General features: G+C 69.1%; 111 protein-coding genes and 3 tRNA genes (2 of these 114 only partly in view). 59 read left to right on the top strand and 55 right to left on the bottom strand.

Translation table 11 applies throughout. The features are described from left to right. From WFG93_RS02080 to WFG93_RS02095, 4 genes are all read right to left on the bottom strand, one after another. Positions 1–1,208, bottom strand: the 5' portion of a protein-coding gene (locus WFG93_RS02080) for a dihydrolipoamide acetyltransferase family protein (RefSeq protein WP_336644655.1). It extends 127 nt beyond the left edge of the window; only the first 1,208 of its 1,335 coding nucleotides appear in the window; the start codon lies at positions 1,206–1,208; the stop codon falls past the left edge of the window. 38 nt (positions 1,209–1,246) lie between these two features. Further along, positions 1,247–2,227 carry an alpha-ketoacid dehydrogenase subunit beta gene (locus tag WFG93_RS02085; RefSeq protein WP_336644656.1) on the bottom strand — a complete coding sequence of 327 codons (981 nt, stop codon included), beginning with the start codon at positions 2,225–2,227 and terminating at the stop codon, positions 1,247–1,249. Further along, a complete protein-coding gene (locus WFG93_RS02090; RefSeq protein ID WP_336644657.1) occupies positions 2,227–3,354 on the bottom strand; it encodes a thiamine pyrophosphate-dependent enzyme in 1,128 nt (375 codons plus the stop codon). The genes WFG93_RS02085 and WFG93_RS02090 overlap by 1 nt, the downstream gene beginning before the upstream one ends. Positions 3,355–3,438: 84 nt before the next feature. Next, the gene (locus tag WFG93_RS02095; RefSeq protein ID WP_336644658.1) at positions 3,439–4,506 is read right to left on the bottom strand and encodes a histidinol-phosphate transaminase; all 1,068 of its coding nucleotides are present in this window, start codon (positions 4,504–4,506) and stop codon (positions 3,439–3,441) included. A 63-nt stretch (positions 4,507–4,569) separates the two neighbouring features. Here WFG93_RS02095 and WFG93_RS02100 point away from each other — a divergent pair, with 63 nt between their 5' ends. Genes WFG93_RS02100 through WFG93_RS02110 form a run of 3 tightly spaced genes read left to right on the top strand, consistent with a single transcriptional unit; the run spans position 4,570 to position 5,583 of the window. Then, positions 4,570–4,776, top strand: a complete 207-nt coding sequence (locus tag WFG93_RS02100; RefSeq protein ID WP_336644659.1) for a ribbon-helix-helix protein, CopG family — start codon at positions 4,570–4,572, stop codon at positions 4,774–4,776. 3 nt (positions 4,777–4,779) lie between these two features. After that, entirely contained in the window at positions 4,780–5,142 is a 363-nt protein-coding gene (locus WFG93_RS02105) for a type II toxin-antitoxin system death-on-curing family toxin (RefSeq protein WP_336644660.1), read from the top strand. 39 nt (positions 5,143–5,181) lie between these two features. Then, a complete protein-coding gene (locus WFG93_RS02110) occupies positions 5,182–5,583 on the top strand; it encodes a phage holin family protein (RefSeq protein WP_336644661.1) in 402 nt (133 codons plus the stop codon). A 15-nt stretch (positions 5,584–5,598) separates the two neighbouring features. On the opposite strand, the gene WFG93_RS02115 is transcribed toward WFG93_RS02110, so the two are convergent. Both WFG93_RS02115 and WFG93_RS02120 read right to left on the bottom strand, forming a co-directional pair. Continuing rightward, positions 5,599–6,918, bottom strand: coding sequence for a hypothetical protein (locus tag WFG93_RS02115; RefSeq protein ID WP_336644662.1), 1,320 nt, complete (start codon positions 6,916–6,918; stop codon positions 5,599–5,601). Next, positions 6,915–7,178 (bottom strand): hypothetical protein, encoded by a 264-nt coding sequence (locus WFG93_RS02120; protein ID WP_336644663.1) that lies wholly within the window; start codon positions 7,176–7,178, stop codon positions 6,915–6,917. Before WFG93_RS02120 ends, WFG93_RS02115 begins: the two co-directional genes overlap by 4 nt. 113 nt (positions 7,179–7,291) lie before the next feature. On the opposite strand from WFG93_RS02120, the gene WFG93_RS02125 reads away from it, so the two are divergent. Further along, positions 7,292–7,837 (top strand): low molecular weight protein-tyrosine-phosphatase, encoded by a 546-nt coding sequence (locus WFG93_RS02125; protein WP_336644664.1) that lies wholly within the window; start codon positions 7,292–7,294, stop codon positions 7,835–7,837. Positions 7,838–7,842: 5 nt separating this feature from the next. Continuing rightward, entirely contained in the window at positions 7,843–9,216 is a 1,374-nt protein-coding gene (gene purB, locus WFG93_RS02130) for an adenylosuccinate lyase (protein WP_336645048.1), read from the top strand. Positions 9,217–9,284: 68 nt separating this feature from the next. Here purB and WFG93_RS02135 read toward each other — a convergent pair whose 3' ends face one another. Continuing rightward, positions 9,285–10,703, bottom strand: a complete 1,419-nt coding sequence (locus tag WFG93_RS02135; RefSeq protein WP_336644665.1) for an MFS transporter — start codon at positions 10,701–10,703, stop codon at positions 9,285–9,287. 173 nt (positions 10,704–10,876) lie between these two features. On the opposite strand from WFG93_RS02135, the gene WFG93_RS02140 reads away from it, so the two are divergent. Then, positions 10,877–11,938: a PQQ-dependent sugar dehydrogenase gene (locus tag WFG93_RS02140; protein ID WP_336644666.1), complete on the top strand. Its 1,062-nt coding sequence runs from the start codon at positions 10,877–10,879 to the stop codon at positions 11,936–11,938. 22 nt (positions 11,939–11,960) lie between these two features. On the opposite strand, the gene WFG93_RS02145 is transcribed toward WFG93_RS02140, so the two are convergent. After that, positions 11,961–12,332, bottom strand: a complete 372-nt coding sequence (locus WFG93_RS02145; RefSeq protein WP_336644667.1) for a hypothetical protein — start codon at positions 12,330–12,332, stop codon at positions 11,961–11,963. Continuing rightward, positions 12,329–13,030 carry an acyl-CoA synthetase gene (locus WFG93_RS02150; RefSeq protein WP_336644668.1) on the bottom strand — a complete coding sequence of 234 codons (702 nt, stop codon included), beginning with the start codon at positions 13,028–13,030 and terminating at the stop codon, positions 12,329–12,331. The genes WFG93_RS02145 and WFG93_RS02150 overlap by 4 nt, the downstream gene beginning before the upstream one ends. A 184-nt stretch (positions 13,031–13,214) precedes the next feature. Between WFG93_RS02150 and WFG93_RS02155 the strand changes: the two genes are divergently transcribed. Next, positions 13,215–14,960, top strand: coding sequence for an AMP-binding protein (locus tag WFG93_RS02155; RefSeq protein WP_336644669.1), 1,746 nt, complete (start codon positions 13,215–13,217; stop codon positions 14,958–14,960). 15 nt (positions 14,961–14,975) lie between these two features. Here the strand turns inward: WFG93_RS02155 and WFG93_RS02160 are convergent, their stop codons facing one another. The 3 genes from WFG93_RS02160 to WFG93_RS02170 all read right to left on the bottom strand — a co-directional run bounded on the left by WFG93_RS02160 (position 14,976) and on the right by WFG93_RS02170 (position 17,452). Beyond that, the gene (locus WFG93_RS02160) at positions 14,976–15,407 is read right to left on the bottom strand and encodes a hypothetical protein (RefSeq protein ID WP_336644670.1); all 432 of its coding nucleotides are present in this window, start codon (positions 15,405–15,407) and stop codon (positions 14,976–14,978) included. Between the two features lie 195 nt (positions 15,408–15,602). After that, positions 15,603–17,090, bottom strand: coding sequence for an MATE family efflux transporter (locus tag WFG93_RS02165; RefSeq protein ID WP_336644671.1), 1,488 nt, complete (start codon positions 17,088–17,090; stop codon positions 15,603–15,605). Positions 17,091–17,239: 149 nt separating this feature from the next. Next, positions 17,240–17,452: a DUF2188 domain-containing protein gene (locus WFG93_RS02170; RefSeq protein WP_336644672.1), complete on the bottom strand. Its 213-nt coding sequence runs from the start codon at positions 17,450–17,452 to the stop codon at positions 17,240–17,242. A gap of 145 nt (positions 17,453–17,597) precedes the next feature. Here WFG93_RS02170 and WFG93_RS02175 point away from each other — a divergent pair, with 145 nt between their 5' ends. The 4 genes from WFG93_RS02175 (at position 17,598) to WFG93_RS02190 (ending at position 20,983) form a co-directional block, all read left to right on the top strand. Beyond that, positions 17,598–18,581: a DNA topoisomerase IB gene (locus WFG93_RS02175; protein ID WP_336644673.1), complete on the top strand. Its 984-nt coding sequence runs from the start codon at positions 17,598–17,600 to the stop codon at positions 18,579–18,581. A gap of 86 nt (positions 18,582–18,667) precedes the next feature. Beyond that, entirely contained in the window at positions 18,668–18,904 is a 237-nt protein-coding gene (locus WFG93_RS02180; RefSeq protein ID WP_336644674.1) for a hypothetical protein, read from the top strand. Beyond that, on the top strand, positions 18,891–20,147 hold the full coding sequence (locus tag WFG93_RS02185; RefSeq protein WP_336644675.1) for a baeRF2 domain-containing protein: 1,257 nt from the start codon (positions 18,891–18,893) through the stop codon (positions 20,145–20,147). The genes WFG93_RS02180 and WFG93_RS02185 overlap by 14 nt, the downstream gene beginning before the upstream one ends. Before the next feature lie 38 nt (positions 20,148–20,185). After that, a complete protein-coding gene (locus tag WFG93_RS02190) occupies positions 20,186–20,983 on the top strand; it encodes an alpha/beta fold hydrolase (RefSeq protein ID WP_336644676.1) in 798 nt (265 codons plus the stop codon). Between the two features lie 15 nt (positions 20,984–20,998). Here the strand turns inward: WFG93_RS02190 and WFG93_RS02195 are convergent, their stop codons facing one another. Next, a complete protein-coding gene (locus WFG93_RS02195; RefSeq protein ID WP_336644677.1) occupies positions 20,999–21,178 on the bottom strand; it encodes a hypothetical protein in 180 nt (59 codons plus the stop codon). 99 nt (positions 21,179–21,277) lie between these two features. Between WFG93_RS02195 and WFG93_RS02200 the strand changes: the two genes are divergently transcribed. The 7 genes from WFG93_RS02200 to WFG93_RS02230 all read left to right on the top strand — a co-directional run bounded on the left by WFG93_RS02200 (position 21,278) and on the right by WFG93_RS02230 (position 27,228). Beyond that, positions 21,278–22,183 carry a J domain-containing protein gene (locus WFG93_RS02200; protein ID WP_336644678.1) on the top strand — a complete coding sequence of 302 codons (906 nt, stop codon included), beginning with the start codon at positions 21,278–21,280 and terminating at the stop codon, positions 22,181–22,183. A gap of 26 nt (positions 22,184–22,209) precedes the next feature. Further along, positions 22,210–22,866 (top strand): histidine phosphatase family protein, encoded by a 657-nt coding sequence (locus tag WFG93_RS02205; protein WP_336644679.1) that lies wholly within the window; start codon positions 22,210–22,212, stop codon positions 22,864–22,866. A gap of 16 nt (positions 22,867–22,882) precedes the next feature. Next, positions 22,883–24,205: an FAD-dependent oxidoreductase gene (locus WFG93_RS02210; protein WP_336644680.1), complete on the top strand. Its 1,323-nt coding sequence runs from the start codon at positions 22,883–22,885 to the stop codon at positions 24,203–24,205. Between the two features lie 65 nt (positions 24,206–24,270). Continuing rightward, on the top strand, positions 24,271–24,570 hold the full coding sequence (locus WFG93_RS02215; RefSeq protein ID WP_336644681.1) for a DUF427 domain-containing protein: 300 nt from the start codon (positions 24,271–24,273) through the stop codon (positions 24,568–24,570). Between the two features lie 92 nt (positions 24,571–24,662). After that, a complete protein-coding gene (locus WFG93_RS02220; protein ID WP_336644682.1) occupies positions 24,663–25,850 on the top strand; it encodes an AI-2E family transporter in 1,188 nt (395 codons plus the stop codon). Between the two features lie 67 nt (positions 25,851–25,917). Further along, a complete protein-coding gene (locus tag WFG93_RS02225; RefSeq protein ID WP_336644683.1) occupies positions 25,918–26,691 on the top strand; it encodes an alpha/beta fold hydrolase in 774 nt (257 codons plus the stop codon). Between the two features lie 39 nt (positions 26,692–26,730). Then, positions 26,731–27,228: a DUF427 domain-containing protein gene (locus WFG93_RS02230; protein WP_336644684.1), complete on the top strand. Its 498-nt coding sequence runs from the start codon at positions 26,731–26,733 to the stop codon at positions 27,226–27,228. A 23-nt stretch (positions 27,229–27,251) separates the two neighbouring features. Here WFG93_RS02230 and WFG93_RS02235 read toward each other — a convergent pair whose 3' ends face one another. The 6 genes from WFG93_RS02235 to rpsF all read right to left on the bottom strand — a co-directional run bounded on the left by WFG93_RS02235 (position 27,252) and on the right by rpsF (position 32,697). Beyond that, positions 27,252–27,899, bottom strand: a complete 648-nt coding sequence (locus WFG93_RS02235; protein ID WP_336644685.1) for an LON peptidase substrate-binding domain-containing protein — start codon at positions 27,897–27,899, stop codon at positions 27,252–27,254. Between the two features lie 50 nt (positions 27,900–27,949). Further along, on the bottom strand, positions 27,950–30,559 hold the full coding sequence (gene dnaB / locus WFG93_RS02240; protein WP_336644686.1) for a replicative DNA helicase: 2,610 nt from the start codon (positions 30,557–30,559) through the stop codon (positions 27,950–27,952). 486 nt (positions 30,560–31,045) lie between these two features. Further along, positions 31,046–31,498, bottom strand: a complete 453-nt coding sequence (gene rplI, locus WFG93_RS02245) for a 50S ribosomal protein L9 (RefSeq protein ID WP_336644687.1) — start codon at positions 31,496–31,498, stop codon at positions 31,046–31,048. 11 nt (positions 31,499–31,509) lie between these two features. Continuing rightward, the gene (rpsR, locus tag WFG93_RS02250) at positions 31,510–31,764 is read right to left on the bottom strand and encodes a 30S ribosomal protein S18 (protein WP_071641238.1); all 255 of its coding nucleotides are present in this window, start codon (positions 31,762–31,764) and stop codon (positions 31,510–31,512) included. A 64-nt stretch (positions 31,765–31,828) separates the two neighbouring features. Next, positions 31,829–32,323: a single-stranded DNA-binding protein gene (locus WFG93_RS02255; RefSeq protein WP_336644688.1), complete on the bottom strand. Its 495-nt coding sequence runs from the start codon at positions 32,321–32,323 to the stop codon at positions 31,829–31,831. A gap of 8 nt (positions 32,324–32,331) precedes the next feature. Continuing rightward, complete coding sequence (gene rpsF / locus WFG93_RS02260; protein WP_099197098.1) at positions 32,332–32,697, bottom strand: 30S ribosomal protein S6; 366 nt, start codon at positions 32,695–32,697, stop codon at positions 32,332–32,334. 218 nt (positions 32,698–32,915) lie between these two features. On the opposite strand from rpsF, the gene WFG93_RS02265 reads away from it, so the two are divergent. From WFG93_RS02265 to WFG93_RS02275, 3 genes are all read left to right on the top strand, one after another. Continuing rightward, the gene (locus tag WFG93_RS02265) at positions 32,916–34,127 is read left to right on the top strand and encodes a hypothetical protein (protein WP_336644689.1); all 1,212 of its coding nucleotides are present in this window, start codon (positions 32,916–32,918) and stop codon (positions 34,125–34,127) included. 99 nt (positions 34,128–34,226) lie between these two features. Beyond that, the gene (locus tag WFG93_RS02270) at positions 34,227–34,577 is read left to right on the top strand and encodes a PadR family transcriptional regulator (protein WP_336644690.1); all 351 of its coding nucleotides are present in this window, start codon (positions 34,227–34,229) and stop codon (positions 34,575–34,577) included. Continuing rightward, positions 34,577–35,656 carry a hypothetical protein gene (locus WFG93_RS02275; RefSeq protein ID WP_336644691.1) on the top strand — a complete coding sequence of 360 codons (1,080 nt, stop codon included), beginning with the start codon at positions 34,577–34,579 and terminating at the stop codon, positions 35,654–35,656. The genes WFG93_RS02270 and WFG93_RS02275 overlap by 1 nt, the downstream gene beginning before the upstream one ends. A gap of 88 nt (positions 35,657–35,744) precedes the next feature. On the opposite strand, the gene WFG93_RS02280 is transcribed toward WFG93_RS02275, so the two are convergent. From WFG93_RS02280 to WFG93_RS02290, 3 genes are all read right to left on the bottom strand, one after another. Next, on the bottom strand, positions 35,745–37,172 hold the full coding sequence (locus WFG93_RS02280) for a CCA tRNA nucleotidyltransferase (protein ID WP_336644692.1): 1,428 nt from the start codon (positions 37,170–37,172) through the stop codon (positions 35,745–35,747). A gap of 92 nt (positions 37,173–37,264) precedes the next feature. Continuing rightward, on the bottom strand, positions 37,265–38,323 hold the full coding sequence (locus WFG93_RS02285) for an LLM class flavin-dependent oxidoreductase (RefSeq protein WP_336644693.1): 1,059 nt from the start codon (positions 38,321–38,323) through the stop codon (positions 37,265–37,267). A 29-nt stretch (positions 38,324–38,352) separates the two neighbouring features. Then, positions 38,353–39,882 carry a DUF7059 domain-containing protein gene (locus WFG93_RS02290; protein ID WP_336645049.1) on the bottom strand — a complete coding sequence of 510 codons (1,530 nt, stop codon included), beginning with the start codon at positions 39,880–39,882 and terminating at the stop codon, positions 38,353–38,355. Positions 39,883–39,971: 89 nt separating this feature from the next. Here WFG93_RS02290 and WFG93_RS02295 point away from each other — a divergent pair, with 89 nt between their 5' ends. From WFG93_RS02295 to trxA, 4 genes are all read left to right on the top strand, one after another. Then, on the top strand, positions 39,972–42,068 hold the full coding sequence (locus WFG93_RS02295; RefSeq protein ID WP_336644694.1) for a DUF6049 family protein: 2,097 nt from the start codon (positions 39,972–39,974) through the stop codon (positions 42,066–42,068). Continuing rightward, entirely contained in the window at positions 42,065–43,684 is a 1,620-nt protein-coding gene (gene murJ / locus WFG93_RS02300; protein ID WP_336644695.1) for a murein biosynthesis integral membrane protein MurJ, read from the top strand. Before WFG93_RS02295 ends, murJ begins: the two co-directional genes overlap by 4 nt. A gap of 129 nt (positions 43,685–43,813) precedes the next feature. Then, positions 43,814–44,788: a thioredoxin-disulfide reductase gene (gene trxB, locus WFG93_RS02305; RefSeq protein ID WP_336644696.1), complete on the top strand. Its 975-nt coding sequence runs from the start codon at positions 43,814–43,816 to the stop codon at positions 44,786–44,788. A 91-nt stretch (positions 44,789–44,879) separates the two neighbouring features. Then, positions 44,880–45,203 carry a thioredoxin gene (gene trxA, locus WFG93_RS02310; protein ID WP_336644697.1) on the top strand — a complete coding sequence of 108 codons (324 nt, stop codon included), beginning with the start codon at positions 44,880–44,882 and terminating at the stop codon, positions 45,201–45,203. A gap of 77 nt (positions 45,204–45,280) precedes the next feature. On the opposite strand, the gene WFG93_RS02315 is transcribed toward trxA, so the two are convergent. From WFG93_RS02315 to rpmH, 11 genes are all read right to left on the bottom strand, one after another. Beyond that, complete coding sequence (locus WFG93_RS02315; protein ID WP_336644698.1) at positions 45,281–45,571, bottom strand: tryptophan synthase subunit alpha; 291 nt, start codon at positions 45,569–45,571, stop codon at positions 45,281–45,283. A 9-nt stretch (positions 45,572–45,580) separates the two neighbouring features. Then, the gene (locus WFG93_RS02320; protein ID WP_336644699.1) at positions 45,581–47,035 is read right to left on the bottom strand and encodes a sugar porter family MFS transporter; all 1,455 of its coding nucleotides are present in this window, start codon (positions 47,033–47,035) and stop codon (positions 45,581–45,583) included. A gap of 149 nt (positions 47,036–47,184) precedes the next feature. Further along, positions 47,185–48,171, bottom strand: a complete 987-nt coding sequence (locus WFG93_RS02325) for a ParB/RepB/Spo0J family partition protein (RefSeq protein WP_336644700.1) — start codon at positions 48,169–48,171, stop codon at positions 47,185–47,187. Beyond that, positions 48,171–49,052, bottom strand: coding sequence for a ParA family protein (locus WFG93_RS02330; RefSeq protein WP_336644701.1), 882 nt, complete (start codon positions 49,050–49,052; stop codon positions 48,171–48,173). Before WFG93_RS02330 ends, WFG93_RS02325 begins: the two co-directional genes overlap by 1 nt. 754 nt (positions 49,053–49,806) lie before the next feature. Then, positions 49,807–50,106 (bottom strand): GIY-YIG nuclease family protein, encoded by a 300-nt coding sequence (locus WFG93_RS02335; RefSeq protein ID WP_336644702.1) that lies wholly within the window; start codon positions 50,104–50,106, stop codon positions 49,807–49,809. Positions 50,107–50,258: 152 nt separating this feature from the next. Beyond that, a complete protein-coding gene (gene rsmG / locus WFG93_RS02340) occupies positions 50,259–50,885 on the bottom strand; it encodes a 16S rRNA (guanine(527)-N(7))-methyltransferase RsmG (protein WP_336644703.1) in 627 nt (208 codons plus the stop codon). A 170-nt stretch (positions 50,886–51,055) separates the two neighbouring features. Continuing rightward, entirely contained in the window at positions 51,056–51,544 is a 489-nt protein-coding gene (locus tag WFG93_RS02345; RefSeq protein WP_336644704.1) for a Jag family protein, read from the bottom strand. Beyond that, on the bottom strand, positions 51,544–52,608 hold the full coding sequence (gene yidC / locus WFG93_RS02350; protein ID WP_336644705.1) for a membrane protein insertase YidC: 1,065 nt from the start codon (positions 52,606–52,608) through the stop codon (positions 51,544–51,546). The genes WFG93_RS02345 and yidC overlap by 1 nt, the downstream gene beginning before the upstream one ends. 3 nt (positions 52,609–52,611) lie before the next feature. Beyond that, positions 52,612–52,962 (bottom strand): membrane protein insertion efficiency factor YidD, encoded by a 351-nt coding sequence (gene yidD, locus WFG93_RS02355; RefSeq protein WP_336644706.1) that lies wholly within the window; start codon positions 52,960–52,962, stop codon positions 52,612–52,614. Continuing rightward, complete coding sequence (gene rnpA, locus WFG93_RS02360; protein ID WP_336644707.1) at positions 52,959–53,309, bottom strand: ribonuclease P protein component; 351 nt, start codon at positions 53,307–53,309, stop codon at positions 52,959–52,961. The genes yidD and rnpA overlap by 4 nt, the downstream gene beginning before the upstream one ends. 6 nt (positions 53,310–53,315) lie before the next feature. Next, a complete protein-coding gene (gene rpmH, locus WFG93_RS02365) occupies positions 53,316–53,453 on the bottom strand; it encodes a 50S ribosomal protein L34 (protein WP_022879826.1) in 138 nt (45 codons plus the stop codon). Positions 53,454–53,784: 331 nt separating this feature from the next. Here rpmH and dnaA point away from each other — a divergent pair, with 331 nt between their 5' ends. The 7 genes from dnaA to WFG93_RS02400 all read left to right on the top strand — a co-directional run bounded on the left by dnaA (position 53,785) and on the right by WFG93_RS02400 (position 63,735). Then, a complete protein-coding gene (gene dnaA, locus WFG93_RS02370) occupies positions 53,785–55,179 on the top strand; it encodes a chromosomal replication initiator protein DnaA (RefSeq protein ID WP_336644708.1) in 1,395 nt (464 codons plus the stop codon). A gap of 418 nt (positions 55,180–55,597) precedes the next feature. Further along, positions 55,598–56,740 (top strand): DNA polymerase III subunit beta, encoded by a 1,143-nt coding sequence (gene dnaN / locus WFG93_RS02375; protein ID WP_336644709.1) that lies wholly within the window; start codon positions 55,598–55,600, stop codon positions 56,738–56,740. Positions 56,741–56,876: 136 nt separating this feature from the next. After that, positions 56,877–58,058: a DNA replication/repair protein RecF gene (gene recF, locus WFG93_RS02380; RefSeq protein WP_336644710.1), complete on the top strand. Its 1,182-nt coding sequence runs from the start codon at positions 56,877–56,879 to the stop codon at positions 58,056–58,058. After that, on the top strand, positions 58,042–58,548 hold the full coding sequence (locus tag WFG93_RS02385) for a DUF721 domain-containing protein (protein WP_336644711.1): 507 nt from the start codon (positions 58,042–58,044) through the stop codon (positions 58,546–58,548). The genes recF and WFG93_RS02385 overlap by 17 nt, the downstream gene beginning before the upstream one ends. A gap of 116 nt (positions 58,549–58,664) precedes the next feature. Further along, a complete protein-coding gene (gyrB, locus tag WFG93_RS02390; protein ID WP_336644712.1) occupies positions 58,665–60,725 on the top strand; it encodes a DNA topoisomerase (ATP-hydrolyzing) subunit B in 2,061 nt (686 codons plus the stop codon). Positions 60,726–60,751: 26 nt separating this feature from the next. Continuing rightward, a complete protein-coding gene (gene gyrA, locus WFG93_RS02395) occupies positions 60,752–63,310 on the top strand; it encodes a DNA gyrase subunit A (protein WP_336644713.1) in 2,559 nt (852 codons plus the stop codon). Between the two features lie 20 nt (positions 63,311–63,330). After that, the gene (locus WFG93_RS02400; RefSeq protein ID WP_336644714.1) at positions 63,331–63,735 is read left to right on the top strand and encodes a DUF3566 domain-containing protein; all 405 of its coding nucleotides are present in this window, start codon (positions 63,331–63,333) and stop codon (positions 63,733–63,735) included. 27 nt (positions 63,736–63,762) lie between these two features. Here the strand turns inward: WFG93_RS02400 and WFG93_RS02405 are convergent, their stop codons facing one another. Further along, positions 63,763–64,482 carry a VIT1/CCC1 transporter family protein gene (locus WFG93_RS02405; protein ID WP_336644715.1) on the bottom strand — a complete coding sequence of 240 codons (720 nt, stop codon included), beginning with the start codon at positions 64,480–64,482 and terminating at the stop codon, positions 63,763–63,765. 158 nt (positions 64,483–64,640) lie between these two features. Between WFG93_RS02405 and WFG93_RS02410 the strand changes: the two genes are divergently transcribed. The 5 genes from WFG93_RS02410 to WFG93_RS02430 all read left to right on the top strand — a co-directional run bounded on the left by WFG93_RS02410 (position 64,641) and on the right by WFG93_RS02430 (position 67,702). Further along, positions 64,641–65,945 carry a sensor histidine kinase gene (locus WFG93_RS02410; protein ID WP_336644716.1) on the top strand — a complete coding sequence of 435 codons (1,305 nt, stop codon included), beginning with the start codon at positions 64,641–64,643 and terminating at the stop codon, positions 65,943–65,945. After that, positions 65,933–66,634, top strand: a complete 702-nt coding sequence (locus WFG93_RS02415) for a response regulator transcription factor (RefSeq protein WP_336644717.1) — start codon at positions 65,933–65,935, stop codon at positions 66,632–66,634. Before WFG93_RS02410 ends, WFG93_RS02415 begins: the two co-directional genes overlap by 13 nt. Continuing rightward, positions 66,631–67,437, top strand: a complete 807-nt coding sequence (locus tag WFG93_RS02420; protein WP_336644718.1) for a hypothetical protein — start codon at positions 66,631–66,633, stop codon at positions 67,435–67,437. The genes WFG93_RS02415 and WFG93_RS02420 overlap by 4 nt, the downstream gene beginning before the upstream one ends. An 81-nt stretch (positions 67,438–67,518) precedes the next feature. Beyond that, positions 67,519–67,592: transfer RNA gene (locus tag WFG93_RS02425), tRNA-Ile, on the top strand. A gap of 37 nt (positions 67,593–67,629) precedes the next feature. Next, positions 67,630–67,702: transfer RNA gene (locus WFG93_RS02430), tRNA-Ala, on the top strand. 42 nt (positions 67,703–67,744) lie between these two features. On the opposite strand, the gene WFG93_RS02435 is transcribed toward WFG93_RS02430, so the two are convergent. After that, positions 67,745–68,716 (bottom strand): SDR family oxidoreductase, encoded by a 972-nt coding sequence (locus tag WFG93_RS02435; RefSeq protein ID WP_336644719.1) that lies wholly within the window; start codon positions 68,714–68,716, stop codon positions 67,745–67,747. 70 nt (positions 68,717–68,786) lie between these two features. Here WFG93_RS02435 and WFG93_RS02440 point away from each other — a divergent pair, with 70 nt between their 5' ends. Continuing rightward, the gene (locus tag WFG93_RS02440) at positions 68,787–69,917 is read left to right on the top strand and encodes an alanine--glyoxylate aminotransferase family protein (protein WP_336644720.1); all 1,131 of its coding nucleotides are present in this window, start codon (positions 68,787–68,789) and stop codon (positions 69,915–69,917) included. 15 nt (positions 69,918–69,932) lie between these two features. Here the strand turns inward: WFG93_RS02440 and WFG93_RS02445 are convergent, their stop codons facing one another. Continuing rightward, positions 69,933–71,087 (bottom strand): ROK family transcriptional regulator, encoded by a 1,155-nt coding sequence (locus WFG93_RS02445; RefSeq protein ID WP_336644721.1) that lies wholly within the window; start codon positions 71,085–71,087, stop codon positions 69,933–69,935. Positions 71,088–71,297: 210 nt separating this feature from the next. Between WFG93_RS02445 and WFG93_RS02450 the strand changes: the two genes are divergently transcribed. The 14 genes from WFG93_RS02450 (at position 71,298) to WFG93_RS02515 (ending at position 85,427) form a co-directional block, all read left to right on the top strand. Beyond that, on the top strand, positions 71,298–72,575 hold the full coding sequence (locus tag WFG93_RS02450) for an extracellular solute-binding protein (RefSeq protein ID WP_336644722.1): 1,278 nt from the start codon (positions 71,298–71,300) through the stop codon (positions 72,573–72,575). 82 nt (positions 72,576–72,657) lie between these two features. Continuing rightward, positions 72,658–73,572, top strand: coding sequence for a carbohydrate ABC transporter permease (locus tag WFG93_RS02455; RefSeq protein ID WP_336644723.1), 915 nt, complete (start codon positions 72,658–72,660; stop codon positions 73,570–73,572). Continuing rightward, positions 73,572–74,486 (top strand): carbohydrate ABC transporter permease, encoded by a 915-nt coding sequence (locus WFG93_RS02460; protein ID WP_336644724.1) that lies wholly within the window; start codon positions 73,572–73,574, stop codon positions 74,484–74,486. Before WFG93_RS02455 ends, WFG93_RS02460 begins: the two co-directional genes overlap by 1 nt. Further along, positions 74,483–75,706: a family 20 glycosylhydrolase gene (locus WFG93_RS02465; RefSeq protein WP_336644725.1), complete on the top strand. Its 1,224-nt coding sequence runs from the start codon at positions 74,483–74,485 to the stop codon at positions 75,704–75,706. The genes WFG93_RS02460 and WFG93_RS02465 overlap by 4 nt, the downstream gene beginning before the upstream one ends. 38 nt (positions 75,707–75,744) lie before the next feature. After that, entirely contained in the window at positions 75,745–77,184 is a 1,440-nt protein-coding gene (locus WFG93_RS02470) for a sulfatase family protein (RefSeq protein ID WP_336644726.1), read from the top strand. A gap of 98 nt (positions 77,185–77,282) precedes the next feature. After that, on the top strand, positions 77,283–78,215 hold the full coding sequence (locus WFG93_RS02475) for an AraC family transcriptional regulator (protein WP_336644727.1): 933 nt from the start codon (positions 77,283–77,285) through the stop codon (positions 78,213–78,215). Between the two features lie 121 nt (positions 78,216–78,336). Next, positions 78,337–78,648 carry a DUF7882 family protein gene (locus WFG93_RS02480; protein WP_336644728.1) on the top strand — a complete coding sequence of 104 codons (312 nt, stop codon included), beginning with the start codon at positions 78,337–78,339 and terminating at the stop codon, positions 78,646–78,648. A gap of 76 nt (positions 78,649–78,724) precedes the next feature. Beyond that, entirely contained in the window at positions 78,725–79,171 is a 447-nt protein-coding gene (locus WFG93_RS02485) for an NUDIX hydrolase (protein WP_336644729.1), read from the top strand. A 53-nt stretch (positions 79,172–79,224) separates the two neighbouring features. Further along, positions 79,225–80,001 (top strand): CDP-alcohol phosphatidyltransferase family protein, encoded by a 777-nt coding sequence (locus WFG93_RS02490; protein WP_336644730.1) that lies wholly within the window; start codon positions 79,225–79,227, stop codon positions 79,999–80,001. Next, complete coding sequence (locus WFG93_RS02495; protein ID WP_336644731.1) at positions 79,998–81,011, top strand: lysylphosphatidylglycerol synthase transmembrane domain-containing protein; 1,014 nt, start codon at positions 79,998–80,000, stop codon at positions 81,009–81,011. The genes WFG93_RS02490 and WFG93_RS02495 overlap by 4 nt, the downstream gene beginning before the upstream one ends. Next, positions 81,004–82,032: an ABC transporter substrate-binding protein gene (locus WFG93_RS02500; protein ID WP_336644732.1), complete on the top strand. Its 1,029-nt coding sequence runs from the start codon at positions 81,004–81,006 to the stop codon at positions 82,030–82,032. The genes WFG93_RS02495 and WFG93_RS02500 overlap by 8 nt, the downstream gene beginning before the upstream one ends. After that, a complete protein-coding gene (locus WFG93_RS02505; RefSeq protein WP_336644733.1) occupies positions 82,022–82,795 on the top strand; it encodes an ABC transporter ATP-binding protein in 774 nt (257 codons plus the stop codon). The genes WFG93_RS02500 and WFG93_RS02505 overlap by 11 nt, the downstream gene beginning before the upstream one ends. Continuing rightward, on the top strand, positions 82,792–84,366 hold the full coding sequence (locus tag WFG93_RS02510; protein ID WP_336644734.1) for an ABC transporter permease: 1,575 nt from the start codon (positions 82,792–82,794) through the stop codon (positions 84,364–84,366). The genes WFG93_RS02505 and WFG93_RS02510 overlap by 4 nt, the downstream gene beginning before the upstream one ends. Beyond that, the gene (locus tag WFG93_RS02515; protein ID WP_336644735.1) at positions 84,363–85,427 is read left to right on the top strand and encodes a glycosyltransferase family 4 protein; all 1,065 of its coding nucleotides are present in this window, start codon (positions 84,363–84,365) and stop codon (positions 85,425–85,427) included. Before WFG93_RS02510 ends, WFG93_RS02515 begins: the two co-directional genes overlap by 4 nt. A gap of 53 nt (positions 85,428–85,480) precedes the next feature. Here WFG93_RS02515 and WFG93_RS02520 read toward each other — a convergent pair whose 3' ends face one another. Together WFG93_RS02520 and WFG93_RS02525 are read right to left on the bottom strand one after the other, a co-directional pair. Further along, a complete protein-coding gene (locus tag WFG93_RS02520; protein WP_336644736.1) occupies positions 85,481–86,017 on the bottom strand; it encodes an aminoacyl-tRNA deacylase in 537 nt (178 codons plus the stop codon). Continuing rightward, positions 86,014–86,511, bottom strand: coding sequence for a DNA helicase (locus tag WFG93_RS02525; RefSeq protein ID WP_336644737.1), 498 nt, complete (start codon positions 86,509–86,511; stop codon positions 86,014–86,016). The genes WFG93_RS02520 and WFG93_RS02525 overlap by 4 nt, the downstream gene beginning before the upstream one ends. Positions 86,512–86,649: 138 nt before the next feature. Between WFG93_RS02525 and WFG93_RS02530 the strand changes: the two genes are divergently transcribed. Both WFG93_RS02530 and WFG93_RS02535 read left to right on the top strand, forming a co-directional pair. Further along, positions 86,650–87,207, top strand: a complete 558-nt coding sequence (locus tag WFG93_RS02530; protein WP_336644738.1) for a peptidylprolyl isomerase — start codon at positions 86,650–86,652, stop codon at positions 87,205–87,207. Between the two features lie 21 nt (positions 87,208–87,228). Beyond that, positions 87,229–88,113, top strand: coding sequence for a rhomboid family intramembrane serine protease (locus WFG93_RS02535; protein WP_336644739.1), 885 nt, complete (start codon positions 87,229–87,231; stop codon positions 88,111–88,113). Between the two features lie 231 nt (positions 88,114–88,344). On the opposite strand, the gene WFG93_RS02540 is transcribed toward WFG93_RS02535, so the two are convergent. Beyond that, positions 88,345–88,584 (bottom strand): cell division protein CrgA, encoded by a 240-nt coding sequence (locus WFG93_RS02540; RefSeq protein WP_336644740.1) that lies wholly within the window; start codon positions 88,582–88,584, stop codon positions 88,345–88,347. Between the two features lie 37 nt (positions 88,585–88,621). Here WFG93_RS02540 and WFG93_RS02545 point away from each other — a divergent pair, with 37 nt between their 5' ends. Continuing rightward, the gene (locus WFG93_RS02545; protein ID WP_336644741.1) at positions 88,622–89,302 is read left to right on the top strand and encodes an anthranilate synthase component II; all 681 of its coding nucleotides are present in this window, start codon (positions 88,622–88,624) and stop codon (positions 89,300–89,302) included. On the opposite strand, the gene pknB is transcribed toward WFG93_RS02545, so the two are convergent. Genes pknB through WFG93_RS02580 form a run of 7 tightly spaced genes read right to left on the bottom strand, consistent with a single transcriptional unit; the run spans position 89,278 to position 98,275 of the window. Continuing rightward, positions 89,278–90,957, bottom strand: coding sequence for a Stk1 family PASTA domain-containing Ser/Thr kinase (gene pknB / locus WFG93_RS02550; protein WP_336644742.1), 1,680 nt, complete (start codon positions 90,955–90,957; stop codon positions 89,278–89,280). The genes WFG93_RS02545 and pknB overlap by 25 nt on opposite strands. 40 nt (positions 90,958–90,997) lie before the next feature. Next, entirely contained in the window at positions 90,998–92,926 is a 1,929-nt protein-coding gene (locus tag WFG93_RS02555) for a serine/threonine-protein kinase (RefSeq protein ID WP_336644743.1), read from the bottom strand. Further along, on the bottom strand, positions 92,923–94,380 hold the full coding sequence (locus WFG93_RS02560) for a peptidoglycan D,D-transpeptidase FtsI family protein (RefSeq protein ID WP_336644744.1): 1,458 nt from the start codon (positions 94,378–94,380) through the stop codon (positions 92,923–92,925). Before WFG93_RS02560 ends, WFG93_RS02555 begins: the two co-directional genes overlap by 4 nt. A gap of 13 nt (positions 94,381–94,393) precedes the next feature. Further along, positions 94,394–95,776 (bottom strand): FtsW/RodA/SpoVE family cell cycle protein, encoded by a 1,383-nt coding sequence (locus tag WFG93_RS02565; RefSeq protein ID WP_336644745.1) that lies wholly within the window; start codon positions 95,774–95,776, stop codon positions 94,394–94,396. Beyond that, a complete protein-coding gene (locus tag WFG93_RS02570) occupies positions 95,773–97,083 on the bottom strand; it encodes a PP2C family protein-serine/threonine phosphatase (protein ID WP_336644746.1) in 1,311 nt (436 codons plus the stop codon). The genes WFG93_RS02565 and WFG93_RS02570 overlap by 4 nt, the downstream gene beginning before the upstream one ends. Before the next feature lie 14 nt (positions 97,084–97,097). Continuing rightward, positions 97,098–97,592, bottom strand: a complete 495-nt coding sequence (locus tag WFG93_RS02575) for an FHA domain-containing protein FhaB/FipA (protein ID WP_336644747.1) — start codon at positions 97,590–97,592, stop codon at positions 97,098–97,100. Continuing rightward, complete coding sequence (locus WFG93_RS02580) at positions 97,589–98,275, bottom strand: DUF3662 and FHA domain-containing protein (RefSeq protein WP_336644748.1); 687 nt, start codon at positions 98,273–98,275, stop codon at positions 97,589–97,591. The genes WFG93_RS02575 and WFG93_RS02580 overlap by 4 nt, the downstream gene beginning before the upstream one ends. 140 nt (positions 98,276–98,415) lie before the next feature. On the opposite strand from WFG93_RS02580, the gene WFG93_RS02585 reads away from it, so the two are divergent. Next, positions 98,416–98,499 (top strand) — tRNA-Leu (locus tag WFG93_RS02585). A gap of 53 nt (positions 98,500–98,552) precedes the next feature. Here the strand turns inward: WFG93_RS02585 and WFG93_RS02590 are convergent. The 5 genes from WFG93_RS02590 to WFG93_RS02610 all read right to left on the bottom strand — a co-directional run bounded on the left by WFG93_RS02590 (position 98,553) and on the right by WFG93_RS02610 (position 102,774). Continuing rightward, entirely contained in the window at positions 98,553–99,719 is a 1,167-nt protein-coding gene (locus WFG93_RS02590) for an IS481 family transposase (RefSeq protein ID WP_336644749.1), read from the bottom strand. A gap of 154 nt (positions 99,720–99,873) precedes the next feature. After that, entirely contained in the window at positions 99,874–100,188 is a 315-nt protein-coding gene (locus WFG93_RS02595; RefSeq protein ID WP_336644750.1) for a DUF7882 family protein, read from the bottom strand. 28 nt (positions 100,189–100,216) lie between these two features. After that, a complete protein-coding gene (locus WFG93_RS02600) occupies positions 100,217–101,446 on the bottom strand; it encodes an alanine racemase (RefSeq protein ID WP_336644751.1) in 1,230 nt (409 codons plus the stop codon). Between the two features lie 21 nt (positions 101,447–101,467). Beyond that, entirely contained in the window at positions 101,468–102,529 is a 1,062-nt protein-coding gene (locus WFG93_RS02605) for a carboxylate-amine ligase (RefSeq protein WP_336644752.1), read from the bottom strand. 74 nt (positions 102,530–102,603) lie between these two features. Beyond that, complete coding sequence (locus WFG93_RS02610; protein ID WP_336644753.1) at positions 102,604–102,774, bottom strand: CsbD family protein; 171 nt, start codon at positions 102,772–102,774, stop codon at positions 102,604–102,606. 645 nt (positions 102,775–103,419) lie between these two features. On the opposite strand from WFG93_RS02610, the gene WFG93_RS02615 reads away from it, so the two are divergent. Beyond that, positions 103,420–103,626: a cold-shock protein gene (locus tag WFG93_RS02615; protein ID WP_071641060.1), complete on the top strand. Its 207-nt coding sequence runs from the start codon at positions 103,420–103,422 to the stop codon at positions 103,624–103,626. Between the two features lie 67 nt (positions 103,627–103,693). On the opposite strand, the gene WFG93_RS02620 is transcribed toward WFG93_RS02615, so the two are convergent. The 3 genes from WFG93_RS02620 to WFG93_RS02630 are packed head-to-tail and all read right to left on the bottom strand — an operon-like array spanning position 103,694 to position 106,322. Further along, positions 103,694–104,362, bottom strand: a complete 669-nt coding sequence (locus WFG93_RS02620) for an HAD hydrolase-like protein (RefSeq protein ID WP_336644754.1) — start codon at positions 104,360–104,362, stop codon at positions 103,694–103,696. 31 nt (positions 104,363–104,393) lie between these two features. After that, positions 104,394–105,089: an endonuclease NucS gene (nucS, locus tag WFG93_RS02625; RefSeq protein WP_336644755.1), complete on the bottom strand. Its 696-nt coding sequence runs from the start codon at positions 105,087–105,089 to the stop codon at positions 104,394–104,396. 9 nt (positions 105,090–105,098) lie between these two features. Next, the gene (locus tag WFG93_RS02630) at positions 105,099–106,322 is read right to left on the bottom strand and encodes an MFS transporter (RefSeq protein WP_336644756.1); all 1,224 of its coding nucleotides are present in this window, start codon (positions 106,320–106,322) and stop codon (positions 105,099–105,101) included. Between the two features lie 60 nt (positions 106,323–106,382). On the opposite strand from WFG93_RS02630, the gene WFG93_RS02635 reads away from it, so the two are divergent. Further along, entirely contained in the window at positions 106,383–107,462 is a 1,080-nt protein-coding gene (locus tag WFG93_RS02635; RefSeq protein ID WP_336644757.1) for a LacI family DNA-binding transcriptional regulator, read from the top strand. 29 nt (positions 107,463–107,491) lie between these two features. On the opposite strand, the gene WFG93_RS02640 is transcribed toward WFG93_RS02635, so the two are convergent. Next, positions 107,492–108,307 carry an aldo/keto reductase gene (locus tag WFG93_RS02640; protein WP_336644758.1) on the bottom strand — a complete coding sequence of 272 codons (816 nt, stop codon included), beginning with the start codon at positions 108,305–108,307 and terminating at the stop codon, positions 107,492–107,494. A gap of 107 nt (positions 108,308–108,414) precedes the next feature. On the opposite strand from WFG93_RS02640, the gene WFG93_RS02645 reads away from it, so the two are divergent. Further along, a protein-coding gene (locus WFG93_RS02645; RefSeq protein WP_336644759.1) for a Na+/H+ antiporter subunit A crosses the window boundary here: on the top strand, positions 108,415–111,326 show its 5' portion. Its footprint extends 7 nt past the window's final position; 2,912 of the gene's 2,919 nt are visible here — the first part of the coding sequence; it begins with the start codon at positions 108,415–108,417; its stop codon lies beyond the right edge, outside the window.

The following is a 111,326-nucleotide window of genomic DNA, read 5'->3' on the forward strand; positions in this document are numbered from 1 at the left end:
ACCTCGCCGTCGACCACCCACGGCTTCTGGGCGATGGTGCCCATCGCGACGATGCCGGCCTCGCCGGGGTTGATGATCGGGGTACCGGCGTCCATGCCGAAGACGCCGATGTTCGTGATCGTGATGGTGCCGCCCTGCTGGTCGGCGGGGCTCGTCTTGCCCTCGCGAGCGGTGAGCGTCAGGCGGTTCAGGGCGCGGGCGAGGTCCTTCATGCTGAGTTCCTGCGCGTCCTTGATGTTCGGCACCAGCAGACCGCGCGGGGTCGCCGCGGCGATGCCGAGGTTGACGTAGTGGCGCACGACGATCTCGGCGCCGGTGTCGGTGTCGGCCCAGGCGGCGTTGACCATCGGTGTGCGCCGCGCCGCCCAGATCACCGCGCGGGCCATGATCAGCAGCGGGGAGACGCGGATGTCGGCGTAGTCGGGCGAGGCCTTGAGCCGCTTGACGAGCTCCATCGTGCGCGTCGCATCGACCTCTTTCCACACGGTGACGTGCGGCGCCGAGTATGCGCTGCGCACCATCGCCGAGGATGTCGCCTTGCGCACCCCCTTCACGGGAATCGATTCCGAGCGCCCTTCCTCCCGCTGCGCGGGGACCGGCAGCTTCTCCTCCCGCACGGCGCCCCATTCGGGAGTCTCGATGTTGCGGAAGACGCTCGCCTGCTCGGCGTGCTTGATGACGTCGTCGCGCGTCACCTCCCCGTCGGCGCCGGTGGGGGTGACGTCGGTGAGCTCGACGTTCAGGTCGCGCGCGAGCTTGCGGATCGGCGGCTTCGCGATCACGCCGACCGACGCGCGCACCGGCCCCGGCGCACCGGGACCCTGCGGGTGTCGAAGGGCGCGGCGTCGTGACGACGCCCCTCCCCCGGTTCCGTATCCGACGAGCACCGACCCGCCGCCCTCGTCTGTCGCGGGCGGCGCCGCGGGATCCTTCGGATTCACCGCGACACCGGCATCCGCCACCTCGGCCTCCGACACGAACGTGATGATAGGCGCGCCGACCTCCACCGTCACTCCCTCGGCGACCAGCAGCTCACCGACCACACCCGCATGCGGCGAGGGTAGCTCGACGAGCGACTTGGCGGTCTCGATCTCGCAGATGACATCGTTGATCGCCACCGCGTCACCGGGCGCGACCTTCCAGGCGACGAGTTCAGCTTCGGTAAGGCCCTCCCCGACGTCGGGAAGGGTGAAGGTTTCGGTGGTCATGAGACGTCCTCCGGCGGGTCAGTAGGCGTGTCGGCGGGTCAGTACGCGAGCGAGCGGTCGACCGCTTCGAGGATGCGGTCGGCGTCGGGCAGATAGACGCCCTCAAGCTTGGCGGGTGGGAACGGGGTGTCGAAGCCCGAGACGCGCAGCACCGGCGCCTCCAGCGAGTAGAAGGCGCGCTCCATCACCGTCGCGGCGATCTCGCTGCCGAGGCTGGTGAACCCCGGCGCCTCCTGCGCGTACACCAGCCGGCCGGTCGAGCGCACCGACTCGAGGATCGGCCCGTAGTCGACCGGCGACAGCGAGCGCACGTCGATCACCTCGCAGCTGGTGCCCTCGGCCTCGGCGAGCGCCGCCGCCTGCAGCAGCGTCGTCACCATCGCGCCGTGCCCGGCGAGGGTGATGTCGGTGCCGCGGCGCACGACGCGCGACGCGTGCACGGGCAGAGCGGATGCCGCGAGGTCGACCTCGCCCTTCTGCCAGTACCGGCTCTTCGGCTCGAGGAAGATCACCGGGTCGTTGGAGCGGATGGCCTCCTGGATCATCCAGTACGCATCGTTCGGCGTCGACGGCGACACCACTCGCAGCCCCGGCGTGTGCGTGAAGTACGCCTCCGGGCTCTCCTGGTGGTGCTCGACGGCGCCGATGTGCCCGCCGTACGGGATGCGGATGACGACCGGCATCGACAACGCGCCCTCGTGCCGGTTGGTGAGCTTGGCCAGCTGGGAGGTGATCTGGTCGAAGGCGGGGAACACGAAGCCGTCGAACTGGATCTCGCACACCGGGCGGAAGCCGGCCATGGCGAGTCCGATCGCCGTGCCGACGATCCCGGACTCCGCAAGCGGGGTGTCGAGCACCCGCCGCTCGCCGAAGTCGCGCTGCAGGTGCTCGGTGATGCGGAAGACACCGCCCAGGCGGCCGATGTCCTCGCCCATCAGCAGCACGCGGGGGTCGTCCTCCATCGCCCTGCGCAGACCGGCGTTCAGCGCCCGCGACATGGGCATGTTCTCGATGGTCATCAGCGCGCACCCTCCTCGAACGAGCCCTCGTAGTCGTCCAGCCACGCCTTCTGCTCGATCATCAGCGGATGCGGGTCGCTGTACACGTGATCGAAGATGAGCGAGCGCTCGGGCGATGTGAGCGCGACGGCCCGGACGCGCAGGTCGTCGGCCGCCGCTGCCGCCTCGGCTTCGACGTCGTCGAAGAGGGATGCCGCCGCGCCGCGCCCCTCGAGGAACGCGCGCATGCGTGAGATCGGATCCCGGCCGCCCCAGAGCTGCTCCTCGTCGGAGTGGCGGTACTTGGTGGGGTCGTCGCTCGTGGTGTGCGCGCCCATACGGTAGGTGACCGCCTCGATCGCGCGCGGCCCGTGCCCGGCACGTGCCTCATCGAGCAGAGTGCGCGAGACGGCGTAACTTGCGAGCACGTCGTTGCCGTCGATGCGGACCGAGGGGATGCCGTACCCCGCGCCGCGCTCGACGAGCGGCACCTTGGACTGCGTCTGGACGGGCACCGAGATCGCCCAGTGGTTGTTCTGCAGGAAGAACAGCACGGGGGCGTCGTAGCTCGCAGCGAAGACCATCGCCTCGTGCACGTCACCCTGACTGGAGGCGCCGTCTCCGTAGTAGGCGATGACCGCGTGGTCGCGCTCGGGGTCGCCGGAACCGGTCTTGCCGTCGAAGACGAGGCCCATGGCGTAGCCGGCGGCGTGCAGCGCCTGGGATCCCAGCACGAGCGTGTAGATGCGGGCGCCGCCGTTCTTCGCGTCGGTGGGGTTCCAGCCGCCGTGCGAGGTGCCGCGCATCACCTTGATGATGTCGAGCGGGTCGACGCCGCGGATGCGGGTGACGGCGTGCTCGCGGTAGGAGGGGAAGAGCGTGTCGTGCGCCCGGGCGGCGCGCGCCGATCCGACCTGCGCGGCCTCCTGCCCGCGGCTGGGCGGCCAGAGGGCGAGCTGGCCCTGGCGCTGCAGGTTCGTGGCCTGCGTGTCGATCGCGCGGATGACGACCATGTCTCGGTAGAACTGCTCGAGTTCGGCATCCGGCAGCGCGTCGATGAGCGGCAGGTAGCGCTCCGCCTCGGCGGAGGGGGCGTAGCTGCCGTCGGCGGCGAGGACGCGAACGAGAGGGGCTTCGATCGGGGTCACCGCACCTACGCTACCCACGACGGCATGCCTGCTCGCGCATAGTTAGGAGGCCCAACTATATGCGCGGGATCTGGACTTCTCGTGTCAGAGCAGCGACTTCGCCACCGCGAGGACCCGGTCGATGGACTCCTCCTCGCCGACGGAGATACGGATGCCGTCCCCCGCGAACGGGCGCACCATGAGATCGTCATGCTCGAAGGCCGCGGCGGCCTCGTCGGTGCGCTCGCCAGTGGGCAGCCAGACGAAGTTCGCCTGGGAGTCGGGCACCGCCCATCCCTGCGCCCGCAGGCTGCCGAGCAGGCGCGTGCGGCGCTCGACGATGATCGAGACGCGCTCGCGCAGCTCGCGCTCCGCGTCCAGGCTCGCGATCGCAGCGCGCTCAGCCGCGCTGGTGACGGAGAGGGGGATGCCGGTGGTGCGCGCGGCGTCCAGCACTCGCGGGTGGCCGATGGCGTAGCCGATGCGCAGGCCGGCCAGGCCGTACGCCTTGGAGAAGGTACGCAGGACGACGACGTTCGGATGCCGCTCGAAGACCCGCTCGCCCAGCCCGTCGACGGCGTCGGGTGCGGTGACGAACTCCGCGTAGGCCTCGTCGAGGATAATGAGCACGTCCTGCGGCACGCGCGCGACGAACTCCGCGAATTCCGCGGCGGTGACGATCGGTCCCGTCGGGTTGTTCGGCGTGCAGACGATCACCACGCGGGTGCGCTTGGTGACGGCATCCGCCATCGCGTCGAGATCGTGCCGTGCGCCGGGCGCGAGGGGCACCTGCACACCGGTCGCGCCGGCGACCAGCGGAAGGCTCGGGTACGCCTCGAACGAGCGCCACGCATACACGACCTCATCGCCCACCGAGGACGTGCCGAGCACCAGCTGATGCAGGATCGACACCGATCCGGCGGCGACGTGCACCGCGTCCAGGTCGACGCCGTGCTTCTGCGCGAGTCGTTCGCGCAGCGCGGTGGCAGACGCGTCGGGATAGCGGTTGACCGGGGTGATGTGCTGCAGCGCCTCGGCGACCGAGGGCAGGGGCTCGAACGGGTTCTCGTTGCTGGAGAGCTTGAACGCGTCAGGACCTGCCTGCTTGCCCTGCCGGTACGGCGGCAGGGCGGCGATCTCCGGACGGATGCGGGGCAGGATCGGGTCGGTCACGGCATCAGTCTACGAGCGGCATACCGCCCCACGCTGAGGCACCGGCAGTAGTACCATTCTGGTATGGCGATGAACCTGCGACTCCCGGCTGAGCTCGATGCCAAGATCGAGGAACTTGCAGCGCGCCGACGCACGTCCAAGCACGCGGTCATCGTCGAGGCAGCCGCGCGGTTCGCAGAGTCGGAGTCGAAGACCGATCGAGTACTCCGCATCGCCGATGGGATCACCGAGCGGTACGCCGATGTGCTGAAGCGCCTCGAAGACGCGTAGCCGGTGACGGAGTACATCGAGCCCGAACAGGCGCTCGCTCTGGTCGCCTCACTGGGGCTGCGAGTGCGAGATGAGGGACTGCTCTTCTCTGCTCTGGCACGGCCAGCGGCCGGGATGCTGGGGGTCGACGCGTACCCGACGCTCGAGGAGAAGGCGGCCGCCCTCATCAGCTCGGTCGCGCAGAATCACTCGCTCTTCGATGGCAACAAGCGTCTCTCGCTGTACCTCTCCTTCATCTTCATCGAGCTCAACGGGTACGAGGTGACGTTCACGAACGACGAGGCCTTCGAGCTGGTTCTCGCCGTGTCGCAGAGTCGACTCGAGCTGCAGGAGATCGCTGAGATCTTCAGATCACACATCCGCTGACCCCGAACGCGCACGCCCTCGGCGTGACAGGATCAGCACATGCGATTCCTCATCCGCGTCGTCATCAACGCCTTCGCCATCTGGGTCGTCACGCTGATCCCGGTTCTCGGGGTCGGCATCCGGCCGTTCGCTCCCGGTGGCGACCTGCAGGTCGTGCTGACGCCGCTGGCGGTGGGCGCGATCTTCGCGCTGGTCAACTCGATCATCGGCACGGTGATCCGGATCGTCGCGTTCCCGCTGTACATCCTCACGCTCGGGCTCATCTCGTTCGTCATCAACGGCCTGCTGCTGTGGATCACCGCCTGGATCACCGGAGCCTTCAGCTGGGGGCTCGAGGTCGAGTCGTTCTGGTGGGGGGTCGTCGCCGCCTTCCTCATCTCGATCATCAACGCGATCTTCGGTGCGATCCTGCGCCCGCAGGCCAAGCGCAAGCGCCGCTGAGACGACTCATCCCGCTCACCGTTCCGTCCGTTTCGCGCCGCGCTGGGCGGTGAACTCGGTGCGCTGCACCGTCACGACCTGCTCGGCCTCGCGCGCCAGCCTGGCGTTGTACGCCTGTACGCGCGGGTCGCCGGATGCCTCCGCCCGGCGAGTGGTCTGCGAATAGGCGTCGACCGAGTGCGCGGCGAGGGATGTCAGACGCGCGCCGTCGGCGAACTCCCTCGAGACGGTGAAGCTCGCATCCGACCCGGTCCGGCCCGGCGGGCCGCCGCCGGTGAGTCCCGCGCCGACCAGGTCGTCGGTGTGCACGAGGTGCACCAGGGTCTGATCCGAGGCGAGCGAGGGCACGGTGGGCGTGCCCACCAGGGTGACCAGCTGCACGTCGTAGACGCCGCTCATCGCGACGTGACCGGCCACCGCGCCGCCCTGCGAGAAGCCCACCGCGTCGACGCGGTCGCCGGGCTGCGCACCGGCGAGTTCGAGCGCGCGCATGACCGCCGCATACGACGCGGACTTCTCCCGCTGCGCGTACAGCTGCCAGTTCGATGCCATATCCCACGGCTCCTCCCTCTCGAGGAACTCCCGCGTGCCGTCGATGTACACGGCGTACGACGACGAGCCGTCGGCGTGGGTGCGCCTCTCGACCGCGACCTGCGCCTCCCCGCGCGGGATGCGGCTGAGAGTCTCGGTCATCGTGCGCGCTGCCTCTGGAACCTGGCGCTCGGAGAGTCGAGTGACGGTCACCTCCGGCATCGGGCCCGCCAGGTGCTCTCCCTCGGGGATGACACCGAAGCTCAGCGGATTGCGGCGGATCACGCCGAGCATGTGCCGGGCGGGCAGGGTGGTGCTCCAGCCCAGGACCGCGGCGACGGCGACGTCCGCCGGCTGATCGAACAGGCCCTGCTGAGCGCTCTTCGCCCAGCCCGCCACGAGCTGGGTGGCCATGCCGTCGAGCGGCGCGTATGACGCGGCGAGCTCGTCGATGCGCTGCTGCAGGGCCTGTGCCTGTGCGGGGCGGTGCACCGAGAGCATCTGCTGGCGTGCGCGGAGATCGGCGAGCTCGTAGCAGTCCGCCATCACGCGGGTGCCCTCGGCATCCGCGGCGAGCGCTGTCGCCAGCTGCTCGAGTTCGCTTGCGGAAGCTGAGATGGCGCCGGCGCGCAGCTGCGTGGCCGGGTCGTCCGCGCACGTCAGCGCGTGCTGGGCGCGACGGAGGAGGTCGGCGGCGCCGCCGGCCCGCGCGGCCAGCGCCGTCATCCGGTCACCGACTGCCCGGAACGCGGCCGGGTCGGCCTCGATCGCCCCGCCGGAGGTGATGCGGATGTCGTCGCTCACCCGAGCGCATTCCGGGCGATCTGGTCGCGTTGAAACCAGAGCTCATCCGCGAGGCGTGCCAGGTGCACGGTGTACTCCGTGAGCGCCTGCCGCAGCCGGCGCGGTCCCGCGGCCTGCCACCGCGTCTCGTCGGTGAGCCGCGCCGCCTCGATGCGCGCCGCCGCGGCGTCCTCGGCCGCATCGTCCAGCAGCCGCAGCGCAGTGAGAACCGCCCACAGGTCGGCGGCGGACGGAGCCTGTGCGGGTGCGATGGTGAGCATGCCCTCCAGCCTGACCGCGCGGCGGCATCCGGCATCCGCTCTTCCCGACGGGTGTGCACAACTTCTCGCAATCGACGATTGGGGAGGAGCGGGGTTGCGGGCAGAATGGAGCGATGACCGACCCGGATCCCTTCCGCGTCATCTTCGTCTGCACGGGCAACATCTGCCGCTCACCCATGGCAGAAGTGGTGTTGCGCACGCTCTCGGAGCAGCGCGGCCTCGGCGCGCGCGTGACCTCGCGCAGCGCCGGCACCGGCGATTGGCATGTCGGCGAGCGCGCCGACGACCGCACCCTCGACGCACTCCTGCGCCGTGGCTACGACGGATCGCGGCACCGCGCGAAGCAGTTCAGCGCGGCATCCTTCGCCGAGAACGACCTCGTCGTCGCGCTCGACCGCACCCACGAGCGCATCCTGCGCGCCTGGGCGCGCAGCGACGACGACGAGGGCAAGGTCACGCTGCTGCGGGCGTACGATCCGCACGCGTCGAGCATGGATGTGCCCGATCCCTACTACGCGGGCGCCGCGATGTTCGATTCGGTGCTGGCTATGATTGAGAGCGCCACCCGTGGCCTCTTCGCGCAGCTCGAGCCGGCTGTGCGGGCATCCCATCCGCCGTCCCGCGTGCCGCGGGGCCCCGAGCAGGAGGACCTGCCCTGACTTCTCTGCCCTCGCTTCCGACTCAGCCGCTGAGCCCTCTCGACGGCCGCTACCAGGCCGCTGTCGCGGGGCTGGCCGACTACCTCTCGGAGGCGGGGCTGAACCGCGCCCGCGTCGAGGTCGAGGTGGAATGGCTGATCGCTCTCACCGACCGGTCGCTGTTCGAGACCTCACCGCTGTCGGATGCCGACAAAGAGCGTCTTCGTGCGCTGTACCGCGACTTCGGGCAGGCGGAGATCGACTGGCTCGCCGAGAAGGAGGCCGTCACCCGCCACGACGTGAAGGCCGTCGAGTACCTGGTGCGCGACCGGCTCTCGGCTCTGGGGCTGGATGCCATCGCCGAGCTGACCCACTTCGCCTGCACGAGTGAGGACATCAACTCCGCCTCGTACGCGCTGACCGTCAAGCGCGCGGTGGAGGGCGTCTGGCTGCCGGCGCTGGACGCGGTGATCGCCAAGCTGCGCTCGCTCGCCGAGGCGCACGCGGATGCCGCGATGCTCTCGCGCACGCACGGCCAGCCGGCGACGCCGTCGACCATGGGCAAGGAGCTCGCCGTGTTCGCGTGGCGACTCGAGCGGGTGCGCGGGCAGATCGCGGGCTCGGAGTACCTGGCGAAGTTCTCGGGCGCCACCGGCACCTGGTCGGCGCACCTGGCGGCCGAGCCGTCGGTGGACTGGCCGGAGCTCGCCCGCGAGTACATCGAGGGCCTCGGCATCGACTTCAATGTGCTCACGACGCAGATCGAGTCGCACGACTGGCAGGTGGAGCTGTACGACCGGGTGCGTCACGCCGGCGGCATCCTGCACAACCTCGCGACCGACATCTGGACGTACATCTCGCTCGGCTACTTCGCGCAGATCCCCGTCGCCGGGGCGACGGGTTCGTCGACGATGCCGCACAAGATCAACCCGATCCGCTTCGAGAACGCCGAGGCCAACCTCGAGCTCTCTGCGGCGCTGCTGGGCTCGCTGTCGCAGACCCTGGTGACCTCGCGCCTGCAGCGCGATCTGACCGACTCGACCACGCAGCGCAACATCGGCGTCGCGTTCGGGCACTCTCTGCTGGCGCTGGACAATCTGCGCCGCGGACTGAACGAGATCTCGCTGTCGCGCGACGTGCTGCTCGACGACCTCGACCACAACTGGGAGGTGCTCGCGGAGGCCATCCAGACGGTGATCCGCGCCGAGGTGGTCGCCGGGCGCTCGAGCATCACCGACCCGTACGCGCTGCTGAAGGAGCTCACCCGCGGTCATCGCGTCGGCGCGGCCGAGCTGGCGGAGTTCGTCTCGGGCCTGGAGATCGGGGATGCCGCAAAGCAGCGTCTGCTCGCGCTGACGCCCGCGACGTACACCGGCATCGCCGAGCGCCTCGCCCGCTAGTCACGAGGGGTCAAAAAACGCCGCATGCGCGCCCCCTCATCCCGCACTTGTTGACCCCCCTCTTCGCGTCAGGCGGGGGCGGGCTGATCGTCGCGCGGCATGAGCACGGCCACGATCAGGGTCAGCAGCGCGAACAGCGCAGCTCCCACGAACACCCAGGTCGACGCCCAGATCACCGTCGCCGGGTCACCCTCACCACCACCCGCCGAGAGCAACGAGTTCGACACCGCTCCGAGCACCGCGACGCCGACCGCACTGCCCGCAGACCGCGCGAAGCCGTTCATTCCGGTCACCGCGCCGCGCTCACCCCAGCCGACCGCCGCCTGCGCCCCGATCAGGGTCGGCGCGGCCGTCCAGCCGAGCCCGAAACCCAGCACGAAGGCGATCACGGCGAAGATCAGCGGATTCGGCCACCGGGCGCACAGCGCGAGCGCTGCCGCTGCCGTCGTCGTGATCGACATCCCGATCACCGCGGTGCGGCGGAAACCGATGCGCAGGTACAACCGCCCCACGAGCGCGGCGGCAAGCGGCCAGCCCATGCTCATGGCCGCCACGGCCAGCCCCGAGATGAGCGGCACGGCACCCCCCGCCCCCTCCAGATACGCCGGTCCGAAGCTTGTCACGCCGATCGTCAGCGCGCCGATCCCGAACGCCACGCACGTGGAGGTGAGGATGAGCCGTCGCGTGATGAGCGCGAAGTCGATGATCGGCTCCGCAGCGCGCTTCTCCACCTGCGCGAACGCCACCAGCAGCAGCGCCCCGCCGCCGAAGCACACTGCGCTCTGCCACGACAGCCAGGCCCACGCGGTGTCGCCCTCGAGCAGCCCGAGGATGATCCCCGTCAAGCCGAGCGTCAGCAGGGTCGCGCCGAGGTAGTCGATGCGGTGCCGGTGCACCTCGACCTGCTCGCGATACCGACCGATCAGCATCCATCCCGCCAGCAGGCACAGCGGCACATTGACGAAGAAGATCCACCGCCACGCGTCGAGCTGCGCGAAGATGCCACCCAGCGACGGCCCGACCACCGACGAGATCGCCCACACGCTCGCCATGTACCCCTGCACCTTGGCACGCTCGGCGACGGTGTAGATGTCGCCCACGATGGTCATCGCCATCGGTCCCACCGCTCCGGCCCCGAGGCCCTGCACGATGCGGAACAGGATCAGCGTGAACATGCTCCACGCGAATCCGCACAGCACCGAGCCCGCAAGAAACAGCCCGATCCCCAGCAGGATGATCGGCTTGCGCCCGATCGTGTCGGCGAAGCGCGAGTAGATGGGCACGCTGACGGCCTGCGCGAGCAGGTACACCGAGAACAGCCACGGGAACAGCTGATACCCGCCCAGGTCCCGCACGATGGTCGGCACCGCCGTGGCGAGGATCGTGGTATCGATCGCGATGAGTCCGGTCGCCAGCATGAGGGCGCCGAGCACGGGGCCGCGCTCGGATCGCAGGCCGACGGACGCACGATCGACGGAGACGGTCATGACAGCCTCAAGCCCCGGCATTCGCGTTCTATTCCCCACCGCGGCGTGCGAGATCGCCGGAACGGCCCGAGAGCGCGGAAGAACGCACTGGATGCCGAAGGCGAAGTGACGGATGCTGGATACCCGTCCCCGTCCGCTCCCCGCTCACCGAGACCGCCGAGAGGAGCCGCCCGATGCACCGCATCATCGCCCTCGTGCTGCTCGGCGCCCTCGGCGCGCTGGCGCTGACCGGATGCGACACCCCGGTCGGCACCGCCAACCCGGAACCGGTCGCGCTCGTCACCGGCCTCGCCGCGCCATGGTCGGTGGTTCGGCTCGACGGAGGCGGCGCGCTGATCTCGCAGCGCGGCGACGGCCGGGTGATCGAGCTGACGGCATCGGGAACTCAGCGCCCCATCGGCACCGTCCCCGGCGTGGTGGCGGGAGGGGAGTCCGGACTCCACGGCCTCGCACTTCACGAGACGGGCGGCATCCGATGGCTGTACGCGTACCACGGCGCCGAAGACGACAACCGCGTGGTGCGGATGCCGCTGAACGGCGCTCCCGGCGCGCTCCTGCTCGACACCGATGGGGTGCAGACGGTGGTCGACGGCATCCCGCGCGCGTCGACGCACGACGGCGGGCGCATCGCGTTCGGCCCCGACGGCATGCTGTACATCGGCACGGGCGATGCGGGTCAGCGCGAACGGGCCAGGGACCCGGGCTACCTGGGCGGCAAGATCCTGCGCGTGACCGAGCTCGGCGATCCGGCTCCGGGCAACCCGTTCGGCACGGTCGTGTACAGCCTGGGCCATCGCAACGTGCAGGGCCTGGCCTGGGACAGCAGAGGAGGGCTCTGGGCGAGCGAGTTCGGCCAGGACACCTGGGACGAGCTGAATCGCATCGAGGCAGGCGGCGACTACGGCTGGCCCGACCATGAAGGCATCGCACGCTCCGGCGACGCGATCGATCCCGTCGCCGTCTGGGCGCCGGCGGATGCGAGTCCCAGCGGCATCGCGATCATCGACGACGTGGTGTACGTCGCGGGCCTGCGCGGCCAGCGCGTCTGGCTGTTCGACACGCGGCATCCGGATGCCGATCCCCAAGCCGTCTACTCCAAGGAGTTCGGGCGTCTGCGCGACGTCATCGCCGGTCCGGAGGGCACCTTCTGGGTGCTGACGAACAACACCGACGGGCGGGGTTCACCGCGGCCGCAGGACGACCGGCTGCTGCAGCTGACGCTGCCCGAGGGCTGAGCGACGTTCGCGGCGAGTGCGCTCAGGGGGCCGGCGCGGCGCCGGTGGGCGGGGTCTCACCGCCGCTGTCGTCCCCGGAAGGCGCCGGATGCTTGTCGTCGTAAAGCACCGGCCGGTCGATGGTCTTGGTCACATCGGCGGGATCGACGGCGAGCATCAGCATCGCCAGGCCCAGCAGGGTCACGATGAACGATGCGCCTCCGATCACCAGCCCGAGGCCGAGGGGGGTGAGTCCCTCGTAAGTGCCCTTCGCGATCGACATGTTCACGCGGTCGGTGAACGCGCCGGTCGAGACGAGCGTCACGACGGTCGCGAAGATGCCGGCGCCCAGGGCGATGCCCACGAGGTGCAGAGGGCGCAGGATCTCCTTGCGCGTCGGCTTCTGGTCGGTCATGCGTCTCCTCCACGCTCGGCCAGGCGGTCGGCTCCGGCATCCGTCTCGTTGTGCTTCTCTGCCTCGGTCGGGGTCGGCACACCGGTGTGCTTCTCCGCGGCCGGCGCGAGGCCCGCGATGCCGAGGAACACCGCCACGACGGCGGCGTAGCCGCCGAACATCCCGACTCCGAGGATGATGCCGGTCAGCGAGAACGCCTGCCCCTCGACCGCGTACTGCTGCACGAATCCGACCGGGATCACCAGCAGCAGCAGAGCCAGCAGCAGGCCCAGCGCTCCGACGGTGATCGCATCGCGCGCCCCATCGGTGCCCCGGGAGCGGATGCCGGCGATGAGCTCGACGAGTCCGGTCAGCGCAGCCCAGGTGATCACGAGCACGAAGAACAACACGTCCGAGCGCCATGCCGGCACGCTCGCCGCCATGCCGAGCACCAGCGAGATCGCGCCCGTCAGGACGAAGGGCCACCGTCGGCCGGACGGCTGCGCGACGACCGCGCCGAGGATGAGCACGAGCGAGGTGACGATCGTGAAGCCGCCGAACACCGACAGCCCGACGGCGGCGGAGTGATCGGGCGAGAACGTGATCATCAGCGCGGCCACGGCGGCCAGCAGGGCGCGCCCCAGCTGCACGGTGCCCGGAGTGAACGAGCGCCCCGGGGACGGGCGGCGCACGACGAGCGGGCGGGAGGCGGCAGGCATGAAGGTCCTCAGATCGGTGACCCGTCCAGTCTACGCCGCGCCACCTTCGCGAAGCCCCGCGACCAGTGGACGTGGAACCGGTCAGCCGGCCCGGTCTGCGGCCCGGTGACATCTGCACTTGTGCAGCGACTCGGCCTCGAGTCGCGTCATCATGGAAGAGCCCGACCGAGCGAAGGAGCTTCCTATGCCGCGCACCGCCACCGCAGCCACCGACGCCGTCCGACGGATGCGCGACTTCCTCTTCGCGCACCGCGACGACTATGACGCAGCGCGAGTGGGATTCGAGTGGCCGCAGCTCGACGAGTTCAACTTCGCGCTGGAGTGGTTCGACGTGATCGCGGCGCAGACCCCCGACCGCCCGGCCGTGCAGATCGTGTCGTCTGACCTGTCCACGCGCTCGTGGACCTACGCGGAACTGGCGGCGCGTTCGGATCAGGTCGCGTGCTGGCTGCGCGATCTGGGCATACGGCGCGGCGACCACCTCATCGTCATGCTCGACAACACGTTCGAGCTGTGGGAGGTCATGCTCGCGATCACGAAGGTCGGCGCGGTCGCCATCCCCACCTCGACGCTGCTGTCGGCCTCCGATCTCGCATACCGCATCACGCACGGCCGGGCGCGCGCCGTCGTCGCGCGCGGCGGACTCGCGGATCGGGTGGCGGATGCCGCTGACGACGCGGGCACCACGCTGATCCGCATTGGCATCGGCGAGGCACCGCACGGATGGCACGACTTCGCCGACTCCGCCGCCGCCGAGTCGACCTTCGAGCCCGACGGGCCGACCCCGGCATCCGACACGGCCCTGCTCTACTTCACCAGCGGCACCACCCGCCGGCCCAAGCTCGTGCAGCACACGCACGTGTCGTACCCGGTCGGTCACCTGTCGACCATGTGGTGGCTGGGTGTGCAGCCCGACGACGTGCACCTGAACATCTCCTCCCCGGGTTGGGGCAAGCACGCGTGGTCGAGCTTCTACGCGCCCTTCCTCGCCGAGGCGACCGTCTTCGTGTACAACTACGACCGCTTCGACGCAGACACGCTCATGCAGGTGATGGACGTGCATCACGTGTCGACCTTCTGCGCTCCCCCGACGGTGTGGCGGATGCTGATCCAGGCCGATCTGTCGCGACTCGCGCACCCGCCCCGCGAGCTCGTGGGCGCCGGTGAGCCGCTGAACCCCGAGGTCATCAGCCGGGTGCGCGAGGCATGGGGTGCGACGATCCGCGACGGCTTCGGACAGACCGAGATGACCGCGTGCATCGGCAACTCTCCCGGTCAGACGGTGAAGGACGGTTCGATGGGCCGGCCGCTGCCCGGGTATCCGGTCGTGCTCCTCGACCCGGTCACCGGCATGCCGACCGAGCGCGAGGGGGAGCTCGCGCTGGATCTGACCGACCCGCCGCTGGGGCTCATGGCCGGCTACTACGACGACCCTGAGAAGACGGCGGAGGCGCGTGCGGGCGGCTTCCACCACACGGGCGACATCGCCGTGCGCGACGAGGACGGATACCTCACCTACATCGGCCGGGCCGACGACGTCTTCAAGGCCTCGGACTACAAGATCTCGCCGTTCGAGCTCGAGTCGGTGCTGCTCGAGCACGACCTCGTCGTCGAGGCGGCCGTGGTGCCCAGCCCCGACCCGACACGGCTCGCGGTGCCGAAGGCTTATGTGTGCCTGCGAGCGGACGCCGCCGTGCTCCTCGAGGCGACGGACGAATCGGATGCCGAGCACCAGGCCGCGTCGCAGATCTTCGCGTTCGCCCGGGAGCGACTCTCATCACACCTGTGGGTGCGCATCATCGAGTTCGTGCCCGAGCTGCCCAAGACGATCTCGGGCAAGATCCGTCGCGTCGAGCTGCGCGCGCGCGAGGCGGAGCGGGCGGCATCCGGCGACGACAGCGCACAGCAGTACGACCGTGACCACCGCTGACCTACCCGGCTGCTGTCAGGAGGCGACGCGCACCGTGTCGGTGACAGGGCGCGGCCGGGCGGCCGGCGAGACGGCGCTGCCCGTCGGGGTCGATTTCGCTGCGACGGTGGGACTCGCCGCAGTCCGATAGGCGGCCGCCGGACGTGCGGCCGGACCGGTATTCACCCGGCGGCGTGCGCGCACAGTGCGTCCCAGCATCCGCGCTGCACCGCCGAGCAGCAGACCGCCAGCCAGAGCTGCCACCGAGACGAACAACGGCGTCCACACCGCGGCGAACGACGCCGAGAGACTCAGCAGCGCGGCCATGATCCACACGCCGGCCGCGCCGCCGGCGAGCCCGGCAGCCCCGCGCGCCAACGCGATGGCGGCAAGCAGCCCGCAGACGGATGCGATCACCGCTCCGGCGACCCCCAACGGCACGAACACCGACGCCAGCGTGTCGGTCACTGCAAGAGTGGACATCGTGAACCCCCCGGTCCTGGCACGCCTGTCCGGCGTGCTCGTGCGGTTCACGTTACGCGCGAAAGCACATCGCGCACCTCCCGCCGCAGAACGATTCGGCATCATCCTCCAGGATGACGTCACGCGGGTTCGGCGCGGGCCGACCAGCCGCGGGCCGACCAGCCGCGGGCCGACCAGCCGTCAGGGCCGGCGGGTCACCTTGGGCAGGCGCAACCGGCTGAGACGCGAAGCGATGACCGGCACGGGTACGGTGAACACGGCATCCACCGTGTGCGAGCCGTCGGCCGGCCCGATCACGGGGATCGGCGTGGTCAGCGTCGTCTCGATGGGCTCGATCGGCATCCGGGCGAACTCGCGGTGGGCGGCCACGTACGCGGGCACCAGCAGCGCAACGGCGCCCAGCCAGGCCAGCGGGTTGCTCATCGCCACCCCGGCGAAGCCCCACACCGAGGCGAGCACGAGGGCGCCGACCACGCGCGCGACCAGCTCGATCAGCCCGGTCACCGTGGGCACCAGGACGCGACCCACCCCCTGCAGCACGCCGCGCACCACGAACAGCACGCCCAGCAGGGAGTAAGTGACGCCGTTGATGATGAGCATCAGGTGCGCGCTCTCGACGACCCCGTCCGCGCTGTCGCCGACGAACAGGCGCACCACCGCCGCACCGAAGCAGATCATGATCGCGCCCAGCACGAGCGAGGCCATCAGCGCCATCCACAGTGCCTGTACCGTGCCGCGGCGGATGCGGTCGGGCCGGCGCGCGCCGAGATTCTGCGCGGCGTACATCGAGGCCGCGAGCCCGAGCGAGGCGAGCAGCGCGATCGCCAGTCCGTCGATGCGCGAGGCAGCGGTGTAGGCGGCGACCGCCTCTGCACCGAGGGTGTTCAGCGCGACCTGCACCGCCAGCGTGCCGATCGCGATGATCGACGCCTGGAAGCCCATCGGCAGCCCCAGCCGCAGGTGCTCGAGCATGTCGGCGCGGCTGATCCGCCAGTCATCACGGTGCACATGCAGAACCGGCAGCCGGCGCCAGAGGTAGCCCAGGCACAGCAGCACCGAGATCGCCTGCGCGGTCACCGTGGCCAGCGCCGCACCGCCCACGCCCCACCCGAGCGGACCCACCATGACGATGACGAGAGCGACGTTGAGCCCGCACGAGATCGTGAGGAACACGAGCGGCGTGGTCGAGTCGCCGACGGAGCGGATGATCGCGGCGAGGTAGTTGAAGAACATGATCGTGCTGCCGCCGATGAAGGTCACCTGCGTGAAGGTGGTCGCCTCGGCCAGCAGCTCGCTCGGCGTCTGCAGCAACTCGAGGAACGGGCGTGCGATGAGCGGCCCGAGCACGGTGAGGATCACGCTCGTGGCCGCGGTGAGCAGGGTCCCGGTCGCCACCGAGCGGCTGACTCCGCGCGCATCGCCCGCCCCGAACGCCTGTGCGGTGGGGATCGCGAAGCCGCTGGCCAGACCCCAGGCGAAGCCGATGATGAGGAAGATCAGGCTGCCCGTCGCGCCGACAGCGGCGAGCGAGTCCACCCCGAGCTGACGGCCGACGACGATCGTGTCGACGAACTGGTACAGCTGCTGGACGACATTGCCGATGAGCAGCGGCACGGAGAAGAGCAGGATGACGCGCCACGGGCGGCCGGTGGTGAGGTTGGTGGCCATGAGGATCCGAGAAGAGGGGTGAGCGGGGGATGCCGGGGTTCGCCCGGAAGACGTCGGCGGCCCCGTGACTCTCCGTCACGGCGCCGCTTCCCATCATTCTATCGAATCGTTTCGGTGACCCCGGACAGAATCGAGGTCCACCTCGGCGCTCAGGCGCCGTCGGGGTTCTGCTCGTCCGTGACGACGCCGGTCGGCGCGGCCTCGCGCACCGAGTGCCGCGTGCCGTTCTCGGCGGCGCGTCGGCGGCCCTCCTCCACCGCCTCCTCCTTCGAGGCGTATCCCTGCGAGAGCTGCTCCTCCCCCTCGACCCGGTTCACCCACTGCCCGTTCTTCGAGAGCGTCTCGATGTCGCCGTGTGCCATCTCGCATCCCTTTCTCTGCCGATTCCAGCCGACCGCGCGGTGTGCGGTGCGCGGTGCGCGGTGCGATGCACGGCAGGGTAGCGCTCGGGGCATCCGGGGGTGCAGGGCCTTGCGCTCCCGGTCCACGGCCGGTAATCCCGAGAGCATGATTCGTCTGCGTCGAAGCGATCCGCGCTCCCCCGGCATCCGGCGAGTGCGGCACGGGCGCGGCTACCGCTACCTCGGCCCCGACGGGGCGGCGGTCGACGACCCGGAGCTGCTGCACCGGCTGCGCGCCCTGGTCGTGCCGCCGGCGTGGACCGACGTGTGGATGTGCCCCTACGCCAACGGGCACATCCTCGCCACCGGGATGGATGCCGCCGGACGCCGGCAGTACATCTATCACCCCGCCTGGCACGAGCGGATGGCCCGTGAGAAGTTCGATCGCATGCTGCAGCTCGCGACCGTGCTGCCCACGGCCCGCGCGGGCGTGACGCGGGATCTGCGCGCCGAGGGCTACGGACGCCCGCGCGTGCTCGCCGGCGCCTTCCGGATGCTGGATTCGGCACTGCTGCGAGTGGGCTCCGAGCAGTACGCCCGCGCGCACGGCAGCATCGGCCTGGTCACGCTGCGCGGGTCGCACGCCCGGGTGCGTGCGGGCCGGGTGGTCGAGCTGCGCTTCCCCGGCAAGAGCGGTCAGCCCTGGGAGTCGGAGGTCGACGACGTCGACCTCGCCGCCCTCGTCTCGGGGCTCAAGCGCCGCGGTGGCAATGCGCTGCTGCTGAGCTGGCAGGACTTCTCACCGCGCAGCGGAGCGGCGCGATGGCATCCGCTGCGCGCGGCGGACATCAACCACGACGTGCGCGAACGCACCGGCGGCGACTTCACCGCGAAGGATTTCCGCACACTGCACGGCACGATCGCGGCAGCCGTCGCCCTGGCGGAGATCGGCGTGCGACCCACCGCGACAGCGCGTTCACGTGCTGCCGCCCAGGCTGTGCGCGCGGCGGCATCCGCCCTGGGCAACACTCCGGCCGTCGCCCGCGCGAGCTACGTCGACCCGCGGGTGTTCGACCTCTACGACGAGGGCCTGCTCGTCGACCCCGACCGGCGGGTCGAGGGGCAGCTGGTCGAGCTGCTCGGCGAGTGATCGTGGCCGGCGGCGCTGTCAACCCGGTGTGCCCGCCGGACTGAGTCGCCTATCGTCACTCGGACGCAATCGGCGAAGGAGGAGAGATGAGCGACGCACAACGCGGCAACTCGAAACACGGTCCGAATCTCGACGATCAGCTCGAGCAGGAGACCCGCGGCATGGTGCAGGGTCATGGTGCCCCGCACGCCGAGCCGTTCCGCGAGACCGAGCCGCTGCCCGACGACACCGACTCCGCGGAGGTGCAGGAGGCCTTCGAGCGCGAGGATCCGGATGCCGGCGACGGCCCGATCAGCGGAGGAGTCGACGATGCGCACAGCTGAGCTGAAGGGACTGCTGTCGCAGCCCGGACCCTGGACCTGGCTGTACACCGACGGCCCGACCGGCGAACCGGAAGGCGCCGTGGAGAGCCGGATGAACTCGCTGACCGACCGGCTCACCGCCGACGGAGTGCCGTCCGCGGACGCCGACGCGGCCGTGGCCGCGGTGAGCGCGGACGACTCGACCCCCGCGCCCTCGACGCGCTGGCTGCTGGTGCGCGACGGAGACGTCGTGCTGGATGAGACGTTCGCCACAGCGCGGGTGGGCGAGGAGCAGTACGGGCACGGCGACTTCCCTGCGATTCTGCCGCTGCTGCGCCATCTCGCCGCGGAATGCCGCATCCTGATCGTGGAGACCGGCCGCGACGGCGCCCGGCTCACGGATGCCGTCATCGGGCAGTCCGCGCCCGAGGCGACGCAGACGATCGACGGCGAGGATCAGCAGATCACCAAGGTGCAGGCCGGCGGCTGGTCGCAGGCGCGCTACCAGCGTCATGCCGAGGAGGTCTGGCAGCACAACCAGTCGGAGGTGGCGGACGCGGTCGATCGGATCGTGCGCGAGCGCCGGCCCGAGCACCTCTTCCTCACGGGCGACGTGCGCGCGCGGCAGCTGCTGCGCGAGCGGATCAGCGCCGAGGCGGGTGCACTGGTGGTCGAAGTGGACTCCGACACCCGCGCGGCCGGAGCCGACGACACGGCCCTGCGGGACGCGATCGCGCGGACGCTCGCGTCCGCGCGACAGGCTCGGCTCGAGACCACTCGCGATCGTGCGGCGGCCGGCGCCGGTCGCGCGGGCGCGACCGGCATGTCGGATGTGGTCGCGGCGCTGCAGCAGGCGCAGGTCGACACGCTCGTGCTCGACCCGCGGATGACGGATGCCGGCAGCACCCTGCTCGCGCTGCGCACCGACCCCTGGATCGCCATCAGCGAGGCCGATGCCTACGGTGTGGAGGGCACAACGCTGTCGGCGGTGGAGGCACTTGCGCGCGCGGCCGTGCTCACGGATGCCCAGGTGCTGTTCGACGAGGACGACCTGGACGAGGATGAGGCGCGCCCGCAGCGGCCCACCGTACAGCCGGTCGCCGCGTTGCGCTGGCAGCAGGACCCGAGCAGCGACGCCGAATCGGGGGGTCATCTGGACGCGGCCACCGGGCATCCCAGTCAGGCGGAGGGTGAGGATCCCGACGACGGCCCGAAGCGCGAGGATCCGGCCGTGCCGGGACATCCGTCGCCCGCGGAGGGCTGAGCGGACGCCGCACCTGCGCGGAGGAGCATGATGGAGGTGTGGTCACCCTTCTCTCCGCGTTGACGGACCTGCCTCAGCCCCAGTACGTCGAGGTCGGTGAGGGCGTCGCGCTCGCCACGTATTCGTGGGGCGAGCTCGACGCCCCCGCCGTCGTACTCGTGCACGGCTTCGCCTCGAGTACCGCCGACACCTGGGTGCACACCGGATGGGTGCGGATGCTTGAGCGCGAGGGCTTCCGCATCCTCGGCATCGATCAGCGCGGGCACGGCGCGAGCCAGAAGCCGCACGACCCAGCCGGCTATGCCGTGCGGAGCCTGGCCCGCGATGTGGAGACGGTGCTCGACACGTTCCTCATCGATGAGGCCCGCTACGCCGGGTACTCCCTCGGGGCGCGAGTGGGCTGGCAGGTGGCGCAGGATCTCGGGGACCGGGTCACACGTGCCGTGCTGGGCGGCGTGCCGGACGGCATCCCGCTCGATCGCCTCGACATCGAGCAGGTGCGCCGCTACGCCGACGACGGCACCGCGGTCACCGACCCCGTCACGCAGAACTACATCGCCCTGGCCGAGCGCGTACCGGGAAACGACCTGCATGCGCTGCTCGCGCTGGCGAAGGGCATGCGGGATTCCCGCTCGATCGATCCCGATCCCGCCCACGCACCGCAGCAGCCGGTGATGTTCGCCACCGGATCGGCGGATGCCGTGCTCGAGGGCTCGCGGCGTCTGGCAGCCGCTGCCCCGCAGTCGACGTTCTTCGAGATCCCCGGCCGTCACCACTTCAACGCCCCCGGTTCGAAGGCGTTCCGTCTCGCCGCCCTGGAGTTCCTCCAGGGCTGAGCCGGATGCGGTCCGTCAGTCGCGCGACTTGGCGAGCAGCCCGCGGATGACCCCGAACACGACCAGGGCCACCACGGCCACGACCGCGAGCTTGGCGATGAACCAGAGCACCGAGAACAGTGCGCTCACCAGCCACCAGGCGATGAGAACCGAGACGACCACTCCGACGATGGTCCAGATCGTGCTCTTCGTCATGTCTTCAGCCTACGACAGGCCTGAAGCAGCCTCCGCGCGCGTCTACGCTGGGGAAGCCGGCCGCACTGACCGGTCGAACCGGCCTGGCGGAGGAGCCTGATGTTCGACGGCCCGCTCTCGGCATCCGCGTATGAGCTGCTCGGCGTCGCGCCCAGCGCGACCGACGACGACCTGCGCCGGGCATACCGGCTGCGGCTGCGGCAGACGCACCCGGACACCGGCGGCGACGCGACGATGTTCGTCCGCGTGCAGCGGGCGTGGGAGATGGTAGGCACGCCGCAGGCGCGGTCGGCATACGACCGCGGCCGCACAGGCCACTCGTGGGCGGCGAGCTCAGCGACGCCGGGTGCAACCGGCACCCGGCCCCGTGGCCGCTCGTTCGGGCAGGCCGGCGCCTGGCGGCGGTCGCGCTACCGCGAGCTGCTCGCCGCGGAGCTCGGTCATCCCGTGACGGATGCCGCGGCGTATGACCCCCTCGTGGTGCGAGCGGCCTCGTGGGAGGCCCGCCGCATGCTGGCCGATGCGCTCGCGGAGGAGGCCACCGCCGCCGCCGTCGACGAGCTGGGCATCGGGTTCACCGCGTGGCACGACGTGGCCCTCGGAGACGACGAGGCGGACAAGCTCGATCACGTGGTGCTCGCGCCCAGCGGGCTCTACGGGCTCCTCTCCGAGGATTTCGGTGCGCCGGTGCGCTTCCGTCAGGGCGAGGTGATCGGCGTCGGCGACGCCGCGCCCATCGCGGCCCTGCTGAGCCGCATGCGCCGCGTGGCGCGCAGCGCACGGGTGCGATTCGGCGGCGGCATCCTCATCCTTCCCGACGACGCTCTCGACGACGCCGTCACGCCACTGGGCGGCATCCGGGGTGTGCCGGTGGTGGTGGTGCGCCGCAGTGCACTGCGGCTTGTGCTGCGCACGGGAGTGCCCGGCGCGCGAGTGCTGGGCGGCAACGAGGCGTTCGACGTGCGCAGCCGACTCATCCACAGCGTGCGCGTGCTGGTGCCGTGAGCGGGCGCCACGGGTAGCGTGAGATCGTGGATGCCACCGACCCGCTGCCCGATCGCCCCGCCCCCGACGCGCCCCGCGGCAAGCTCGTGCTGCTGCGCCACGGCGAGACCGAATGGTCGCGCACCGGCCGTCACACCGGGCTCACCGACATCCCGCTGACCGCGCACGGCGAGGAGCTCGCACGCGCTGCCGGAGAGCTGGTGCGCGACTACGACTTCCAGCTGGTGCTGACCTCGCCGTTGCAGCGGGCACGGCGCACAGCTGAGCTGGCCGGGCTGGATGCCGCGATCGACCCGCTGCTGGTGGAATGGGACTACGGCGGATACGAGGGCCGCACCACGAAAGAGATCCGCGCCGAGCTCGGCTACAACTGGACCGCCTTCGCGCACGGCGTGGTGCGAGGCGAGACACCGGGCGAGACGGTGGAAGAGGTCGCCGCGCGGGCCTCCCGCGTGCTGACCCGCGTGCTGCCGGCGATGGCATCGGGGGATGTTGCACTCGTCGCGCACGGCCACTATCTGCGGATCCTCACCGCCGTGTTCCTGCGGCAGGCGCCGCGGTTCGCCGCGTCGATCTCGCTCGATGCGGGGTCGGTGTCGGTGCTGGGCTTCGCCCGGGAGTCGCCGGCGATCCTGGCCTGGAACCACGGCCCGCAGCTGCCGATGGAGCCGGCGGAATCCTGAACCTGGAAAGGCGAGCATGACCGGTACAGCGCAGCACGACGTCCTCGTCATCGGGGCGGGCCTGGCCGGCCTGCGGGCCGCGATCGTGCTCGCGGAGGCCGGTCGCGACGTGCAGGTGCTGGAGGCTTCCGACGCCGTCGGCGGCCGGCAGCGCACGGACCTCATCGACGGGTTCCGGCTCGATCGCGGGTTCCACGTGCTCAATCCCGCCTACCGGTCGGTGCGGCGCGGGGCGGATGTCCGGCAGCTGAGGCTGCAGACGTTCCCGGTCGGTGTGCAGGTGCGCCGGGGTTCCACGTGGGAATCGGATGCCGCTGACACGAGCCGGTTGGTGACGCTCGCCGACCCTCGCCGGCAACCCCTCTCGCTCCTGGCGAGCCTGCGCAGCGGGCTGCTCGACCCGCCGGAACTGCTCGGGCTGGCTCGCTGGGCGATGCCGGCGCTGCTCGCGCCGCGTGCGCTGCGCAAGCGCGCGGCTGCCGGGTCGGATCGCACGCTCCGCCAGGCCTGGGACGAGCTCGGCCTGCGCGGTCCGCTGCGCACCGAGGTGCTGGAGCCCTTCCTCAGCGGCGTGCTCGCCGACGGACGCTTCGACACCTCCGACGCGTACGTGCGCTGGCTGGTGCGGCTGTTCGCCCTCGGCACGCCTGGGCTGCCCGTCGAGGGCATCCAGGCGCTGCCCGAGCAGCTGGCCGCGAGGGCGCGCTCCGCGGGCGCGCGCATCCTCCTCGGCCATCGTGTCACCCGCCTGCGCACGGACTCCGGCCGGGTGGAGGTGGAAGTGGCGGATGCCGATGCGGCGAGCGCCGCGGCCGTCGTGGTCGCCGTGGGTGCGGAGCACCTGACCGGGCTGACGGCGCTTGCCGCGCCCGCGACGCGCGGTCTGCAGACGTGGTGGTTCGCACCGACCGACCCGCCGTCGCCGTCGGGCATGCTCGCCGTCGACGGGCGGCGGCGTGGCCCGATCGTGAACACCGCGGTGATCTCGCACGCCGCGCCCAGCTATGCGCCCGCCGGCCGCCACCTGGTGCAGGCCACCTGCCTGCTCCCCACGGACGGCGAGCATGCCGAGGGCGAGGTACGCCGGCAGCTCGGGGAGATCTGGGGCGCGGATGCCACCCGCTGGCCCCTGCTGCGCCGCGACGACATCCGGCACGCCCTGCCTGCTCAGCACCCGCCGCTGCGGCCGGCACCGGCACGGGCTGGTGCCCGCATGTACGTCGCGGGCGATCACCGCCAGAGCCCCTCCATCGAGGGCGCGCTGGTGTCGGGCGAGCGCGCGGCGCGCATCCTGCTGGCCGACCGAGCCGCTCTGTCGCGTCGGCATGATGCGGCGTAGCGTGGCCTGACCGGCACTCGTACGGCGGCCGGCCGCCGTACGGCCGGCAGAGGATCGGAGACGATATGAGAGCGAAGCTGGGCGACGCGGTGGTCGCAGAGGCCGCGGACGACGACATCATCCGCATCGAAGGGAACGCATACTTCCCGCCCGATTCGATCGGCGCCGGCGTGCTCTCCGAGAGCCCCACGCCGTACACCTGTCCGTGGAAGGGCGAGTGCCAGTACTACGACCTCTCCGCGGGTGGAGAGACGATGAAGGACGGCGCGTGGGCCTACCCGCACCCGTATCCGTCGGCATTCGACCGGGTGGGCAAGGACTTCTCCGGCTACGTCGCGTTCTCGCCCGGCGTGCGCGTGGAATGACCCGGCTCGACGGCAACCTTGGCAGTGTGCCGCACGTGCGACCCGCGGTCAACCACTCGCCACGTGTCACGAGCGGCGCCTAGGCTCACGGAATGGCCCTGTTCCGCAGCGATCGCCCTCAGCGCGTCCACCTCGACCAGACCACGATCGAGCCGCGCGCGACCCGGGCGCCGTGGAGCCTGTGGGCCGACGGGTTCGGTCGACTCGGCATCCGCGCGATCCAGATCATCGTCGTCGTCGCCCTCGCGGCGGGCATTTTCTTCGTCATTCAGTCGCTCACTCTGGTGACCATCCCGCTCGCGATCGCCCTGATCCTGGCCTGCGCCTTCGCACCCGCGATGAACTGGCTGCGCCGGCATCACGTCGCCGATCTGCTCGCCACCGCCATCACTCTGCTGGCCATCGTCGTCGTGCTGGGCGGGGCGAGCTGGCTGATCGTCTGGGCCGTGCGCAACCAGTGGGACGACCTGTACACCCAGGCGCAGCAGGGCATCGACCATCTCGTCGACTGGGTGAACACGCTGCCGTTCACCGTGTTCAGCTCGGACCAGGTCAAGGAGTGGACAGACACGCTCGCGGACTTCGTCACCAGCGCCCAATTCGGTTCCGGTGCGCTGGCGGGCGTGAGCGCGGTCGCGAGCTTCGTGACCGGCCTGGTGCTGCTGGTGACCATCCTGTTCTTCTTCCTCAAGGACGGGCCGCAGATGTGGGAGTTCCTGCTGCGGCCGTTCCACGGCGAGGGCGAGCGCCGCGCACGCCGGATCGGGCACAAGACCGTCGGCGTGCTCGGATCGTATGTGCGAGGGACGGCGACGGTCGCGCTGGTGGATGCCGTCGGCATCCTCATCGGCCTGCTCATCCTGCAGGTGCCGCTGGCGATCCCCCTCGCGGTGCTGGTGTTCTTGCTGGCGTTCATCCCGATCGTCGGTGCGACCCTCGCGGGGGTGCTCGCCGCACTGGTCGCCCTGGTCGCGAACGGATGGGTGAGCGCCCTGCTCGTCGTCGGGGTGGTCGTGCTCGTCAACCAGCTGGAGGGCAACCTGCTGCAGCCGTTCCTGATGGGGCGCACGATGAAGCTGCACGCGTTCGTCATCCTGGTGGCTCTGGCCGTCGGCACCGCGCTGAGCGGTCTGATCGGCGCCGTGCTCGCGGTGCCGATCACGGCCGCGGTGTGGGGCATCATCCAGGTGTGGGACGGCCCGAATCTGCCGGCGAAGTGGGCGCGACGCAAGCCGCGAGAGCGCTCCGTCGGCGAGAGCACCGCCGTCGACGTCGCCTGAGCTCTTTGACGCTGCCATCGGCGAATACCCGTCGCGCTGACGGCGTGAGGGTGGTTGCATGGGCGTCATGAGCACCGCGACCTCCGCTGACGGAACCGAGATCTCCTTCACCACGACCGGGGCGGGTCCCGCCGTCGTGATCGTGAACGGCGCGCTGTCGACCGCAGCCGATGCCGGCCCGCTGGCCGAGGCGCTCGCGGAGGCGGGCTTCCGTGCAGTGGCATGGGACCGCCGGGCTCGAGGCGCCAGCGGCGACCGATCAGGTTCGGCGCCGGCTGACGAGGCCGATGACCTCGCCGCCGTCATCGCGGCGGTCGGCAGTGCGGATGCCGTACTCGGCCACTCCTCGGGGGCGATCCTCGCCCTGTTCGCAGCGTCGCGCGGCGTGCCGACCGGAAAGCTGTTCCTGTCCGAGCCGCCGATCGACTTCGAGGCACAGGGGTGGGGCGAGGAGCTGCCGCGACGGCTGCAGGAGCTGGTCGACGCGGAGCGGCTCGAGGATGCCATCGCCATGTTCCAGCGCGACGCCGTGGGGCTGCCGGCCGAGATGATCGAGGCGGGTCGCTCGAGCGGTCAGCTGGCCGCCCTCGCCCCGCTCGCCCAGTCGACGGTCTACGACGCGCGGCTGACCCTGCGCTACCGGCATCCGGATGCCGCACTCCTGAACGTGGATGCGCCGGTGACCGTGCTGCGCGGTGCGCAGACCTTCCCGTTCCTCATCGACTCGTCCGACCGGCTCGCTCAGGCGATCGACGGCGCGGAGCTGGTGATCGTGCCGGAGTCGGTCATGCATCGCCCCGACCCGGCTGCGACGGCGCGCGTCGTCGCGGACCGCGTCTGACTCGGATCCTCGAGCCTCGGGGCGGAGTACTCTCGCGGTATGCGAAGGCCTCAGCCTGACCCCATCGGCCCCGGCGAGGAGTCGGTGTGGGATTACCCGCGCCCTCCGAAGGTCGAGCAGGTGCCCGAGCGCGTCACGATCCGCCTCGGCGGGATGCAGATCGCGGACACCACGGATGCCGTGCGCGTGCTGGAGACGAGCCACCCGCCCGTCTACTACCTGCCCATCGGCTCATTCGTCGACGGAGCGCTCATTCCTGCGGAGGGTTCGTCCTTCTGTGAGTTCAAAGGCGAGGCGGCGTACTTCGACGTCCGCGGCGGCGAGCGCGTCGTTCGCGCTGCCGCGTGGACGTATCCACATCCTGCACGTGGCTTCGAGAGCCTCGCGGGACGCGTGGCGGTGTACGCCGCCGAGATGGATGCGTGCACCGTCGGCGACGAGCAGGTCACGCCGCAGCCGGGTCGGTTCTACGGCGGATGGATCACATCCCGAATCCGTGGCCCGTTCAAGGGCGAGCCGGGTTCGATGGGCTGGTGAGACGCCGACTCAGAGACGCTGGCTCAGGCGCTAGGTCCGGGCTGGCCGCGCTCGCCGCCGTCGCCGAATGTCGCGGCGAGGACCTCCTCGGCCTCGAGCGTGAGGTCGATGAGCCGAGCGAGCAGTCCGCCGAGAGAGGTGGCGCGAAGCAGTTCGAGCTGATCGATGGGGCCGAGCGGCGAGATCGCGGCGAGTTGCCACGACGACTCCAGCGGGTCATCCGAGATCTCGATGTTCGGGTCCCATCGCGCCCCGGAGGTCAGCGCCGTCCGCGTGAGCACGCGGCGGACATGCCTCTCGGCTTCCTCCCGCAGCGGCGCGAGCGCTGGGTCCCAGGTCAGCTCCGCGACGGGGTGCACCTCGGCGGTGGGATAGGGCTCGTCGTCCCACCAGGCGCCCACTTCGATACGCTCTCCGCCCACGACGAGCAGTTCGATGTCGCGCTCGGTCGCTGCCACTTCGACGATGCGCGCCATGGTGCCGGTCGGGAATCGGGTGTCCCCTCCCCCGGCCTCCGACCCGCGTTCGATGAGCACCACCCCGAAGGACGGGCTCTCCGCATCGAGGCACCTGCCCAGCATCTTGAGGTAGCGCTCCTCGAAGACGCGCAGCGCCAGAGGCGTGTGCGGGAACAGCACCGTTCCGAGGGGGAACATCGCAGTGGCTGCCATCGCCCCAGTCAACCACTGCCAACAGCCGCTGTCACCGGCAGGCGCTGCCGCTAGTTGAAGTCGCCGCCCCCGCCACCGAAGTCACCGGGTGCCATGTCCATGAACCGCGAGTAATGACCCTGGAAGGCGACGGTGATCGTCGCGGTGGGTCCGTTTCGGTGCTTGGCGACGATCAGGTCGGCCTCGCCGGGCCGGATGTCCTTGTCATATGCGGCCTCGCGGTGCAGCAGGATCACCATGTCGGCGTCCTGCTCGATCGATCCGGACTCACGCAGGTCGCTGATCGCGGGCTTCTTGTCCGAGCGCTGCTCGGCGCCACGGTTCAGCTGCGACAGCGCGATCACCGGCACCTGCAGCTCCTTGGCGAGCAGCTTGAGGGCACGGGAGAACTCCGAGACCTCCTGCTGACGCGACTCGACGCGCTTACCGCTCGTCATCAGCTGCAGGTAGTCGATGACCACCAGCCGCAGTCCGGAGCGCTGCTTGAGCCGACGGCACTTGGCGCGGATCTCGACCAGGGTCATGTTGGGGCTGTCGTCGATGTACAGCGGGGCGTCGTTGATGCGGCCGCGAGTCGCGGCGACGGTGGTCCAGTCGCGCGGGTCGAGCGTGCCCTTGCGCATGTTCTGCAGGGGGATCGCGCCTTCGGCGCTGAGCAGACGCATCGCGATCTCGCTCTTGCCCATCTCGAGCGAGAAGAAGATCGACGGCTCGTTGTGGCCGATCGCGGCGGCGCGCGCGAAATCCAGAGCCAGCGTCGAGTTGTGGGTCGGGATCATCGACTCGCCGGCGAGGTACAGGTGCTCGGCGTTGTCGACCTGCACGCATCGCACCGGCACGCTGGCGATCGGACGAACCGCCTTCACGTAGCGGCGCCCGATGCGGGCGACGCTGACCGGCCGCTCCTGCTCGTGCAGCCGGCGCTTGCGCTCGAGGCGGAACACGTCATCCACGGTGGAGAAGTTGAGGATGTGGCACGTGGACGACTCCTCAGACCGCCCGGCGACGCGCTTGGTCGTGCGGCCGCACTTGTATCCCAGGCTCACGATCAGCTCGTACACGCTGTCGGCCAGCCGCTGGTTCGTCACCGCGAACTGGCACGAGCCGACGCCGCGGACGACCGTCCCGTCGGTGTCCATCAGACCGGCGAGCAGTTCCCGACGCTGGCTGGCGGAGGCGCGCAGGTACTGCGCGGGCACATGCTTGTCGCCCAGCACGCCGAGCCCGCGCAGCAGGGCCGTGAACGACCCGTGGTCGCGATAGCAGTCCGCGCACCGCTGCGCCTCCCCCGAGAACGGCGAACCGCAGTCAGGACAGCTCAGACGCTCGGGGTGAGCGCCCTTGTTCTTGGGCCCGCAGGTGCGCCCACAGGTGCGCACGTGCGGATGACGAGCAGTGAAGGGTGTGCCGCACACCTCGCAGTCGCGCACGAGGGTCTGGGTCGAAAGCTTCAACGCGTAGAGCATGTTGCCGCGCGCTTCGGCGCGGATGCCCTTTGCCGCGATGAGTCCGGGGATCTCCTCGGTCTCGCTGGTCAGGCGCGCGCCGTCGCTGTGACCGTCGCCGAGCCAGGCGCCCAGCACGTACGGAGGAATGGGCAGCTCGGCATCGGGGGCGCGCAGTGCCGCCGCGTTCTGCACGGAGTGGTTGGCCCGCCCGTCTGCGCCCACCGTCAGCGTTTCACGGATCTGCTCTGTGGTGACCGTCACCGAACCGCCGGCCGGCGAGCGACGCGTGGCGCGCGTCTCGGTCACCCACTGGTGCTGTGCATCGGCGACGACGACCGAACCGTCCGAGAACTCGATCTCGTAGCACGGGCGGTCGATCAGGACCTCTGTGGCTGCGACCACTCGGGTGGGACGGCCGTGCGCGTCGTACAGCTCGTCGCCGACCCGCACGGCGCCCATCGTGGTCCACCCGGTCGGGGTGGGCAGCGGCGTGTCGAGCGCCAGCGCCTTGCCCATCGCGGGTCGCGCCGCCACGACGATCATCTGACCGCCATGCAGGCCGTTGGTGAGTTCGTCGAGCTCGCGGAAGCCGGTGGGGATGCCGGTCATCGTGCCATCTCGCCCGTTCGCCGCCTCGATCTCCTCGACAGCAGCGTCGACGGCGACCGTCAGCGGCACGTAGTCCTCGGCGGTCTCGGATCCGGTGACCGAGTAGATCTCTGCCTGCGCGTTGTTGACGATGTCGGCCGCGTCGCCCTCGCCTGCGTAGCCGAGTTGCACGATGCGGGTGCCGGCGTCGACGAGGCGGCGCAGGATGGCGCGCTCCGAGACGATGCCCGCGTAGTAGCCGGCGTTGGCTGCCGTTGGCACGATCGAGGTGAGCGTGTGCAGATAATCGGCGCCGCCGGCGCGACCGAGCTCACCGGTCTTGATCAGCTCATCGGTGACCGCCACGACGTCGGTCGGCTCGCCGTGCGAATACAGCGACAGGATCGCCTCGAAGATGAGCTCGTGCTTGGGCACGTAGAAGTCGGCGCCCTTGAGGGTCTCGATCACATCGGCGACGGCATCCTTCGAGAGCAGCATGCCGCCCAGGGCGCTCTGCTCCGCGAGCAGATCGTGCGGCGGAGTGCGCTCGGGCCCGCGTGAGCCCCCTAGACGCTCGTCCGAGATATCTGCGATCGACACCGTGCTCCTCCCCGGCCGGTGCACTGCGGTCCGGCCCCGCGACCGGGTGGGTCATCGGCCGCTGACAGCATTCGAGCACGCGTCACCGACATCCGGTCTCCCTAAAGCTAGGAGCGCGACTATCCCCACGCAAACGCCCTTGTGGATAACTCTGTGGAGAGTGTGCGGAGAACGTCCGCGAGTCTGTGCAGAACACCTGTGGAGAACTCGGTGGAGAGATCAGCGCCCAAACATTTTTTTACCGCTTGGCCTGGTTTTCTTCTCTTCCCCACCCTGTGGATGAGAATCGACCTCAAGGCCAGATTGAAGGTTGGTGGTGTGTGCGATCGCATGTGAAGAACTTGGGGAAAGTCAAGTGAGAAATCCCCCGGGCGCGGCGCACAAGTCCCTGAACTTCGAGCGGCGAAACTACAGGGATGAGAGGGGTGACGTCGGCGATCTCCGCGCCGGAGCGAAACGCAGCGGGCCCCCGGCATCCGGAGATGTCGGGGGCCCGCTGATGTGATGCGATTACTTCGCGGCGATCACCTGAAGCGTGATCACGGCGGTGACGTCGTCGTGCAGACGAACGGTCGCCTCGTGCTCACCCGTGGTCTTGATCGGGTTGGCGAAGTGCACCTTGCGCTTGTCGATCGAGCCGAGGCCCTCCGCGGCGACGGCGTCGGCCACATCGGCCGTCTTAACCGAGCCGAACAGACGACCCTCGGCGCCGGCCTTGACGGTCAGGCGCACCTTGGTGCCCTCGAGCTTGTTCTTGAGTGCGGTCGCCTCGTCGAGGTCGTGGATCTGGCGCGCCTTGCGGGCTGCCTGGATCGACTCGACCTGCTTCTGGCCACCGCGGGTCCACGCGACTGCGAAGCCCTTGGGGAGGAGGTAGTTGCGGGCGTACCCGTTCTTGACCTCGATCACGTCACCGGCGCTTCCGAGCCCGGCGACCTCGTTCGTGAGAATCAGCTTTGCCATGTCGGTACCCCTCAGCGGCCAGCGCCGGCGTACGGCAGGAGAGCCATCTCGCGAGCGTTCTTGATCGCCTTGGCGATCAGACGCTGCTCCTGCACCGAGACACCGGTGATACGACGGGCGCGGATCTTGCCGCGCTCCGAGATGAACTTGCGAAGCGTGGCGACATCCTTGTAGTCAATGACGCCCACGCGGATGGACTTCGCGGGAGCGGTGGGCTTGCCACCCTTCCGCGGCTTGCGGCGGTCGCCGCTCGACTTTCCAGCCATGTTTCTTCCTTAAGAGATGATCGGCCTGGGTCCCTGAGCCTGTCGAAGGGCCCTGGCCTGAAATTCAGAACGGGGTGTCGTCGCCGAAGCTGCCCGGAGTGCTCCAGGCATCAGCACTCGACGAACCGGGGGTCGACCACGGCTCGCTCGAGACCTGCTGCTGCTGCGGACGGGACTGCCCACCACCGCCGTTGGATGCGGCCCGCGTGACCTGTGCCGTCGCGTATCGCAGCGACGGACCGATCTCGTCAACCTCCAGCTCGATCGAGGTGCGCTGGTTGCCTTCGCGGTCCTGGTAGGAGCGCTGACGCAGACGGCCCTGCGCGATGACGCGCATGCCCTTCGTCAGCGAACCTGCCACGTGCTCGGCGAACTCACGCCACACCGAAGCGCGGAGGAACAGCGCTTCGCCGTCCTTCCACTCGTTGGCCTGACGGTCGAACGTGCGCGGAGTCGAGGCGATGGTGAAGTTCGCCACCGGCAGGCCGTTCTGCGTGTAGCGCAGCTCGGGGTCTGCGGTGAGGTTGCCCACCACGGTGATGACGGTTTCGCCGGCCATGTCGAGCCTTAGGCCTTTGCGACCTTGGGCTTGCGCGCGGCCTTGTCGGCAGCGCGCTTCGCCTCGGCGGCGACCATGGCCTGAGCCTCTTCGGCACGCAGGACCTTGGTGCGGAACACGAGCTCGCTCAGCTTCAGCTGACGGTCGAGCTCGACCGTGGCCTCGCTGGTGGCGGTGAAGTTGACGACGGCGTAGATGCCCTCGTTCTTCTTGTTGATCTCGTAGGCGAAACGACGCTTGCCCCAGATGTCGACCTTGTCAATCGAGCCACCATCGTTGGTGATGACCTTCAGGAACTTGTCGAGGTTGGGGGCAACCTGGCGCTCGTCCAGCTCGGGGGTCAGAATGACCATGAGCTCGTACTGGTGCGTCACTTACCCACCTCCTTCGGACTAGAACGGCTCCCGGGACTTTCCCGGAAGCAGGAGGGTGTGTAGCACGTCGCCTGTCGCGGCTTCCCGAATGGATGCCGACGGGCAGACAACCACAACAGTCTACCCGATCCACGGCCCTGACACCGACCCTGCCCCCTGCACCGTCGCGCGCTAGCGTTGACCGTGCCACGAGAGCGACCGAGCGAGGGGGCCCCGCGATGACAGTTCCTGCCGAGAACAGGTACCCCTTCGATACCGCTCCCCTGACTGAACCAGTCGACATGCGGGCGGTCGCGGAGTTCACGCGGGCGATGCGGAGGCAGCATCCCACTCCAGCGAGCGCCGTCGTCATCTGGGTCGTCGCGGGCGCGATCGGCGCCGCGGTCGTGCTGCCCATGATCGGGCTGGGCTTCGCCGGTCTCGCTGCGGCGCTGGCCGGCGGGAACGAGGTCAGTCTGGTGTTCGGCCTTCCCGCGCTCGTTCCGCTGCTGATCATCGCGATCGGTGTCCCGCTCACTGTCCTGGGTGTTCGTCGCAGCCGTGTCAAGGCGTATCGGATCGCGCGCTTCGCCCAGGCGAACGGCATGAGCTACCGCCACCGCCTGGCGAATCCGCCGCTGCCCGGGATGATCTTCCAGAACGGCGACAGCCGCATGGCCTCGTCGCTGGTGCGCGGTCAGCATCCACGCTTCGTCGAGTTCGGAAATTACCGGTACACGACCGGCTCGGGCAAGAACCGCAGCACGCACCACTGGGGTTACGTCGCCGTGAAGCTCGACGTGCCCCTGCCGAACATCGTGCTCGATGCGCTGGGCAACAACGCGCTCGGCACGAACCTTCCGGCGTCGTTCTCGCGGGATCAGCGGCTCTCGCTCGAGGGCGACTTCGACAGGTTCTTCACCCTGTACTGCCCGCGCGGCTACGAGGCCGACGCGCTGTACCTGTTCACGCCCGACATCATGGCGCGTTTCATCGACCACGCCGCACAGCTCGACGTCGAGATCGTCGACGACTGGATGTTCCTGTACATGCAGCGTCCGGCGTCCACGACGGATGCCGCGACCTGGGCTTGGCTGTTCAGCACCGTCGGGGCGCTGATGGGCAAGTTCGATCAGTGGGCACGCTGGCGCGACGATCGGCTGCGCGAGGCGCAGGCGGTCGCGCCGCCGCATCCGCTCGGGATCACCCCTGCGCCCGACGCGACGGCGTCCGCATCCGGCGTCACGGCCTCCTCACTTGCGGCGACTCCACCCGCGCTGCCCTTCGCGCCGCCCGCCGGCATGCTCGCTCCGCCGCCCGGAGTCGCGCGCGAGGGCCGACGGCTGAAGAAACGGGTGAACTGGGTACTGCTGGTGGTCATCGGCGTCGTGGTGCTGATGAGCGTGGTCCCGCAGTTCTTCAGCCTGCTGGGGCTGCTCTTCTTCCGCTGACCGGCGTTCTGACCACTCGACCCGAGTGCCGAGACTTGCGTGTTGAACACGGTACTGTGCATTGCGTGGTAGCGTGCAGTGCACGGAAGGGAGTCCCGATTGGACACCACGCAATTGCTCAAAGGCGTGCTTGACGTGGCGGTGCTGGCGGTGCTGCGCCGCGAGGACGGCTACGGCTACGAGATCGTGCGACGCCTGCGTGACGCCGGGCTCGGCGACGTCGGCGACGCCTCGGTCTACGGCACGCTCCGGCGCCTGTATGCGGCCGGCTCGCTCTCGAGCTACGTCGTGCCCTCCGACGGCGGTCCGCACCGCAAGTACTACGCCCTCAACGCCCAGGGCGCCAGATCGCTCGACGAGCAGATCGCAAGTTGGACCACGTTCTCGCACGCGATGACCGATCTGCTCGCCACACCTCGCAATGCATCCGACACCCTCCGGGAGAAGTGATGAACGACACCGACGTCTCGCTGCACGACCGCATCCGCACGTTCGCCGATGCCGTCCGCTCACATCTCGACGATCTTCCCGTCGACGAGGTCGACGACATCATCGATGGTCTGACGGCTGACCTGACCGAGCAGGCGGCGGACCGGGAGGGCATCCTGCATCTCGACGATCCCGCCGCCTATGCCGCTGAGCTGCGCTCGGCCGCCGGCCTGCCCGCGCGCTCCGGTGGCGTGCGGCTCGAGCCCCTAGCAGTTCGGATGCGCCGGGGGCGGCGAGAAATGGCAGACAGCCTCCGGCAGCATCCGTTCGGCGCGTGGTCGCTCGACCTGCTCGCGGCACTGCGCCCCGTTTGGTGGGTGCTGCGGGGGCTCGCCATCTACTTCCTTCTGCACAACGTGTTCGGATCGGCCGTCGGGTCGCGTGGACCGGACACTCTTGTGGGTTGGATGCTGTGCCTCGGCCTCGTGCTGGTCAGCGTGCAGTGGGGCCGGGGCCGTTGGCTTCCGCACGACGCACTGCACCCCGTCAGGGTGGTGCTCAGCGTGGTCGCCGTGCTCACGCTGCCGTTCCTGCTCGCCGCGATGGTGCTGCCTCGCGTCGAGTACGTCTATGAGGAACCAGCCGAGCAGCGCGGCCTGCTGCTGGACGGCAAACAGGTCGGGAACATCTTCGCTTACGACGAGCAGGGAGAACTGCTCGACGGTGTGCAGCTCTACACAGACCGCGGCACACAGCTCAACCTGTACGGACGCGGGCGCAGCATCGAGATGGAAGGCTGGTGGAGCCTCGGCTGGGACGGCGAGCGCCCTGTGCGCGTGCCTTATCAGGATGCACGGGGCGACGATGTGTGGAACGTATACCCTCTGCGCATCGGCGAGGTCGATCCTGCGACCGACTCGGTTCGCGAGTCGACGATCGATCATGAGGCCGCGCCCTTCCTCCGCGCACCGAAGCGCTTCGACGCGACCCAGCCGAGCGATCCGACGCCGCAGCCGAACACCTCGCCGGCGGATCCGTCCGCGACCCCGGGCGCTTCCGCCGCACCCGAGGATGACAGCGCGGCCACGCCGGAACCGTGATCACGATGAACGAGCGCACGATCACCGTCGACATCACGCATCTGATCGTCGGTGCTCTCCAGGCATCCAGAGCTGCTGGACTCCACACTCAGCCGCGAGCCGCCCACCACTCGCGCAGGCGCTGCTCGGCGGCATCCGGGCCGATCACGCCCTCGTCCAGTCGCACCTCGAGCAGGAACCGATAGGCCTCGCCGACCTCCCGCCCCGGCGCGATGCCGAGGATGCGCTGGATGTCGTTGCCGTCGAGCTCCGGACGGATGCTGTCGAGCTCCTCCTGCTCGCGCAGCTCGACGATCCGCCGCTCGATGTCGTCGTAGGCCCCCGCGAGACGCGCAGCCTTGCGCTTGTTGCGCGTGGTGACGTCGGCACGCACGAGGATGTGCAGGCGTTCGAGGAGATCACCCGCGTCACGCACGTAGCGGCGCACGGCACTGTCGGTCCACGCCCCCTCCGCGTAGCCGAAGAAGCGCAGGTGCAGCTCGATCAGTTTCGCGACCGCGTCGGTCGTGTCGCCGTCGAAGCGCAGCGCCTGCAGCCGCTTGCGCGCCATCCGCGCGCCGACCACGTCGTGGTGGTGAAAGGTGACTCCTCCCCCGTTCTCCAGCTTTCGGGTGCGCGGCTTGCCGATGTCGTGCAGCAGCGCCGCCAGACGCAACGGCACGTCCGGGACGGCATCCGGGTTGCGCGCCTTCTCGAGCTCGATCGCCTGGCGCACCACGGTGAGGGAGTGCTCGTAGACGTCCTTGTGGTGGTGGTGCTCGTCAACCTCGAGCCGCAGGGCGCTCACCTCCGGCAGGAACTGGTCGATCAGTCCGCTGTCGACCAGCACCCGGATGCCGCGGATCGGGTCATCCGTCTGCATGAGCCGCACGAGCTCGCCCTGCACCCGCTCGGGGCTGACGATGTTCAGCGTCTGGCGCAGCTTCTCGATGGCGTCGAACGTGGCATCCTCGATCGCGAAGTCGAGCTGCGCGCTGAAGCGCGCCGCACGCAGCATACGCAGCGGGTCGTCGCCGAAGCTGATCTCGGGATCGATCGGGGTGCGCAGAACGCCGCCGATGAGGTCCTCGACGCCGCTCGTCGGATCGATCAGCCTGACCGCGGGGACCTGCAGCGCCATCGCGTTGACGGTGAAGTCGCGGCGCAGCAGATCGCCGTCGATCGCGTCGCCGAATTCGACGACGGGTTTGCGGCTCACACCGTCGTAGCTGTCGGCGCGGTACGTGGTGATCTCGACCTGCTCACCGCGCACCTTCGCACCGATCGTGCCGAAGGCGCGTCCGATGTCCCACTGCGTGCTGGAGATCGGCTTGACGATCGCCAGGATGTCATCGGGGCGCGCGTTCGTCGTGAAGTCGAGGTCGTTGGTCGGCCTGCCCAGCAGCGCATCACGCACTGGGCCGCCGACGACGGCGAGGTCGAAGCCCGCCTCGGCGAACGCGATCGCGAGGGTGGCGACGACGGGGTTCGCGGCGAGCGCGCCGAGTCGGGACAGACCCTCGGCCATATTGAGCATGGATTCAAGGGTAACGGGCGGTCGGGGCGTGACCCGCCGCGCCGTTCAGCGTGAGGCCGGGGCAGCCGCAGCAGCATCCCGGCGTCCAGGGCTCAGGCCACGGGGTCGCCCTGCACAGGTCCCTCGGTGTTCGGCCGCCAACCCAGGGCGGGAGCCACGTGCTCGGCGAACGACTGCAGCACATGCAGGTTGTACTCGGGGCCGAGCTGATTCGGGATGGTGAGCATCAGGGTGTCGGCCGCCATCACCGCCTCGTCGGCGCGCAGCTGCTCGATCAGCACGTCCGGCTCGGCGGCGTAGGTCTTGCCGAACGTCGAGCGATAGCCGTCGATGATGCCGATCTGGTCGGCGCTGTCGTCGGAACGCAGCCCGAAGTACGCGCGGTCGCGATCGCTGACCAGCGGGAACACGCTGCGGCTGACCGAGACGCGCGGTGCCCCGGTGTGGCCGGCTTCCTTGTACGCGGCGCGGAACAGGTCGATCTGCTCGCGCTGCAGCTCGTGGAACGGCTGCCCGGTCGCCTCGGTGACCAGCGTCGAGCTCATCATGTTCAGCCCCATCCGCCCGGTCGCCGCCGCGGTCGGGCGAGAACCGGAGCCCCACCAGATGTGGTCGCGCAGCGTCGGGGACTGCGGTTCGATGGCCAGGTAGTGACCGGCGCCGACCATGCGCGGGTCGCCGGGCGCGACGCGTTCGCCGTCGATCGCCCGCCGGAACAGCTCGAACTTCTCGCGCGCCATCACGCTGCCGCGCTCCGGATCCTCCTCGTCGTGGAAACCGAACGTCTCGTAGCCACGCAGCGCGGTCTCGGGTGAACCACGGCTCACGCCCAGCGCGATGCGTCCGTCGGCGATCAGGTCGAGCGCCGCCGCCTCCTCCGCGAACTGGAAGGGGTTCTCGTAGCGCATGTCGATGACACCGGTGCCGACCTCGATGCGCTGCGTGCGCGCCGCCATCGCCGCCAGCAGCGGCATGGGCGACGCCGCCTGACGCGCCCAGTGGTGCACGCGCACGTACGCCCCGTTGACGCCGAGCTCGTCGGCGCCCTCGGCCATCTCGATGGTCTGGCGCAGCATGTCGCCCGCGGTACGGGTCACGGAACCGGGCACGTCTGCGTAGTGCCCGAAGGAGAGGAAGCCGAAAGCCTTCATGTCGTATTCGAACGCATAGATCGCGGCTGCTATTCCGCGGCGAACGACGCGGGCACCAGGAGACCGTCGAGGATCAAGCCGCGGATGCGCGGCTCGAGGTCCGCCCACAGCTCCGCCAGCGACACGTCGAAGAGGTCGGCGAGCGCGCCGGCGATCTGCGCGACCGTGAGCTCGCCATCGCAGGCGCCGACGAAGCCTGCCAGCGCGCTGTCGACGCTCACGGTGCGCGCGAACCCCCCGCCCTGACGCAGCTCGATCACGCTGGGATCGTCCTCCCCTGGCATGAGATGACGCGCCTCGGTCACGTCGGGTGCGACGACCAGTCGGTTCGGAATGCCATCGGCGAGCAGGTCATGCGCGGCCAGCCCTGCCGCCAGCGCGCGACCGAGATCGGACACCGGCTGAGTGAGCTTCTCGAAGCGGCGCAGCCGCTCCCCATATCCCGCTCCCGGATTGCGCAACAGGACGTACCCGAAGCCGACGGCGGTCACCTCGCGCGCCGCGAAGTCGTCGAGCCACGCCGTCAGCAGGCGGGCGAACTCCGCGTCCCGCGGCAGCGTGCCGCCATCGCGGATCCACAGCTCGGCGTACCCGAGCGGCGTCAGCTCCTCCCGCTGGATCACCCAGACGTCGAGGGCGTCGTCGGCCCAGGAGCGCACGCGGTCGAGGCCCGGTCGGGCGCCACGGGACTCCCAGTTGCCGAGCAGCTGGGCGATCCCGCCCGGGGCGAGATGCGCGGGCACGGATCGCAGGAACTCCTCCACGAGCGCGTCGCCCACCATGCCACCGTCGCGGTACTCGTACTCGGGCAGGTCGCTCGCGCGGGGCGTGATCACGAAAGGCGGATTGGACACGATCAGATCGAACGCCTCGCCGGCTACCGGCTCGAAGAGACTGCCGAGCCGGAATTCGATGTTGCGCACCCCGTTGAGGGCGGCGTTGAGCCCGGCGTACGCGAGGGCGCGGGCCGAGATGTCGGTCGCCACCACCGCGCCCGCATGGCGCGAGATGAGCAGAGCCTGGATGCCGCATCCGGTGCCCAGGTCCAGTGCCCGACCGACTGGATTCTGCACCACGAGCTCGGCCAGCGTGCGCGATGCCCCGCCGACGCCGAGCACGTGATCCGCCGGCAGCGGGCCGCCCAACGCGATCTCGTCGAGGTCGCTCGCAATCCACCATTCGCCCACGCCATCGGCATCCACGAACGACTGCGGGCGGATCAGCGATTGCGGACGCACCGACTCGCCCACCACCACGGCCAGGCCCAGCGCGACTGCGCCATCGACACCGAGCGCCGGCAGTGCATGCTCGACCGCAGCATGCGGCTGTGGCATCCCCAGCACCCACAGCCGACCCAGGGTCGACGCGGGATCGGATCGCGAGCCCAGGGCGCGCAGCATCGGCTCGCGCAGCCCGCGCGCCAGCGCGTCATCGGCCTCTTCTCCCCATAGTGCGCGCAGCGGTTCGGAGCGGAAGTCCGCCGCATCGAGGTCGGCGGCGAGCGCATGAGCGAGAACGGCATCGGGGCAGGGCTGAGGGCGGTCCGGCACGGCCGTCACTCTACGCGCCTTCAGGGTCGGGATCAGCGTGCGCCCTAGAATCAGGGGCGTCGCCGATACCGCAGAGCCGGTGTCGTCGGCGTGCACTCATGAACTCGACGCTCCCTCGCGATGGCCTCCGCCCCCGCGCGCGACGGCTGCTGGCCCGCCTCGCCGCGGTGCTCGTCGTCGGCGCGCTGCTGGGCAGTGGTGCGCCGGCAGCGTCGGCGGACGATCAGACAGCACCCGAGGCGACCGACCCGGCGGTGACGCTGTTCGTCTCGACCGGCGCCGGCGCGCAGGTCGAGCCCGGCGGCCCCATGCTGACGACGGTCACAATCGAGAACGGCACGACCACGGACCTCAGCGCAGGCAGCGTGACCATCGAGGTGAACCCGACCGCGCTGCCCGACAGTGCCGCCCTCGACACCTGGCTCGATGAGGGCACCGCGCCGGGCGCCTTCCGGACGGTCGCGACCGAGGCGACTCCGGTGGTCGCGGATGACTCCACGGGAACGATGAACGCGGTGGTGGATGCCGAAGCGCTCGGCCAGCTCGCGCCCGGTGTCTACCCCCTGCGTGCGCGGCTGAGCGGAGCGCTGACGACTGACGCGGACGGCGATCCGGTGCCGTGGAATCTCAGCGCCACCTCCGCGCTCGTCATCGCACCGGCCGCCGTCCGGCGCACAGCGGTGCTCGTCCCTCTCACCGCCACGCCCGAGAGCGGAGCGCTGCTCACGGCGGACGAACTCGCCACGCTGACCGGCGAGGGCGGCGACCTGGCCGGTCAGCTCGACGCGGTGACCGGCACCAGCGCGATCCTCGCCGTCGACCCGGCGATCCCTGCCGCGATCCGCATGCTGGGAGCTGCCGCCCCCGCCACCGCCACGCAGTGGTTGACAGAGCTCGAGTCACTGCCCAACGACATGTTCGCCCTGCAGTTCGCCGATGCCGACGCCACGGTGCAGGCGAAGGCGGGTCGCGCGGCGCTGCTGGGTGCGCCCGATCTCACCCCGCTGCTCGACCCGGCGGCGTTCCCCGCCGCCGAGGCGCAACCCGCCCCCACCGCGGAGGCGAGCCCGACGCCGGTCCCCACCGCGGAACCCGTGCTGCCCGACAACGAGGCGCTGACGGCCATCCGCGGCGCACAGCCCGACATCCTGTGGCCGCGCCCCGGCGCCTCTGCAGACGACCTCGCCGCCTTCGCCGGCTACCTGGGTGACCGGACGACGACCGTCCTGCCCTCCTCCGCGGTCACCGCGAAGGCCCCCGTGCACAGCGCCGTGGGCTCGCACGACCTGCTGATCGCCGATACCGCGGCATCCGCCCGCCTCTCCGCCGCCGTGCAGCTGTCCGACACGGCGGCGATCGACCGAGAGCTGACGGCTGCTGCCGGGCACCTGTTCTATGCCACCCGCAGCTCGCCCGTGGTCGCGCTCGCCCTGGACCGCTCCGAGAGTCGCTCCCCGGTCGCGCTGCGCGACGCGCTCTCGGCGTTCGCGACCGCCGCAGTCAATCTCAACGGCCTGCGCGCCGGAGCGCCGACCACCGTCGACCTCGTCTCGCCCGGGGAGCCGTCTCGCGTCCCCGCCCTGCAGGCCATGCTCGCCTCGGAGGAGCGGCTGACCGCCTTCGCGACCATCCTCGACGAGCCCGCGCTGCTGCTCACCCCCGACCGCATCCGCGTTCTGCGCGCGATCGGCGTCGGACTCACCGACGAGCAGTTCGCCGCACGCACCACCGCGCACGGCGAGCGGGTCGCGACGACGCTCTCCGCGGTGAGCGTGCAGCGGCCGAAGCCCGTGCAGTTGTTCACCTCCGCCGCTCCCCTGCCGGTTTGGGTGCGCAACGAGCTGCCCTGGCCGGTCACGGTGAACCTGTACAGCGCGCCGTCGGACAACCGCCTCGACATCCAGCCGGTGACGAAGGTCACCGCGCTGGCATCCAGCAGCACCCGCGTCGACGTGCCCATCGAGGCGCGCGTCGCAAGCGGCCAGGTCGATGTGCGATTCCACCTCGAGAGCCCGACGGGAGTGCCGATCGGGCAGCCGGAGGTCGCCGATGTCACGCTGCGCGCGGATTGGGAGGGCATCGGGCTCGGCATCCTGGGCGGGGTCATCGCGCTGCTGCTCGTCTTCGGCGTCGTGCGCACCGTGCGTCGCAAGCGAGCGGATGCCGCCGCCGCAGCCCCTCAGGAGGACCGATGACCAGTCTCGGGCGCGCCAGCGCCGTGCTCGGGGCGGGGACGCTCGTCTCCCGTGTGACCGGACTCATCCGCACGATCGTGCTCGTCGCCGCGATCGGCAGCATCGGACAGGCCGGTGACGCGTTCGCCGTCGCCAACCAGCTGCCGAACAACGTCTTCACGATCATCCAGACCGGCATCCTCACCGCGGTGATCATTCCCCAGATCGTGAAGTCGGCGAGTCACGCCGACGGCGGCGAAGGCTACATCTCGAAGCTGTTCACCCTCGGCACGGTCGTGTTCCTCGGCGCGACCGCGCTCGCCATGCTCGCCGCTCCCTGGCTGGTCGCGCTGTACGCCGAGAACTACCCGCCGGCGCAGCTGGCGCTGGGCACCGCCTTCGCCTACTGGTGCCTGCCGCAGATCTTCTTCTACGGGCTGTACGCGCTCATCGGCGAGACCCTGAACGCCAAGCGCGTGTTCGGGCCGTACACCTGGACCCCCGTCGCCAACAACGTCATCTCCATCGCGGGATTCCTCGTCTTCATCGCCCTGTTCGGCGGCAACCGCAACCTCGTGTCGGTATGGGATCCCACGATGATCGCCGTGCTCGGCGGCACGGCAACGCTCGGCATCGCCGTGCAGGCTGCGCTGCTGCTGTTCGCGTGGCGACGCACCGGGCTGAGCCTGCGGCCGGACTTCCGCTGGCGCGGCGTCGGGCTCGGTCAGGTGGGCACTCTCGCCGGGTGGACCTTCCTCATGGTCATCGCCGGTCAGATCGCGGGACTCATCCAGACCCGCGTCGTATCGGACTCCTCGGGCGATCACCCGTCGGTGTTCCTCATGCAGGCCGCGTGGCTGGTCTTCATGCTGCCGTACTCGATCTTCGCCGTCTCGATCGGCACCCCCTACTTCACCCAGATCGCCGAGCACGCCCACGAGAACCGTCACGACGCCGTGCGCGGCGACGTCGCGCGGTGCATCCGGGTCGTGTCGCTGTTCGTGATCGGCTCGGGCATCGCCCTCGCCGCCGCCGCGGTGCCCGCGACTCGCATCTTCACCGAGAGCGGAGCGGATGCCGTCGCATCCGCTCCCGTGCTCATCTGCTATCTGGTGGGCCTGCTGCCACTGTCGGTGCTGTTCATCGTGCAGCGCGCGTTCTACGCCTTCGGTGACACGCGCACACCGTTCCTGTTCACGCTCGTGCAGGTGGCGCTCATCATCGGCTTCTCCTACCTCGCTGCGGCCATCGCCCCGCTCAGCCAGCTGGCGGCGGCCGTCGCGCTCGGGCAGTCGATCGCCGGGCTGGTGCAGACCACCATCGCCGTGCTCATCCTGCGGCACCGCCTCGGCGGTCTGGAACTGCCGCAGACGCTGCTCTCGCTGGGGCGCTTCGCGATCGCCGCCGTTCCCGCAGGGCTCGCCGGATGGGGCCTGTACGTGCTGCTCGGCGCCGGCGACGGTTGGGTGACCGGGCAGACGGGGGCCGCGTTCGCGGACAAGCTGCTGGGCGCCGTCGGCACGGGGGTCATCGGGCTCGCCGCCGTGATCGTCTACGTCTTCGTGCTGCTGCTGCTGCGCGCCCCCGAATTGCACGCCGCCCGTCGGCTGCTGAACCGGATCCTGCCGGGGCGCTGAGCGCTGGTGTGGCCCGGTGCCGCCGACCAGCGGGAATGCCGCGCCGTTACCATGGGTTTAAGCACTCGACGCGGATCCGCCGCGCCCGCTGGCATCCGCTGCCTCACATCCCCTGCCCAAGGAGAGCACATGCGTCAGGTCATCATCATCGGATCCGGCCCCGCCGGCTTCACCGCCGCGATCTACGCGGCGCGCGCGAACCTGAAGCCGCTGCTGGTGGCCAGTACGGTCGAGGTCGGCGGCGAGCTGATGAACACGACCGACGTCGAGAACTTCCCGGGCTTCCCCGAGGGCATCCAGGGACCCGACCTGATGGCGAAGCTGCAGGCGCAGGCCGAGAAGTTCGGCACTGAGGTGCTCTACGACGACGTCACCGAGCTCCACGTCGACGGTCCCGTGAAGAGGGTCGTCCTCGGCAGTGGTGCCGAGCACGAGGCGTCGACGATCATCTACGCGACCGGCTCGGCCTACCGCAAGCTGGGCGTCGAGGGTGAGGAGCGCCTCTCGGGCTACGGTGTGTCGTGGTGCGCGACCTGCGATGGCTTCTTCTTCCGCGAGAAGACGATCGCCGTGGTCGGCGGCGGCGACTCCGCGATGGAGGAGGCCACCTTCCTCACGCGCTTCGCGTCGAAGGTGTACGTCATCCACCGCAAGGACGCGCTGCGCGCGTCGAAGATCATGCAGGAGCGCGCGTTCGCCAACGAGAAGATCGAGTTCGTGTGGAACAGCACGGTCGACGAGATCCTCGGCGGTGACTCGGTCACCGGCGTGCGCCTGCGCTCGACGGTCGACGACACCACGCGTGAGCTCGAGCTCGACGGCGTCTTCATCGCCATCGGCAACGACCCGCGCACGCACCTCGTGCACGACAAGCTGCAGCTCACCGACGAGGGCACGATCTGGGTCGACGGGCGCTCGTCGCGCACCTCGGTGCCGGGCGTCTTCGCCGCCGGTGACGTGATCGACCCCACCTACCGGCAGGCGGCCACGGCTGCGGGATCCGGGGTCGTCGCGGCGCTGGATGCCGAGCACTTCATCGCCGATCTGGAAGACGCCTCGGTCGAGGAGCCGGCCGCGATCGCCGCGGAGATCATCGCCGGTTGACCCGGATGCCGGCTCGCGCGGCATCCGCCTCGGGAACACAGACGCGCCTCTCGACGTTTCATCGAGTGGACAACGAACAAGGAGAGAACTGATGACTGCCAAGGCAACCACCCAGGCCACCTGGGAGCACGACGTTCTGCAGGCCGAAGGCCCCGTGCTGGTCGACTTCTGGGCCGCGTGGTGCGGGCCGTGCCGCATGGTGGCGCCGGTCCTCGACGAGATCCAGGCCGAGAACCCCGACAAGATCACGATCCTCAAGCTCAACGTCGACGAGAACCCCGATCTGGCCATGAAGTACCAGATCACGTCGATCCCGGCCATGAAGGTGTTCCAGGGCGGTGAGGTCAAGACGACCATCATCGGCGCCAAGCCGAAGTTCGCGCTCGAGCAGGACCTCGCGCCCTACATCGGCTGAGCCGCTGCGCTCCCCCTCGGCTCCCTGAGCCTGTCGAAGGGCCTGTCACTGTCCGCGGTGACGGGCCCTTCGTCGTCTCAGGCGACCAGCATCCGCCACACCGTCGGGCTCAACTCGGGATACTCGTGCGCGATGCTGCGCAGGACGTCGTCGTTCCAGTGCGCGTCCCGTACGTTGCCACCGCGGTCCTCGACGACGTCGGCGCGCAGCAGCAGCACCACGAGTTCATCGACCGAGGGCAGCTCCGACATGAAGTCCCAGGGGTCCTCTCCCCCGCGCAGCCGCTCGTGCACGAGCACCGAGCGCTCGTCCCCGGCTTCGGCGCGCAGCACCTCGAGGCTGGCGCGGCGGGGGAAGGGGTGACTCACCCGTCAATTCTACGAGCGCTGCACCCGACCTCGGCGCTCCACGCGCATGTCGTCCGTCATCGATTCCAGTTCGCGCCCCTTGGTCTCGGCGACCTTGAAGTACACGAAGAAGAACGACAGCAGGGCGAAGAAGGCGTAGAAGCCGTACGCGAAGGTGAGGCCGATCTCGGCGAAGGCGGGGAATGTGGTCGAGATGAAGAAGTTCGCCGCCCACTGCGCGGCGGCCGCGACTGCAAGGGCGCCGGCGCGGATGGAGTTCGGGAACATCTCGCCCAGCAACACCCACACCAGCGGTCCCCAGGTGGCTCCGAAGAAGACCACGAACGCGTTGGCGCTGATCAGGGCGATGGTGGACCACGGGTCCGGCAGGCTGACCGCGCCCTCGGCATCCAATGTTCCGAACGAGAACGCGACTGCCATCAGCCCCAGCGTGACCGCCATTCCGATCGAGCCGATCATGAGCATCAGGCGGCGTCCGAGGCGGTCCACCAGCAGGATCGCGACGATCGTGACGACGATGTTGGTCACCGATGTGATGACGGTGATGGTCAGAGCGTCGGACTCGTCGAAGCCGACCGAGCGCCAGAGCGTGGTCGAGTAGTAGAAGATGACGTTGATGCCGACGAACTGCTGGAAGATGCTCAGCAGGATTCCCACCCACACGATCGGCTTCAAGCCGAACCGATGACCGCGCAGATCGCTGAGCGATTCACTGCGTTCGGTGTTGATCGTCCCGGTGATCTCGGTGATCTTGGTCTTCACGTCGATCGTCCCCGTGACGAGCGTGAGCACCTCGCTGGCCTTGTCGATCTGCCCGCGGGCGACGAGATAGCGGGGGGATTCCGGCAGGCGCATGGCCATGATGCCGTAGACGACGGCGGGGATCGCCTCGGCGATGAACATCCAGCGCCATGCCTCCATGCCCCACAGCGCCCCGGCTGCACCTCCGGCGACGCCGGCGAGCAGGGCATCCGAGAGCAGGGCGACGAAGATGCCGGTGACGATGGCGAGCTGCTGCAGCGAGCCCAGGCGGCCGCGCACGTGCGCCGGCGAGACCTCGGCGATGTAGGCGGGCGCGATGACCGATGCCGCGCCGACTCCGAATCCGCCGACGACGCGCCAGATGATCAGGTCGATGACGCCGAAGGCGAGGCCGGAGCCGACCGCCGAGATGAGGAAGAGCACCGCGGCGACGATCATGGTGGGCACCCGGCCGAAGCGGTTCGCGACGGGGCCCGCGAACCAGGCGCCCACGGCGCAGCCGATCAGTGCCGACGAAATCGCGAATCCCTTGAGGCCCACCCCGAGTCCGAATGCCCCGGCCAGGGCCTCCACGGCACCGTTGATCACCGCGGTGTCGAAGCCGAAGAGGAATCCTCCCAGCGCCGCTGCGATGCTCACCCCGATCACGCGTCCGCGGATCCCCGCTGCTCGGCCCGTTGCTGCCCTCTGCGCATCGCTCATGACGCCGCCCCTCCTGCCGGTCGATGCTCGGATGCTATCCGAGCATCGTCGGGGTCAGAAGGGGGTGGTGCGTCGAGGGCCGTTCACGGTACGGGCGAGTTGGTGCAAGCGGATGCCGAGCACGGCTCCGTGCCACTGCCGTCGTCAGGTCACCGCGCGCCGTACTCCTCTTCCCCGATATCAGCGAGGATGCGGTTGAGATCCTGGATGGACGCGAATTCGATCTTGAGCTGGCCTTTTCTTGCGCCAAGCGTGATCTGCACGCGCGTGTTGAGACGGTCACCGAGCTTGCCGGCGACATCGTCGAGGTAGGCTCGCCGCGCGCCGGCGGTGGGCTTGCTGACGGTGCCAGGCGCCGCTGGGATGCTCTTCGCCGCGGCCTCGGTCGCGCGCACCGAGAGGTCTTCGTTGACGACCTTGTCGGCCAGGCGCTGCATCTGCTCGGGGGTCTCGGCGGAGAGGATGGCACGGGCGTGACCGGCGGATAGCACTCCGGCGGCGACGCGCTGCTGCACCGGCACCGGCAGGCGCAGGAGCCGGATGGTGTTGCTGATCTGCGGGCGGGAGCGGCCGATCCGCGTGGCGAGCTCCTCCTGGGTGATCCCGAAGTCCTCGAGCAGCTGCTGGTAGGCGGATGCCTCTTCGAGCGGATTCAGCTGGGACCGGTGCAGGTTCTCGAGCAGCGCGTCGCGCAGCAGATCCTCATCGGCCGTCTCCCTGAGGATGGCGGGAATCGTCTCGAGTCCGGCTTCACGGGCTGCCCGCGTGCGCCGCTCCCCCATGATGAGTTCGTACTCGCCATCGGCGTTCTCCCGCACGATGACCGGCTGCAGCACGCCGAACTCTCGGACGCTGTGCACCAGCTCCGCGAGGTGGTGCTCATCGAAGTGCGTGCGCGGCTGGCGCGGGTTCGGGACGATCTTGTGCGGGTCGACCTGGATGAGCCGAACGCCGGGCACCTGGGTGAGGTCGGTTTGGTCCGCCGGGTCGTCCGCGGCCACTTCAGGCGCCGCGGGCGCGCCATCCTGCTTCACCTTCACGGCACCGGGGAAGAAGACATCGACGGGACGTTCGGATTGATCCGTCGTCGGAATGAGTGCGCCGATTCCCCGACCGAGTCCAGTGCGCTTGGCCATCATGCTCCCTTGTTCTGCGCGGCGGATTCCTTGCGCTGCGCGATCTCGACTGCTGCTTCCCGATATGCGACGGCTCCGGCGGAGTTCCCGTCATACGCGATGACTGTCTGGCCGAAGCTCGGTGCTTCGGAGACACGGACGGAGCGCGGGATCACTGCACGCAGGACCTGCTCCGGGAAGTGTGTGCGCACCTCGTCAGCGACCTGCTGCGCGAGCCGTGTGCGGCCGTCGTACATGGTGAGCAGGATGGTGGAGAGATGCAGCTGCGGGTTCAGATGCTTCTGGATCATCTGGATGCTGCCGAGCAGCTGGCTCAGTCCCTCGAGTGCGTAGTACTCGCACTGGATGGGGATGAGCACCTCGGATGCCGCCGTGAAGGCGTTTATCGTCAGCAGACCCAGCGAGGGCGGGCAGTCGATGATGACGAAGTCCAGCGGATTGTCGCGGAGGTACTCCTCAAGGGAGCGACGGAGTCGGAACTCACGCGCGACCTGCGAGACGAGCTCGATCTCCGCACCCGCGAGGTGGATGGTGCTGGGAGCGCAGAGAAGATTATCCGATTCGGGGCTGACCTGCACGATCTCCCCGAAAGGCAGGTCGTCGATGAGCACGTCGTAGATGCTCTGGGTGTCGGCGGTGTGCGTCACGCCAAGGGCTGTCGACGCGTTTCCCTGGGGATCGAGGTCGATGACCAGTACCTTCGCGCCCAGGCCGGCAAGAGCGGATGCCAGATTCACCGCTGTCGTGGTTTTGCCGACCCCGCCCTTCTGGTTGGAGATGGTGAAGACGCGGGTATTTCCGGTGAATTCGAGTTCGATCGTGCTGAGCGCGCGACGTCGCGAGGAAAGGTCGGCGAGCTCCCGCGCGAGCGGCGTATCCATCCCGAAACCGACGTTCGGGGATGTGTTGTCGGATGGTTTCACGTGAAACATCGACTCCTTCCGGGACCGCCTACCACTCTACGTGACGCTCCCTCTCCCCCCGTTCACCGAGCGAGCCCCGCACCCCCTCGGTCATTGAGCGAGGAGCGCAGCGACGAGACGTTTCACGTGAAACACGCCCGACGCTTCCGGTCATTGAGCGAGGAGCGCAGCGACGAGACGAAATGCGGGAGGGCAGCGCTTCGACTCGCTCCGCTCGCTCATAAACCGTGCGCGGTCATTGAGCGAGGAGCGAAGCGACGAGCCGAAATGCGGAACAAGTCCGTTTCGACTCGCTACGCTCGCTCAACGACCGATACCCCTTCCAGGGAGCGCAGCGGGCCGGCGGCTTGTTCGCCGGGGCGTTTCACGTGAAACACCGTGGGTGTCCCCGGTCATTGAGCGAGGAGCGCAGCGACGAGACGAAATGCAAAACAAGTACGTTTCGACTCGCTCCGCTCGAAGCGACAAGACGAAATGGAGGGCGGCGTAGCGTTTCACGTGAAACACCGTGGTTGTCCCGGTCATTGAGCGAGGAGCGCAGCGACGAGACGAAATGCGGGAGAAGTACGTTTCGACTCGCTTCGCTCGCTCAACGACCGATACCCCTTCGAGGAGCGCAGCAATGAAGCGGACGATGAGGTGCACGTTTCGACTCGCTTCGCTCGCTCAACGACCGGGTTGCGAGGAGCGTCGTTTCACGTGAAACTCCTACTCAGGGACTACGGCGGAGCGCGCGCTCTCGCGCACTCCAGCCCTTGATCGCGTCGAAGCCGCCCTCAATGAGCGCCAGTCGCTTCGCGTGGCTCCACCCCTGGATCTGCTTCTCGAGCCAAAATGCTTCGTCAATGCGGCCGAACTCCGCAGACCACACCACCTCAAGCGGACGTCGGTCAGTGGTGTAATCACTTCCCAACCCCTGTGCGTGTGCAGCCAGGCGGTCATCAAGGTTGCGAGTACTCCCCGCGTAGAAGGTGCCGTCCGCGCAACGGAGAATGTAGGTGTAACCGGTCATCGACGAACTGTACGCCGACACCCAGCCGAGTTATCCCCATGGGCACAGTTGCTGTGGATAACTTCCGCGAAGTGCGGAATGTCGCGGGAATTTGCGATGGAGCCGGCGTTCCGACCCGCCGGTGCGCTCCTCGCTCAACGACCGGGCCGAAATCAGGCGCGCACGCGCGCGCGTACTACTCGCGTGGTCTCACTGAGCACGCCCTCACCGAGAAGCTCCACCGTGACACCCGTCACCTTGTGCTTCTTGAGCACCTTCTGCGCAGCCTCGATCTCGGCCGCGGCGTTCTGCCCCTTGAGCAGGAGCAGCTCTCCCCCATCCTTGACCAGAGGTGCAGTGATCGGGACCAACGTCCGCAAGGCGCTCACCGCCCGTGCCGTCACGACGTCGAACTCCAGCCCGACGTCCTCCGCCCGCGCACGCATAACCGTCACGTTATCGAGGCCCAGGGCGTCGACCTGCTCATTCAGCCAGAGAGTGCGTCGTTCCATCGGCTCGATCAACGTCCATTGCACGTCGGGCCGGCTGATCGCCAACACGATGCCGGGAAGGCCGGCGCCGGAGCCCACGTCAGCGACAGAGCCATGGAACAGCGGGGCAGCGATTGCTGAATTCAATACATGGCGAGTCCAGATGCGCGGCAGCTCAAGCGGTCCGATCAGCCCTCGAAGCTCACCCTCTTGTGCCAGCGCGGCAGTGAAACGACGCGCAAGCCCGATGCGATCGCCGAACAGCACGGCAGCAGCGGCGGGTTCGAGTTCGACGGAGGTGTCGGGCATGGGGGCTCCTGATTGGTGGGAGAAGGGGTTGAGCGCGGTTAGGTGCGTTTCGGCTCGCGTCGCTCGCTCAACGACCGGAAGCAATTAGCGTTTCGGCTCGCCTCGCTCGCTCAACGACCGGCAGACGACCGCCGCTCAACGACCGGGAAACGCCCGTTCCACGTGAAACATCAGCCGCGCGAGATCACCGTGTGCCGGTCGGCACCCTCGCCGTACGACTCCGACACCAGGCCGCGCTCGGAGACGATGTCATGCACCAGCTTGCGCTCGTAGCTCGACATCGCGGGCAGCGAAGCCTGGGTGGCACCGTCATCCAGCTTCGCCTCCGCGGCGTCCACGAGCGCCTCGAGCTGGCGCCTGCGCGCATCCCGCGAACCCCCGATGTCGAGGATCATGCGCGAGAACGAACCGGTCTTGTTCTGGACGGCCAGCCGCGTCAGCTCCTGCAGCGCCTGCACGGTCTCGGGCGCCGACAGCAGCGACAGCCCGCCCCCGTCCGCCTCGACCGACACATATGCGCGCCCCTGTCGGACGTCGAGGTTCAGATCGCCGTCGATGTCGGCGATGTCCAGCAGCTCCTCGATGAAGTCAGCGGCGACGTCACCCTCATGCTCGAGTTCTTCATCCGAGGGCGAGACGTTCACTTCGTCGGTCGTCATCAGTTCGTCCCCTTCTTCTTGGCGCGCTTCTTGCTCATCGGCTGCTCGCGCTTGGGTGCATCCGCCTTCGTCTTCTCGACCTCTTCGAGCTTGCGCTGCTCCTCGGCCCGGTAGACCTCCATCGGCACGACCTTGCCCTGCGCGTTGATGGCCTTGCCCTTGCGAGCGAGACGCTCCTCACGAGCCTTCGCGGCTTCCGAGCCCGGCGTCGGCATCTCACGGATGACGAGGAACTGCTGCGCCATGGTCCACAGGTTCGAAACGAACCAGTACATCACCACGCCGAGCGGGAAGAACACGCCCGAGAAGATGAAGCCCAGCGGCAGCACGTAGAGCATGATCTTCTGCATCTGGTACGCCTGGCCGGTCTTGGCCTCCGGCGACAGGTTCTTCGAGATGATCTGCAGCTGCGTGAAGAACTGCGAGACGATCATCAGCACCACCAGGATCACCAGCAGCACGATCGCCGGGGTGTTGCCCGAGTTCCAGGCGTCGCCGAGCGTCTCGTGCAGAGAGACCGTCCCGAACAGCTTCGCGTCGTAGAACTCCCTGGTCAGCTCGGTATTCAGCAGGCCCACACCACCGCTGCCCGCCTGGGCGTGCATCCCCACGTCGCGCAGCACGCTGAACAGCGCAAAGAAGATCGGCATCTGCACCAGCAGCGGCAGACAGCTCGACATCGGGGTCGTACCGTGCTTCTTATACAGCGCCATGGTCTCGCGGCTCATCGCCTCTCGAGAGAGCTGATCCTTCTTGCCGCGGTACTTCTCCTGAACTTTTCGCAGTTCAGGAGCGATTTCCATCATCTTCCGCTGGCTCTTGATCTGCTTGACGAACAGCGGGAACACTGCTGCGCGCACCACGATCACCAGACCGACGATCGACAGCACCCAGGTGATGCCCTCGGCCGGTGCCATCCCCAGCGTGGTGAGCAGCCAGTGCCATGCGACGAGGATCAGCTCGACGGCCCATTTCAGCGGCCACAGGATCGCACCGAAGAGGTCGAAACCGCCGGCGTTCGAGTCAGGCGAGGGTGAGTTCGCGAGCAGAAGGTCAAGACCCACTGTTCAGTCCTTTCGAGCAGGTACGACGAGCCCGTGCCGGGTCAGGTCGTATCGGAAGTGAGCGTGCGGACGGACGTCGTCGACGCCGCCCTTGCTCCACGGATTGCACCGCAGGATGCGCCAAGCCGAGAGCACCGCTCCCCACAGGGCGCCGTTCTGCTGAACCGCCCCTACAGCGTACGCGGAACAGGACGGGTAGTACCTGCACACGTCCCCATAGAGAGGTGAGATGACCGCGCGGTACAGCGCGAGAACCCCGAGAACGAGATTGCGCGGCAGGAGCAGGATGCCGCGCACGAGATCGGATGCCTGGAACCGCGCTGTTCCGAACGCGTACGACGGCAGGGCGCTCATGCCCGTGCCGATGTGGACAGCACGCGGCGCAGGCACCGCTCGACATCGGTCCGAAGGGCGGAGAACTCAGCCCCGGCGGATGCAGGAAGGGCACGGATGACGACATCCGTGCCCTCCGGAACCATGTCGACGAACTCCGCACACGCCGCCTTCAGTCGACGGCGGACGGTGTTGCGAACCACGGCGGTTCCTACCTGCTTGCTGATGATGAACCCGAACCGGGGGGCCCGCTGCTCGACGCCTGGCAGCACCGAGGTGATCAGACGCGGGCCGCCGCATCGTGTGCCGCGGCGCACCACCTGTCGATAGTCGACGCCGCGGGTCAGACGATTCGGGCGGGCGAGCACTGGGCGCTACGCCGAGAGCTCGGTGCGACCCTTCGCGCGGCGGGCCGAGAGGATGGCGCGGCCGGCGCGGGTGCGCATGCGGGCGCGGAAGCCGTGCTTCTTGGCGCGACGACGGTTGTTGGGCTGGAAAGTGCGCTTGCTCATGGAATCACTCCGGGAATGGTGTCACCGGGGTTCAGCATCCGGAGACGGGGGGTACTGCCATAACGGCATAAGTCAACCGATTTATGGTACGACCTGCCGCGGCGCAGGGCAAATCCGCCGGAGGACACGGCGAAGAGACGGCACCGGATGCCACCCTGCGTGCACCGAGTTGCGCACACTCATTATCCACAACTGTGGAGACCCCCTCTTCGCGCGACACTCCCCCGTCTTTCCGCGGTCGGCTTGCCCTCGCGACGGGTGGTGACTACCGTGGCATCCGACGTTATCCACAGGGGAGAACCCGCCCCGCTCCCCAACCCGCCGGAGCATCATGATCCCTGCACCCCATCCCGACGTGCCGATCTGGTCCACCCTTCTCGATCGCCTCGCCGACGACGATCGGGTCAGCCCTCAACTGCACGGCTTCCTCAGCCTCGTGGTGCCTGCGGGCGTGATGGGCGGGGTGCTCTACCTCGACGTGCCCAACGACCTCACCGCCGCACAGATCAACAAGCGCCTGCGTGTGCCGATGATGGAAGCGCTCTCGGGCATCGGCGACGAAGTCACCTCGTATCGCACGGTGGTCAACCACGAGCTCATCGACCAGCCGACTGCGCCGATCGCCGTACCGGAATTCGCCGCGCCCGAGCCAGTGCGCATCGAGTCGCCGATGGAGCAGCAGCCTGCGCCACTGCGTCACGAATCCCGCTTGAACCCGAAGTACACCTTCGACAACTTCGTGATCGGCCAGTCGAACCGCTTCGCCCATGCTGCGGCGGTCGCGGTGGCCGAGGCTCCCGCCAAGGCGTACAACCCGCTGTTCATCTACGGCGACTCCGGTCTGGGCAAGACGCACCTGCTGCATGCGATCGGCGACTACGCTCAGTCGCTGTACGCCGGCGTGAAGGTGCGGTACGTCTCCAGCGAGGAGTTCACGAACGACTTCATCAACTCGATCGCGAACAACCGCGGCGCCGCGTTCCAGAGCCGGTACCGCGAGGTCGACATCCTGCTGATCGACGACATCCAGTTCCTGCAGGGTCGCGCCGAGACGCAGGAGGCGTTCTTCCACACCTTCAACCAGCTGCACGATCACAACAAGCAGGTCGTGATCACAAGTGACGTCGCACCCAAGCTGCTGACCGGGTTCGAGGACCGCATGCGCAGCCGCTTCGAGTGGGGTCTGATCACCGACGTGCAGGCGCCCGATCTCGAGACCCGCATCGCGATCCTGCGCAAGAAGGCGCAGAGCGAGTCGCTGCACATCCCCGACGAAGTGCTCGAGTACATCGCCACCGTCGTGTCGTCGAACATCCGCGAGCTCGAGGGCGCCCTCATCCGCGTCTCGGCGTTCGCCAGCCTGAACCGCTCGATGCTCGACATCTCGCTGGCCCAGACCGTGCTGCGCGACATCGTCGACACCACCGAAGACAACATCATCTCGCCGACCGACATCATCACGGCCACCGCGGCCTACTTCAAGCTCACCGTCGACGACCTGTACGGCTCGAGCCGCTCGCAGCAGATCGCGACCGCTCGGCAGATCGCGATGTACCTCTGCCGTGAGCGCACCAGCCTCTCGCTGCCGAAGATCGGTCAGCTCTTCGGCAACCGCGATCACACCACCGTCATGTACGCGTGCAAGAAGATCAGCGAGCTGATGAAAGAGCGCCGTTCGCTGTACAACCAGGTGACCGAGATCACCACTCAGATCAGCCGGCGCTGACGGAACGACACGCCTGCTCAGCGGCAGAATTCGTGTGGTTCTCCGCAGGGGCTGTGGATAACTTGTGGAAACATCGGTCTGCGGATGCCGTCCAGCACCCCCTCCTGTGGATAACCATCGCCGCTTCCCAGATGCCCCGTACCTCGGAAAACCGCGGATTCCTCAGGGAGTCCACATCTGACACGGATGTAGTTACCTACTCTTGACTGCTATCCACCGAGTTATCCACACAATCCACAGTTGTTAACACCGTTAAGAGATTTCCATCATGTCAAGGATCTATCGATGACCAGATGGGTGTGGATCGCACCGGGCCTGCGGGCCCTGCGCGGTAGCGGGTCGGAGGATCGGTGCGACTAGCATGGGATCGCCTGCAGTGCGCCCGCTGCAGCGGCAGAGGTACAACGAGGGAGCGCCCGTGAGGTTCCAGGTCAACCGCGATGTGTTCAGCGAGGCTGTGTCCTTCGTCGTCAAGCTGCTGCCGCAGCGCAACCCGCAGCCGATCCTCGCGGGTGTGCTGATCGAGGCATCCGAGGCGGGACTCACCCTCTCGGCCTTCGACTACGAGGCGTCCGCACGCACGACCATCGAGGCCACTGTCGACGAGGCCGGCACGATCCTCGTGCACGGGCGACTGCTCTCGGACATCGCGAGCCGGCTGCCCAACGCGCCGATCGAGATCGCCGTCGAGGAGGACGGGGGCGTGGCCGTGACCTGCGGCTCGGCGCGGTTCACGCTCGCAGCCATGCCTGTCGAGGAATACCCGTCGATTCCCGAAGTGAGCGGTTCCACCGGCGTCGTGCCGGCCGAAGACTTCGCCACTGCGATCGCTCAGGTCGCGTTCGCTGCATCCCGCGACGATGTCACCCCGGTGCTGACCGGCGTGCAGCTCGAGGTGTCGGGTCACAATCTCAGCCTGGTGGCGACCGACCGGTACCGCGTCTCACTGCGTGACGTGCCCTGGGACGGCGAGGTCGCCGAGCAGTCGGCGCTGGTGCCGGCGCGCACACTGACCGAGGTCGGCAAGACGTTCTCCCACGCCGGGAACATCGAAGTGGCTTTCTCAGGCGCCGGCGATCGCGAGATCATCGCCTTCACCGCCGGCAACAAGACGGTCACATCGCTGCTGATCAAGGGCAACTTCCCGCCGGTGCGCCGGCTCTTCCCCGAGCAGACCGATCACTACGCCGTCGTCAACACCGCTGAGCTCATCGAGGCGGTCCGCCGCGTCGCCCTCGTGCTCGACCGTTCGGCGCCGCTGCGGTTCACCTTCGCCGCCGACGGCGTCACGATGGACGCGTCCGGCAGCGAGCAGGCGCGGGCATCCGAGTCGGTCGATGCGCACCTCAACGGGGGTGACGAGGTGACGCTCGGGCTGAACCCGCAGTACCTTCTCGAGGCGCTCGGAGCGGTGAAGAGCGAGTTCACCCGCGTGACCTTCACCTCGAGCGACAACGCCAACAAGCTCAGCCCGGTGCTCGTCACGAGTCAGACCTCGGTCGACCAGGCGGGCCTGGACTCGTTCAAGTACTTGCTGCAGCCCAACCTCCTGCTGCGGTGACCCTTCGACCGGCTCAGGGACCCTTCGACCGGCTCAGGGAGCTAGACGACGAGGTTCTCGGGCCGGCAGACGAGGTCCCGGGGCCGGACTAGAAGGTACTGGGGCCGACGTCAGACGCCGAGGATAGGCTGAAGCGGTGATTGTGGAGCACCTGAACCTGGTCGATTTCCGCAATTACGCGACCGCCGATCTCGCGCTGCACCGGGGTCCGAACGTGCTGGTCGGCAGCAACGGGCAGGGCAAGACGAATCTCGCGGAGGCCATCGTCTTCCTCGCCACCCTCGGGTCGCACCGGGTCTCCTCCGATGCGCCCATGGTGAAGGACGATAAGGACTTCGCCGTCATCCGCGCTCGCCTCGCTCACGGCGAGCGCAAGGTGCTGGTGGAAGTCCAGCTGAACAGGCAGGGCACCAATAAGGCGCGCATCAACGGATCGCCGTCGAAGACCAACGAGCTGCCGCGCTACGCGCACGTCGTGCTGTTCGCGCCGGAAGACCTGCAGATCGTGCGCGGAGATCCCTCCGCGCGCAGAAGATTCGCTGATCAGATGCTGATTCAGCGCACCCCGCGCATGGCCGGCGTGATCGCGGACTACGAGCGCGTGCTGCGTCAGCGCACGGCGCTGCTGAAGTCCGCGCGCGCCCGCGGCGTGCGCGGCGAGGGACTGTCGACCCTGGATGTGTGGGACGACAAGCTGGTCGCGCTGGGCTCGGAGATCATTCACGCGCGGCTGCGCCTGGCCGCCGACCTGCAGGGTCCGGTGGCCGATGCGTACGCGGCCATCGCGGGCGCCGATCACCGTCCGCAGCTGGAATGGGCGCTGTCGGTGCGTGGGGCGGACCCGGAGGACGACGCCGATGACGACGCGGATGCCGTGGCCGATCCCCGAGGGGAGATCGCCGACCAGTTCCGCGCGGCGCTGCACGCCAAGCGGAGCAAGGAGATCGAGCGCGGTCTCACGCTGGTCGGACCGCACCGCGACGATCTCGTGCTGCGGGTGCGCGATCTTCCCGTGAAGGGATATGCGTCCCATGGCGAGTCCTGGTCGGTCGCGCTCGCGCTGCGACTGGCATCCGCACAGCTTCTGCGGACGGAGTCGCCGGCGGGCGATCCCGTGCTCATCCTCGACGATGTGTTCGCGGAACTGGATGCCGATCGGCGTCAGCGCCTGGCGGCGCTGACCTCCGGCTACGAGCAGGTCATCGTCACTGCGGCGGTCGAGAACGACATCCCGGACGCGCTGCACCGGCACGTGGTGCGCATCACCGCGGGCACGATCAGCGACGAGAGGCAGGAAGCCGATGACCTGGGTCCCTGAGCCCGGCGAAGGGCCGAACCCGCCGGAGACCGTGGCCACTTATCTGCGCCTGCGCGGTCTGAAGCCGAGCTCGAAGAACTGGAAGCGGCGCAAGCGCGTCCAGGCCGACGACGACAACGCCCCGTTCACCAAGGGGCGCGATCCGGGCATGCTCGGTGATGTGCTGGCGAAGCTGACCAAGGACTCCGGGTGGGAGAAGACGCTGGCCGCAGAGGACCTCGTGCGGCAGTGGGCCGAACTCGCTGGCGCCGACACCGCCAAGCACTCCGAGCCGGTCTCGCTCGAGCGCGGCGTGCTCACCGTCAAGTGCGACTCCACGGCATGGGCGAAGAACCTGCAGTTCATGCGCGGCGTGATCATGACCGAGATCACGAATCGGTACCCGGATGCCGGAGTGCAGAACATCCGCTTCATCGGCCCGGACGTCCCGTCATGGAAATGGGGTCCGCGTGTTGTCCCCGGGCGGGGCCCACGGGATACCTACGGGTAGGGCATCACGCCCCACCCCTCAAGCGCTCAGAAGCGCACACACGGCGTTTGAGGCGCATACGCCTGCTGGAAACCCTCTAGAATGGAGGGGTACTTTCGAGTGGAGAACCATTTCCTATGACGCCTGAAGATCCTTCGACAAGCTCTGAGCACGACCCGACGTCGGGCCCGACGACCGAGAACAGCTCCTCGAAGGTCTCCGGCGACTACGGCGCCGATCAGATCCAGATCCTCGAGGGTCTCGAGGCGGTGCGCAAGCGCCCCGGTATGTACATCGGCTCGACCGGTCCGCGTGGTCTGCACCACCTCGTCTACGAGATCGTCGACAACTCAGTCGACGAGGCGCTCGCCGGGCACGCCGACAACATCGAGGTGACGATCCTCGAAGACGGCGCGATCCGCGTGGTCGACAACGGCCGCGGCATCCCCGTCGATCCGCACTCCTCAGACCCGAACAAGTCGACGGTCGAGGTCGTGCTGACGATCCTGCACGCCGGAGGCAAGTTCGGCGGCGGCGCCTACGCCGTCTCCGGTGGTCTGCACGGCGTCGGCTCGTCGGTAGTCAACGCGCTCTCCACCCGCTTCGACGTCGAGGTGCGGCAGAAGGGCTTCGTCTGGCGGCATCGCTTCGCCGAGGGCGGCGTGCCGCAGCAGCAGCTCGAGAAGGGCGAGGCGACCGATGAGACCGGTACGACCATCACCTTCTGGCCCGATCCGTCTATCTTCACCGAGACGGTCGAGTTCGAGTACGACACGCTGCGCACGCGCTTCCAGCAGATGGCGTTCCTGAACAAGGGGCTCCGCATCGCGCTGAACGACGAGCGTCCGGCATCCGCCCTCGAGGAGGAGGTCGACGGCACCCTCGTCACCCGCCAGCCGTCCGACGTCTTCCTCTACGAGCGCGGACTGGTCGACTACGTCGAGTACCTGAACAAGGTGCGCAAGGCCGAGGTCGTCAACGAGGAGATCATCTCCTTCGAGGCCGAGGACACCCAGCGCAAGATCTCGCTCGAGCTCGCGATGCAGTGGACCACCTCGTACACCGAGAACGTGTTCACCTACGCCAACACCATCAACACCCACGAGGGTGGCACACACGAAGAGGGCTTCCGCGCCGCACTGACCAGTCTGGTCAACCGCTACGCGCGGGCGAACAACCTGCTCAAGGAGAAGGACGACAACCTCTCCGGCGACGACGTACGCGAGGGGCTCACCGCGGTCATCTCCATCAAGCTCGGCGAGCCGCAGTTCGAGGGGCAGACCAAGACCAAGCTCGGCAACACCGAGGCGAAGACCTTCACGCAGAAGATCGTCAACGATCAGCTCGGCGACTGGTTCGACCGCAACCCGCAGCAGGCGAAGAACGTGATCCGCAAGGCGATCGACGCGGCGACCGCCCGCATCGCCGCCCGCAAGGCGCGCGAGACCGCACGCCGCAAGAGCGTGTTCGAGTCGGCCGCGATGCCCGACAAGCTCAAGGACTGCACGAGCAAGGACCCCTCGATCAGTGAGATCTTCCTCGTCGAGGGTGACTCGGCCGGCGGATCCGCCGTACAGGGCCGCGACCCGCACACCCAGGCGATCCTCGCGCTGCGCGGCAAGATCCTCAACGTCGAGCGGGCTCGTCTGGACAAGGCGCTGGGCAACCGCGAGGTCCAGGCGATGATCCAGGCGTTCGGCACCGGTATCGGCGAGGACTTCGACATCGAGAAGGCGCGGTACCACAAGATCGTGCTGATGGCGGATGCCGACGTCGACGGACAGCACATCACCACGCTGCTGCTGACCCTGCTGTTCCGCTACATGCGCGGACTCATCGAGGCGGGTTTCGTGTACCTCGCGATGCCGCCGCTGTACCGGCTGAAGTGGACCAACGCGCCGCACGAGTATGTGTACTCCGACGCCGAGCGCGATGCGCTGCTCGCGCACGGCGCCGAGAACGGCAAGCGACTTCCGAAGGATGCCGGTGTGCAGCGCTACAAGGGTCTGGGCGAGATGAACGCCAAGGAGCTGTGGGAGACGACGATGGATCACACCACGCGCACTCTCCGCCAGATCACCATCGACGACGCGGCTGCGGCGGACGAGATCTTCAGCGTGCTGATGGGTGAGGACGTCGAGTCTCGACGCACGTTCATCCAGCGCAACGCGAAGGACGTCCGCTTCCTCGACATCTGACGTCGCGACGAGCTTCAGGAAAGAACATGACTGACGAAGAACGCCCCGACATCACCGCGGGCCACGAGCACGGCCGCATCAACCAGGTCGACCTGCAGTCCGAGATGCAGCGGTCGTACCTCGACTACGCGATGGCGGTCATCGTGGGTCGCGCGCTGCCTGACGTGCGCGACGGCCTCAAGCCGGTGCACCGCCGCGTGCTGTACGGCATGTACGACGGCGGCTTCCGCCCCGACAAGTCGTTCTCGAAGTGCGCGCGCGTCGTCGGCGAGGTGATGGGCCAGTACCACCCGCACGGCGACACCGCGATCTACGACACCCTCGTGCGTCTCGTGCAGCCGTGGTCGTTGCGCTACCCGCTCGCGCTCGGTCAGGGCAACTTCGGCTCCCCCGGCAACATGGGCGCCGCGGCTCCCCGATACACCGAGACGAAGATGGCCCCGCTCGCGCTCGAGATGGTGCGCGACATCGAAGAGGACACCGTCGACTTCTCGCCGAACTACGACGGCCAGACCCAGGAACCCGACGTGCTGCCGGCACGGTTCCCGAACCTGCTCGTGAACGGCTCGATCGGCATCGCGGTCGGCATGGCGACCAACATCCCGCCGCACAACCTGCGCGAGGTCTCGGCCGCAGCGCTCTGGGCGCTCGAGAACCCGCAGCTGCCGCGTGAGGAGCTGCTCGAAGGGCTCATCCAGCGCATCCCCGGGCCGGACTTCCCCACCGGGGCGCAGATCCTCGGCACCAAGGGCATCCACGAGGCGTACCGCACCGGCCGCGGCTCGATCACCATGCGCGCGATCGTCGAGGTCGAGGAGATCCAGGGCCGCACCTGCCTGGTGATCACCGAGCTGCCGTACCAGGTCAACCCCGACAACCTCGCCGTGAAGATCGGCGACCTCGCCCGCGACGGCAAGATCACCGGCATCGCCGACATCCGCGACGAGTCCTCCGACCGCACCGGTCAGCGCCTGGTCGTCGTGCTCAAGCGCGACGCGGTCGCCAAGGTCGTGCTGAACAACCTGTACAAGCACACCCAGCTGCAGGAGAACTTCGGCGCGAACATGCTCGCGATCGTCGACGGCGTGCCGCGCACGCTCGCGATCGACGGCTTCATCACGCACTGGCTCGACCACCAGCTCGACGTGATCGTGCGGCGCACCGCGTACCGCCTGCGCAAGGCGCAGGTGCGCATGCACATCCTGCGGGGATACCTGAAGGCCCTCGACGCCCTCGACGAGGTCATCGCGCTGATCCGCCGCTCCCCCACCGTCGACGAAGCGCGCGAGGGACTGAAGGCCCTGCTCGACATCGACGACGATCAGGCCCAGGCCATCCTCGACATGCAGCTGCGCCGGCTCGCGGCGCTCGAGCGGCAGAAGATCATCGACGAGGCGACCGAGCTCGAGACGAAGATCGCCGACTACAAGGAGATCATCGCCACCGAGTCGCGTCAGCGCGAGATCGTGCGCCACGAGCTCACCGAGATCGTCGACCGCTTCGGCGACGAGCGTCGCACGCACATCCTGCACGGCTTCGACGGCGACATGTCGATGGAGGACCTCATCCCCGTCGAGGAGATGGTCGTCACCGTCACCCGCGAGGGCTACATCAAGCGCACCCGAAGCGACAACTACCGCTCGCAGCACCGCGGCGGCAAGGGAGTCAAGGGCGCGCAGCTGCGCGCCGACGATCTCGTCGAGCACTTCTTCGTCACCACCACGCACCACTGGCTGCTCTTCTTCACCGACAAGGGCCGGGTCTACCGCACAAAGACCTACGAGGTGCCCGAGGCGGGGCGGGATGCCAAGGGGCAGCACGTCGCCAACCTGCTGGCGCTGCAGCCCGACGAGAAGATCGCCCAGGTGCTGGCCATCAGCGATTACGCGGCGAAGGACTACCTGTCGCTGGCCACCCGCAGCGGCCTGGTGAAGAAGACCCGGCTGGGCGACTACGACACCAACCGTCAGGGCGGTGTGATCGCGATCCGACTGCGCGAGGGCGATGAGCTGGTGAGCGCGAAGCTCGTCAACTCCGACGAGGACATCCTGCTCATCAGTGCGAAGGGCATGTCGGTGCGCTTCCACGCGACAGATGAGGCGCTGCGGCCGATGGGCCGCGCGACCGAGGGTGTGCGCGGCATGAAGTTCAGGGACGAGAACGACTGCCTGCTCTCGGCATCCGTCGTCTCGCACGACTCGTTCGTCTTCACCGTCACCGACGGCGGCTACGCGAAGCGCACGAGCGTGGATGAGTACAAGGTGCAGAAGCGCGGCGGAACCGGCATCAAGGTGGCCAAGCTGAACGACGAGCGGGGCGTGCTCGCGGGCGGTCTCATCGTCTCGGAGGACGACGAGGTCTTGGTGGTTCTCTCCAGCGGCAAGGTGGTACGCTCTGCCGTGGCCGAGGTGCCCGCCAAGGGCCGCGACACCATGGGCGTCGTGTTCGCCCGGATGTCGGGTGACGACCGCATCCTCGCCGTCGCACGCAACAGCGAGCGCGGCATCGACGAAGAGGACGAGTCGCTGGGTGAGATCGAGGTCTCCGAGCCGGCCACCACACCCGCAGACACTCCTGAAGCCTGATCCGAAGAGAGCACCGATACATGAGCACAGTCGCTGACAAGCTGGCGAAGAAGTCCACACGCAAGACCAGCGGCAAGCAGGTTCGCCTGCGTCTGGTCTACGTGGACTTCTGGTCGGCGGTGAAGCTGTCGTTCCTGGGCGCGGTCGCGCTGGCGATCGTGACGATGGTGTCGTTCTTCCTCATCTTCATGGTGCTGCAGGCGACGAACGTGCTCGCCCAGACCGGTGAGTTCCTCGACACGTTGACCGATGGCACCGTCGACCTCGAGAGCCTCATCGGCCTGCCGCAGGTGATGGCCTTCGGTGCTGTGGTGTCGATCCTCAACCTGATCGTGTTCACCGTGCTCGGCGCGGTGATCGCGGGGATCTACAACCTCGCGGTCAAGGTCACCGGCGGTCTGCTCGTCGGCTTCATGTCCAACTGAGCCGGCGATCCCCGCCCGGCGGCGAGGTCACACGACCCCGGTCGTGCCCAGCAGCGAGCCGATCAGCCACGTCACCGCCAGCGCGAGCGCTCCGCCGACCACGAGCCGCACTGCCGCGCGTCGCCGCGACGACCCGCCCACCCGTGCCGAGATCGTCCCGGTCAGCGCGAGGGCGATCAGCACTGCCGCGAAGGTGACCGGCACGCGCCACCCAGGCGGCGGCAGCAGGATGGCCAGCAGCGGCAGCAGCGCGCCGATGGTGAACGACACCGCCGAGGACAAGGCGGCGTGCCACGGGTTGACCAGGTCGTGCTGGTCGATGCCGAGCTCGACCTCGAGGTGGGCGGCGAGGGCGTCGTGTGCGGTCAGCTCGACCGCTACCTGCTGCGCGGTCTGCTCGCTCAGACCGCGATGCCGGTACAGCTCGGCGAGCTCCGCCAGCTCCTCCTCGGGCATGGTGCGCAGCTCTTCGCGTTCCTTCTCGATGAGCGCGCGTTCGCTGTCGCGCTGACTGCTGACCGAGACGTACTCCCCCAGCGCCATCGATATCGCGCCGCCGACGAGTCCGGCGAGTCCCGCGATCAGCAGCGCCGCGCTGTCGGTGGTCGCGCCGGCGACGCCGACGACGAGCGAGGCGACAGAGACGATCCCGTCGTTCGCGCCGAGCACCCCCGCGCGCAGCCAGTTCAATCGCTGGCCGAGGCCGGTACCGTGTGGCTCATGCGGATGCGAGGACGTCGTGCTCATGAGGTCAGTGAAGCATGCCCGCGCCCGGGTGGGAAGGAGGCGCGGATGCCGGCTCCGCGCACGAGCGCCTGGTGACGCCCCGGGGTAGGGAAAACCGTAACCGGGATCTCGGGATGGCCCCGTGGTAGCAAGAGACGCGGGAACCGTACCGTGGTGACATGACCACCGATCCGACTCCCCCGCCACCTGCCGCTGCCCCGGTCCCGCCCGCCGCGACAAGAGCTGCGCGCCCCGTGCCGCTGCGCATCGTGCTCACGATCCTCGAGCTGGCCGCCCTCGGTGCTGTCGGCACGGCGGCGTTCGCCATCCTCACCACGATGTTCGGCGTGGGTCTGGCGCTGCTGTTCGTCTTCGGCATCGGCGTGATCGTGCTGCTGGGCGTCGTGTACGGACTGTTCGGGGTCGCCTGGTTCGAGGTGCGCCGGATCGCGGGTCTGTACAGCGCACCTCTGCCGGACCTGCGCTGGCGCGAGCGGACCCGGCCGGGGTTCGGCGGCTGGTTGCGCAACGTCGCCCGCCAGTCCGTCGACGGACGCATGTGGCGCGCGATCCTCAACTTCGTGCTCGCCTGCATCGCCGGCACCGTCGTGCTGCGACTGTTCTGGGGCATCATCTGGTCGATCTTCTTCGCCTTCGCCCCGCTCGGCCGCGAGGGCAGCGTGGAAGGACCATTCGGCAGCTATCTCGGTGCGGAATGGGCGCCGCTGGTCGGCATCGTCGGCGTCATCGCGGGAGCGGCCGGAATCGTCGGCCTCGCACTGCTGCACCGCGTGCTCAGCAGAGCCCTGGTCATCCCGAGCCGGGAGGCGGAGCTGGCCGCACAGGTGCGCACCAGCACTGCGCAGCGAGCGGGCGCGGTGCGCGCCGCCGAGCTCGAGCGCACGCGCATCGAGCGCGATCTGCACGACGGCGTCCAGCCGCGACTGGTGTCGGTGGGGATGACGCTCGGCCTGGCCAAGCAGAAGATCGACGCGGATCCCACATCCGCGAAGGTGCTCATCGACGAGGCGCACACCTCCACCAAGGCCGCCATCACCGAGCTGCGCCAGCTCGCGCGCGGCATCCACACCTCCGTGCTCGACGACCGCGGACTCGATGCCGCCCTCTCGGCGCTCGCTGGACGCTCGCACATCCCCGTGCAGCTCGACGTGCGCATCGACCCCTCGCTTCATGGTGCGGGATGCCGCGACGCCGAGGCCGCCGTCTACTTCGCCATCGCCGAATCGCTGACCAACGCGGCGAAGCACTCGCGCGCCAGTGAATGCCGCGTAGTGGTGCGCAGCCGCGCGGGCGGCCTGTGGGCGCGCGTCGAGGACAACGGCCTGGGCGGTGCACAGGTGCAGCCCGGCGGCGGGCTCGACGGCATCACCAATCGTGTGCTGGCCGCAGGGGGCACCTGCCGCCTGGACAGCCCGATGGGCGGTCCCACCAGTCTCGAGGTGACGGTGCCATGCGCATCCTGATCTGCGAGGACTCGGTGCTGCTGCGCGAGGGGCTGGTGCGCCTGCTGGAAGACGCCGGACACGAGGTGGTCGCCGCCCTGCCCGACACCGTCGGCCTGATGGATGCCGTCACGGCATCCGCTCCCGACCTGGCCATCCTCGATGTGCGCCTGCCGCCGACGTTCACCGACGAGGGCATCCGCGCGGCGCTCGCCATCCGCGCGGCGCATCCCCCGCTGCCGATCCTCGTGCTCTCGCAGTACGTGGAGGAGCGCTACGCGAGCGATCTCATCGCCACGCAGAACCGGCCAGCACCGGGCGGTGCGCTGGGCTATCTGCTCAAGGATCGCGTGGCCGACGTGGCGGAGTTCATCGAGTCCGTGGAGCGCATCGCCGCCGGCGCGACGGTGCTCGACCCTGAGGTCGTCTCGCAGCTGCTCACCCGGCGCAACCGCGACGAGCGGATGCTGCGGCTCACCGAGCGCGAGCGCACCGTGCTGGCGCTGATCGCCGAAGGCAAGTCGAACAGCGCAATCGCGCGCCTGCTCTTCCTCAGCGAGGCCAGCGTCGAGAAGCACATCACCGCGATCTTCCAGAAGCTGGGCCTCGATCCTGAGGACGGCAACCGCCGAGTGCTCGCCGCACTCGCGCACATCGAGAACATCGGTCCGGCTGACACCGGCCACGGCATCAAGGGAGGGCTGCGATGAGCGGCACGACGAACAAGAGCATCGGTGCGCTGACCGTGGTGGTCGCAGCCTTCGGTGGGGCGGTGCTGCTCGCCTCGGCCGCCTCGGCGGCGGTGACCGGCGTGCAGCGGATCGGGCCGCAGTCCGGCCAGCTCACCGCCGACGCCGCAGGGGCGAGAGCGGTCGACCTGGAGGTGGATCGAGCCGACATGCGGGTGGAGTTCGGCGATGTCGAGCGGATCGAGCTGCGCGTGGAGGGCGCGGCCGCCACGGGCTGGACCCTGCGCCGTGACGGAGATCAGCTCGAGGTGCGCGGGCCGGACCGCGGTTTCGACTGGTGGAGCCCCGACTGGCTGCGGGGTGAGGAGCGGGCAACCCTCGTGCTTCCCGACGAGCTTCGCGGCCTCGACGGTGACTTCTCGGTGCAGGCCGGCGCGCTGCGCGTCGACGGCGTCTTCGACGAGCTCGAGGTCGGTGTGGATGCCGGCGCACTGACAGTCGACGGCTCGGCGCGGGACCTGGTCGCCGAGCTGAACGCGGGGAGCGCCGACATCGCGTTGTCCGGAGTCGCGACCGCCGAGTACAACGTCAATGCGGGGCGGGCGGTGTCGACGCTGTCCGACGCTCCGGACACCGTGGTCTTCTCGGTGTCGGCGGGCGACTTCGACCTGACCGTGCCGGATCGCGCCTACGACGTGCGCCGTGATGTGAGCGCGGGGTCGCTCGACAGCAGGCTCGACGAGAGTGCCTCCAGCTCGCACCGGATCAGCGGTTCGGTGTCGGCAGGGTCGGCGACGCTGAGGGCAGGGGACCGGGCGGAGTGAGTCGGAAACGCCCGGCCTGCGCGCAGGCCGGGCTCGATTCGCTTTTCGACCGCTGCATCCGGTAAAGTCTTGGAGGTTGACGGGGCTATAGCTCAGGCGGTTAGAGCGCTTCACTGATAATGAAGAGGTCCCAGGTTCAAGTCCTGGTAGCCCCACTCCGTTCGCGGAAATCCCGCGGTGTCCACGCCGTACGGGGCCTTAGCTCAGTTGGTAGAGCGCTTGCTTTGCAAGCAAGATGTCAGGAGTTCGAATCTCCTAGGCTCCACATCATCAGTCCAGCCGGTCGCACCGATCGTGCCCGGACCTGTCATCGCCCGTGCTTCTCGATCAGCCGGTCGAATGCCGCATCGAGCTCCGCGTCGACCCTCTGACGAGAGCGGTCAGCCAGGTGCCACTCGACGATCTCGCGCGCACCGTCGGCGAAGGGCGTCGTCGCGACCCATCCGGGCACCAGCTGCTTGATGCGGGTGTTGTCGAACAGCACCGAGTGCGCCTTGTCACCGACCAGCCCCGGCCCGACCTCCGGCAGCTCGCGTGCGATGGCATCGGATGAGACGTGCACGATCTCCGGCTCACGGCCGAGAGGGCGTGCGAGCAGCCGCACGATCTCGTCCCAGGTGAGGCTCTCATCGCTCGTGATGTGCACCGCCTGGCCGATCGCGTGCGGGTTGCCGAACAGTCCCACGAATGCCGGAGCGAAATCGCGCGAGTGCGTGAGCGTCCACCAGCTCGTGCCGTCGCCGTGCACGACCACCGGCCGGCCGTCGCGGATGCGCTGCAGTGCCGTCCATCCGCCCTCGAGGGGGATGAGCGAGGGACCGTACGTGTGGCTCGGCCGCACGATGGTGACCGGGAAGCCGGATGCACGGTACGCCGCGACCAGAAGGTCCTCGCTGGCGATCTTGTCGCGGGAGTACTGCCAGAACGGATTGCGCAGCGGCGTCGACTCGACGATCGGCAGCTGAGCGATCGGCTTCTGGTACGTCGATGCGCTGGAGATGTAGAGGTACTGGCCGGTGCGTCCCGCGAAGATCCGGATGTCATCGGCCGCCTGCTGCGGGGAGAAGCTGCGGAAGTTCGCGACCACGTCGAAGGTCTGCGACCCGACGGCCGCCTCGATCGAGTCCGGGTCAGCCGCGTCGCCGGTGAGGCACCGCACACCGGCGGGCACGCTGCTCCTGCCCCGATTGAGCACGGTCACGTCGTGACCGAGCGATGCCGCGAGCTGCGTCACGTAGGAGCTGATGTTGCCCGTGCCGCCGATGATGAGGATGCGCATGGTGCTCACGCTAGCGCGGCAGTCCACGCAGGGCAGCACCTCGACCGGCGCCGCGTGACAGAGTGGACGCATGACTCTGTCGCACGCTGACATCGACCCCGACGGACTGCTCGAGTACTCGGTGGTGTTCACCGACCGCTCGCTCAATCACATGTCGGCCCGCTTCACGCGCGTCATGCAGCAGAGCCTCGAGATCCTCTGCGAGGCGTACGGTGCCGACAGCGCGGCGCTGGTCAACGGCGGCGGCAGCTTCGCGATGGAATCGGTCGCGCGTCAGCTGGCGACCGGTCGGCGCGTGCTCATCGTGCGCAACGGCCTGTTCTCGTACCGCTGGTCGCAGATCCTCGAGATGGGCGACGTGGCCAGCGACGTCACGGTATGTCTGGCGCGCCCGGACAGTGACGACGCGCAGGCCGCGTGGAGCCCCGCCCCCATCGACGAGGTCGTCGCCGCGATCCGCGCGAAGCGCCCGCAGGTGGTCTTCGCCCCGCACGTGGAGACTGCGGCCGGCATCATCCTGCCCGATGACTACGTCCGTGCGCTCGCCGACGCCGTGCACGAGGTCGGCGGCGTGCTCGTGCTGGACTGCATCGCGTCGGGAGCGATGTGGGTCGACATGCGCGCCAGCGGTGTGGACGTGCTGATCTCCGCGCCGCAGAAGGGCTGGAGCGGCTCCCCGGGTGTCGGCTACGTGATGCTGGGGGAGCGCGGCCGGCAGGCCGTGGCATCCGGCACCGCCACGAGCTTCTCCCTCGACCTCGGGCGCTGGCGGGCGATCGCCGACGGCTACCGGGACGGCACTCCCGGGTATCACTCGACGATGCCCACCGACACGATCGCCCGCAACCTCGTCCAGATGATCGAGACGCGCGAGCGCGGTTACGACACGCTGCGCGCGGCGCAGCTCGAGCTGGGCAGCCGCGTGCGCGCGCTGCTGGCCGAGCACGGGCTGCCGTCGGTCGCGGCATCCGCCTTCGCCGCCCCCACGGTCGTCGTCGTGCACACCGCCGATCCCGCGCTGCGCAGCGGCGCGGCGTTCAAGGATCACGGCGTGCAGGTGGCCGCCGGTGTGCCGCTGCACTGCGAGGAACCGGAGAGCTTCTCGACGTTCCGGGTGGGGCTGTTCGGGCTCGACAAGCTCGCCGACGTGGATGCCGCGGTGGCGCGACTGCAGCGCGCGCTCGAGCAGATCTCGCGCTGACCGGGCTCGGGAGGATCAGAAGGCGGTGGCCGCCGCCACCACGTGCTCGATCGCCCTCAGCGACTCGATGCCCGCACGTGCGGTGGCGAGGTGCGTGTCGTCGAGCTCGGCGGCGACCACCTGCAGGTTGCGGCTGACCAGCGGCAGCGCGCGCTGGCACAGGATGGCGGAGACGTCGTCGGCGAACGAGGGGAGTGCGCGCACCACTTCGCCGCTGAGCACGAGCACCGCCGGGTCGACGATGTGACAGGTGTTCATGAGCATGCGCCCCAGCACCTCTGCGGCACGCCGCGCGATGGCGGTCGCGGCGGCGTCGCCGTCGCGGACGAGCTTCGCGAAGCGTGTCCAGTCGATCGTGCGCCCGCATCCGGTGCTGTAGTCGCGCAGCATGGCCGGGATCGAGGCGTACTGCATGAGACAGCCCGGATTGCCGCACGAGCACAGCGGTCCGTCCCAGTCGTAGACGGTGTGGCCGAGCTCGCCTGAGCCGCCCCGGAAGCCCGAGCGGATGATGCCGTCGACGATGTGGCCCGAGGTGATGCCGTAGCTCACCTCGACGTACAGCATGTCGGCGTGACCGCGTCCGCTGCCCCACAGGTACTCGGCGAGGCCCTCCAGGCGAGCGGTGTTCTGGGTGTGCACGGGCACGCCGAAGCGCTGCGCGAAGAACTGCTTCGGGTTCACGCCGTACCACCGGCTCGAGGCGCGCTGCGCATACACGTCGCCGGAGCGCGCATCCATCTGCGTGTCGACCGCCAGGTGCAGCGCGCGCAGCTGTCCGTACTCGAGCTCGAGCTCGTCGAGAAGGCGATCGAGAAGATCCGCGCCGGCCGTCACGCGCTGTTCAGCGGTCGACCCCGCGCTCGTTCTGAGTGTCAATTCCTTCAACACTCTGCCGTCCATGGTGGCCACCGCCACCGTGCATACATCGACGAGGAACATCACCGAGGCGAGCACCCCCAGCCGGGGCGTCGTGCCGATCAGGTTCTTCAGCGACCCGGGCTCGGGGTCTGTCTCCTCCACCCAGCCGTCCGCGCTCAGCCGGTTGGCGAGGTTCGTGATGGTGGCGCGGGAGACCTCGAGCGCCCGGGCGAGATCGGCCCGGTAAGCGGGGCCTTCCGCGATGAGAGTGCGGAGCAACCGCTGCGCGTTGGGGGTGAGCGTTGTCACGCGGCGTCCTCCTTCGGGGTAGATCCGAGCGTATCGCCGACCGGTCGTCGGTGATCCCGTCGGATGCAAGCGTGATCAATCTGTTAATTATCTTGACACTTTTCGTTTGACCGTGCATTCTGTAGGACAGCTCACACGTACTCGACGCCGAGACCATACCCATCGCTCCGCCCGGCAGTGAGCAGGGAGCACGATTCCATCGGAGGGATCATGAAGTTTCGCAGAATCCTGGCGGGCGCCACGGCGGCATCCGCTGTCCTCGCGCTTGCGGCATGCAGCACCGGCACCGGCGCCGGGGGCGCGGGCGACGAGGCCGAGGCCGGCACGGTCCGCATGTGGGTCATGGAGGGTTCGCTCTCCGAAGAGTCGCAGCAGTACCTCGCCGACGAGTTCGCCAAAGAGAACCCGGGCAGCGAGCTGAAGATCGAGGTGCAGCAGTGGGACGGCATCGTATCCAAGCTGCAGACCGCACTCGCCTCGAAGAACGAGAGCCCCGACCTCGTCGAGATCGGCAACACGCAGACCACGACCTTCACCACCGTCGGCGCATTCGCCGACGTCACCGACCTGAAGGACGCGCTCGGCGGTGACGACCTCATCCCGTCGTTCGTCGACGCCTCCACGGTCGACGGCAAGATCTACGCGTACCCCTTCTACGCGGGCGCGCGGGGTGTGTACTACCGCACCGACCTGTTCGAGCAGGCCGGCATCGCCGTGCCGCAGACGATCGGCGAGTTCGACGAGGCTGTCGCTGCGCTGCAGCAGGCCAACCCGGAAGGTGTCGCCGATTTCTCGGGGATGTACCTCGCCGCCGTCGACGTGCACGGTGTCGGCTCGTACCTGTTCTCGCACGGTTTCGAGTACGCCGAGAAGGACGGCGACAAGTGGGTCGGTCAGGCCTCGTCGCCGGCATCCCTCGCCGCTCTCGAATCCCTGCAGTCGACGTTCGAGAACGGCACGACGTACGCGCTGGACTCGCAGGCGGGGCAGAAGTCGTTCGAGCGCTACTTCAACGAGGGCACCACGGGCGTGCTGATCGGCACCGGCAACATCGGCACCAAGATCGACCAGGCCCTGTGGGACGACAAGAAGGTCGGCGTGATCGCCATCCCGTCCGACGAGCCCGGCGTCGCCGGTGCCACCTTCGCGGGTGGCTCGAACATCGGTCTCGCGACCAACTCGCAGAACCCGGCACTGGCGAAGAAGGCGCTCGAGACCATCTTCGCCGAGGGCTTCCAGACCCGCCTCGCCGAAGAGGGCTGGGTGCCCGGCAACACCGGCTACGCCGACAGCGTGGCCGGGCCGTTCGGCGAGATCGCCGGCGAGATCATCACCAACTCCAAGCTGACCCCGAACAGCCCCGAGTGGGGCGTCACCTTCGGCGGTGCGCAGCTGAGCGAGTTCTTCACCCGCATCGCCAAGGGCGAGGACGTCAAGGCCACCGCCAAGGCGTTCGATGAGCAGCTCGACGCGGCTCTCAACAAGTGACGCAAGGCCTCGCACTACGATGACACAGCTGACAGTCCGGCCCACCCGCGCGGCACGACGCCGCGCGGAGCTGAGCCCCCCGATGAGCCGAGCGGTGCGCAACGGCGGCCGCCGGCTCGCACCGTGGATGCTGCTCGCCCCCGCGAGCATCATGGTGCTGATCGCTCTCGGATACCCCCTCGTCCGGCAGACGATCATGTCGTTCCAGCACTTCGGGCTCGAACAGCAGTTCGGCAAGCCCGCGGAGTGGGCCGGACTGTCCAACTACGCCGCCATCGTCAGCGACCCCTACTTCTGGAGCGTCTTCCTGAAGTCCCTGCTGTTCTGCGCGTGGACGGCGGGGATGACGATGGTGCTCGGCATCGGCTTCGCCGTGCTGATGCTGCGCCTGAACACCCTGGTCCGCGCGGTGTTCAACACCACGCTCATCGTGGTGTGGGCGATGCCCGCGCTGGCGTCGCTGACCGTATGGCAGTGGCTCGTCGATCCGCGCTCGGGCCTGCTGAACTACTTCCTCACCTCGATCGGGCTGCAGGACTTCAAGAACTTCCACTGGCTGGGGGAGAACTACTGGACGTTCTACCTCATCGCCTCGGCCGTCATCATCTGGTCGTCGCTGCCGCTGGTCGCGATCACCATCTACGCCGCCCTCTCGCAGGTTCCCGGTGAGGTGCTCGAGGCCGCGCAGATCGACGGCGCGTCGAACTTCCAGCAGATCCGGCGGATCATGCTGCCGATGATCGGGTCGGTCATCTCCCTCATCGGGGTGCTGCAGGTCATCTGGGACCTGCGGGTCTTCACGCAGATCTACGTGCTGCAGCAGGCCGGCGGCATCGCCAGCGAGACGAACCTGCTCGGCACCTACGTGTACGAGACCGGCATCGCCAAGGGCGACTACGGCATGGCATCCGCCCTCGCCATGATCATCCTGCTGCTCACCCTGCTGCTCACCGCCCGCTACCTGAAGATGCTGTACCGCCAGGGAGGGATGAACTGATGACCACGCAGCAGCTCCTCACCACGCAGGACCTCGCCGTCACTGCCGAGGCAGCGGCGAAGCGCGCGCACCGTGCTGCCAAGCGCAGAGAGTTCTTCGCACATCCCGTCGCCAACCTCGCCGGCGTGCTGCTCGCCGTGCTCTGGCTCATCCCCGTGTACTGGATGGTCAACTCCGCCTTCCAGTCCGAGTCCGAGCTGCTGGCCTGGCCGCCGCACCTGCTGCCGCAGCAGTTCACCTGGGACAACTTCTTCACCGCCTTCACGAACCGCAACTTCTTCCCGGCGCTGGGTGCCTCGCTCACCGCGGGCGCGTTGACGGTGGTGTTCGCGTCGAGCGCGGCGCTGCTGGCATCCTTCGCCCTGTCGCGCTTCCGCTTCCGCGGCCGCACGATGATGATCATCGCGATCCTCGTCGTGCAGATGATCCCCGCCGAGGCGCTGTTCATCTCGCAGTACCGGATGCTGGACGGCTGGGGACTGCTGAACTCCGTCATCGGCCTGTCGATCCTCTACATCGGCACGATCGTGCCCTTCATCGCCTGGATGATGCGCGGATTCGTCGACGGCATCCCGATCGAGCTCGAGGAGGCGGCGATGGTCGACGGATGCTCGCGCTTCGGCGCCTTCCGCCGGGTGACGCTGCCGCTGCTGCTGCCGGGCATCATCTCGACCTCCGTGTTCGGCTTCCTGTTCGCGTGGAACGAGTACACCCTCGCGCTGATCGTGCTCTCGAAGGACTCCTCGGTCACGCTCCCGATCTGGCTGCAGTCCTTCCAGCAGGGTCTGAAGGCCACCGACTGGGGTGGGGTGATGGCCGGTGCGACACTGATCGCGATCCCGGTGATCATCATCTTCGTCCTCGTGCAGAACAAGATCTCCAAGGGAATGGTTGCGGGGGCGGTCAAGGGATGAGCGTGCAGAATCTGCCCGAGGCGGCCGTCGGTCCCGTTCGCGGACGCACCGCTCGCGCCGAATGGCGCGGACTGCTGATCGACTCCGCGCGCACCTGCTACCCGGTGGCGGTCATCAAGCGCGTGATCGGACTGGCCGCGCGGTACGGCTTCAACCGGCTGCACTGGCACCTCACCGACGACCAGGGCTGGCGCTTCGAGGTGCCCGAGTACCCGCTGCTCACCACCGATGCGGCCTTCCTGCCCCGCGGCCGCTTCGACGACTACGACTCGCTGCTCGGCGACACCCGCGAGCGTGCGGTGACGGAGCAGGACGAGAAGTGGACCAACGGCTTCTACTCCGACGCCGAGATCGCGGAGGTCGTCGCGCACGCGGAGGCGCATGGCATCGTGATCGTGCCGGAGGTCGACGTTCCGGGGCACATGATGGCCGCCATCGGCGTGTACCCGCACCTGGGCCGCCCGGCAGAGCTGCCGCTGCCCGAGGGCTCGATGCGCGAGCACATGTGGTGGCCCGCGCGCAACGACCTGCTCTGGCCGACCGACGAGGCACGCGACTTCATCTCGGCGGTCATGCGCCGCATCGCGCAGCTCTTCCCCGGACAGTACGTGCACATCGGGGGAGACGAGTGCGCCTTCCAGCAGTGGGCGTCGGACCCGCGGATCGGGGAGTGGATGCGACTGCGCGGCGTCCCGCGCGTGGAGCGGCTGCAGAACTGGTTCATGGACATCGCCGCCGCTGTGCTGCGCGAGAACGGCAAGCGCGTGGCCGTGTGGGATGAGGCGTGCGAGATCTGGGATGACCAGGAGGCGCTCGTCGTGGCGTGGGACGAGTCCCGCGGCATGCAGCGCATCTCCGCGGCCGGACAGCGCTTCGTGTTCGCCGATGCGCGCACGCTCTACCTCAACCGCATCGACCCCGACGCCGAAGTGCCGCAGAAGGGCATGGTGCCCGGCATCTCGATCACCGACATCCTCACCGCACCCTGGCACGAGGCGCAGCACCCGCGCTGCGTCGGCGTGCAGGCGGCGGTGTGGTCGGAGTTCGTGCTCGACGGCGATGACCTGATGTCGATGCTCTTCCCCCGGCTGCTGGCGGTCGCCGAGCGGCTGTGGAACCCCGACCTCGACCCGGCGGACGCCGCGGTCCGCATCGCGCAGGAGTACGCTGCGCTCCGATCTGCGGGAGCCCTGGACGTTCTCGCTCCTCAGCAGCGGTGATCCACCGCGCTGACCGCACAGCAGACAGAGGAAGCAGCATGAGCGCCCCGCAGAAGCGTCCGAACATCGTCCTGATCCTCACCGACGACCATGCGTCGCATGCGATCGGCGCGTACGGATCGGTGGTGAACACCACGCCGCGGATCGACGAGATCGCGGGGGCGGGGGTGCGGTTGGAGAACTGCTTCTGCACGAACGCGCTGTGCACGCCGTCGCGCGCGTCGATCCTGACCGGGACCTACAGCCATGTGAACGGGGTGACGACGTTGGAGACGCCGATCGATGCGTCGCAGCCGACGTTCGTGTCGGCGCTGCGCGAGGCGGGATACCGTACCGCGATCGTCGGCAAATGGCACATGGGGGAGGGGCCCGGCCATGACCCGGAGGGCTTCGACTACTGGGCCGTGCTGCGTGATCAGGGGGAGTACTTCGATCCGCAGATCCTGACGGCGGACGGCGTGCGGATCGAGCCGGGGTACGCGACGGATGTCATCACGGATCTGTCGCTGGGCTGGCTGGAGTCACTGTCGGGGGAAGAGCCGTGGTGCCTGCTGATCCATCACAAGGCCCCGCACCGTCCGTGGGAGCCGGACGAGAAGCACAAGGGGATGTACTCGGACCCGATCCCGGTGCCGGCGACGTTCGATGACGATTACGCGACGCGTTCCTCGGCGGCGCACCGCGCGGCGATGCGGGTGGCGGACCATCTCACGCTGACGGATCTGAAGGTCGCGCCGCCGGAGGATCTCACCTACGAGCAGGCGGCCGTATGGAAGTACCAGCGGTACATGGAGGACTATCTGGCGTGTGTGGCATCCGTCGACGACAATGTGGGCCGCGTCATCGACTGGCTGCGCGAGCGGGATGTGTTCGACGACACCCTGATGATGTACACGTCGGATCAGGGCTTCTTCCTGGGCGATCACGGCTGGTTCGACAAGCGGTTCATGTACGACGAGTCGCTGCGGATGCCGCTGGTGCTCTCCTGCCCCTCCCGCATCCCGGCGCGGGACGAGCCGTTGACGCAGATCGTGACCAACGTCGATTTCGCGCAGACGATCCTCGACGCGGCCGGTGTGGCCGCGCACGAGCGGATGCAGGGGGTGAGCATCTGGCCGCAGCTGACCGAGCACCCGCTTCAGCCGACGCGGGAGGCGATGTACTACCGCTACTTCGAGAACGACGACATCAACCATCATGCGTTCGCGCATTACGGCATCCGCACCGAACGCCACAAGCTCATCTACTTCTACAACGACGGGATGGGACTGCCCGGCTCCTCACCGCACACCTACCCACCCGAGTGGGAGATGTACGACCTGGAAGCGGACCCCGAAGAACTGCACAACATCTACCACGACCCCGCGCAGCGTCCGCTGCGGGAACAGCTCAAAGCGCGGCTGTGGCAGCTGCAGGCCGAACTGCTCGACACCCCCCATCACTCCCAGCCCACCCCTGAACTGCTCGCCGGCAGCTGATCCCGAACGCGCGAATGCGCCCCGCATTATGAAGATGCCGGAACTCGCATATTCTTTACGCTGAGTGCGCAGACCAGGCGCCGTGCGCAGGAGGTGACGTGGCGGAGATCGTGCACATGGAGTCCGACGACGTCGACGACGTCGAGGAGATCTGGACGAGGTTCGTGCCGTCAGCGACGCTGGTGGACATCGACCCCGCCGAGTTCGCGTTCCGGTGGCGGTCGGCGACCTTCAGCGAGACGTCGATCGTGCGGTACTCGCTCGCCGCGGAGGTGCATTCGCGTGTGCAGCCCGAGGATCAGCTCTTCGCCTGCCGGTTGGTGACGGCGGACGGCTGGGTCCGCAGCCGTCGCGCGCTCATCGAGCCGGGCGCGCCGTGGGCGACCGACAGCGCGCAGGTGGAGGCGCGCTGGAAGGGCACCGCGGACGTGTCCGCGCTGATCTTCGACCGGATGCACGCGCAGGAGCTGGCACGGCGCATCACCGGAGACGAGCTGCTCTCGCTGCGGCTCACCTCATTGCATCCGCGCAACGGGGCCGCCGCACGCCAGTGGGCGCGAGCCTTCGACTACCTCATGAGCGCGGCGGTGGCCGCCGAGGGGGATGAGCTGATCGAAGCCGGTCTCGCCCGGCACGCTCTGACGACGGTGCTGAGCTGCTTCCCTTCCACGTTCTCCGATGCCATCGCACGCGACGGCGGCGGTGACGGTGCGGCGACGGTGCGGCGCGCCCTGACCTACATCGACGAGCATGCGCATCTGCCCATCACCGTCGACGACGTCGCCGCCGCCGTGCACATCTCCACACGCGGACTGCAGTACGCGTTCCGGCGCAGCCTGGATACCACGCCGACGGACTTCCTGCGCCGGGTGCGCCTCGATGGCGCTCATCGCGATCTGCGCAACGGCTCCGGCGACGAGACCGTCACCCACATCGCCCGGCGCTGGGGGTTCGGCAACACGTCGCGGTTCAATCAGCTGTACCGCCAGACCTACGGTCGCACCGCGAAGGAGACGCTCGAGGGCGCGTGAGCCGGCAGCAGCATCGGCGACCGGCCGAGGTCATGCACAGAGCGAACGCCCTGTTCGCCATGCGTCCCTCTGCGTCGCGCCGCGGCACGCACGTGCGCATTCGGTCGTACGGTGAACGCAAATGGGATACATCTACTACGGCAACTCCGCCGACGCGATCGAGATCGACGATCGCACGCTCGCGCACCTCAAGGTCGTGATCGCCCTGAAGCTGCGCCGCAACGAGAGCTTCACCCTGTCGTGGCGGCACCCCGACGCCTCGGGTCGTTCCACGTTGTGGCTGCACCCCTCGATTCCGCTGCGATTCAGCTTCGACGAGCCGGTCGCCCCGCAGCTGAGCCAGCAATGGCTCAACGAGCTGTCGAACTCAGCCAACACCAGTGGCGGCATCCTGCTCACCGAGGAGCACATCGAGCCCGTCGAATCCGCCTGACTCGACGCATCGCGCCCTGTGCTGGATCGGCGACGAAGTCGTCCGCCGCTCGTCGCGGTGGCACTACTGTGAGGGCATGCAGCTGCGCGTCGCCGCCTACGGGATCATCACCGATGACGAGGGGAACGTGCTGCTCGCGCGCTGGGTCGAGGGTCGGCGGGTCGCCTGGACACTGCCCGGCGGTGGACTCGAGGCCGGTGAGGATCCCGAGCGCGCGGTGCGCCGCGAGCTGCGCGAGGAGACCGGGTTCGAGATCGAGACGACGGAGCTGCTCGGCATCCACTCGCGCGTCATCCCGGCTTCGCAGCGGGTGCGTCGTGATGAGAGCGACGTGCCGCTGCACACCCTTCGGATCGTCTACCGCGCGAGGATCACCGGCGGAGCGCTGCGATTCGAGAAGAACGGATCGACCGACATGGCCGGCTGGTTCACGCTCGACGAGGTCGCTGCGCTGCAGCGCGTCAGGCTCGTCGACATCGGTCTGCGCATGGCCGAGCTGCTGCCCACGTCGGCTGGTTCCTGAGCGCGCGCACCGAGACCGGCGGGCCTCGCATGCAGCGCTGATATCGTGCGGACATGGCTGCCGCACCCGCTGGAACCCTCGGTCGCGATCGCGACCGTGATCGCGGGACTGGCGGCGGGCTCACCGCCGGGCGTGGCCCGGTGCGGCGCTTCCTCGCCGTGGCCGCGGTCATCCTGCTCGGCCTGCTGGCCGTCGCCCTCGCACTGGCCATGCCGGCGCTCTCAGTCGCGGTCGCCGGTGCGACCTTCGCCGCCGGCGTCGGAGCATTCGCGGTGCCTCTGCACCGCCGCCACCCGCACCATCGGCTCGGGACGGCGAACGTCGTCACGCTCGTGCGGATGGCGATCGTCGCGCTGCTGCTCGGCCTGCTGCTCGCCGGTGGCGTGCGCGCGGATGCCACCGCGGTGGTGATCGTCGCGGGCACGCTCGCACTGGCGCTCGACGGCGTCGACGGGTTCCTCGCCCGCAGACAGGGGACGGCGTCGTCCTTCGGCGCCTCCTTCGACATGGAGGTGGATGCGGCCTTCGGTCTGGTTCTCGCGCTGCTCGCGATGCACGGGCCGGCCGGCGCGGTCGCCCTGCTGCTGGGCCTGCCGCGGTACCTCTTCGCGATCGCGGCCGTTCTCCTGCCTTGGCTGCATGGCCCGCTGCCGGAGCGCTACAGCCGCAAGGTGGTGTGCGTGGTGCAGCTGATCGCCCTGCTCGCACTCCAGCTGCCCTTCCTGCCCACGACCGCAGCGCTGGCGCTGGTCGCCGCCACGGCTCTCGCCCTCGCCTGGTCGTTCGGCGTCGACGTGCGGGTGCTCTGGCGACGGCGGGTGTCGTCATGAAGAGGCGCGGCACCCTGACGTCGCGCCTGCGTGTGCCCGCGTGGCTGGGGCGGGCGCTGCAGATCACCGCCACCCTCGCCCTGCTGGTGCTGATCTGGCGCATCGCCGGTGGCGCCGATGCGCTGACGCTGCTGCGCGGGGCGCACCCGGTCTGGCTGGCCACAGCGGCCGGGCTGCTCATGGCGCTGACCGTGCTGAGCGCACTGCGCTGGCGCCTCGCGGCGGCGCCGCTGGGCATCCGGCTCAGCGCGCGGACGGCCATCGCGGAGTACTTCCTGGCGCAGCTGGTGAACACCACACTCCCGGGCGGCGTACTGGGCGACGTCGGGCGTGCCGCGCGTGCACGTCACGGGGCCGGCGTGGCGGCCGCGGCGGGATCGGTGATCGTGGAGCGCGCGATCGGACAGCTCGCCATGCTCGTCGTCCTGAGCGCAGGATTCGTGGGCACGCTCACACTGGCCACCTCGATCGACTGGCCACCGCCGGTGCTCGCGGCGCTGGCCGTGCTGCTGCCCGCAGCGTGGGCCGCGGTGCTCGCCGTGCTGATCGGCCTGCGTGTTCACCCCGGCGCGGCAGGGCGCCTCGGCCGCACCGCACGGGCGCTGCGCCGCAGCCTGCGCAGCGCCCCCTGGCAGCAGGTGGGGCTCGCCATGGCGACCGCAGCCTGCGTATTGGGCGCGTTCGCCTGCTGCGCGTTCGCCGTGGGGGCACCGCTGAGCTTCGCCGCGGTCGTGGCCGTCGTGCCCCTGGTGCTGCTGGCCATGCTCATCCCGGTGTCCGTCGCCGGCTGGGGCGTGCGCGAAGGCACCGCGGTCGCCCTGCTGCCCATCGCGGGCATCGGCGCCGCGCAGTCCCTCGCAATCAGCGTGTCCTTCGGCCTGATGGCGCTGATCGCCGCCCTTCCCGGCGTCGCCACGGTCTGGGCACGCCGCCGCATCATGCGCTCGCACCCCATCTCCTCACCAGAACAAGCCTCCCTTTCCCCCACCCCCAGGAGACGTCATGGATGATTCCCACCGCACCCTGCTGCTCTCGCGCCGCGCCCTGCTCGGGGCCGGCATGCTCGGCGCCCTCGGTCTCGGCGCGGTCGCGTGCAGCGCTCCCGGTGGCGGCGAGCCGAGCTCCGGCAAGCTGAGCGACGTGTCGCTGCAGCTGTCGTGGCTGCACTCGGTGCAGTTCGCCGGCAGCTACATCGCGCTGGACCGGGGCTGGTGGCGGGACCAGGACCTGAAGGTGAGCCTGCTGCAGGGCGGCCCGAACGCGCCCGTCGAACCGCCCGTGGTCTCCGGGGCGGCTCTGGTGGGCATCTCCGCCGCCGACTACACCGCTGCTGCCGTCGCCGAGGGGGCGCCGTTCAAGATCATCGGCGTCGCCATGCAGAAGAATCCCTTCGTCATCGCATCCCTGCCGGCTCGTCCGGTGAACGAGCCGAAGGACCTCGAGGGCCTGCGCATCGGGATGGCCACCGCCAACACGCCGGTGCTCGAGACGCTGTGCACCCTGAACGACGTCGACATCGACCGCATCGAGGTCGTCCCGACCCAATACTCCGCGCAGCCGCTGCTGGCCGGTGAGGTGGACTGCCTGCTGTGCTGGGAGACCGATCTGCCGGTGGCGATGGCCGTGCAGGGAGTCGACGCGGTCACCATGCTGATGGCCGACCACGGCTACGCCGTGCACTCGCAGACCTACATCGCGACCGAGCAGAGTCTCGCCGAGCGGCGCGACGAGCTCGTCGCGCTGATGACGGGCGAGGTCCGCGGCTGGGAGGCGTATCGGAAGGACACGGATGCCGCCACGCAGCTGACGCTGAAGATGTTCCCGGATGCCGGGCTGGACCCCGACGTGCAGAAGCTGCAGGCCGAGCGACAGGTGCCACTGATGTTCTCGGATCTCACCGACGAGCACGGCTTCGGCTGGTGGACCGACGAGACCGTCGCCGCGAACCGCAAGACCCTCGGGCTGCTCGGCCGGGATGTCGATGCGGATCTGTGGGATCGATCCATCCTGGAGCAGATCCATGGCGGATGAACCGCCTGTCGTGCGCCTGACCGGAGTGCGCAAGGGCTTCGGCGCCCTGGAGGCGGTCGCCGCCACTGATCTCACCCTCGCCGCCGGACAGACCACGGCTCTGGTCGGCCCCTCCGGATGCGGCAAGTCCACGCTGCTGCGCCTCATCGCGGGCCTCGAGCAGCCCAGTGCCGGTCAGGTGGTGATCGACGATGCCGAACCGCACACGGTCGCCCGGCGCGGCGAACTCGCCATCGCGTTCCAGGATCCCTCGCTGCTGCCCTGGCGCACAGTGCGCGGCAACATCGCGCTCGCGCGGCGCCTCGCGCGCCGCCCCGCCGATCCGGATGCCGTCGACCGGCTGATCGCTCTCGTGGGCCTGCAGGGCTTCGGTGACGCGCGCCCGGCCGAGCTGTCCGGGGGCATGCGCCAGCGCGCGGCGATCGCCCGCGCCCTGGCGACGCGCCCTCGCCTGCTGCTGCTGGATGAGCCCTTCGGCGCTGTCGACGAGTTGACCCGGCAGGATCTGCTCACCGATCTCCCGCCGCTGTGGCGCGAAGGCGGCGCGACGACGGTGCTCGTCACCCACTCGATCGTGGAGGCCGTGCGGCTCGCAGACCGCATCGTGGTGCTCAGCCCGCGTCCGGCGCGCGTCGTCGCCGACGTCTCGGTGGACCTGGGCCATCCCCGCACCGCCGGCAGCGCGCGCACCCCCGCGTTCGAGAAGCTCGTGGATGAGGTGACCCTCGCCCTCGCCCGCTCGCGCGCGGAGGCGGCGGCATGACCACGGATGCCACCCGGAGGCGACGCGGACTGGGCACCCTTCTCATGGTGCTCGCGCTGCTGGCGCTCTGGGAGGCGACGGCCCGGCTGCTCGCCGGCGCCTACGTGCTGGCGGCGCCGAGCGAGATCGCGCTGACCCTGAAAGACCACGCGGGGCTGCTGCTGCGCGCCCTCGGAGTCACCGGCGCGGCGGCCCTCGCCGGCTTCGCGCTGGGCAACCTCGCCGCGGTCGCTCTCGCGGCGCTCGCGGTGCTGCTGCCACGCACCCAGGCGGTGGTCACGACGGTCGCACTCGTCGTCTTCTGCCTGCCCCTGGTCGCGACCGGACCGGTGCTGCGCGTGCTGCTCGGACCCGGCGACGGGCCGCAGATCGCCCTGGCGGCGCTCGCCGTCTACTACACGACGATGATCCCGGTGCTGGTCGGACTGCGCGCCGCCCCGGCCGGCTGGTTCGATCTCGTCCGCAGCTACGGACGCGGGCGTGCCGCTGCGCTGCGATTCGTGCGGGCACGCGCGAGTCTGCCGTACCTCGTCGCGGGACTGCAGATCGCAGCGCCGGCCGCATTCCTCGGCGCGATGGTGGGAGAGTTCACCGGTGCCGAGAGCGGCCTCGGCGTGCTGACCGTGCGCGCCGCACGGGACCTCGACGTGCAGCTGACGTGGACGATCGCCACCGTGGCCACCGTCGTCTCGGTGCTCGCCTACGCCCTCGTCGGCGTCGTCGGTCGCCGGCTGCACGCCGGCCCGCCGCCGCTCATCCTCGCTCCGCCGCGACCGCCCGCCTCCGCCGCGCACCGGGTGCGCGGCGCGGTGGCATCCGCCCTCGGCTTCGTCGTCGTGATGCTCGTGCTGTGGTGGGGCGGGATCATCGTCACCGGGCTGAACCCGTTCTTCGCCCGCACCCCGATCGACGTCGCGCGCGTGCTGCTCGGGATCGACGACGACGGCGCAGTGCGCGACAGTCTCCTCACCGCCCTCGGACAGACGGCGGCACTCGCGGTGCCCGGCTATCTGGCCGGACTCGCCGTCGGAGCGGGCCTGGCGATGCTGCTCGTGCTCACCCCGCCGATCGCCGCCCTCAGCATGCCGATCGCGATCGCGCTGCGCGCCGTGCCCATCGTCACCACAGCCCCGCTGGTCGTGCTGCTGCTCGGCCGCGGGGCCGTGGGCGGCATCGTGCTCGTGGCGATCATGGTCTTCTTCCCCACGCTCATCGCCTGCCTGCAGGGTCTGCGCCAGGCGCCAGGTCAGGCCCTCGACGTGCTGCGCAGCTACGCGGCATCCGAACGCACAGCGCTCGTGCGCGTGCGCATTCCCGCCATGCTGCCCGGCTTCTTCGCCGCTGCCCGCATGAGCGTGCCGGCGGCCGTGCTCGCGGTGACCGTCGTGGAGTGGCTGGCCACCGGCACGGGGATCGGCAATGCGATGGCGCTCGCCGCCTCGAGGTCGGGGTACGATCTGCTCGCCGGGGCGACCGTCCTGGTCACGGCCGTGTCGGCGCTGGGGTACGCCCTGGTCGGCGCCGTTGAGTCGCGCGTGCTGCGCCGCTACGCCCCGGAGCAGCAGTGGTGACCCGGGCCGTGTTCGCCGTCCCCGGCGACCTGCACACCGTCACCGGCGGGTACGTGTACGAGCGTCGTCTGCTGGAGGGTCTGCGGGCGGTAGGCATCGATGTCGCGCACCTCGGGCTCGGCGACTCGTTCCCCGACCCGACGGCCCCGCATCTGGCGGAGGCGACGGCGGCGCTCGCCGCCGTGGGCGAGCGCGTCCCGCTCATCCTCGACGGCTTCCTGGTCGGCGCGATGCCCACCCACGCGCTCGCGCAGGTGTCCGCACCGATGATCGGCATCGTGCATCACCCGCTCGCGCACGAGGAGGGGCTCGACGCCGATCGACGGGCGCACCTGTTCCGCACCGAGCGCGACAACCTGCGACTGCTGCGTGCCGTGCTCGTACCCAGTGCCCACACGGCGCGCATCCTCGTCGCCGAGTACGACGTTCCCGCCGAGCGGATCACCGTCGCCCGGCCCGGCACGCAGCGTCCCGCGGCCGGAGCGCCGGTCGCCGCGGCGGAGGAAGGCACTCCGTCGGAGCCTCCCCTCGTGCTGGCCGTCGGGATCCAGCATCCGCGCAAGGGACACGACGTGCTGCTGCGCGCGCTGGCGTGCCTGATCGACCTGCCGTGGCGGGCCGTGATCGTCGGCACCCCGCACGACCGCGACCACGTCGCCGCGCTGCACACGCTGAGAGCGGAACTGGGCCTGACTCCGCGGGTGCGCCTGGCGGGCGCGGTGAGCAGCGCGGAGCGCGACGAGCTCTACCAGCGGGCGGACGTGTTCGCGCTCGCCACTCGCTACGAGGGATACGGGCTGGTGTTCGACGAGGCGCTCGCGCACGGCCTGCCCATCGTCTCGTGCTGCACCGGCGCGGTGCCCGACACCGTGCCGAGGGATGCCGGAGTTCTGGCGCCGCCGGACGACCCTGCGGCCTTCGCCGCCGCGCTGCGGCCGCTGCTCGTGGACCGGGAGCTGCGCGGACGCCTCGCGGCGGCCGCCGCGCGCGCGGGTGCGCGACTGCCGACGTGGCACGACACCGCCGTCACTGCGGCGGGGGTGATCGACGCGGTGCGCTGAGGGCGATGGCGGCGTCGGCATGCGGCGTCGGACGGTCCGTGAACGAGTCGTCGTCAGGATCGGGCGTCGGCGCCAGAGGGCTCCGGGATGCTGATGTCGGCGACGACGGCGTGGTAAGCGCGCACCAGCGCGTCGGCATCCACGAACAGGCTGAATCCGTGCGTGCCGGCACCCATCGCGATGCGCCGACCGAGGATGGATTCGTCGGCGTAGACCGGCCAGTCGTGCGTGCTGCCGATCGGCACGATCGTGCCGCGTTCGTAGCCGGTGGCGGCGAAGGCCAGTTCGGGTTCGGGCAGGCGCAGCCGATTGACGCCCACGAGGGCGCGCAGCTTCGGCCACGAGATCGAGCGCCCGCCGGGCACCAACGCGAAGAGGTACTCCGGCGCCGCACCGCTCGCACCGCCTGGCGCACCGGTGACCGGCCGGGGCGTCGGACGCTTCACGACCAGCGTCTTGACGATGTCATGGGGCTGAAGCCCGAGAAGCGCAGCGGCCTCGGGCAGACTGGCTGCCGGAGGCCGCTGGCGGATCTCGATCTCGAGGCCACGCGCTGCGGCCGCCTGGCGGACGCGCGCGTGAGAGGTCATGCGTTGGGCGGGGAGAGCGGGTCGTCAGCCACCCAGAGCTCATCGTCCGCTCGCAGCGTCTGCCAGGCTGCGACGACCACGCCGACCGCGGCGGCGACGCCGAGCACGATCGCCACGATCGAGCCCAGTCCCGGGCTCTTCTTCTTCGGCGCGACGTGACGGGGACCGATGCCCAGCTCGTACCGCTTCTTGTTGGCGACATCCCAGGCCGACATCGCGGTGCCGACGACTCCGCCGACGACCGGCACGACGCGCTGATCGACGACGTGCTTGCCGATCTTCACTCCGCGGTCGACGGTAGGAGCGAGGTGGCGGTCGTACGACTCCTGCACGGCGGGGACGACCTGCTCGCGGTTGAAGTTGCCCAGCTGGCGGCCGGCCTCCCGGGCGATGTCCGCGGCGTGGCCGACGAGCACCTGCTGCGACTCCCACAGTCGTCCGGCGTCCTGCTGAAGGTGACGCAGTTCCTTCTTGCGCTTGCGGCTGAGATTCACGTTGCTCTCCCGTCGGTCCTGTCCGTTCCGCATTCATCCAACCACAACACACTGAATAGGAGCAGAGTCTGGCGCTGTGGGCATGGACACGAGACAATACGCCGCGCCCGCACAGCAGCGCTCTGCGAGAATGAACGCATGCCTCACGCATCTCATGTCGCAACTCTGCACACCAACCACGGTGACATCGTCATCAACCTGTTCGGCGACCACGCCCCGAACACCGTGGCCAACTTCGTCGGGCTCTCCGACGGCTCGAAGGAGTGGACCGACCCGGCCACCGGCAAGCCCGGTGAGGGCCCGCTGTACAAGGACGTCATCTTCCACCGCATCATCCCGAACTTCATGATCCAGGGCGGCGACCCGCTCGGTCAGGGCATCGGCGGTCCCGGATACAACTTCAACGACGAGATCCACCCCGAGCTGAACTTCAACGAGCCGTACATCCTCGCGATGGCCAACGCCGGCCTGCGCCGCAACGCCATCACCGGCCAGGCGGAGGGCACCAACGGCTCGCAGTTCTTCATCACGACCGACCCCACCCCGTGGCTGATGGGCAAGCACACCATCTTCGGCGCGGTCGCCGACGACGCCTCCAAGGCGGTCGTCGACGAGATCGCCGCCGTGCGCACCGGAGCCCAGGACCGTCCGGTCGAGCCGGTCGTGCTGCACTCCGTCGACATCGCCGCAGCCTGACGAGAGCTCTGGCCGATCCGGATGACCTCCCCTGATTTCACGCGCAACCGCGAGAACTTCTGTTACCGGCATCCGGATCGGCAGAGCTTCGTGCTCTGCCAGCGCTGCACACGCACCGTCTGCGCCGACTGCCAGACACAGGCGGCCGTCGGCGTCATCTGCCCCGAGTGCATGAAGGCCGACCGCCGGTCGCGCACTCCCGCGCAGCGTCGGGCCGGCCGCGTCTGGGGGATGGGCGCCGCCTCGTCCTCGCGCCCGGTCGTGACCTTCGGGATCATCGCGGTCACCGCCGTCGTGGGAGTCCTGCAGCTGCTGCTCGGGCCGATCGTCGACCGCACGCTGCTGTTCGCCACGCCCTACCTCTTCCCCGACATGTTCGGCGGCGGGTTCACCTTCCAGCCCTGGCGGCTGATCACGGCCATGCTCGTGCACGGCGGGATCATGCACTTCCTGCTGAACATGCTGGCCCTGTGGATGATCGGCCGCAGTCTCGAGCCGCTGCTGGGCCGGTGGCGCTTCCTCGTGCTCTACCTGATCGGCGGCCTGGGCGGATCCGTCGCGATGGCCGTTCTAGATCCCGGCGCCGCGACCGTCGGCGCATCGGGCGGTATCTTCGCCCTGATGGGCGCGCTGCTCGTCATCGGACGCCACATCGGCGCCAACATCCGCGGCATCCTCGTGATCCTCGCGATCAACCTCGGCATCGGCTTCGTGCAGACGCTGAACATCGCCTGGCAGGCGCACATCGGGGGAGCGGCGGTCGGCGCGCTGATCGGATTCATCTTCGCGCGCACCCGTCGTCCTCAGCAGCGCACGCTGCAGATCGTCCTGCTGATCGCCCTCGCAGCCGTGCTGGTCGCCCTGGCGCTGATCGTATCGCCGATCGTCATCCGCTCGATGCTCTGAGCACGCTCTCGGCGGTCCGCGGCCATCGTCCTCCACAGGCTGTCCACAAGGGCGGGCACATCATGCACAGCGATGTGCACAGCATGTCCCCAGAGTTATCCACAGGGATCTCCACACCTGGGGAGAATTACACGGGTGTTATTCACAGGTGGAAACGGCTGTTGACAACTCCTCGAACCACGACGCCCCCGCACCGCGGGGGTGCGAGGGCGTGGTCGTGCGACTGACGCGTCAGCGCCAGCGCGTGGTCATCAGGAAGCCGATCAGCGCGATGCCGAGGCCGATGCCGAGGTTCCAGGAGTCCAGACCCGGAATCGGCAGGCGGGAACCGGAGATGTAGTACACCAGGATCCAGGCCAGCCCGAGCAGCATGAAGCCCACCATGACGGGCTTGAACCAGACGGCGTTGGGGGCGGCGTCGCCCTCGGGACGCTCGACGGCGGGCTCTTCGGGATCGCGGTCACGTGCCATGGGCATCAGTCTAGCGGGGGCGAATAGACTTCCCCTCATGCATGCGCAGGCCACGCGGCGACCCACCTTCGCAGACGTCGTCAGCGCCGACGCGACCGTCGTGAGTGCGCGGGTGCTCGTCGTCGACAACCACGACAGCTTCGTGCATATCCTGATCGGCTACCTGCGCGAGCTGGGCGCACAGGTCACCATGATCGAGGCAGATGCGTTCGTGGATCCGCGCCGGTGGCGCACGGTGCTGGACGACTTCGACGCGGTGATGATCTCGCCGGGGCCCGGCGCGCCGGTGGATGCCGGAGCATCGGTCGCGGTGGTGCGGCTGGCGGCGGAGAGGCGGATGCCGCTGCTCGGCGTGTGTCTCGGGCACCAGGCCATCGCGGCGGCGTACGGGGGAGCGGTGACCGCCGCGCCCGAGCTCATGCACGGCATGGTGTCCGCGGTGTCGCACGATGGCTCCCTGCTGTTCGAAGCGGTCCCCTCGCCGTTCGCCGCGGGCCGCTATCACTCGCTCGCCGTGGCGGAGGCGGCGCTGCCGGCGGTGCTGGAGGTCACGGCGCGCGCGGAGCACGGCACCATCATGGCGCTGCGTCACCGGACGCTGCCCATCGTAGGCGTGCAGTTCCATCCCGAGAGCGTGCTCACCGACCACGGTCGGCGCCTGCTGGCGAACTGGCTCGCCTCAGTGCCCGTGGCTCAGTCGGCGGCCGGCACGCAGTAGCGCAGCTCGATCGTGGAGTGGATCGCCACCTCGCCGGGTGCCTCCGACATCGAGACGACGACGTTCGGAGTCTGCCCTTGTGCGCAGGTGCCCAGCTCGACCGGCGCAGCAGCCAGGCCGAGCTTCTCGAGCTGGTTCTTCGCGGCGTTCATCGAGAACCCGGTCATGTCCTCGATCGTGACCCGACCGTTCGCGATGACCAGATTGACGACCGTTCCGGGCTGCACCTGAGAATCGGCGGGCACGCTCGCGCTGAGCACCGTGCCTGCGGCAGCGTCCTTGTCGTTCTGCGACCGCACCGTGCCCAGCTCGAGCTTCGCTTCCGCGAGAACCTGCTTGGCGGCATCCTGCGACAGGCCCTCCACGACGGGCATGGGCACCGTGTCGGCGCCCGTGGAGACGTACACGATCACCACGGTGCCCTTGTTGAGCTTGGCACCCGGCGTCGGAGACGAGCGGATCACATGCCCCTCGTCGAACTCCGCGCTCGTCTCGTTGCGCATGTCGGGGACCAGCCCGGCCTGCTGCAGGACATCCTCGGCCTCGGCCGAAGTCAGATCCACCACGTTGGGCACGGTGACGGTCGTCATCGGCACCTCGTTGGGTCGCATGGTCAGGGTGACCACCCAGAAGAGCACCGAGATCAGCAGCACCGCCAGCAGCGCCACCCCGGCCCAGATCCATGCCACCGGCGGTCCCGCCTGAGTGCGGGTCATCGTGGTGTCGGTGCTCAGCTGGCGCAGCGAGCGGGCGGTCTCCTGGGCCTGGCGGGGATTGGCGCCGTACAGTTCGCTGGTCAGCGCGCCGATGTCCTTGCGGCTGGGCGGTTCGCCGCCGGTCGCCGACTTCAGGGCGGTGCGGAACGAGCCCGCGTCAGGGAATCGCTGGTACGGATCCTTGGCGAGGGCGCGCAACACGACCGCGTCCAAGGCGCGGGGCACCTGCTCGTTGACCTCGGTGGGCGGCACGGGCGTCTCGCTGACGTGCTGATACGCGACGGCGACGGGGGAGTCACCGCGGAACGGCTGGCGGCCGGAGAGCATCTCGTAGAGCACCACTCCGGCGGAATAGAGGTCGGTGCGCGCGTCGATCGCCTCGCCCTTGGCCTGCTCGGGCGAGAAGTAGGCGGCGGTGCCGAGGATCTGAGTCGTCTCGGCGACCGTCGACGACGAGTCCGACACCGCGCGCGCGATGCCGAAGTCCATCACCTTCACGGTGCCCTTCTCGGTGATCATCACGTTGCCGGGCTTGATGTCGCGATGCACCACGCCCGCGCGATGCGAGTACTCGAGGGCTTCGAGGATGCCATCGGTGTAGCGGACGGCATCCTCCACCGGCAAGGGGCCGCGCGCGATGATGTCCTTGAGCAGCGTGCCGTGCACGAGCTCCATGACGATGTAGGGCTCGGCCTTCTCAGAACCGGCGTCGTACACCCGCACGATGGAGGGGTGCGACATGCGCGAGGCCGCCTGCGCCTCGAGCCGGAAGCGGGTGCGGAAGGCGGTGTCGCGGGCGAGCTCAGGATCGAGGATCTTGATGGCCACTTCACGGCCGAGGGTCAGGTCGTAGCCCCGGTGCACCTTCGCCATTCCGCCGTGGCCGATGACCTCGTCGACCCGATAGCGTCCGGCGATGATGCGCGGTTCCAGCGACACGGACGCCCCCCTCAGCTGCTCTTGATGACCCCTGTCCAGATTACTCGCCGCCGGCGCCGTTCCCTGTGCCCGTGCTGGTGCCCGTGCTGCTGCTCTTGCCGTTGCCCTTGCCGTTGCCGTTGCCGGCGCTGTTCGCGTCGGCATCTCCGTTGCCGTTGCCGTTGCCGTTGCCGTCCCCTGCGCCGTCAGCGGGGGGTGTCTCGGTGGGCGCCTGCTCGATCTGCTCCTCCAGCTGCGGCGAACGCGGTGAGGCCATGTCGTTGCCGCAGAACGCGACGTAGCTCGCCGTCAGGGTCGACCCGGGCTCGCCGGCCACCGTGATCGGCGCGCTGAGCCGGTCGCGCGTGAACGTCTGCTGTGGACTGCCGTCCTCGAACGTCGCGTTCGTCAGCTTCACCTCGTAGGCCGACAGAGCCGGCACCCCCGACGGGCACTCGAAGTTCGTCCAGTTGAGCGTGACCTGCTCACCGGTCCTCGGCGTGTCGCTGATGGTGGGCGCGGCCGGCTCGGGGATGCTGACGGCGGCCTTGTACGTGGTGAGGGTGATCGTCGTGCCCTCGGGGACGTTGCCGGTGTCGCTGACGCTGTAGACCCATCCCTCACGGTCGGCCGAGGGCGCCGCGGTGCTTCCGGTCTCGCATTCGCCCGTGAGCTTCTTGCCTTCGAGGATCTGCTTCGCCTCGTCGCACGGCCGGTCGACGAGACCCAGCTCGCCCACATTGACGAGCACCTGCTCGGGCTCGGTCTTCACCGGAGTCGGTGTGGTCGGCTTCGGCTTGGCGGGTGTCGACGACGTCGGGGCGGGTGTCTCACCGGCATCCGGGTTGCCGAGCACCGCGAACAGCGTGCCGGCGAGCACGAGCACCAGCAGCACGATCAGCGCGATCAGCGGCCAGGTCCACGGGCTGCGCTTGCGCTTCCTGCTCGCCGGCTCCGCATCGGTGGCGGCAGCCGCTCCTGCTCCTGCTCCGGCTGCGGCAGCACCCGCGCCGACCCCGGCGGCGACGGCGCCGGCCGGCAGCTGTGCAGTGGTGGGCAGGATGCGGGTGGCATCCTCCCCTCCCACGCCCGTCAGCAGGCGTGTCGCGTCGTCCGGGTCGGTGACGCCCAGGCCCGCGATGGCGGGAACGGCGATGGCGGCGGAGTTCAGATCTCCGCGACGAAGCGCCTGCGCGGCACGCGACACCGTCGCTGCCGACGACGGCCGCTCCGCGGGCTTCTTCGCGATCATCGCCATGACGAGGTTCTGCACGGGCACCGGCACGGAGGCCGGCAGCGGCGGCGGCTGCTCGTTGATCTGCGCCATGGCGATCGCCACCTGCGATTCGCCCGTGAATGGGCGCTTGCCGGCGAGGCACTCGTACGCCACGATGCCGAGCGAGTAGACGTCGGTGGCCGGTGAGGCGGCGTGGCCGGAGGCCTGCTCGGGGGAGAGGTACTGCACGGTGCCCATCACCTGGCCGGTCGCCGTCAGCGGCACCTGGTCGGCGATGCGGGCGATGCCGAAGTCGGTGATCTTGACGCGACCGTCGGGAGTGATCAGCAGGTTGCCGGGCTTGATGTCCCGGTGCACGAGGCCGGCGGCATGGGCGGCCTGCAGGGCGGATGCGGTCTGCGCGACGATGTCGAGGGTCTTGTCGGCACTCAGGGCGCCATCGCGCTCGAGGATGGTCGACAGCGCCTCGCCGGGCACGAGCTCCATGACGAGGAAGGCGGAGCCGTTCTCCTCGCCGTAATCGAACACACTGGCGATGCCCTCGTGGTTGACGAGCGCCGCGTGCCGCGCCTCGGCGCGGAAGCGCTCGAGGAAGCCCGGATCGCCCATGTACTCGTCTTTGAGGATCTTGATGGCGACGGTGCGCCCGATGACGTGGTCCGTCGCCTCCCACACCTCGCCCATGCCGCCGATCGCGATACGCGACAGCAGCTCGTAGCGTCCTCCGAACGACACACCCTGCGTCGGCCTCATCTGCCCAGCACCGCCTCTATGACCTTCTTCGCAATCGGAGCGGCAATGGCATTGCCCGAACCCGATTGACCCTTTCCACCGCCGTCTTCGACGAGGACCGCCACCGCAACCTTCGGATTCTCCGCCGGCGCGAAGCCTGTGAACCACAGCGTGTACGGCTTGTCGCCGTTCTCTGCGGTGCCTGTCTTCCCGGCGACATCGACGCCGTCTATTCTTGCACCCGTCGCCGCCCCGGAATCGACGCCCTCGACGAGCACCGCCGTGAGCGCCTCGGCGGCCTCGGGGTCGAGCGCCTCGTCGAACACCTCGTCGTCGAACTGGCGGTGCACGGCGAAGTCGTCGCCGATCACCCGGTCGACCATGCGCGGCTTCATCACGGTGCCGTCGTTGGCGACACCCGCTGCGACCATGGCGATCGTGAGGGGCGTCGCGGTGACCTTGCCCTGGCCGAATCCGGTGAGCGCAGTCGCGTCATCGCTGAGCGATGACGACGGATAGCTGGACGGAGTCACCGCAAGCGGGATCTCGAGGTCGGCGTTGAACCCGAACTTCTCGGCCATCTCGCGGATGCGCTTGTCGCCGAGTTCGACGGCGAGCTCTGCCATCGGGATGTTGCAGCTGCGCTTGAGCGCCTCGGCGAGCGTCGCGGTGGCGCCGTCGCCGCAGGTGCCGCCCCAGGCGTTCGACACGGTCGTCTTCGTGCCGGGCAGCGTGTACCGGGCCGGGTTGGGCAGGGTCGACTGCAGGGTCCAGTCGCCGGAGGCGAGCGCGGCAGCGGCGACGACGACCTTGAACGTCGAACCCGGCGGGTTGAGGTTGCCGCCGATCGCCCGGTTGTACAGCGGCTTCGCGGGGTCGGCGGCGAGGCTGTCATACGTCTGGTTCACGGCCTCGGCGTCATGCGCCGCCAGGGCGTTGGTGTCGTAACCGGGGGTCGAGACCATGGCGAGGATGCGCCCGGTCGCCGGCTCGATCGCCACCACGGCGCCCTTCAGCCCCTGCAGAGCCTCGTAGGCCGCGCGCTGCACGTCGGCATCCATCGTCAGCTCCACGCTCAGCCCCTGCTGCGGCTGCCCGGAGAGGATGCGCTCGATCTCGCCGAAGAACGCGTTCGTTCCGGTGCCCGAGAGGTCGGAGTTGAGAGCCTTCTCGATTCCGGTGCGGGAATCGAGAACGGGATTGTAGTAGCCGGTCACGGGTGCCCACATCACCGGATCGGCGTACACCCGCTGGTACTGGTACCGGTCGTCCGTGGCCACCGAGGTGGCGATGGCGGTGCCGTCGACGATGATCGAGCCGCGCTGGATCTGGTAGCTGTCCAGGCGCGTGCGGGTGTTGGCCGGGTTCTGTGCGAGGCTGTCGGCGTCGACGACCTGGATCCAGCTGGTCGCGACGAACAGCGACAGGAACATCGCGAGGATCACGAAGCTCAGTCGGCGCAGCTCGCGGGTCATATGCCGCCTCCCATCATCCGATGACCACCCTCGGCTGGCGCCGCACGGCGTCGCTGACGCGCAGCAGCAGCGCGACGATGAGCCAGTTCGCGACCAGCGACGAACCACCGGCGGCGAGGAACGGCGTGGTCAGGCCGGTGAGGGGGATCACCCGGGTCACGCCGCCGACCATGATGAACACCTGCAGTGCGATCGTGAACGACAGGCCGGTCGCCAGCAGCTTGCCGAAGTCGTCTTGACCTGCCATGCCGATGCGCAGTCCGCGGCTGACGAACACCATGTACAGGCAGAGGATGGCGAACAGCCCGACGATGCCGAGCTCCTCACCGAGACTCGGGATGATGTAGTCGCTGTGCGCGAGCGGCGTGATCTGCGGGCGGCCCTGTCCCCAGCCCGTGCCGATCAGGCCGCCGTGCGCGAGGCCGAAGATGCCCTCGACCAGCTGATAGCTGCCGCCGTCGCGGGTGATGATGTCGGGGTTGAAGGCATCCAGCCAGTTCGTGAACCGGCGCTGCACGTAGTCGAGGATGCGCGTGGCGAGGAACGCGCCCGCCGCGACGCCGCCGAGGCCGATGAGCACCCAGCTCGTCTTGCCGGTGGCGACGTAGAGCATGGCGATGAACATGCCGAAGATCAGCACACCGGTGCCGAGGTCGCGCTGCGTGACGATGATCAGCAGCGAGAGCAGCCAGACCACGAGCACCGGTCCGAGCTCCCGCATCCGGGGCCAGGTGAGCCCCAGGAACCTCTTGCCCACCGAGGTGAGGCTCTCGCGCGTGCGCACCAGGTAGCCGGCGAAGAAGATCGCCAGGCAGATCTTCGCGAGCTCGCCGGGCTGGAACGACACGAAGCCGCCGAGCGACACCCACACGTCGGCGTTCACGCCGCGCGCTCGCAGTCCGGGGATGAAGGGCAGGATGAGCAGCACGATGCCCGTGAGGCCCGACACGTACGTGAAGCGGTACAGCACGCGGTAGTTGCGCAGCGCGATCACCAGGGCGATCGCCCCCGCCAGCGAGATCGCCGTCCACACCAGCTGCTTGGTCGAGAAGGCGTCCCAGCCGGTGTACTTCTTCGCGATGTCGATCCGGTGGATCATCGCGATACCCAGCCCGGTGAGCACCGTCGCGATGGGCAGCACGAAGGGATCGGCGTCGGATGCCACGACCCGCAGCACCACGTGCAGTGCGAACACGAGCACGGCCAGGCCGCCGGCGAACGTGAGGATCGTCGTGTTGATGGCCTGCTCGGCGCCCAGCTGCACGAGGGTGAGCGATGCGCCCGAGATGACGAGCGCGAACAGCAGCAGCCAGAACTCCCGGTTGCGCTGCTTCTGCGGCATCCGGATCTTCTTCAGCGCCTTCATGACACTGGTGTCTGTGCTGACCGCGGTCATGGTGTCCGCGCTTCCGTCGTGGCCGCCGGGGTGGGCGACGCGCTGGGCTCGGGCTGCGGCGTGGCCGGCTCGACGGGCAGCACCATCTTCGCGAGGCGCTCGGTGATCGCCTCGGCATCCGCCAGCGAGCGGGCGTTGATGGTGCGCTCGACCGACGCGCGCTGGTAGGACTGCAGATCGGCGAGCAGGATGCCGGTGTCCTTCACCTCGGTGGACAGCGAGAACGGGCCGACGTTCTGCTGCACCCCGCGGTAGATCACCACGCTGTCGTCGTCGGCGCCCACGAAATAGCGCGTCTGCGTCCAGTTGTACGCGATGAAGCCGGCGCCGACCAGCGCGAGCAGGGCGAGGAAGAGCGCCACGAGCCAGGCGATGCGACGGCGGCGGGCACGCCGGCGATCCTCCTCGATGATCTCCTCGAAGAAGTCCTCGGAGTCGGGCTCGAAGTGGCTGGGCTCGTTCGCCGCCTGCAGCACGGGGTGCAGCCAGCCGGTGAGCGAGGGCCGCGGAGCGGGAACCGGCAGATCGGATGGATTGGAGGCCGCGCCGACCACAGTGGGCGTGCCGGAGGAGAGGGGATGGGCGCCGCCCACGTCCACGAGCACGATCGTGACGTTGTCGGGTGCGCCGCCGTCGAGCGCCTGCTTGAGCAGCTGATCGGCGGTTCGTCCGGGAGCGAGGCCGAGGCGCATGGCCTTGGCGATGTGCTCGTCGTCCACGACGCCCGAAAGCCCGTCCGAGCACAGCAGCCAGCGGTCGCCCGGGTGCGTGGGCATGACGAACATGTCGAGATCGGGCGCGATGTCCATGTCGCTGAGCACGCGCATGAGCACCGAGCGGCGCGGGTGATACCGGGCTTCTTCCAGGGTGATGCGGCCGGAATCGACGAGGCGCTGCACGAAGGTGTGATCGGTGGTGATCTGGGTGAGCACGTCGTCGCGGTACAGGTAGATGCGCGAGTCGCCGATGTGGCCGATCACGGCGTAGTCGTCGACCATCACGATGGCGCACAGCGTCGTGCCGAGCCCGGCCAGCTCCGGGCGCTCCTTCGAGGCGCGCACCAGGTCGGCTGCGGCGGTGGTCGCGGCAGCCTGCAGCTCGGCCTGGGCGTCGTCGGTGGAGGTGTACGCGCGGTCGAGGGCCTCCATGTGGCTCACCGCGATCGTCGAGGCGACGTCGCCACCGGCGTGGCCGCCCATGCCGTCGGCGACGACGAACAGGTTGGCGCCGGAGTAACCGGAGTCCTGGTTGTTGGAGCGGACCTTCCCGGTGTGGGAGATCGCAGCGCTCGAGCCCTCGAAGACCATCGTGTCGCGGCGCCTTACGATCGCAGCTCGAAGGTCGTCGCGCCCACCTTGATCGGAGTGCCGATGCCCACCTGGGTGGGCGTGCCACCCAGGCGCTGACCGGCGAGGTAGGTGCCGTTGGTCGAGTCGAGGTCCTGGATCGTCCAGATGTCGCCGCGCTTGGCGAGGCGCGCATGGTGGCTGGAGGTGTAGTCGTCGCGGATCACCAGGCCGGACTCGCTGGAACGGCCGATCGAGAGCGAGTCGGCGGCGCCCAGCGGCACTTCCAGGCCGGTCTTGGGGCCCGAGGTGATCACGAGGTGCGTGGGGGCGCGATCGCCCGCGCCGCTCGAACGCGGCGGCTGTGGAGCCGGGGAAGGCACCGGCACGGCGGCGGCTTCGCCCGCGGGCATCTTGCGCACCCGCACGCCGAACAGATCGGCGCGCAGCGAGTAGACCACGCCGAACACGAAGAACCACAGCAGCACCAGGAACCCGATGCGCAGCAGCAGCAGCACGAGTTCGCTCATCGGATGGTCCCCTCCTTCCCGGTCACCGGCAGGACCCGGAAGGTCAGCTCAGTGCGTCCGATCGTGAAGGACATGTCGGGGTTGAGGGGCGTCTCGCGGATCTTGTGACCGTCGACCTTCGTGCCGTTGGTGGAGCCGAGGTCGCGCAGCAGACCGCGCTCGCCGTCCCAGAGGATCTCGGCGTGACGGCGGCTGGAGCCGGCGTCGGAGATGGTGATGTCGGCGTCGCTGCCGCGGCCGATGACCGTGCGCGCACTGTTCAGCGGATGCCGTCGGCCGTCGATCTCGACGACGCCCTGCCAGTCGACGCTGCTCTCGACGGAGGAGGAGTTGACCCGCACGATGCCGGTGGAGAGACGCTCGTCGGCCTCGAGAGAGATGTGCAGCGGACCCGCGAAGCTGTAGCCCTGCGTGCGGGCGTGGGCGGTGAGCAGGGCGAAGAGCTCGTCGTGCAGCGCCCGTCCGAGTCCGCGCATCCGCTCGTGGTCCTCGGGGCTGAGACGGACCAGGTAGTCACTGGGCGTGATGATGCGCTCACGGCTGACGACGGCCGCCTTCGTGTCGGCTTCGCGGCGCAGCGCGGAGGCGATCTCGACCGGCTGCACGCCGCTGCGGAAGGTCTTGGCGAACGCGCTGTTCACAGCGCGTTCCAGACCCTTCTCAAAGCTGTCAAGTATTCCCACGGGATTTCCTCTGGCATGCCGACCGGTAGGGCCATCGTAGTCAGCCGTGCTGAGGATGCGTGCGCCGGGGCCGGGGGTGTTCGGGGCGGCACTCGGATCGTGATAGCCTTTCGGGGTTGAGTTCTGCGGAACGAAACGATGCGCGAGTGGCGGAATAGGTAGACGCGCTGGCTTCAGGTGCCAGTGCTCGCAAGGGCGTGGGGGTTCAAGTCCCCCCTCGCGCACAGTGTGATGTCTCAGGACATCGTGAACGACTGAACCCCCGGTTTCCGGGGGTTCAGTCGTTTTTGCGTTGGTAGTTCTTGGTGGGGTCGAGGGTGAATTCTGCGATGAGTTCGCCGGTGTTCAGGGTGATGATGGTGGCGTTGCTGTTGTGGACGAGGCAGATGATCTCGGTGCGGGCGTGGGCGCGTCCGATGCCGAGGTGGAGGAGTCGTCCTGAGCGGCGCAGGGTGATCTTTCCGTCGTTGTCGATGGTGTCGTAGCGGACGCGCCAGATGTTCGGATCGGCGGGTTGGGTGGGAGCCGCTTTCGGGATGAGCTCGTAGGCGAAGGCGGGGGTTCTGCGGCCGATGCCGCGGTGCGGGCGGGTGTTGTTGTAGTAGTCGCGGAATGTGTCGAGCGTGGTTTGCAGCTGTGTCAGGGATGCGGCGGGGTGTGCGTGGAGGTATTTCTTCAGGGTCTGCCAGAAGCGTTCGATCTTGCCTTGGGTGGTGGGTTTGAAGGGTTTGCCGTTCTTCTGGGTGATCCCGAGGTCGGCGAGGAGTGTTTCGAAGCCGTTGCCGGCGCCGTCTGGGCGTCCGCGTCCGCCGCGGGCGAGGCGGGTGGTGTAGACCATGCCGTTGTCGGTGAGGGTGGCTGTGGGGTAGCCGTGGCGGGCGGCGGTGTCGGTGAACGTGTCGGTGACGGTGCGGCCGGTGACGCGGCGGTGTGCGCTGAGGTGGAGCATGTAGCGGGAGTGGTCGTCGATCCATCCGATGACTTCGGTGTCGGTGCCGTCGGTGAGGGTGACGTGGGTGAAGTCGGATTGCCAGAGCTCGTTGGGGCGGTCGGCGGCGAATCGGCGCCAGGATGAGCGGGGTCGTTTCTGGGGTTGCGGGCTGACTTTCCCGGTGGCGGTGAGGATGCGCCAGATCGTGGTCCGGGACAGGTGGGTCTTCTCGTGCGAGAGGTGGGCGGCGATGGTGTCGGCGCCGGCGTCCAGTCCCTGCGCGGTGAGTTCGTCGCGTAGCGCGATCACCCGTAGCCGGACTGATTCGGGAGTGCGGTTGGGAGTGGATCTCGGTCGTCGGGATCGTGGCTGGTAAGCGGCTTCGCCCTCGGTGAGCCATCGGTGGTGGAGCTTGTGCACGAGGGTCTTTGACACTCCGTAGCGTGCAGCGACCTCCCCGTAGGAGCGGTGCTGCACGGTGACGGCTTTGATCAGGATCTCGTACTTGGCCACCCGTTCACGATGTCCTGAGACATCTTCACCCTGCGACGCAGCTCGTTCACGATGTCCCGAGACACCCGTTCACGATGTCCTGAAACCAGACACCCCCTCGCGCACAGTGTGAAGGCCCCGGATCATCCGGGGCCTTCCTCGTCTCCGGAGCGGTTCAGCTGTGTGACGGCGCGGGGATGTACTCGTCGAGCACCAGTTCCCCGCTGGCGTTCAGCGCCGTCATGATCGACGCGATCCGGTCGGGGTCGATGGGGTGCATGGTGGCATCGTCGAACCCGAACTGCAGCGGGATCGCCGGGTGCAGCCAGATGGTGGTGCGCGCGTCCTCGCCGCCGTCGTGACGCACCCAGGTCATCAGAAAGCTCTCGTTGCGGCGGAGCTTGGTGCCGATCACGATCTTCAGGTGCGCGAGGATCACGTCGTCGATGATGACGGGCGCCGCGGTGCCGTCATACTTCAATCTGCCCATAACTGGATGATAGGCCGCCGATGAGCGGTCAGTGGAACAGAGTGCGGACCCGCGACAGCGGCCGTCGGTCGTCGTCGACCACGGTCAGCTCTCGCCACTTGTCGAACGTGGTGCAGGGGTGCGACGCGCCGAAGGCCACCAGGTCGCCGACGGCGAGCGGCGGGACCGGCTGACCGTCGTCCCGCTGATCCACACGCAGCACACTGTGCTGGTCGTACATCGCCGTCGGGGCGATCTCGGGCATCGAACGCACCTGCCCGTCGCGCGCGTGCAGGATGGTGACCGGCGGGGCGTCGTCATACGACATGTCGCGCCTGCCGGCACCCACGACGACGAGGCCCGGCTCGGGGATGGAGAGCACGGCACCCCAGACCTCCAGCGCCGGCCGGAAGACCGGCAACGGATGATGCGCGGTCACCGTCTGCTGTGCGCGCCGGTACCGTCCGTGATCGTGCGGCAGGTAGCAGCCGCTGCGCAGCACCACACGGAGCTGCTCGGCGGGGAACGCGGCGCGCACGCGGTCGGCGACGGCCGGGTACAGATCGGAGCCGCCGAAGCTGGCCAGGGGTCCGCCGCGCCAAAGATCGCTGGGATCCGCGTGGCCGGCAGGCCGGGCGGGCGCCGCCGGCAACAGGTCACTGTCGAGCAGGCGCTCGATCGCCGCCACCGCGTCGTCGAGGTACTCGACGGTGCGCGTGGCGCGGACCGCCTCGGGCTCGGGCCAGAGGATGCCCTCGTACCCGGCCAGTCCGCGCAGGCGCAGCATTCGGCTGTTCGCCACCGCCGCAGCGACGGTCAGGGCCTCGTCGGCCGTGCGCACTCCGGTGCGTCGGTCGGCGACACCGAAATCGATGAGCACGTCGAGCGCGTCGAGCTCGGGCCCGGAGCGGGCGAGTCCGGCGTCCATCCGCTCCACTCCGGCGACGGAGTCGACGAACACCATGACATCGGCGCCCGCGCGGCGCACCTGACAGAGCACGGCGAGATCCGCTGCGGTGACCATCTCGTTCGCCACCAGGAGCCGGCGCGCACCGGCATCCGCCATCGCGGCGAGTTGGGCGGCGGTCGCGACCGTCGCGGCGACAGCACCGTGCCGCTGCTGCAGCCGCCACAGCTCCGGGCTCATGTGCGTCTTGACGTGAGGGGCGAGCAGCATGCCGCGCGCGGCGACATACTCGGCCATCGCGCCCGCATTGTGCTGCAGGGCGGAGTCGCACAGCAGCGCGGCGGGCAGGGGCACCTCGTCGAGCGCGCTCATGTCTTCACGGTATCGTCGCGCTCACCAGCGCCGGTAGAGATGGGCCAGCGCGTCCACACCGCCGGATGCGTGCGCGCGCAGCTGCCGCTCCGAACCCGTGCCCTCGCTGCGGAGGCGGGCGAGATGGTCGTCGACGAAGGCCGAGTCGCCCAGCTCCTCGAGGGCAGGGCGGATGCCGTCCAGCATCCGCTGCGCCGCCTCCCATGCTTCCTCCACCTCGCCGTCCGGGGCGAACAGCCGGGAATGCATGCCGTGGCGGGCAGCCGACCACAGCGCGGCGTCCAGCTCAGCCGCGGGTGGAGCGGCGTCCGGGACCTCGCCCGCGACAACGATCGCACGCATCAGCGCGGCCAGCAGCAGCGCGTCGTCCACGCGCAGCTGCGCGTCGGCGACGCGCACCTCGACCGTGTCGAAGCGCTCCGAGAGCCGCACCGCCCACGAGGTCGATGCGCGCGAGGGAAGCACACCGATGCGCACCAGCCGGTCTATGGTGCGGTGGTACTCGTCGGCGTCGTAGAACGCCGGCGGCGCCCACGACACCGGCAGGCGGCGGATCAGGATGCTGCGCCAGCTCGCCAGCCCCGACGCCACGCCGTAGGTGAATGGCGAGTTCGCGCTGAGAGCGAGCAGCACCGGCAGCCAGCCGCGCACGCGCCGCAGCGCCTGCACGCGCTGCTCGTCGCCGAGCACCTCGACGTGCACGTGCAGGCCGTTCACCGCGTGCTGCCGGGTCAGCTGCCCCAGCAGCGTCGACACATCGTCGTAATGCGCGGATGCCGAGATCAGCGGCGCCCCGAACTGCGCAAGGGGAGCGCCGGTCGCGGCGACGAGCGAATGCGGCGGGGCGAGATCGGCGAGCAGCCGCCGCATCGCGCTCAACTGGTGCCCGGCCGCCTCGAGCGTGCCCACCGGATCGGTCGCGCACTCGAACTGACTGGTCAGATACTCGGAGGTGATGGTGCCGCCGGCCGGTGCCGGGCCCTTCACACGATCGACGAGACCGCTGCCCGACAGTGGCACGAGCGCGGAATCATCCAGCAGCAGGAACTCCTCTTCGACGCCGAAGCGGGCGCGTTCACTCATCTCTTCTCCTCGCAGACGACGAGCGCCGCCGACCGGGGGTCGGCGGCGCTCGAGCGGCTCAACAGCCGGGAAGATCAGTTGAAGGCGTCCTTGATGTCATCGCCGACCTTCTTGGCGTCAGCCTTGACCTGGTCGCCCTTGCCTTCGGCTTCGAGGCTCTGGTTGTCGGTGGCGTCACCGATGCCTTCCTTGGCCTTGCCCACCATCTTCTCGGTGTTGTGCTTGGCGTCGTCCATGGCTCCCATGTCGCTCCCTCCGTTCACGGGCGGGTTCCCCGCCCTGCCTTACGTGGAGCTGACAGCATCGCACTCGTGCATCACGTATCGCCAAGGGATTGACAGCACGAGAAGGTCGCGTTATCGCGGGGTGCGTCTGCAGACGGCGCACCGGTATCGCTCGCAGACATGGGTGCGGCTCGGAGAGGATCGTGCGCCTCGCTGTGCGAACGCTTCCTCTCCGAGCCTGCAATCCCCAGGTGTCCTTCAGGTTGTGCTGAAGGTGTGCGCGGTGGGATCTGATCGCTTCTCTGCCGAATCCCCCTTCGGCAGCGGTCACTCCCCAGTGTGTCCGACGATCACCGCGTACATTCGGTCCCTTCCTTCACTTCCCCAAGAGTAAGGTGAGGGTGCCGCTCTCATCATGGCACTCTTTTCTCGATTTGTCCCCCATTTGGGGGACAAATTTTTCTTTCCGCGTGTATGCTGGAATCTGACGTACCCTCCGGTCGTCTTCGGCCCTCACCGCTCCCCCCGCGGTGGGGGCCATCCAATTTCCCGTGCAACATTTCCATCACCTTCTGCTTCGCCCTGTTGCCGAGCGGGGCGGCTGGGATAGCGTTAGCGCAGCCGGGGCATCCTGCGTCGGCATGGCAATCAGCAGAACGGCAGTAAATGAGCACCCAGGGCACGGTCAAGTGGTTCAACTCGGAGAAGGGCTTCGGCTTCATCTCCCCCGACGACGGCGGCGCCGACGTTTTCGCGCACTACTCCGCCATTGCATCCAGCGGCTACCGCTCGCTCGACGAGAACCAGCGCGTCGAGTTCGATGTGGCGCAGGGTCCCAAGGGCCTGCAGGCTGAGAACATCCGCCCTCTCTGAGGCGGGTTCCGAACTCCCCGGGTGTGCCGACAGGGCGCACTCGGGGAGTTCTGTGTTTTCGAGGGGCTCAGCCCAGCAGCAGCGCGCGCAGTTCGCCGGCGTCGGCGACTCTGGCCTTGGCGCCCGCCGCCTCGGCGGGCACGCCGAAGCCCCACTCCGAGAAGATCACCGGAATGCCGTGCTCGGCGGCGCCGTCGACGTCGTGATGGCGATCGCCGACCAGCACCGGACGCGAGACGTCAGCCCCCGCCGAGCGCAGCCGCTCCAGCGCCTGGCCGACCACGAACGCCTTCCCGTCGTGATTGCCGACCGTGCCGACCCGCGCGCCCGACACCGCGGTGAAGAGCGGGGTCAGCTCGTAGTGGTCGAGGATGGCGCGCACCTGGTTCTCGGGCTTCGTGCTGGCAGTGGACTGCGGGATGCCGGCGGCGTGCACTTCGCGCAGCACATCGGGCACCCCCGGGTACAGCTCCACGGACGCCGCGTAGCCGTCGGCCGCAGCCAGGGCCCGGTAGCGCTGCACCGCCTCTTCCGCCTGCGCGGGATCCATTCCCGCCCGCACCTGGAAGGACTCCTGCAGGGGCGGTCCGATCCACAGCGACAGCGATGCGGCATCCGGCTCAGCCAGCCCGTATGAGGTGAGCACCTCACGCAGCCGGGGCAGGATGCCGGGGGAGGCATCGGCGATCGTGCCGTCGACGTCCCAGAGGATGCAGGTGTAGGGCGAAGCAGGCATGACTTCAGCCTACGCGCGCGCTCGCCGGCACTCAGAACAGGCGGGGGATGCCGGACTCGATGCCCTTCATGCCCTCGTAGTCCAGCACGACGCAGCGGATGCCACGGTCCTCGGCGAGTACGCGTGCCTGAGGTTTGATCTCCTGCGCGGCGAAGACTCCGGTGATGGGGGCGAGATGCGGATCGCGTCCCAAGAGGTCGAGGTAGCGGGTGAGCTGCTCGACACCGTCGATGTCGCCGCGACGCTTGACCTCCACGGCGATCGCGGCGCCGTTGGCATCGCGCACCATCAGATCCACCGGTCCGATCGCGGTGGGGTACTCGCGGCGCACGAGCGTCGCGCCCTCGCTGATGAGGTCGACCTGCTCGGCGAGCAGGCGCTGCAGGTCGGCTTCGACGCCGTCCTTCTGCAGCCCGGGATCGACGCCGAGCTCGTGCGCGGAGTCGTGCAGGATCTCGTAGATCTGCACGCGCAGCGCATCGCCGGTCTTGCGGTGAGTGACCCGCCACACCTCGATCACTCCGGCGCCGGCCTCGTCCTCACCCGGCACTTCGGGCGTGAGCGAGCACGGCGGACTCATCCAGTTCAACGGCTTGTAGCTGCCCCCGTCGGAGTGCACGAGCAGGCTGCCATCGCCCTTGTGCACGAGCAGGCGGGTGGCGAGGGGCAGGTGCGCGTTGAGTCGACCGGTGTAGTCGACTGCGCAGCGGGCGATGACGAGACGCACCCGACGAGCCTACTTCGTCAGCACCGGCTCCTCGGCGCGCAGCGGCTTCGCGGCCGACGAGAACAGCCCCGACATCACCACGAGCGCGACCAGGATGAACAGCGTGTTGAGCAGCCCGATGTGCTCGCTGATCATCCCGAGCACCGGTGGGCCGCCGAGGAAGGCGACGTAGCCGATGGTCGCCGCGGCGCTCACCCGGGCTGCGGCCTTGGCCGGGTCGTCGGCCGCGGCCGACATCCCGAGCGGGAATCCGAGCGAGGCGCCGATGCCCCACAGGGCGGCTCCGAGCAGTACCAGCGGAAGCGGGTCAGCGAGGATGAAGAGCAGGATGCCGGATGCGGCGGCCACCGCGAGCACGCGCAGCACTGCCACGCGACCGAAGCGGTCCACGAGCGGCCCGCCGAAGAGTCGGACCAGCGTCATGCCCACCGAGAAGACCGTGAGCGCGAGCGCGCCCATGCCGACCGCCTCGCCGTGGCCCTCCACCACGCCGAGGGCGATCCAGTCGTTCGCCCCGCCCTCCGCGAACGACATGCCGAGCATGACGACGCCGAGCGCATAGGTGCGCGGCTCGCGCCACGCCTCGAGGGCGGTGTGCACACGCCGGCCGAAGGAGGGCTTCTCGGCAGGGGCCGCGACGGCGGCCGCCTCGCGCACCGGCACCTGGAAGAAGCAGACGACGGCGGCGGCGACGATGACCACGCCGATGATGCCGGAGTGGGTCGCCACGTTCAGGTGCAGCAGCGCTGCGCCCGCGCCGATGCCGGCGCCGATGACGGTGCCGAAGCTGAAGAAGGCGTGGAACACCGGCAGGATCGTCCGGCCCATCTGCTGCTCGATCGCGGTGGCCTCGACGTTCATCATCACGTCGACTGATCCGTTGCCGAAGCCGAACAGGGCCAGGCCCACGATCACCACGGGCACAGAGCCGAGCGCGTCGGTGCCCAGGCCGATCAGGGCTACACCGCTGCCGAACATGAGCATGCCGATCAGCATCCCCAGTCGTGCGCCGGTGCGGGCCATCACGATCGGCCCCGTGGAGATGCCGATGATGGAGGAGACACCCATGCACAGCAGCAGAAGGCCGATCTGCGCCTTGTCGATCTCGAGTGCCGCGGCGATGCTCGGGACGCGCGACGCCCAGGTGGCGATCGAGAGTCCGCTGGCGAAGAAGATGGCGAAGATCGCGGTGCGCCAGCGCACGAACTGCGAGCGGGTGAGAGCGATGTGCATCCGGCTATCGTAATCGAAACGATTCGATCCGTGCACCTCCCCGCAGGTTATCCTCGGAGGATGAGCAGCAGCGGGCGTCGTGCGACCATTGCCGACGTCGCTCGCGAGGCTCACGTGTCCACCTCGACGGCCTCGGTCGTCTTCAGCGGCAAGGTGAACGTCGCCGAGGCGACGCGCACGAAGGTGCTCGCCGCCGCCGCGCGGCTGGGGTACGCCGGGCCCGACCCGCGTGCGGCGTCCTTGCGCACCGGACGCAGCGGGATCGTCGGGGTGGTGCTGGGCGGGGAGCTGCGCGACGCGTTCCTCGATCCGGTCACCACGGCGATGATGGACGGACTCACCGACGCCCTCGCCGCGCTCAGCGCCGGCATCCTGCTGCTGCGCGACGATCCGCGCGAAGACGAGCCGCCGCCGATCTCGGATGCGCCGGTCGACGCGGTGGTCCTGATCGGCTGCTCGAGCCGTGCCCGCACGGCGCTCGAGGTCGTGCGCCGTCGCGGTCTGCCGGTGGTGGTGATCGAGGGGGATGCCGGCGACGACGCCCCGCAGATCACCCTGAACAACCGCGAGGCCAGCGCTCAGATCAGCCGCCACGTGCACGGGCTGGGTCATCGACGCGCGGCGACGATCACCCTGCCGCTGGATGTCGCACGCGATCGCGCGCAGCTCACGCCCGAGCGCGTCGCCGGGGCGACGGTGACCGTGACCGTCGACCGGCTCGCCGGGTTCTGGGAGGTGTACCCGCAGGCGCCGGGTGTCTCGGCGCGCGGCAGCCTCGTGGACGAGGGCATCCTCGCGGCGCGGATGCTGCTGACGGACGCCGACGGGGCGCTGCGTGCCGATCGGCCGACTGCCATCGTCGCGCAGAGCGACCTGCTGGCGGTGGGGGCGATCCGCGCCGCGGAGGAGCTGGGACTGCGCGTTCCACAGGACCTCACGGTGGTCGGCTTCGACGGCATCGCGGCGGACGGACTCGGATCCCTGCAGCTGACGACCATCGTCCAGCCCGCCCTCGCCAAGGGCCGCGCCGCGGGCGAGCAGGTCGCCCGGATGCTCGGCGGCGAGGACGGCGGCTCGGTGCACTTCACGTGTCTGCTGCGCGAAGGCGAGACCGCGGCGCCGCCGCCGGGGGTCGCCTAGACCGACGCGGCTTCAGCGGCGGCTCGGCGTCAGAGCATCTCGAGTGGAACCGGATGCCGGGGTGCAGGGAACAGCTCGTCCATCTCGGTGAGGACGTCGTCGTCAAGCGAGAGCTCACGCGCGGTGGCGTTCTCGAGGGCGTGCGCGACCGTCGCGGCCTTGGGGATCGCCAGCACGTCGCCGGTGCGCACCACCCACGCCAGCACGAGCTGCGCAGGCGACGCGCCGAGCGAGTCGGCCAGCTCGCGCAGGCGCGGGTCATCGAGCAGGCGCGCCTGCTCGAGCGGCGAGTATGCCATCACGGGAATCTGCTGCACACGCAGGACGGGGAAGAGGTCGAGCTCCGGACCACGCCGGATGGGGTTGTAGAGCACCTGATCCGTCGCGCACCCCGCGGGCAGCTCGGCGAGATCCTCCGTGTCGAAGTTGCTCACACCCCAGGCGAGGATGTCGCCGTCACCCTGCAGCCGCTCGAAGGCCGCGACTGTCTCGTCGACAGGCACCCCGCCGCGCCAGTGCAGCAGGTAGAGGTCGAGGCGGTCCGTACCCAGACGCTGCAGGCTCTGCTGCGCTGCCCGCCGGACGCCGGCCGCATCCGCGTGGTGGGGCAGCACTTTGCTGACCAGGAAGACATCATCGCGACGACCGGCGATCGCCTCGCCGACGAGGCGCTCCGAGCGCCCGTCGCCGTACATCTCGGCCGTGTCCACCACGCTCAGCCCGGCATCGAGGCCCGCGCGGATCGCGGCGATCTCCTCGTCGCGGCGGGCGGGAACGTCGCCGACGAACCAGGTGCCGATCCCGATCTCGGGTACCACCGGACCATGCGGAAAGCGGATGTTCATGCCCTCCAGGTTACGATCCGGCGCGCCGCATGGCGCGGCGGGCCCGTAGAATAGGGACACATCGCCCGCCTGTGCCGGAAGGCCTCGACGAGCTTGAGGAGCCGCTTATGCTGTTGCTCCTCGCCGTGTTCCTGGCTGGGTCGCTTCTTCTCCCCCTCCTGGTGCGCTGGCTCGGAGCACAGGCGTTCGTGCTCGGCGCGCTCGTTCCCGCCGCGGCGTTCGCGCACACGCTCACCCTCACCCCGCAGGTGCTGGATGCCGCGGAGAAGCCGTTCGAGGCGTACCGGTGGATCCCGCAGCTCGGCCTGAACCTGTCGATGCACATGGACGTGCTGGGCTGGGTGCTCACGCTGATCGTGACCGGCGTCGGCGCCCTCGTGCTGCTGTACTGCCGCTGGTACTTCCACGACGAGGGTCGAGAGGTGGGGCAGTTCGCCGGGGTGCTGCTCGGGTTCGCGGGGGCCATGTACGGGCTCGTGCTCACCGACGATCTCGTGATGCTCGTGATGTTCTGGGAGCTCACCAGCATCCTGTCCTACCTGCTCATCGGGCACTACCGTACGCGCGCGGCCAGCCGGCGATCTGCCCTCCAGGCGTTGCTGGTGACGACGCTGGGCGGCCTGGTCATGTTCGTCGGGGTGATCATGCTCGTCGTCGATGCCGGCACCGCCAGCATCCGCGAGCTGCTCGCCCTCGCACCCACCGGCCCGGTGGTGGATGCCGCGGTCGTCATGCTGCTGATCGGGGCGATCTCGAAGTCGGCGCTGTTCCCGTTCCACTTCTGGCTGCCCGGCGCGATGGCCGCGCCGACCCCGGTGAGCGCGTACCTGCACGCCGCGGCCATGGTGAAGGCCGGCATCTACCTCATCGCCCGCTTCGCGCCGATCTTCGCGCTCTCCGCGCCGTGGCGCCCGATCGTCATCACCCTGGGGCTGCTCACGCTGCTGCTGGGCGGCGTGCAGGCGCTGCGTGAGACCGACCTCAAGCGCATTCTCGCCTTCGGAACAGTGAGCCAGCTGGGGTTCTTCTCGGTCGTGATCGGCTACGGCACCCCGGCAGCCGCGCTCGCCGGCCTCACGCTGGTGATCGCACACGCGCTGTTCAAGTCGGCGCTCTTCCTCATCGTCGGCGTCATCGATCGCCAGCTCTCCACGCGTGATGTCCGCGAGCTCTCGGGTGTGGGTCGTCAGGCGCCGGTGATGGCGACGGCGGCCTTCCTCTCGATCGCCTCGATGGTCGGTATCGCGCCGACTCTCGGTTTCGTCGCCAAGGAATCGACGCTCACCGCTCTGCTCGACGACGCCCAGCACGGCTCGGTCTGGGGGTGGGCAGCGCTGATCGGCGTGACGCTGGGAGCTGTGCTCACCGCGGCTTACGGGTGCCGCTTCCTCTGGGGGGCGCTGTGGCGCAAGAAGGATGCTGAGGGCGTTCATATGCCCGATACGGCATGGCCGGATCCGCCGGTGGGGTTCCTGTCCGCCCCGATCATCCTCTCCGGGTTGACCGTCGCCGCCGGCATCGGTGCCCCCGCGCTGGACGTCGCTCTGCAGGGATACGCACGCACGCTGGACGGCGCCGATGCCGGGCATCTCGCGCTGTGGCACGGCCTCGAACCCGCCCTGTTCCTCTCGCTCGGGGCGATCGCGGTCGGCGCGATGGTCTTCGTCCTCAGCATCCGCACCGGCTGGCACCTGCGCCGGCGACTGCTGCGGTTCACCGCGGCCGATGCCTACTACGCCGTCATGCGCGCGGTCGACCGGCTGTCGGTCGTCACCACCAGCATCACGCAGCGCGGATCGCTGCCCCTGTACGTCGGCACGATCTTCGTGGTGCTGCTGGCGGCCGAGGCGACCGCGCTCGTCGCGGCATCCCCCGAGCAGCTGGCACTGTCGGCCTGGCACACCCCGACACAGATCGTCGTGGCCCCGGTGATGGCCGCGGCCGGCATCGTGGCCATCCGCGCGCGCAAGCGGTACACCGGGGTGGTGCTCGTATCGGTGACGGGGCTCGGCATGGTCGTGCTGTTCGCCACCAGCGGCGCACCCGACCTCGCTCTCACGCAGATCCTCGTCGAGACGGTCACCATGGTGAGTTTCGCTCTCGTGCTGCGCCGGCTGCCCTCGCGCATGGGTGAGCACAACGCCTCGGTGGGTCGCATCCCCCGCGCTCTGCTGGCGGTGGGGGTGGGGGTCGTGATGGCCTTCGTCGCGATCGTCGCCACCCAAGCGCGCGCGTTCGACCCGATCTCGCTGGACTTCCCGCAACTGGCCTACGAACTCGGTCACGGCAAGAACGTCGTGAACGTGGCTCTCGTCGATCTGCGCGGCTGGGACACGATGGGCGAGCTCAGCGTGCTCGTGCTCGCCGCGACCGGGGTGGCATCCCTCGTCTTCGTCACCCATCGTGCGGACCTGCTCTCCGCCACACGCGACCTGCCGGAGACCGAGCGTCGTGCCACCGCACGGCGTCCCATGGTCGAGACCGAGGACGGGCTGCGGTTCCAGACGGCGGAGAACCGCGGGGCGCCGCGTGCGTGGCTGGTCAGCGGACAGCAGGTCAAGGCCGAGAACCGCTCGATCCTCCTCGAGGTCATCGTGCGCGTGCTGTTCCACACCATCATCCTCGTGTCCATCTACCTGCTCTTCGCAGGCCACAACAGCCCCGGCGGTGGGTTCGCCGGGGGCCTGGTGGCGGGAATGGCGTTGGTGATGCGCTACATCGCAGGCGGGCGCTGGGAACTGGGCGCGGCCGCGCCCGCCGATGCGGGCCGGTTGCTGGGCGCGGGGCTCGCACTGGCGGTGGGGGCCGCGCTGCTGCCGCTGTTCTTCGGGCTCGCGCCGCTGCAGAGCGCGGTGTGGGAGGCGGAGGTGCCCGTGCTCGGACACCTCGAGTTCGTCACCTCGACGGTGTTCGACGTGGGTGTGTACCTGGTCGTGATCGGACTGGTGCTCGACGTGCTGCGCAGCCTCGGCGCCGAGGTCGACCGTCAGACCCTCGAGATGCGCCGGCGCGGGGTGGT

The sequence above is a fragment of the Microbacterium sp. USHLN186 genome (assembly GCF_037145155.1).
Classification (GTDB): Bacteria; Actinomycetota; Actinomycetes; order Actinomycetales; family Microbacteriaceae; genus Microbacterium.

What these genes read in the sequence shown, in the direction of transcription:
- WFG93_RS02615 (WP_071641060.1), top strand. Translation starts at nt 103,420, where the DNA reads ATGAGCACCCAGGGCACGGTCAAGTGGTTCAACTCGGAGAAGGGCTTC.
- WFG93_RS02415 (WP_336644717.1), top strand. Translation starts at nt 65,933, where the DNA reads ATGCGCATCCTGATCTGCGAGGACTCGGTGCTGCTGCGCGAGGGGCTG.
- WFG93_RS02540 (WP_336644740.1), bottom strand. Translation starts at nt 88,584, where the DNA reads ATGGCACGTGACCGCGATCCCGAAGAGCCCGCCGTCGAGCGTCCCGAG.
- WFG93_RS02640 (WP_336644758.1), bottom strand. Translation starts at nt 108,307, where the DNA reads ATGAACATCCGCTTTCCGCATGGTCCGGTGGTACCCGAGATCGGGATC.
- WFG93_RS02595 (WP_336644750.1), bottom strand. Translation starts at nt 100,188, where the DNA reads ATGGGCAGATTGAAGTATGACGGCACCGCGGCGCCCGTCATCATCGAC.
- WFG93_RS02155 (WP_336644669.1), top strand. Translation starts at nt 13,215, where the DNA reads ATGCCGCGCACCGCCACCGCAGCCACCGACGCCGTCCGACGGATGCGC.
- WFG93_RS02195 (WP_336644677.1), bottom strand. Translation starts at nt 21,178, where the DNA reads ATGACGAAGAGCACGATCTGGACCATCGTCGGAGTGGTCGTCTCGGTT.
- WFG93_RS02490 (WP_336644730.1), top strand. Translation starts at nt 79,225, where the DNA reads ATGGCTGCCGCACCCGCTGGAACCCTCGGTCGCGATCGCGACCGTGAT.
- WFG93_RS02435 (WP_336644719.1), bottom strand. Translation starts at nt 68,716, where the DNA reads ATGCGCATCCTCATCATCGGCGGCACGGGCAACATCAGCTCCTACGTG.
- WFG93_RS02125 (WP_336644664.1), top strand. Translation starts at nt 7,292, where the DNA reads ATGACCGACCCGGATCCCTTCCGCGTCATCTTCGTCTGCACGGGCAAC.
- WFG93_RS02565 (WP_336644745.1), bottom strand. Translation starts at nt 95,776, where the DNA reads ATGACCGCGGTCAGCACAGACACCAGTGTCATGAAGGCGCTGAAGAAG.
- WFG93_RS02600 (WP_336644751.1), bottom strand. Translation starts at nt 101,446, where the DNA reads ATGAGCGCGCTCGACGAGGTGCCCCTGCCCGCCGCGCTGCTGTGCGAC.
- WFG93_RS02520 (WP_336644736.1), bottom strand. Translation starts at nt 86,017, where the DNA reads ATGACCTCTCACGCGCGCGTCCGCCAGGCGGCCGCAGCGCGTGGCCTC.
- WFG93_RS02255 (WP_336644688.1), bottom strand. Translation starts at nt 32,323, where the DNA reads ATGGCCGGCGAAACCGTCATCACCGTGGTGGGCAACCTCACCGCAGAC.
- WFG93_RS02275 (WP_336644691.1), top strand. Translation starts at nt 34,577, where the DNA reads ATGAACGACACCGACGTCTCGCTGCACGACCGCATCCGCACGTTCGCC.
- rpmH (WP_022879826.1), bottom strand. Translation starts at nt 53,453, where the DNA reads ATGAGCAAGCGCACTTTCCAGCCCAACAACCGTCGTCGCGCCAAGAAG.
- WFG93_RS02170 (WP_336644672.1), bottom strand. Translation starts at nt 17,452, where the DNA reads ATGGCACACGGCGACATCGAGACGCTCTCGAAGAACGGGCAGTGGGTG.
- WFG93_RS02410 (WP_336644716.1), top strand. Translation starts at nt 64,641, where the DNA reads ATGACCACCGATCCGACTCCCCCGCCACCTGCCGCTGCCCCGGTCCCG.
- WFG93_RS02505 (WP_336644733.1), top strand. Translation starts at nt 82,022, where the DNA reads ATGGCGGATGAACCGCCTGTCGTGCGCCTGACCGGAGTGCGCAAGGGC.
- WFG93_RS02630 (WP_336644756.1), bottom strand. Translation starts at nt 106,322, where the DNA reads ATGCACATCGCTCTCACCCGCTCGCAGTTCGTGCGCTGGCGCACCGCG.
- WFG93_RS02620 (WP_336644754.1), bottom strand. Translation starts at nt 104,362, where the DNA reads ATGCCTGCTTCGCCCTACACCTGCATCCTCTGGGACGTCGACGGCACG.
- rplI (WP_336644687.1), bottom strand. Translation starts at nt 31,498, where the DNA reads ATGGCAAAGCTGATTCTCACGAACGAGGTCGCCGGGCTCGGAAGCGCC.
- WFG93_RS02495 (WP_336644731.1), top strand. Translation starts at nt 79,998, where the DNA reads ATGAAGAGGCGCGGCACCCTGACGTCGCGCCTGCGTGTGCCCGCGTGG.
- WFG93_RS02510 (WP_336644734.1), top strand. Translation starts at nt 82,792, where the DNA reads ATGACCACGGATGCCACCCGGAGGCGACGCGGACTGGGCACCCTTCTC.
- dnaA (WP_336644708.1), top strand. Translation starts at nt 53,785, where the DNA reads ATGATCCCTGCACCCCATCCCGACGTGCCGATCTGGTCCACCCTTCTC.
- murJ (WP_336644695.1), top strand. Translation starts at nt 42,065, where the DNA reads ATGACCAGTCTCGGGCGCGCCAGCGCCGTGCTCGGGGCGGGGACGCTC.
- WFG93_RS02420 (WP_336644718.1), top strand. Translation starts at nt 66,631, where the DNA reads ATGAGCGGCACGACGAACAAGAGCATCGGTGCGCTGACCGTGGTGGTC.
- WFG93_RS02405 (WP_336644715.1), bottom strand. Translation starts at nt 64,482, where the DNA reads ATGAGCACGACGTCCTCGCATCCGCATGAGCCACACGGTACCGGCCTC.
- WFG93_RS02220 (WP_336644682.1), top strand. Translation starts at nt 24,663, where the DNA reads ATGGCCCTGTTCCGCAGCGATCGCCCTCAGCGCGTCCACCTCGACCAG.
- WFG93_RS02545 (WP_336644741.1), top strand. Translation starts at nt 88,622, where the DNA reads ATGCATGCGCAGGCCACGCGGCGACCCACCTTCGCAGACGTCGTCAGC.
- WFG93_RS02085 (WP_336644656.1), bottom strand. Translation starts at nt 2,227, where the DNA reads ATGACCATCGAGAACATGCCCATGTCGCGGGCGCTGAACGCCGGTCTG.
- WFG93_RS02330 (WP_336644701.1), bottom strand. Translation starts at nt 49,052, where the DNA reads ATGGATACGCCGCTCGCGCGGGAGCTCGCCGACCTTTCCTCGCGACGT.
- WFG93_RS02560 (WP_336644744.1), bottom strand. Translation starts at nt 94,380, where the DNA reads ATGACCCGCGAGCTGCGCCGACTGAGCTTCGTGATCCTCGCGATGTTC.
- WFG93_RS02210 (WP_336644680.1), top strand. Translation starts at nt 22,883, where the DNA reads ATGACCGGTACAGCGCAGCACGACGTCCTCGTCATCGGGGCGGGCCTG.
- WFG93_RS02185 (WP_336644675.1), top strand. Translation starts at nt 18,891, where the DNA reads ATGCGCACAGCTGAGCTGAAGGGACTGCTGTCGCAGCCCGGACCCTGG.
- WFG93_RS02455 (WP_336644723.1), top strand. Translation starts at nt 72,658, where the DNA reads ATGAGCCGAGCGGTGCGCAACGGCGGCCGCCGGCTCGCACCGTGGATG.
- WFG93_RS02285 (WP_336644693.1), bottom strand. Translation starts at nt 38,323, where the DNA reads ATGAAGGCTTTCGGCTTCCTCTCCTTCGGGCACTACGCAGACGTGCCC.
- WFG93_RS02450 (WP_336644722.1), top strand. Translation starts at nt 71,298, where the DNA reads ATGAAGTTTCGCAGAATCCTGGCGGGCGCCACGGCGGCATCCGCTGTC.
- WFG93_RS02385 (WP_336644711.1), top strand. Translation starts at nt 58,042, where the DNA reads ATGACCTGGGTCCCTGAGCCCGGCGAAGGGCCGAACCCGCCGGAGACC.
- WFG93_RS02135 (WP_336644665.1), bottom strand. Translation starts at nt 10,703, where the DNA reads ATGACCGTCTCCGTCGATCGTGCGTCCGTCGGCCTGCGATCCGAGCGC.
- gyrA (WP_336644713.1), top strand. Translation starts at nt 60,752, where the DNA reads ATGACTGACGAAGAACGCCCCGACATCACCGCGGGCCACGAGCACGGC.
- WFG93_RS02265 (WP_336644689.1), top strand. Translation starts at nt 32,916, where the DNA reads ATGACAGTTCCTGCCGAGAACAGGTACCCCTTCGATACCGCTCCCCTG.
- WFG93_RS02465 (WP_336644725.1), top strand. Translation starts at nt 74,483, where the DNA reads ATGAGCGTGCAGAATCTGCCCGAGGCGGCCGTCGGTCCCGTTCGCGGA.
- trxB (WP_336644696.1), top strand. Translation starts at nt 43,814, where the DNA reads ATGCGTCAGGTCATCATCATCGGATCCGGCCCCGCCGGCTTCACCGCC.
- WFG93_RS02535 (WP_336644739.1), top strand. Translation starts at nt 87,229, where the DNA reads ATGACCTCCCCTGATTTCACGCGCAACCGCGAGAACTTCTGTTACCGG.
- WFG93_RS02175 (WP_336644673.1), top strand. Translation starts at nt 17,598, where the DNA reads ATGATTCGTCTGCGTCGAAGCGATCCGCGCTCCCCCGGCATCCGGCGA.
- WFG93_RS02200 (WP_336644678.1), top strand. Translation starts at nt 21,278, where the DNA reads ATGTTCGACGGCCCGCTCTCGGCATCCGCGTATGAGCTGCTCGGCGTC.
- WFG93_RS02295 (WP_336644694.1), top strand. Translation starts at nt 39,972, where the DNA reads ATGAACTCGACGCTCCCTCGCGATGGCCTCCGCCCCCGCGCGCGACGG.
- WFG93_RS02460 (WP_336644724.1), top strand. Translation starts at nt 73,572, where the DNA reads ATGACCACGCAGCAGCTCCTCACCACGCAGGACCTCGCCGTCACTGCC.
- WFG93_RS02610 (WP_336644753.1), bottom strand. Translation starts at nt 102,774, where the DNA reads ATGGGAGCCATGGACGACGCCAAGCACAACACCGAGAAGATGGTGGGC.
- WFG93_RS02485 (WP_336644729.1), top strand. Translation starts at nt 78,725, where the DNA reads ATGCAGCTGCGCGTCGCCGCCTACGGGATCATCACCGATGACGAGGGG.
- WFG93_RS02120 (WP_336644663.1), bottom strand. Translation starts at nt 7,178, where the DNA reads ATGCTCACCATCGCACCCGCACAGGCTCCGTCCGCCGCCGACCTGTGG.
- WFG93_RS02225 (WP_336644683.1), top strand. Translation starts at nt 25,918, where the DNA reads ATGAGCACCGCGACCTCCGCTGACGGAACCGAGATCTCCTTCACCACG.
- WFG93_RS02635 (WP_336644757.1), top strand. Translation starts at nt 106,383, where the DNA reads ATGAGCAGCAGCGGGCGTCGTGCGACCATTGCCGACGTCGCTCGCGAG.
- rsmG (WP_336644703.1), bottom strand. Translation starts at nt 50,885, where the DNA reads ATGCCCGACACCTCCGTCGAACTCGAACCCGCCGCTGCTGCCGTGCTG.
- WFG93_RS02150 (WP_336644668.1), bottom strand. Translation starts at nt 13,030, where the DNA reads ATGCCTGCCGCCTCCCGCCCGCTCGTCGTGCGCCGCCCGTCCCCGGGG.
- WFG93_RS02555 (WP_336644743.1), bottom strand. Translation starts at nt 92,926, where the DNA reads ATGAGGCCGACGCAGGGTGTGTCGTTCGGAGGACGCTACGAGCTGCTG.
- WFG93_RS02335 (WP_336644702.1), bottom strand. Translation starts at nt 50,106, where the DNA reads ATGACCGGTTACACCTACATTCTCCGTTGCGCGGACGGCACCTTCTAC.
- WFG93_RS02320 (WP_336644699.1), bottom strand. Translation starts at nt 47,035, where the DNA reads ATGAGCGATGCGCAGAGGGCAGCAACGGGCCGAGCAGCGGGGATCCGC.
- WFG93_RS02100 (WP_336644659.1), top strand. Translation starts at nt 4,570, where the DNA reads ATGGCGATGAACCTGCGACTCCCGGCTGAGCTCGATGCCAAGATCGAG.
- WFG93_RS02215 (WP_336644681.1), top strand. Translation starts at nt 24,271, where the DNA reads ATGAGAGCGAAGCTGGGCGACGCGGTGGTCGCAGAGGCCGCGGACGAC.
- WFG93_RS02440 (WP_336644720.1), top strand. Translation starts at nt 68,787, where the DNA reads ATGACTCTGTCGCACGCTGACATCGACCCCGACGGACTGCTCGAGTAC.
- WFG93_RS02165 (WP_336644671.1), bottom strand. Translation starts at nt 17,090, where the DNA reads ATGGCCACCAACCTCACCACCGGCCGCCCGTGGCGCGTCATCCTGCTC.
- yidD (WP_336644706.1), bottom strand. Translation starts at nt 52,962, where the DNA reads ATGAGCGCCCTGCCGTCGTACGCGTTCGGAACAGCGCGGTTCCAGGCA.
- WFG93_RS02280 (WP_336644692.1), bottom strand. Translation starts at nt 37,172, where the DNA reads ATGCTCAATATGGCCGAGGGTCTGTCCCGACTCGGCGCGCTCGCCGCG.
- WFG93_RS02480 (WP_336644728.1), top strand. Translation starts at nt 78,337, where the DNA reads ATGGGATACATCTACTACGGCAACTCCGCCGACGCGATCGAGATCGAC.
- WFG93_RS02400 (WP_336644714.1), top strand. Translation starts at nt 63,331, where the DNA reads ATGAGCACAGTCGCTGACAAGCTGGCGAAGAAGTCCACACGCAAGACC.
- WFG93_RS02500 (WP_336644732.1), top strand. Translation starts at nt 81,004, where the DNA reads ATGGATGATTCCCACCGCACCCTGCTGCTCTCGCGCCGCGCCCTGCTC.
- trxA (WP_336644697.1), top strand. Translation starts at nt 44,880, where the DNA reads ATGACTGCCAAGGCAACCACCCAGGCCACCTGGGAGCACGACGTTCTG.
- WFG93_RS02345 (WP_336644704.1), bottom strand. Translation starts at nt 51,544, where the DNA reads ATGACGACCGACGAAGTGAACGTCTCGCCCTCGGATGAAGAACTCGAG.
- WFG93_RS02140 (WP_336644666.1), top strand. Translation starts at nt 10,877, where the DNA reads ATGCACCGCATCATCGCCCTCGTGCTGCTCGGCGCCCTCGGCGCGCTG.
- WFG93_RS02605 (WP_336644752.1), bottom strand. Translation starts at nt 102,529, where the DNA reads ATGAGTGAACGCGCCCGCTTCGGCGTCGAAGAGGAGTTCCTGCTGCTG.
- WFG93_RS02575 (WP_336644747.1), bottom strand. Translation starts at nt 97,592, where the DNA reads ATGAGCGAACTCGTGCTGCTGCTGCTGCGCATCGGGTTCCTGGTGCTG.
- WFG93_RS02230 (WP_336644684.1), top strand. Translation starts at nt 26,731, where the DNA reads ATGCGAAGGCCTCAGCCTGACCCCATCGGCCCCGGCGAGGAGTCGGTG.
- gyrB (WP_336644712.1), top strand. Translation starts at nt 58,665, where the DNA reads ATGACGCCTGAAGATCCTTCGACAAGCTCTGAGCACGACCCGACGTCG.
- WFG93_RS02325 (WP_336644700.1), bottom strand. Translation starts at nt 48,171, where the DNA reads ATGGCCAAGCGCACTGGACTCGGTCGGGGAATCGGCGCACTCATTCCG.
- WFG93_RS02145 (WP_336644667.1), bottom strand. Translation starts at nt 12,332, where the DNA reads ATGACCGACCAGAAGCCGACGCGCAAGGAGATCCTGCGCCCTCTGCAC.
- WFG93_RS02235 (WP_336644685.1), bottom strand. Translation starts at nt 27,899, where the DNA reads ATGGCAGCCACTGCGATGTTCCCCCTCGGAACGGTGCTGTTCCCGCAC.
- rpsR (WP_071641238.1), bottom strand. Translation starts at nt 31,764, where the DNA reads ATGGCTGGAAAGTCGAGCGGCGACCGCCGCAAGCCGCGGAAGGGTGGC.
- WFG93_RS02470 (WP_336644726.1), top strand. Translation starts at nt 75,745, where the DNA reads ATGAGCGCCCCGCAGAAGCGTCCGAACATCGTCCTGATCCTCACCGAC.
- WFG93_RS02530 (WP_336644738.1), top strand. Translation starts at nt 86,650, where the DNA reads ATGCCTCACGCATCTCATGTCGCAACTCTGCACACCAACCACGGTGAC.
- WFG93_RS02570 (WP_336644746.1), bottom strand. Translation starts at nt 97,083, where the DNA reads ATGGTCTTCGAGGGCTCGAGCGCTGCGATCTCCCACACCGGGAAGGTC.
- WFG93_RS02180 (WP_336644674.1), top strand. Translation starts at nt 18,668, where the DNA reads ATGAGCGACGCACAACGCGGCAACTCGAAACACGGTCCGAATCTCGAC.
- WFG93_RS02110 (WP_336644661.1), top strand. Translation starts at nt 5,182, where the DNA reads ATGCGATTCCTCATCCGCGTCGTCATCAACGCCTTCGCCATCTGGGTC.